This is a genomic window from Halomicroarcula saliterrae (genome assembly GCF_031624395.1).
GTDB lineage: Archaea > Halobacteriota > Halobacteria > Halobacteriales > Haloarculaceae > Haloarcula > Haloarcula saliterrae.
In genome coordinates, this window is sequence record NZ_JAMQON010000002.1 from 56,465 (window position 1) to 165,336 (window position 108,872).

General features: G+C 68.1%; 117 protein-coding genes and 1 pseudogene (2 of these 118 running past the window's edge). 59 read left to right on the top strand and 59 right to left on the bottom strand.

Annotation, left to right across the window (positions count from 1 at the left end; translation table 11 throughout):
* Together NDI56_RS08220 and NDI56_RS08225 are read left to right on the top strand one after the other, a co-directional pair.
* A protein-coding gene (locus tag NDI56_RS08220; RefSeq protein WP_310918978.1) for a histidine kinase N-terminal 7TM domain-containing protein crosses the window boundary here: on the top strand, positions 1-762 show its final stretch. Its footprint begins 933 nt before the window's first position; only the last 762 of its 1,695 coding nucleotides appear in the window; its start codon lies off the left edge, out of view; its stop codon occupies positions 760-762.
* A gap of 202 nt (positions 763-964) precedes the next feature.
* Positions 965-1,597, top strand: coding sequence for a hypothetical protein (locus tag NDI56_RS08225; RefSeq protein WP_310918979.1), 633 nt, complete (start codon positions 965-967; stop codon positions 1,595-1,597).
* Positions 1,598-1,814: 217 nt separating this feature from the next.
* On the opposite strand, the gene carA is transcribed toward NDI56_RS08225, so the two are convergent.
* Positions 1,815-2,861 (bottom strand): glutamine-hydrolyzing carbamoyl-phosphate synthase small subunit, encoded by a 1,047-nt coding sequence (gene carA / locus NDI56_RS08230; protein ID WP_310918980.1) that lies wholly within the window; start codon positions 2,859-2,861, stop codon positions 1,815-1,817.
* Positions 2,862-2,963: 102 nt separating this feature from the next.
* On the opposite strand from carA, the gene NDI56_RS08235 reads away from it, so the two are divergent.
* The 6 genes from NDI56_RS08235 (at position 2,964) to NDI56_RS08260 (ending at position 9,547) form a co-directional block, all read left to right on the top strand.
* The gene (locus tag NDI56_RS08235; RefSeq protein WP_310918981.1) at positions 2,964-3,377 is read left to right on the top strand and encodes an Lrp/AsnC family transcriptional regulator; all 414 of its coding nucleotides are present in this window, start codon (positions 2,964-2,966) and stop codon (positions 3,375-3,377) included.
* A 389-nt stretch (positions 3,378-3,766) separates the two neighbouring features.
* Complete coding sequence (locus NDI56_RS08240; RefSeq protein WP_310918982.1) at positions 3,767-4,819, top strand: thiamine ABC transporter substrate-binding protein; 1,053 nt, start codon at positions 3,767-3,769, stop codon at positions 4,817-4,819.
* A gap of 2 nt (positions 4,820-4,821) precedes the next feature.
* On the top strand, positions 4,822-6,513 hold the full coding sequence (locus NDI56_RS08245; RefSeq protein WP_310918983.1) for an ABC transporter permease: 1,692 nt from the start codon (positions 4,822-4,824) through the stop codon (positions 6,511-6,513).
* Positions 6,510-7,556 (top strand): ABC transporter ATP-binding protein, encoded by a 1,047-nt coding sequence (locus NDI56_RS08250; RefSeq protein WP_310918984.1) that lies wholly within the window; start codon positions 6,510-6,512, stop codon positions 7,554-7,556. Before NDI56_RS08245 ends, NDI56_RS08250 begins: the two co-directional genes overlap by 4 nt.
* Positions 7,557-7,608: 52 nt before the next feature.
* Positions 7,609-8,616, top strand: coding sequence for an AIR synthase family protein (locus NDI56_RS08255; RefSeq protein WP_310918985.1), 1,008 nt, complete (start codon positions 7,609-7,611; stop codon positions 8,614-8,616).
* Positions 8,617-8,677: 61 nt separating this feature from the next.
* A complete protein-coding gene (locus tag NDI56_RS08260) occupies positions 8,678-9,547 on the top strand; it encodes a mechanosensitive ion channel family protein (RefSeq protein ID WP_310918986.1) in 870 nt (289 codons plus the stop codon).
* Positions 9,548-9,551: 4 nt separating this feature from the next.
* On the opposite strand, the gene NDI56_RS08265 is transcribed toward NDI56_RS08260, so the two are convergent.
* From NDI56_RS08265 to btuC, 3 genes are read right to left on the bottom strand one after another with little or no spacing between them, the layout of a single operon-like run.
* Positions 9,552-11,909: a DEAD/DEAH box helicase gene (locus tag NDI56_RS08265; protein WP_310918987.1), complete on the bottom strand. Its 2,358-nt coding sequence runs from the start codon at positions 11,907-11,909 to the stop codon at positions 9,552-9,554.
* A 22-nt stretch (positions 11,910-11,931) separates the two neighbouring features.
* A complete protein-coding gene (locus NDI56_RS08270) occupies positions 11,932-13,149 on the bottom strand; it encodes a heme ABC transporter ATP-binding protein (protein ID WP_417935994.1) in 1,218 nt (405 codons plus the stop codon).
* A 32-nt stretch (positions 13,150-13,181) separates the two neighbouring features.
* Entirely contained in the window at positions 13,182-14,252 is a 1,071-nt protein-coding gene (btuC, locus tag NDI56_RS08275; RefSeq protein ID WP_310918989.1) for a vitamin B12 ABC transporter permease BtuC, read from the bottom strand.
* Between the two features lie 59 nt (positions 14,253-14,311).
* Between btuC and NDI56_RS08280 the strand changes: the two genes are divergently transcribed.
* Together NDI56_RS08280 and NDI56_RS08285 are read left to right on the top strand one after the other, a co-directional pair.
* Positions 14,312-15,337 carry a PGF-CTERM-anchored ABC transporter substrate-binding protein gene (locus NDI56_RS08280; protein WP_310918990.1) on the top strand — a complete coding sequence of 342 codons (1,026 nt, stop codon included), beginning with the start codon at positions 14,312-14,314 and terminating at the stop codon, positions 15,335-15,337.
* Between the two features lie 184 nt (positions 15,338-15,521).
* Positions 15,522-16,613 carry a GNAT family N-acetyltransferase gene (locus tag NDI56_RS08285; RefSeq protein ID WP_310918991.1) on the top strand — a complete coding sequence of 364 codons (1,092 nt, stop codon included), beginning with the start codon at positions 15,522-15,524 and terminating at the stop codon, positions 16,611-16,613.
* 2 nt (positions 16,614-16,615) lie between these two features.
* Here the strand turns inward: NDI56_RS08285 and NDI56_RS08290 are convergent, their stop codons facing one another.
* Both NDI56_RS08290 and mvaD read right to left on the bottom strand, forming a co-directional pair.
* Positions 16,616-17,815 carry an NAD(P)/FAD-dependent oxidoreductase gene (locus tag NDI56_RS08290; RefSeq protein WP_310918992.1) on the bottom strand — a complete coding sequence of 400 codons (1,200 nt, stop codon included), beginning with the start codon at positions 17,813-17,815 and terminating at the stop codon, positions 16,616-16,618.
* A gap of 179 nt (positions 17,816-17,994) precedes the next feature.
* On the bottom strand, positions 17,995-18,969 hold the full coding sequence (gene mvaD / locus NDI56_RS08295) for a phosphomevalonate decarboxylase MvaD (protein ID WP_310918993.1): 975 nt from the start codon (positions 18,967-18,969) through the stop codon (positions 17,995-17,997).
* A gap of 226 nt (positions 18,970-19,195) precedes the next feature.
* On the opposite strand from mvaD, the gene NDI56_RS08300 reads away from it, so the two are divergent.
* Positions 19,196-19,372 (top strand): DUF7317 family protein, encoded by a 177-nt coding sequence (locus tag NDI56_RS08300; RefSeq protein ID WP_310918994.1) that lies wholly within the window; start codon positions 19,196-19,198, stop codon positions 19,370-19,372.
* A 61-nt stretch (positions 19,373-19,433) separates the two neighbouring features.
* On the opposite strand, the gene NDI56_RS08305 is transcribed toward NDI56_RS08300, so the two are convergent.
* Together NDI56_RS08305 and NDI56_RS08310 are read right to left on the bottom strand one after the other, a co-directional pair.
* Positions 19,434-19,970 (bottom strand): cob(I)yrinic acid a,c-diamide adenosyltransferase, encoded by a 537-nt coding sequence (locus tag NDI56_RS08305; RefSeq protein WP_310918995.1) that lies wholly within the window; start codon positions 19,968-19,970, stop codon positions 19,434-19,436.
* Between the two features lie 56 nt (positions 19,971-20,026).
* Positions 20,027-20,695: a peptide-methionine (S)-S-oxide reductase gene (locus NDI56_RS08310; protein WP_310918996.1), complete on the bottom strand. Its 669-nt coding sequence runs from the start codon at positions 20,693-20,695 to the stop codon at positions 20,027-20,029.
* Positions 20,696-20,901: 206 nt separating this feature from the next.
* Between NDI56_RS08310 and NDI56_RS08315 the strand changes: the two genes are divergently transcribed.
* From NDI56_RS08315 to NDI56_RS08325, 3 genes are all read left to right on the top strand, one after another.
* Positions 20,902-21,072 carry a DUF7838 family putative zinc beta-ribbon protein gene (locus NDI56_RS08315; RefSeq protein ID WP_310918997.1) on the top strand — a complete coding sequence of 57 codons (171 nt, stop codon included), beginning with the start codon at positions 20,902-20,904 and terminating at the stop codon, positions 21,070-21,072.
* 70 nt (positions 21,073-21,142) lie between these two features.
* Positions 21,143-21,340, top strand: a complete 198-nt coding sequence (locus NDI56_RS08320) for a DUF7511 domain-containing protein (protein WP_310918998.1) — start codon at positions 21,143-21,145, stop codon at positions 21,338-21,340.
* 38 nt (positions 21,341-21,378) lie between these two features.
* Positions 21,379-21,747 carry a response regulator gene (locus NDI56_RS08325; protein WP_310918999.1) on the top strand — a complete coding sequence of 123 codons (369 nt, stop codon included), beginning with the start codon at positions 21,379-21,381 and terminating at the stop codon, positions 21,745-21,747.
* On the opposite strand, the gene NDI56_RS08330 is transcribed toward NDI56_RS08325, so the two are convergent.
* The 6 genes and pseudogenes from NDI56_RS08330 to NDI56_RS21740 form a co-directional block, all read right to left on the bottom strand.
* Positions 21,744-25,541, bottom strand: coding sequence for a PAS domain S-box protein (locus NDI56_RS08330; protein WP_310919629.1), 3,798 nt, complete (start codon positions 25,539-25,541; stop codon positions 21,744-21,746). The genes NDI56_RS08325 and NDI56_RS08330 overlap by 4 nt on opposite strands.
* A 58-nt stretch (positions 25,542-25,599) precedes the next feature.
* Complete coding sequence (gene gcvPB, locus NDI56_RS08335) at positions 25,600-27,027, bottom strand: aminomethyl-transferring glycine dehydrogenase subunit GcvPB (RefSeq protein WP_310919000.1); 1,428 nt, start codon at positions 27,025-27,027, stop codon at positions 25,600-25,602.
* The gene (gene gcvPA / locus NDI56_RS08340; RefSeq protein ID WP_310919001.1) at positions 27,024-28,352 is read right to left on the bottom strand and encodes an aminomethyl-transferring glycine dehydrogenase subunit GcvPA; all 1,329 of its coding nucleotides are present in this window, start codon (positions 28,350-28,352) and stop codon (positions 27,024-27,026) included. Before gcvPA ends, gcvPB begins: the two co-directional genes overlap by 4 nt.
* Before the next feature lie 130 nt (positions 28,353-28,482).
* Positions 28,483-28,866 carry a glycine cleavage system protein GcvH gene (gene gcvH, locus NDI56_RS08345; protein ID WP_310919002.1) on the bottom strand — a complete coding sequence of 128 codons (384 nt, stop codon included), beginning with the start codon at positions 28,864-28,866 and terminating at the stop codon, positions 28,483-28,485.
* Positions 28,863-29,948, bottom strand: a complete 1,086-nt coding sequence (gene gcvT, locus NDI56_RS08350) for a glycine cleavage system aminomethyltransferase GcvT (RefSeq protein ID WP_310919003.1) — start codon at positions 29,946-29,948, stop codon at positions 28,863-28,865. The genes gcvH and gcvT overlap by 4 nt, the downstream gene beginning before the upstream one ends.
* A 170-nt stretch (positions 29,949-30,118) precedes the next feature.
* Positions 30,119-31,011, bottom strand: a pseudogene (locus tag NDI56_RS21740) (alpha/beta fold hydrolase).
* Positions 31,012-31,375: 364 nt separating this feature from the next.
* Between NDI56_RS21740 and NDI56_RS08365 the strand changes: the two are divergent.
* The 3 genes from NDI56_RS08365 (at position 31,376) to NDI56_RS08375 (ending at position 33,616) form a co-directional block, all read left to right on the top strand.
* Positions 31,376-31,837 (top strand): NYN domain-containing protein, encoded by a 462-nt coding sequence (locus NDI56_RS08365; protein ID WP_310919006.1) that lies wholly within the window; start codon positions 31,376-31,378, stop codon positions 31,835-31,837.
* Positions 31,838-32,033: 196 nt separating this feature from the next.
* Positions 32,034-32,879, top strand: coding sequence for a TatD family hydrolase (locus NDI56_RS08370; RefSeq protein WP_310919007.1), 846 nt, complete (start codon positions 32,034-32,036; stop codon positions 32,877-32,879).
* A gap of 149 nt (positions 32,880-33,028) precedes the next feature.
* Complete coding sequence (locus NDI56_RS08375) at positions 33,029-33,616, top strand: AsnC family transcriptional regulator (protein WP_310919008.1); 588 nt, start codon at positions 33,029-33,031, stop codon at positions 33,614-33,616.
* A gap of 146 nt (positions 33,617-33,762) precedes the next feature.
* Here the strand turns inward: NDI56_RS08375 and NDI56_RS08380 are convergent, their stop codons facing one another.
* From NDI56_RS08380 to NDI56_RS08400, 5 genes are all read right to left on the bottom strand, one after another.
* Entirely contained in the window at positions 33,763-34,590 is an 828-nt protein-coding gene (locus tag NDI56_RS08380) for an MBL fold metallo-hydrolase (protein ID WP_310919009.1), read from the bottom strand.
* Between the two features lie 516 nt (positions 34,591-35,106).
* Entirely contained in the window at positions 35,107-35,982 is an 876-nt protein-coding gene (gene pstB, locus NDI56_RS08385; RefSeq protein ID WP_417935955.1) for a phosphate ABC transporter ATP-binding protein PstB, read from the bottom strand.
* A complete protein-coding gene (gene pstA / locus NDI56_RS08390) occupies positions 35,982-37,616 on the bottom strand; it encodes a phosphate ABC transporter permease PstA (RefSeq protein ID WP_310919010.1) in 1,635 nt (544 codons plus the stop codon). The genes pstB and pstA overlap by 1 nt, the downstream gene beginning before the upstream one ends.
* The gene (gene pstC, locus NDI56_RS08395; RefSeq protein WP_310919011.1) at positions 37,616-38,629 is read right to left on the bottom strand and encodes a phosphate ABC transporter permease subunit PstC; all 1,014 of its coding nucleotides are present in this window, start codon (positions 38,627-38,629) and stop codon (positions 37,616-37,618) included. Before pstC ends, pstA begins: the two co-directional genes overlap by 1 nt.
* A gap of 89 nt (positions 38,630-38,718) precedes the next feature.
* Positions 38,719-39,702, bottom strand: a complete 984-nt coding sequence (locus tag NDI56_RS08400) for a PstS family phosphate ABC transporter substrate-binding protein (protein WP_417935956.1) — start codon at positions 39,700-39,702, stop codon at positions 38,719-38,721.
* A 324-nt stretch (positions 39,703-40,026) separates the two neighbouring features.
* On the opposite strand from NDI56_RS08400, the gene NDI56_RS08405 reads away from it, so the two are divergent.
* Positions 40,027-41,025, top strand: a complete 999-nt coding sequence (locus NDI56_RS08405) for a PhoU domain-containing protein (protein WP_310919013.1) — start codon at positions 40,027-40,029, stop codon at positions 41,023-41,025.
* A 95-nt stretch (positions 41,026-41,120) separates the two neighbouring features.
* On the opposite strand, the gene NDI56_RS08410 is transcribed toward NDI56_RS08405, so the two are convergent.
* On the bottom strand, positions 41,121-41,492 hold the full coding sequence (locus tag NDI56_RS08410; protein ID WP_310919014.1) for a 30S ribosomal protein S8e: 372 nt from the start codon (positions 41,490-41,492) through the stop codon (positions 41,121-41,123).
* 213 nt (positions 41,493-41,705) lie between these two features.
* Here NDI56_RS08410 and NDI56_RS08415 point away from each other — a divergent pair, with 213 nt between their 5' ends.
* The gene (locus NDI56_RS08415; protein WP_310919015.1) at positions 41,706-42,146 is read left to right on the top strand and encodes a DUF2240 family protein; all 441 of its coding nucleotides are present in this window, start codon (positions 41,706-41,708) and stop codon (positions 42,144-42,146) included.
* Entirely contained in the window at positions 42,146-42,493 is a 348-nt protein-coding gene (locus tag NDI56_RS08420; protein ID WP_310919016.1) for a DUF7993 family protein, read from the top strand. Before NDI56_RS08415 ends, NDI56_RS08420 begins: the two co-directional genes overlap by 1 nt.
* A gap of 1 nt (position 42,494) precedes the next feature.
* On the opposite strand, the gene NDI56_RS08425 is transcribed toward NDI56_RS08420, so the two are convergent.
* Positions 42,495-42,977 carry a hypothetical protein gene (locus tag NDI56_RS08425; RefSeq protein WP_310919017.1) on the bottom strand — a complete coding sequence of 161 codons (483 nt, stop codon included), beginning with the start codon at positions 42,975-42,977 and terminating at the stop codon, positions 42,495-42,497.
* Positions 42,978-43,093: 116 nt separating this feature from the next.
* Here NDI56_RS08425 and pyrF point away from each other — a divergent pair, with 116 nt between their 5' ends.
* Positions 43,094-43,921, top strand: a complete 828-nt coding sequence (pyrF, locus tag NDI56_RS08430) for an orotidine-5'-phosphate decarboxylase (RefSeq protein ID WP_310919018.1) — start codon at positions 43,094-43,096, stop codon at positions 43,919-43,921.
* On the opposite strand, the gene NDI56_RS08435 is transcribed toward pyrF, so the two are convergent.
* Positions 43,909-44,109 carry a hypothetical protein gene (locus NDI56_RS08435; RefSeq protein WP_310919019.1) on the bottom strand — a complete coding sequence of 67 codons (201 nt, stop codon included), beginning with the start codon at positions 44,107-44,109 and terminating at the stop codon, positions 43,909-43,911. The two genes, pyrF and NDI56_RS08435, sit on opposite strands and share 13 nt — an antisense overlap.
* Positions 44,110-44,341: 232 nt before the next feature.
* Here NDI56_RS08435 and cofG point away from each other — a divergent pair, with 232 nt between their 5' ends.
* The gene (gene cofG / locus NDI56_RS08440) at positions 44,342-45,478 is read left to right on the top strand and encodes a 7,8-didemethyl-8-hydroxy-5-deazariboflavin synthase subunit CofG (protein ID WP_310919020.1); all 1,137 of its coding nucleotides are present in this window, start codon (positions 44,342-44,344) and stop codon (positions 45,476-45,478) included.
* Positions 45,479-45,487: 9 nt separating this feature from the next.
* Here the strand turns inward: cofG and NDI56_RS08445 are convergent, their stop codons facing one another.
* Positions 45,488-46,042, bottom strand: a complete 555-nt coding sequence (locus NDI56_RS08445; protein ID WP_310919021.1) for a hypothetical protein — start codon at positions 46,040-46,042, stop codon at positions 45,488-45,490.
* 48 nt (positions 46,043-46,090) lie between these two features.
* Positions 46,091-46,744 (bottom strand): helix-turn-helix domain-containing protein, encoded by a 654-nt coding sequence (locus NDI56_RS08450; protein ID WP_310919022.1) that lies wholly within the window; start codon positions 46,742-46,744, stop codon positions 46,091-46,093.
* Positions 46,745-47,025: 281 nt separating this feature from the next.
* On the opposite strand from NDI56_RS08450, the gene NDI56_RS08455 reads away from it, so the two are divergent.
* Positions 47,026-48,345: a cytochrome P450 gene (locus NDI56_RS08455; protein WP_310919023.1), complete on the top strand. Its 1,320-nt coding sequence runs from the start codon at positions 47,026-47,028 to the stop codon at positions 48,343-48,345.
* Between the two features lie 325 nt (positions 48,346-48,670).
* Here NDI56_RS08455 and cofH read toward each other — a convergent pair whose 3' ends face one another.
* Both cofH and NDI56_RS08465 read right to left on the bottom strand, forming a co-directional pair.
* Positions 48,671-50,008 carry a 7,8-didemethyl-8-hydroxy-5-deazariboflavin synthase subunit CofH gene (gene cofH / locus NDI56_RS08460; protein ID WP_310919024.1) on the bottom strand — a complete coding sequence of 446 codons (1,338 nt, stop codon included), beginning with the start codon at positions 50,006-50,008 and terminating at the stop codon, positions 48,671-48,673.
* A 114-nt stretch (positions 50,009-50,122) separates the two neighbouring features.
* Positions 50,123-51,139, bottom strand: a complete 1,017-nt coding sequence (locus NDI56_RS08465; RefSeq protein ID WP_310919026.1) for a sodium:calcium antiporter — start codon at positions 51,137-51,139, stop codon at positions 50,123-50,125.
* A gap of 150 nt (positions 51,140-51,289) precedes the next feature.
* Here NDI56_RS08465 and NDI56_RS08470 point away from each other — a divergent pair, with 150 nt between their 5' ends.
* The 4 genes from NDI56_RS08470 (at position 51,290) to tgtA (ending at position 54,465) form a co-directional block, all read left to right on the top strand.
* Positions 51,290-52,156, top strand: coding sequence for an NAD+ synthase (locus NDI56_RS08470; RefSeq protein WP_310919027.1), 867 nt, complete (start codon positions 51,290-51,292; stop codon positions 52,154-52,156).
* Positions 52,157-52,246: 90 nt separating this feature from the next.
* Positions 52,247-52,522, top strand: coding sequence for a hypothetical protein (locus tag NDI56_RS08475; protein WP_310919028.1), 276 nt, complete (start codon positions 52,247-52,249; stop codon positions 52,520-52,522).
* Positions 52,519-52,968 (top strand): type II toxin-antitoxin system VapC family toxin, encoded by a 450-nt coding sequence (locus NDI56_RS08480; RefSeq protein WP_310919029.1) that lies wholly within the window; start codon positions 52,519-52,521, stop codon positions 52,966-52,968. Before NDI56_RS08475 ends, NDI56_RS08480 begins: the two co-directional genes overlap by 4 nt.
* Before the next feature lie 24 nt (positions 52,969-52,992).
* The gene (gene tgtA, locus NDI56_RS08485) at positions 52,993-54,465 is read left to right on the top strand and encodes a tRNA guanosine(15) transglycosylase TgtA (protein WP_310919030.1); all 1,473 of its coding nucleotides are present in this window, start codon (positions 52,993-52,995) and stop codon (positions 54,463-54,465) included.
* A gap of 58 nt (positions 54,466-54,523) precedes the next feature.
* Here the strand turns inward: tgtA and NDI56_RS08490 are convergent, their stop codons facing one another.
* Together NDI56_RS08490 and NDI56_RS08495 are read right to left on the bottom strand one after the other, a co-directional pair.
* Complete coding sequence (locus NDI56_RS08490; RefSeq protein ID WP_310919031.1) at positions 54,524-55,189, bottom strand: NAD-dependent epimerase/dehydratase family protein; 666 nt, start codon at positions 55,187-55,189, stop codon at positions 54,524-54,526.
* Between the two features lie 64 nt (positions 55,190-55,253).
* The gene (locus NDI56_RS08495) at positions 55,254-55,511 is read right to left on the bottom strand and encodes a hypothetical protein (RefSeq protein ID WP_310919032.1); all 258 of its coding nucleotides are present in this window, start codon (positions 55,509-55,511) and stop codon (positions 55,254-55,256) included.
* A 128-nt stretch (positions 55,512-55,639) separates the two neighbouring features.
* On the opposite strand from NDI56_RS08495, the gene NDI56_RS08500 reads away from it, so the two are divergent.
* The 5 genes from NDI56_RS08500 (at position 55,640) to NDI56_RS08520 (ending at position 59,275) form a co-directional block, all read left to right on the top strand.
* Entirely contained in the window at positions 55,640-55,858 is a 219-nt protein-coding gene (locus NDI56_RS08500; RefSeq protein WP_310919033.1) for a zinc ribbon domain-containing protein, read from the top strand.
* The gene (locus NDI56_RS08505) at positions 55,858-56,019 is read left to right on the top strand and encodes a DUF8143 family protein (RefSeq protein WP_310919034.1); all 162 of its coding nucleotides are present in this window, start codon (positions 55,858-55,860) and stop codon (positions 56,017-56,019) included. Before NDI56_RS08500 ends, NDI56_RS08505 begins: the two co-directional genes overlap by 1 nt.
* A gap of 67 nt (positions 56,020-56,086) precedes the next feature.
* Complete coding sequence (gene arcS / locus NDI56_RS08510; protein ID WP_310919035.1) at positions 56,087-57,874, top strand: archaeosine synthase subunit alpha; 1,788 nt, start codon at positions 56,087-56,089, stop codon at positions 57,872-57,874.
* Positions 57,875-57,912: 38 nt separating this feature from the next.
* Positions 57,913-58,842: a GIDE domain-containing protein gene (locus NDI56_RS08515; RefSeq protein WP_310919036.1), complete on the top strand. Its 930-nt coding sequence runs from the start codon at positions 57,913-57,915 to the stop codon at positions 58,840-58,842.
* A 40-nt stretch (positions 58,843-58,882) separates the two neighbouring features.
* Complete coding sequence (locus tag NDI56_RS08520; protein ID WP_310919037.1) at positions 58,883-59,275, top strand: VanZ family protein; 393 nt, start codon at positions 58,883-58,885, stop codon at positions 59,273-59,275.
* Here NDI56_RS08520 and NDI56_RS08525 read toward each other — a convergent pair.
* Positions 59,264-59,557 (bottom strand): hypothetical protein, encoded by a 294-nt coding sequence (locus NDI56_RS08525; protein WP_310919038.1) that lies wholly within the window; start codon positions 59,555-59,557, stop codon positions 59,264-59,266. The genes NDI56_RS08520 and NDI56_RS08525 overlap by 12 nt on opposite strands.
* Positions 59,558-59,836: 279 nt before the next feature.
* Here NDI56_RS08525 and NDI56_RS08530 point away from each other — a divergent pair, with 279 nt between their 5' ends.
* Positions 59,837-61,222 carry an outer membrane protein assembly factor BamB family protein gene (locus tag NDI56_RS08530; protein WP_310919039.1) on the top strand — a complete coding sequence of 462 codons (1,386 nt, stop codon included), beginning with the start codon at positions 59,837-59,839 and terminating at the stop codon, positions 61,220-61,222.
* A gap of 43 nt (positions 61,223-61,265) precedes the next feature.
* A complete protein-coding gene (locus NDI56_RS08535; RefSeq protein ID WP_310919041.1) occupies positions 61,266-62,342 on the top strand; it encodes an archaeosine biosynthesis radical SAM protein RaSEA in 1,077 nt (358 codons plus the stop codon).
* 1 nt (position 62,343) lies between these two features.
* Here the strand turns inward: NDI56_RS08535 and NDI56_RS08540 are convergent, their stop codons facing one another.
* The 6 genes from NDI56_RS08540 to NDI56_RS08565 form a co-directional block, all read right to left on the bottom strand.
* Complete coding sequence (locus NDI56_RS08540) at positions 62,344-62,643, bottom strand: DUF7967 family protein (protein ID WP_310919042.1); 300 nt, start codon at positions 62,641-62,643, stop codon at positions 62,344-62,346.
* A 197-nt stretch (positions 62,644-62,840) separates the two neighbouring features.
* The gene (locus NDI56_RS08545) at positions 62,841-63,686 is read right to left on the bottom strand and encodes a hypothetical protein (protein ID WP_310919043.1); all 846 of its coding nucleotides are present in this window, start codon (positions 63,684-63,686) and stop codon (positions 62,841-62,843) included.
* Between the two features lie 80 nt (positions 63,687-63,766).
* Entirely contained in the window at positions 63,767-64,441 is a 675-nt protein-coding gene (gene purQ, locus NDI56_RS08550; RefSeq protein WP_310919044.1) for a phosphoribosylformylglycinamidine synthase I, read from the bottom strand.
* Complete coding sequence (gene purS / locus NDI56_RS08555; protein WP_310919045.1) at positions 64,438-64,692, bottom strand: phosphoribosylformylglycinamidine synthase subunit PurS; 255 nt, start codon at positions 64,690-64,692, stop codon at positions 64,438-64,440. Before purS ends, purQ begins: the two co-directional genes overlap by 4 nt.
* Before the next feature lie 38 nt (positions 64,693-64,730).
* Positions 64,731-65,384: a DUF7504 family protein gene (locus NDI56_RS08560; RefSeq protein WP_310919046.1), complete on the bottom strand. Its 654-nt coding sequence runs from the start codon at positions 65,382-65,384 to the stop codon at positions 64,731-64,733.
* A 5-nt stretch (positions 65,385-65,389) separates the two neighbouring features.
* Entirely contained in the window at positions 65,390-66,265 is an 876-nt protein-coding gene (locus tag NDI56_RS08565; RefSeq protein WP_310919047.1) for a GAF domain-containing protein, read from the bottom strand.
* A 123-nt stretch (positions 66,266-66,388) separates the two neighbouring features.
* Here NDI56_RS08565 and NDI56_RS08570 point away from each other — a divergent pair, with 123 nt between their 5' ends.
* From NDI56_RS08570 to NDI56_RS08580, 3 genes are all read left to right on the top strand, one after another.
* Complete coding sequence (locus NDI56_RS08570) at positions 66,389-67,363, top strand: formyltetrahydrofolate deformylase (RefSeq protein ID WP_310919048.1); 975 nt, start codon at positions 66,389-66,391, stop codon at positions 67,361-67,363.
* Between the two features lie 616 nt (positions 67,364-67,979).
* On the top strand, positions 67,980-68,198 hold the full coding sequence (locus NDI56_RS08575) for a DUF1328 family protein (RefSeq protein WP_310919049.1): 219 nt from the start codon (positions 67,980-67,982) through the stop codon (positions 68,196-68,198).
* Between the two features lie 143 nt (positions 68,199-68,341).
* Entirely contained in the window at positions 68,342-68,560 is a 219-nt protein-coding gene (locus tag NDI56_RS08580) for a hypothetical protein (RefSeq protein WP_310919050.1), read from the top strand.
* Positions 68,561-68,577: 17 nt separating this feature from the next.
* Here the strand turns inward: NDI56_RS08580 and NDI56_RS08585 are convergent, their stop codons facing one another.
* Positions 68,578-69,612 carry a phosphoribosylaminoimidazolesuccinocarboxamide synthase gene (locus tag NDI56_RS08585; RefSeq protein ID WP_310919051.1) on the bottom strand — a complete coding sequence of 345 codons (1,035 nt, stop codon included), beginning with the start codon at positions 69,610-69,612 and terminating at the stop codon, positions 68,578-68,580.
* A gap of 139 nt (positions 69,613-69,751) precedes the next feature.
* Positions 69,752-70,297 carry an NUDIX hydrolase gene (locus NDI56_RS08590; protein ID WP_310919052.1) on the bottom strand — a complete coding sequence of 182 codons (546 nt, stop codon included), beginning with the start codon at positions 70,295-70,297 and terminating at the stop codon, positions 69,752-69,754.
* A 79-nt stretch (positions 70,298-70,376) separates the two neighbouring features.
* Between NDI56_RS08590 and NDI56_RS08595 the strand changes: the two genes are divergently transcribed.
* Positions 70,377-70,502 (top strand): hypothetical protein, encoded by a 126-nt coding sequence (locus NDI56_RS08595; protein ID WP_310919053.1) that lies wholly within the window; start codon positions 70,377-70,379, stop codon positions 70,500-70,502.
* Between the two features lie 94 nt (positions 70,503-70,596).
* On the opposite strand, the gene NDI56_RS08600 is transcribed toward NDI56_RS08595, so the two are convergent.
* The 5 genes from NDI56_RS08600 to NDI56_RS08620 form a co-directional block, all read right to left on the bottom strand.
* The gene (locus NDI56_RS08600) at positions 70,597-72,657 is read right to left on the bottom strand and encodes a hypothetical protein (RefSeq protein ID WP_310919054.1); all 2,061 of its coding nucleotides are present in this window, start codon (positions 72,655-72,657) and stop codon (positions 70,597-70,599) included.
* Positions 72,658-72,795: 138 nt separating this feature from the next.
* Positions 72,796-73,392: a tRNA (pseudouridine(54)-N(1))-methyltransferase TrmY gene (trmY, locus tag NDI56_RS08605; protein ID WP_310919055.1), complete on the bottom strand. Its 597-nt coding sequence runs from the start codon at positions 73,390-73,392 to the stop codon at positions 72,796-72,798.
* 55 nt (positions 73,393-73,447) lie between these two features.
* Positions 73,448-74,089: a hypothetical protein gene (locus NDI56_RS08610; protein ID WP_310919056.1), complete on the bottom strand. Its 642-nt coding sequence runs from the start codon at positions 74,087-74,089 to the stop codon at positions 73,448-73,450.
* 102 nt (positions 74,090-74,191) lie between these two features.
* Positions 74,192-74,992: an agmatinase gene (gene speB, locus NDI56_RS08615; protein ID WP_310919057.1), complete on the bottom strand. Its 801-nt coding sequence runs from the start codon at positions 74,990-74,992 to the stop codon at positions 74,192-74,194.
* A 2-nt stretch (positions 74,993-74,994) separates the two neighbouring features.
* A complete protein-coding gene (locus NDI56_RS08620) occupies positions 74,995-75,375 on the bottom strand; it encodes a translation initiation factor IF-5A (protein ID WP_310919058.1) in 381 nt (126 codons plus the stop codon).
* 116 nt (positions 75,376-75,491) lie between these two features.
* Here NDI56_RS08620 and NDI56_RS08625 point away from each other — a divergent pair, with 116 nt between their 5' ends.
* Genes NDI56_RS08625 through NDI56_RS08635 form a run of 3 tightly spaced genes read left to right on the top strand, consistent with a single transcriptional unit; the run spans position 75,492 to position 78,155 of the window.
* Positions 75,492-76,262, top strand: a complete 771-nt coding sequence (locus tag NDI56_RS08625) for a phytanoyl-CoA dioxygenase family protein (protein WP_310919059.1) — start codon at positions 75,492-75,494, stop codon at positions 76,260-76,262.
* Complete coding sequence (locus tag NDI56_RS08630; protein WP_310919060.1) at positions 76,263-77,603, top strand: NRAMP family divalent metal transporter; 1,341 nt, start codon at positions 76,263-76,265, stop codon at positions 77,601-77,603.
* A complete protein-coding gene (locus tag NDI56_RS08635; RefSeq protein WP_310919061.1) occupies positions 77,604-78,155 on the top strand; it encodes a hypothetical protein in 552 nt (183 codons plus the stop codon).
* Positions 78,156-78,185: 30 nt separating this feature from the next.
* On the opposite strand, the gene NDI56_RS08640 is transcribed toward NDI56_RS08635, so the two are convergent.
* The 4 genes from NDI56_RS08640 to NDI56_RS08655 form a co-directional block, all read right to left on the bottom strand.
* Complete coding sequence (locus NDI56_RS08640) at positions 78,186-78,434, bottom strand: DUF4242 domain-containing protein (protein WP_310919062.1); 249 nt, start codon at positions 78,432-78,434, stop codon at positions 78,186-78,188.
* A 127-nt stretch (positions 78,435-78,561) separates the two neighbouring features.
* Positions 78,562-80,262: an ABC1 kinase family protein gene (locus NDI56_RS08645; RefSeq protein ID WP_310919063.1), complete on the bottom strand. Its 1,701-nt coding sequence runs from the start codon at positions 80,260-80,262 to the stop codon at positions 78,562-78,564.
* A 17-nt stretch (positions 80,263-80,279) separates the two neighbouring features.
* Positions 80,280-80,636, bottom strand: coding sequence for an Hsp20/alpha crystallin family protein (locus tag NDI56_RS08650; RefSeq protein ID WP_310919064.1), 357 nt, complete (start codon positions 80,634-80,636; stop codon positions 80,280-80,282).
* A 79-nt stretch (positions 80,637-80,715) separates the two neighbouring features.
* Positions 80,716-81,489: a GIDE domain-containing protein gene (locus tag NDI56_RS08655; RefSeq protein WP_310919065.1), complete on the bottom strand. Its 774-nt coding sequence runs from the start codon at positions 81,487-81,489 to the stop codon at positions 80,716-80,718.
* A gap of 93 nt (positions 81,490-81,582) precedes the next feature.
* On the opposite strand from NDI56_RS08655, the gene NDI56_RS08660 reads away from it, so the two are divergent.
* Complete coding sequence (locus tag NDI56_RS08660) at positions 81,583-82,512, top strand: molybdopterin-binding protein (RefSeq protein ID WP_310919066.1); 930 nt, start codon at positions 81,583-81,585, stop codon at positions 82,510-82,512.
* A gap of 53 nt (positions 82,513-82,565) precedes the next feature.
* Positions 82,566-83,342 (top strand): DUF7537 family lipoprotein, encoded by a 777-nt coding sequence (locus tag NDI56_RS08665; RefSeq protein ID WP_310919067.1) that lies wholly within the window; start codon positions 82,566-82,568, stop codon positions 83,340-83,342.
* 16 nt (positions 83,343-83,358) lie between these two features.
* Here NDI56_RS08665 and NDI56_RS08670 read toward each other — a convergent pair whose 3' ends face one another.
* From NDI56_RS08670 to ahbB, 6 genes are all read right to left on the bottom strand, one after another.
* Positions 83,359-83,988 (bottom strand): HAD family hydrolase, encoded by a 630-nt coding sequence (locus tag NDI56_RS08670; protein ID WP_310919068.1) that lies wholly within the window; start codon positions 83,986-83,988, stop codon positions 83,359-83,361.
* A 42-nt stretch (positions 83,989-84,030) separates the two neighbouring features.
* On the bottom strand, positions 84,031-84,429 hold the full coding sequence (gene lwrS, locus NDI56_RS08675) for an LWR-salt protein (protein WP_310919069.1): 399 nt from the start codon (positions 84,427-84,429) through the stop codon (positions 84,031-84,033).
* Position 84,430: 1 nt separating this feature from the next.
* The gene (locus tag NDI56_RS08680; RefSeq protein ID WP_310919071.1) at positions 84,431-84,709 is read right to left on the bottom strand and encodes a 4a-hydroxytetrahydrobiopterin dehydratase; all 279 of its coding nucleotides are present in this window, start codon (positions 84,707-84,709) and stop codon (positions 84,431-84,433) included.
* Positions 84,710-84,936: 227 nt separating this feature from the next.
* Positions 84,937-86,271: a glutamyl-tRNA reductase gene (hemA, locus tag NDI56_RS08685; protein ID WP_310919072.1), complete on the bottom strand. Its 1,335-nt coding sequence runs from the start codon at positions 86,269-86,271 to the stop codon at positions 84,937-84,939.
* Positions 86,268-86,915: a precorrin-2 dehydrogenase/sirohydrochlorin ferrochelatase family protein gene (locus NDI56_RS08690; RefSeq protein WP_310919073.1), complete on the bottom strand. Its 648-nt coding sequence runs from the start codon at positions 86,913-86,915 to the stop codon at positions 86,268-86,270. Before NDI56_RS08690 ends, hemA begins: the two co-directional genes overlap by 4 nt.
* Positions 86,912-87,967 carry a siroheme decarboxylase subunit beta gene (gene ahbB / locus NDI56_RS08695; RefSeq protein ID WP_310919074.1) on the bottom strand — a complete coding sequence of 352 codons (1,056 nt, stop codon included), beginning with the start codon at positions 87,965-87,967 and terminating at the stop codon, positions 86,912-86,914. Before ahbB ends, NDI56_RS08690 begins: the two co-directional genes overlap by 4 nt.
* A gap of 85 nt (positions 87,968-88,052) precedes the next feature.
* Between ahbB and NDI56_RS08700 the strand changes: the two genes are divergently transcribed.
* Positions 88,053-88,331, top strand: a complete 279-nt coding sequence (locus NDI56_RS08700; RefSeq protein ID WP_310919075.1) for a hypothetical protein — start codon at positions 88,053-88,055, stop codon at positions 88,329-88,331.
* A gap of 30 nt (positions 88,332-88,361) precedes the next feature.
* Here NDI56_RS08700 and NDI56_RS08705 read toward each other — a convergent pair whose 3' ends face one another.
* Positions 88,362-89,150 carry a BGTF surface domain-containing protein gene (locus tag NDI56_RS08705; protein ID WP_310919076.1) on the bottom strand — a complete coding sequence of 263 codons (789 nt, stop codon included), beginning with the start codon at positions 89,148-89,150 and terminating at the stop codon, positions 88,362-88,364.
* A 242-nt stretch (positions 89,151-89,392) separates the two neighbouring features.
* Here NDI56_RS08705 and NDI56_RS08710 point away from each other — a divergent pair, with 242 nt between their 5' ends.
* The 3 genes from NDI56_RS08710 (at position 89,393) to NDI56_RS08720 (ending at position 92,115) form a co-directional block, all read left to right on the top strand.
* On the top strand, positions 89,393-90,160 hold the full coding sequence (locus NDI56_RS08710) for a hypothetical protein (protein WP_310919077.1): 768 nt from the start codon (positions 89,393-89,395) through the stop codon (positions 90,158-90,160).
* Positions 90,153-91,433, top strand: coding sequence for a S8 family serine peptidase (locus NDI56_RS08715; protein ID WP_310919078.1), 1,281 nt, complete (start codon positions 90,153-90,155; stop codon positions 91,431-91,433). The genes NDI56_RS08710 and NDI56_RS08715 overlap by 8 nt, the downstream gene beginning before the upstream one ends.
* Positions 91,434-91,494: 61 nt before the next feature.
* On the top strand, positions 91,495-92,115 hold the full coding sequence (locus tag NDI56_RS08720; RefSeq protein WP_310919631.1) for an ArsR/SmtB family transcription factor: 621 nt from the start codon (positions 91,495-91,497) through the stop codon (positions 92,113-92,115).
* Between the two features lie 19 nt (positions 92,116-92,134).
* Here the strand turns inward: NDI56_RS08720 and NDI56_RS08725 are convergent, their stop codons facing one another.
* The 4 genes from NDI56_RS08725 to NDI56_RS08740 form a co-directional block, all read right to left on the bottom strand.
* On the bottom strand, positions 92,135-93,442 hold the full coding sequence (locus tag NDI56_RS08725; RefSeq protein ID WP_310919079.1) for a DUF7827 domain-containing protein: 1,308 nt from the start codon (positions 93,440-93,442) through the stop codon (positions 92,135-92,137).
* A 170-nt stretch (positions 93,443-93,612) separates the two neighbouring features.
* Positions 93,613-94,020 carry a DUF5778 family protein gene (locus NDI56_RS08730; protein WP_310919080.1) on the bottom strand — a complete coding sequence of 136 codons (408 nt, stop codon included), beginning with the start codon at positions 94,018-94,020 and terminating at the stop codon, positions 93,613-93,615.
* A 68-nt stretch (positions 94,021-94,088) separates the two neighbouring features.
* A complete protein-coding gene (locus NDI56_RS08735) occupies positions 94,089-94,283 on the bottom strand; it encodes a cold-shock protein (RefSeq protein ID WP_262180732.1) in 195 nt (64 codons plus the stop codon).
* Between the two features lie 2 nt (positions 94,284-94,285).
* A complete protein-coding gene (locus tag NDI56_RS08740) occupies positions 94,286-94,480 on the bottom strand; it encodes a cold-shock protein (protein ID WP_310919081.1) in 195 nt (64 codons plus the stop codon).
* Positions 94,481-94,584: 104 nt separating this feature from the next.
* Here NDI56_RS08740 and uppS point away from each other — a divergent pair, with 104 nt between their 5' ends.
* Complete coding sequence (gene uppS / locus NDI56_RS08745; protein WP_310919082.1) at positions 94,585-95,505, top strand: polyprenyl diphosphate synthase; 921 nt, start codon at positions 94,585-94,587, stop codon at positions 95,503-95,505.
* Positions 95,506-95,510: 5 nt separating this feature from the next.
* Here the strand turns inward: uppS and NDI56_RS08750 are convergent, their stop codons facing one another.
* A complete protein-coding gene (locus tag NDI56_RS08750; protein WP_310919083.1) occupies positions 95,511-96,119 on the bottom strand; it encodes an undecaprenyl diphosphate synthase family protein in 609 nt (202 codons plus the stop codon).
* 182 nt (positions 96,120-96,301) lie between these two features.
* Here NDI56_RS08750 and NDI56_RS08755 point away from each other — a divergent pair, with 182 nt between their 5' ends.
* Positions 96,302-97,645: a DUF92 domain-containing protein gene (locus tag NDI56_RS08755; protein ID WP_310919084.1), complete on the top strand. Its 1,344-nt coding sequence runs from the start codon at positions 96,302-96,304 to the stop codon at positions 97,643-97,645.
* Positions 97,642-98,064 carry a GNAT family N-acetyltransferase gene (locus NDI56_RS08760; RefSeq protein ID WP_310919085.1) on the top strand — a complete coding sequence of 141 codons (423 nt, stop codon included), beginning with the start codon at positions 97,642-97,644 and terminating at the stop codon, positions 98,062-98,064. The genes NDI56_RS08755 and NDI56_RS08760 overlap by 4 nt, the downstream gene beginning before the upstream one ends.
* On the opposite strand, the gene dnaG is transcribed toward NDI56_RS08760, so the two are convergent.
* Positions 98,061-99,344 (bottom strand): DNA primase DnaG, encoded by a 1,284-nt coding sequence (dnaG, locus tag NDI56_RS08765; RefSeq protein ID WP_310919086.1) that lies wholly within the window; start codon positions 99,342-99,344, stop codon positions 98,061-98,063. The two genes, NDI56_RS08760 and dnaG, sit on opposite strands and share 4 nt — an antisense overlap.
* Positions 99,345-99,612: 268 nt before the next feature.
* Here dnaG and NDI56_RS08770 point away from each other — a divergent pair, with 268 nt between their 5' ends.
* The 9 genes from NDI56_RS08770 to NDI56_RS08810 all read left to right on the top strand — a co-directional run.
* On the top strand, positions 99,613-100,095 hold the full coding sequence (locus tag NDI56_RS08770) for a peroxiredoxin family protein (protein ID WP_310919087.1): 483 nt from the start codon (positions 99,613-99,615) through the stop codon (positions 100,093-100,095).
* A 43-nt stretch (positions 100,096-100,138) separates the two neighbouring features.
* Positions 100,139-100,519, top strand: a complete 381-nt coding sequence (locus tag NDI56_RS08775) for a YgaP family membrane protein (protein ID WP_310919088.1) — start codon at positions 100,139-100,141, stop codon at positions 100,517-100,519.
* A gap of 126 nt (positions 100,520-100,645) precedes the next feature.
* Positions 100,646-100,915, top strand: a complete 270-nt coding sequence (locus NDI56_RS08780) for a DUF7571 family protein (RefSeq protein ID WP_310919090.1) — start codon at positions 100,646-100,648, stop codon at positions 100,913-100,915.
* 129 nt (positions 100,916-101,044) lie between these two features.
* A complete protein-coding gene (locus tag NDI56_RS08785; RefSeq protein ID WP_310919091.1) occupies positions 101,045-101,962 on the top strand; it encodes an HFX_2341 family transcriptional regulator in 918 nt (305 codons plus the stop codon).
* A 119-nt stretch (positions 101,963-102,081) separates the two neighbouring features.
* Complete coding sequence (locus tag NDI56_RS08790) at positions 102,082-102,300, top strand: DUF3311 domain-containing protein (protein WP_310919092.1); 219 nt, start codon at positions 102,082-102,084, stop codon at positions 102,298-102,300.
* Complete coding sequence (locus NDI56_RS08795) at positions 102,293-103,819, top strand: sodium:solute symporter family protein (protein WP_310919093.1); 1,527 nt, start codon at positions 102,293-102,295, stop codon at positions 103,817-103,819. The genes NDI56_RS08790 and NDI56_RS08795 overlap by 8 nt, the downstream gene beginning before the upstream one ends.
* 223 nt (positions 103,820-104,042) lie before the next feature.
* On the top strand, positions 104,043-106,709 hold the full coding sequence (locus NDI56_RS08800; RefSeq protein ID WP_310919094.1) for a valine--tRNA ligase: 2,667 nt from the start codon (positions 104,043-104,045) through the stop codon (positions 106,707-106,709).
* 73 nt (positions 106,710-106,782) lie between these two features.
* Complete coding sequence (locus NDI56_RS08805) at positions 106,783-107,577, top strand: hypothetical protein (protein ID WP_310919095.1); 795 nt, start codon at positions 106,783-106,785, stop codon at positions 107,575-107,577.
* A gap of 75 nt (positions 107,578-107,652) precedes the next feature.
* Positions 107,653-108,872: the 5' portion of a citrate/2-methylcitrate synthase gene (locus NDI56_RS08810; protein WP_310919096.1), read on the top strand. It continues 202 nt past the right edge of the window; the window shows 1,220 of its 1,422 coding nt (coding positions 1-1,220); it begins with the start codon at positions 107,653-107,655; its stop codon lies off the right edge, out of view.

Sequence of the window (108,872 nt, forward strand, 5' to 3'; positions counted from 1 at the left end):
CGGGAGCGGCAGTTCACCGTCGTCACAGCACCGTTGACCGACCCCGCCGACACCGTCGTCGGCCGGACGGTCATCCTCCAGGAGGTGACCAAGGAGCGCGAACGCGAACAGCGACTCGACGTGTTGAACCGCGTCATCCGGCACAACCTCAGAAACGAGATGACGGTGATACTGGGCCACGCCGACCTCGTCGCCGACCGGGCGACGGACGAGGCGGTCCTCGACTCCGCCGCGACGATCACCGACAGCGGCGAGCGGCTGCTCGCGACGGGCACCAAGGCCCGCGAGTTCGAGCAGATACGCGGGAGTCAGACCGATACCAGGACCGTCGACGTCGCCGACCTCGTCGGCGAGGCCGTGGCCGACCTGCGAGCCGAGTTCCCGTCGGCGACGGTCGATATCGACGTCAGCCCGGGGACGGACACGTCGCTGACCACCCAACCGCGCGTGCTCGCGCTGGTCGTCGCGAACCTGCTGGAAAACGCCCTCGCGCACAACGAGAGCGACGAACCACGGGCAGCCGTCACGCTCTCCGAGTCCGAGACGGGGCTCGACATCGGTATCAGCGACAACGGACCGGGTATCGACCCGTCGGAGCTGGCGCCGATACGCAAGGGGACGGAGACGGCACTGGAGCACTCGACCGGGATGGGGCTCTGGGTCGCCAGCTGGGGCGTGACGATGCTCGGCGGGGATATCGACTTCGCGACCACGGACGACGGGACGGACGTGAGTGTCCACCTCGACTACACCGACGGCTGACCCGCGAGTGAACTGCCTCCTCTGCGTGTCCGATACGGCGGATAATCGTGTATCCTTCGCCTTATTGTCCATTATTTACCCATTTAGTTTGGATAATAACGACCTTCGAGTGTAATAATACGACGAACCCAACCCTGATATCAGCAAGTCGAGTGGTCGTTAGTATGGACGCTATCAGACGGTTCGGAGACGTGGGACGCTGATGACGGACGAAGAGTTCACTGGCAGAGCCCGAACGCTCGCGGAGATCGCTCCGAACGACTCGGTGACCGTCCCGACGCTGGCCGGCGAGGGCGGCCGGTTCACGGACGGGCCGCCGCTGAGCGAGCCACCGGTGTCGTACCTCGAACCGGCGGAGTCCCCGGCCTTCGTCCTGGCGAACACGAAACGCGGCATCGGCCTCGGCTCGAAGCGCAACACGGTCACCCCGGGCACCGACCGCGAGACGCTCGTCCTCGTCACCGGCCGCCGGACGCTCTGTCTCGTCGGCGGGGAGACCGACGACGAGGTCATCGAGATACCCCACGAGAGCATCGCCACGGCCAGCTACAGGACCGGGTTCCGCGCACACCGGTTGGCCCTCCAGACGCCGCGGAACAGCTACCACTGCTGGGTCAACCCGAAGACCGACGAGGACCTGCTCGCGGCGGCGACGACGTTCATCGAGGAGCGAAAGCCGGAGACGCCGGAGAGTATCGACGGTGACGACGACGCGAGCAGGATTATGTACCGCGGACAGCCGGTGAAACGCGACACCGAGTCTGCGGAGACCGTGCCCAGCGGCGAGAAACAGACTGTGATGTACCGCGGGCGGCCGGTCGACGACGGCGAGTGACCGTCGGCACATCGCGTACCGCTCCCGAGCCGTGTGAACGTTTAACTCTCCCGGGCTGACCGCTCGGTGGTCCAGTTGCGCTTCGCGCAGCGCAACTACTCGCGGGTCGTTCCTCCCCGCTCGTCTGTTCGGCGAGTCTCGCTTCGCTCAGCGCAACTACTCGCGGGTCGTTCCTCCCCGCTCGTCTGTTCGGCGAGTCTCGCTTCGCTCGACTCGCCTACTCCTCGGCCATCGCCAACACGTCGTCGAAGAAACCGAGCGAGTCGTGCGGGCCGGGGTTGGCTTCGGGGTGGTACTGGCGCGTGATGATACCGAGGTCGTCGTTCTCGAGCCCTTCGGGGGTGTCGTCGTTGACGTTGACCTGTGTCACGTCGAGGTCGTCGCCGGGGTCGGCGACGGTGTAGCCGTGGTTCTGGGTCGTCATGACGACCTTGTTCGTCCGGAGGTCACGCACGGGCTGGTTCACGCCGCGGTGGCCGAACTCCATCTTCTCGGTCTCGCCGCCCAGCGCGTTGGCGACGACCTGCTGGCCCAGACAGATGCCCGCCAGCGGCACGTCGCCGACGTAGGTCTCGACGAGTTCGCCGGCCTGTCCGAAGTTCTCCGGGTCGCCGGGACCGTTGGAGATAAAGAGGAGGTCGGGGTCCACGGCGGCCACGTCGCCTTCGCTGGCGTCGTACGGGAAGACGTGGACGACGGCGTCGCGCTCGACCAGCGAGTCCATGATAGAGCCCTTCGCGCCGCAGTCGACCAGCGCGACGGTCGCCCCGTCGCCGTCCTCGTTGTACGTCTCGACGCTGTCGACGGAGACCTGCGCGCCGATGTCGACGTGGTCGGACATGTGCTTGCAGTCGTGGAGCTCGTCGAGTGCATCCTGCTTCGTCGCGTCGGGGCCGGCGGCGATACCGCACTTCATCGCCCCTTCGTCACGAATCTCGGTGACGATGTCGCGGGTGTCGAGGTGGTCGACGGCCGGCACGCCCTCGCTTTCGAGCCACTCGGCCACGTCGTCGGTGAGCTCGCGGGCGACGACGCCCCGCGGGTGGACGCGGTCGTCCTCGAAGCGCTCCTCACGGACGCCGTAGTTTCCGATGAGCGGGTACGAGAAGGTGAGAATCTGTTCCTCGTAGGACGGGTCGGTCAGACTCTCCTCGTAGCCGGTGTATGCGGTTGTGAACACGACCTCACCGCGAGTCGTCCCCGGAGCGCGGGCGCGCGCCTCGATGACACGGTCCCCCTCCAGAGCTACGTATGCGTCAGCCATTACGAGATGCGTACAGTATTCGCCATCATAAGGATTGCTTTCGAAGTCGAGTTACGATTTTCGTAATCCTCAAGTCGGGGCCCCAGTTATAGTCGCATCTCGATGGACGAACTGGACAAGGAGATACTGTCGATTCTCCGGCGGGACGCCCGCACGCCCTACACGGAGATCGCCGACAAGGTGGGGACCTCAGAGGGGACCGTGCGAAACCGCGTCGACAGCCTCGTCGACAGCGGTATCATCGAACGGTTCACCGTCGCGACGCGGACGGGCAACGTCAAGTCCATGATAGAGGTCGGCGTCGACGTCAACGTCGACACCGAGGCCGTCACCGACCACATCGCCGAGTGGCCCGCCGTCGACTTCGTCTGGCAGGTCTCGGGCGAGCAGGACATCGTCGTGGTCGTCGACGCGGCCGACACCGGCGCGGTCAACGAACTCATCACCAGAGCGCGGGAGCTGGAGGAAGTGGTGAGCACGAAGACGAGGCTAATCCTCGACGAGCGGGTTGGGTGAACGACAGTGAACCCACCCTGGGGACGAGGACTCGCCGAGTGAGGGTAATCCTCGACGAGCGGGTTGGGTGAACGACAGTGAACCCACCCTGGGGACGAGGATTCGCCGAGTGAGGGTAATTCTGGACGAGCGGGTTGGGTGAGTAGCGAGGTCGCGGAGCGACCTCGGACGGTGAGCGGTGTAACGGTGAACCGATGGCGACGAGCGGGTCGAGAGTCGAAACGACCTCCGAGACGCGGATTCCGAGGTGTCGTGACCGGCCACCGATGCTGTCATCACTGGGAATCGGCTGGCCAGCCGAACTGCAGCAGTTCCGACCGTGAGTCGAGCCAGTGGTCATGATTTGGAAAGCGAGTGGTTCAAGTATTACTTGGTGTAACCACCGAGGTATGAAGCGACGAGCGTTTCTCTCCGGCGTCGGCGTGGCGGGAGCGACGGCACTGGCGGGCTGTATCAACGACACCTCGAACCAGTCTGACAACACCCTCACGGTGGCGACCTACTCCTCGTTCACGGGGGAGGACTCCGCGGGGAACTGGCTCAAGTCGGCCTTCGAGTCCGAGAACGGCGACGCGACGGTGGAGTTCACGACGCCCGAGAACGGCGTCAACCAGTTCATCCAGCGCAAATCGGAGGGCGCGCCCATCGACGCGGACCTGTTCGTGGGGCTCAACACGGGCGAGCTCGTCCGCGCCGACGAGCAACTGGACGACCCGCTGTTCGCGGAGACCGACGGCGAGGTCGACGGCGCCGGCTCGGTCAAACCGGCCCTCGACTTCGACCCCGACGGGCGGGTCATCCCGTACGACACGGGCTACATCAGTCTCGTCTACGACGAGGGCGAGGTCGACGCGCCGGAGACGTTCGACGCTCTGCTGGAACCCGCCTACGAAGACGCCCTCATCGCCCAGAACGCCCAGCAGTCCGACCCCGGCCGCGCGTTCCTGCTGTGGACCATCCACGAGAAGGGCGCCGACGGCTATCTGGACTACTGGCAGGCACTGGACGACAACGGCGTCCGGATTCTCTCGGACTGGGAGCCCGCGTACAACGCCTACACGAACGAGGAGGCGCCGATGGTCGTCTCCTACTCCACCGACCAGGTGTTCTACCACGGCGAGGGCGTCGATATGTCCCGCCACCAGGTCGGCTTCCTCAACGAGCAGGGCTACGCGAATCCCGAGGGCATGGCGCAGTTCGCCGACGCCGACAACCCCGAGCTGGCCCGGTCGTTCATGTCGTTCGTCCTCGGCACCGAGGCCCAGTCCGAAATCGCGACGCGGAACGTTCAGTTCCCCGCCGTCGAGGGCGTCGAGCCGGGCGGTGACTTCGGCGAGTACGCGCTCGAACCGCCCGAGCCCGTCACCTTCGGCTACGACGAACTCGCCGGCAACGTCGACGGCTGGATAGAGGACTGGGCGCGTCAGGTCGTGAGCAACTGACGATGTGGCGCCGGGACGGCCGGCTGCTCCCGGCCGGCGTGGCCGCCACGCTCGCGGCGCTGGTCGTCGTCTTCTACTACCCCGTCGGGAGCGTGCTCGCCAGCGCCGTCCACGCCGGCGGTCGGCTCACGCTCGCGCCTCTCGTCTCGGTGGTGGGCGACCCGTTCTACCACGACCTGTTCGCCTTTACCGCCTACCAGGCGCTCCTCTCGACCGTCGCGAGCGTCGTCGTCGGCCTGCCCGGCGCGTACCTCATCTCGCGCTTCGAGTTCCCCGGGCGGCAGTTCCTCCGTTCCGTGACGATACTCCCCTTCGTCCTCCCCTCCATCATGGTCGCCGTCGGCTTCCTGGCGATGTTCGGCCGGACCGGACTGCTCAACGACGTGCTGGCCGTCGTCGGGCTGGGCCCCGTCGAACTGACGTTCACCCTCGAACTCATCGTGCTGGCCCACGCGTTCTACAACGCGCCGCTGGTCACCCGGCTGGTGACGGCCGCCTGGGAGTCGGTCGACCCCGCCCGCGTCGAGACCGCGCGGACGCTCGGTGCCTCCCCTGTCCGGGCGTTCCGTGACGTAACGCTGCCACAGCTGTTGCCGGCGCTGCTGACGGCGTCGGTGCTGACGTTCATCTTCACGTTCATGTCCTTTCCCATCGTGCTGGCGCTGGGGGGGCTCGACCTCGCGACCGTCGAGGTGTGGCTCTTCGCCCGCGTCCAGAACCTCGACCTGACCGAGGCGGCGACGCTCGGGGCCATCGAGACCGCGCTCTCGCTGGGGCTGATATACGTGTACCTGCGTTTCGAGGCCACCCAGCTCCGCGCGGGGGGCGAGAGCCGCGGCCGGGCGCGGACCCCGCTCTTTGCCGGCTGGCGGTCGCTGGTCGACCCGAGACGGCTGGCGCTCTTTGCCTACGCGGGCGCCGCGCTGGTGCTGTTCGTCGGCCCGCTCGTGAGCCTCGTCGTCGAGAGCGTCACGACGCCCGACGGGGCCTTCACGCTCCGGTACTACGAGTTCCTGCTCGCCCAGCAGTCCTCGACGGCCGTGGGAACGACCCGGCCGTTTCCCGCGGTGCGGAACTCGCTGCTGTTTGGCGCGGGCGCGCTGGTGCTCGCCCTGCCGATGGGGGTCGTCGTCTCCGTCGTCGCGACCCGTGACAGCCGCGGCTCCCGGCTGGCGGAGGCGCTCCTGACGGCTCCGCTCGCCGTCAGCGGTATCGTTCTGGGCCTGGGGATGCTCCGGAGCCTCGTCTTCGGGACGACGCTGTTTGGCTACCGGCTCACCGTCACCGGTCCGGTCGCTATCGTCGCCGCTCACGCCGTCGCGGCCTACCCGTTCGTCTCGCGCAACGTCACCCCGGCGCTGGGGAGCATCGACGACCGGCTCGTCGACGCCGCCCGGGCGCTGGGCGCCGACCGGTCGACCGCGCTGGTCGATATCGAACTCCCGCTGGTGGTTCCGGCGCTGGTCGCCGGCGCGGCCTTCGCGTTCGCCATCAGCATCGGCGAGTTCGACTCCACTGTCCTGCTGGCCGAGGGCGTCGACAGCGCGACGATGCCGGTCGCGCTCGAACGGTACACCGGCAACCGGTCGCTGGGGCCGAACCTCGGCCCGGCGACGGCGATGGGCACCGTCCTGCTCGCGGTGACGACCGTCAGCTTCGTACTCATAGACCGCGTCGGCGGACGGTGGCAATGACGATGTCCGGTGTCGACGTGACCGAGTTGTCGGTGGGCTTCGACGGCGTGACAGCGCTCGAATCGGTGTCGCTGTCCGTCCGGGCAGGGGAGTTTTTCACCCTCGTCGGCCCGTCTGGCTGTGGGAAGACGACAACGCTTCGCGCCATCGCCGGGCTGGCCGACTCCACGGGCGGGGCCGTCACAGTCGACGGGCAGGACGTGACCGACGCCCCACCGGAAGCGCGCGACGTGGGGATAGTGTTCCAGAACTACGCGCTTTTTCCGCACATGAGCGTCCGCGAGAACGTCGCCTACGGGCTGCGGTTCCACGAGCTCGATGGCCGTGACGACGACGAGCGCGTGGCCGAGCTGCTCGACCTCGTCGACCTCGCGGGCGTGGCCGACCGCGACCCGGAGCAGCTCTCGGGCGGCCAACAGCAGCGCATCGCGCTGGCCCGCGCGCTCGCCCCCGAGCCCGACGTGCTCTTGCTCGACGAGCCGCTGTCGGCGCTGGACGCGACGCTCCGCAAGCGGCTCCGGGTACAGATAAAGACCATCCAGCGGGAGCTCGACATCACGACGATCTACGTCACGCACGACCAGGCCGAGGCGCTGGCGCTCAGCGACCGGGTGGCCGTCATGCACGACGGCCGCGTCGAGCAGGTCGCGACCCCGGAGGTCGTCTATCGGGACCCCGCCTCGCGGTTCGTCGCCGAGTTCGTCGGGGACAACAACCTCTTCGACGGCGCGGTCACCGACGACGGCGCGGGCGTCGCCGTCGACGGGGCGACGCTCCCGCTGCCCGAGGGGGCCGACCAGCGACCCGGCGAGTCGCTGACGCTCGCGGTGCGGCCCGAGGCCATCGCAGTCGGTGACGACGCATCGGACGCCCCGGGCACGACACTCGCGGCGACAGTCGAGACCGTCGAGTTCCTCGGCGACGCCTACCGGGTCCACTGCCGGTGGCAGGGCCGGCGCATCGAGTGCAAGACGACGGCGGCGGACCCGCCCGACGGCGAGGTCGCGCTCGGGTTCGACGCGGCGGACGTACACGTGCTCTGAGCGGTCCCGCCGAGTCGGGGCGTTTTAGACGGACTCGGTCGAGAGTGAGACAATGAGCGACCTCGGGAAGATAGACCGCGAGACGTTCGAGGACGTCATCTACCCGAATCTGGGTAGATCGCGGGCCGACGTGGCCGTCGGGCCGCGCCACGGCGTCGATTTCGGCGTTCTTGACATCGGCGGCCGGGCGGTAGTCGTCGCGACCGACCCCATCTCTATCTTGCCGGAGCTGGGCTGGCGACGGGCCGGCCGGCTGGCCCTGGAAATCGTCCTCACCGACGTGGCCGTCTCCGGCGTCGCGCCCACCCACCTCGCGGTCAATCTGACGCTGCCGCCGTCGTGGACCGACGACGACCTGGAAGCCTGCTGGCGGGGTATCGCAGACCACGCCGACCGGCTCGGCGTGAGCATCGTCTCGGGCCACACCGCCCGCTATCCCGGCATCGACAGCTCGTGGGTCGGCGGCGCCACCGTCCTGGGCGTCGGTGACCGCGAGGCAATCGTCCGGCCGGACGGGGCCGCGCCCGGCGACGATATCGTCGTGACCACGGGCCCGGCCGCGGAGGTGACGGGTCTGCTGGCGACGCTGTATCCGGAACAGCTGGGACTCCCGCCGGAGACCGTGGCGACGGCACAGGAGCGCGTCGAAGACATTGCGGCCGTCGCGGACGCCCGCGAAGCGTTCGGGGCCGGCGGCGTCACCGCGATGCACGACGCGACGGAGGGGGGCCTCGCGGGCGGTCTCGTGGAGATGGCGAGCGGCGCGGGGGTCCGGTTCGACGTCGACGCCGAGCGGGTGCCCGTCGCGCCCGGCGTCGCGGCGGTGTGTGAAGCAGTCGACGTGGACCCGTGGACGGTGACGAGCGCGGGCACGCTGTTGCTCACTGCCGAATCGGGGAGCGGTGAGGCCGTCGTCGAAGCACTGGAGCGCCGCGGGACACCCGCGGCCGTCGTCGGAACGGTGACCGACGGCGACGGGGTCTTCGTCGACGGCGAGCCGCTTGCGGCCCCGGCGAGCGACCCCTCGTGGGCCGTCTTCGAGCGGTTCTCCGGGGAGTAGCGGCCGCGGACATCGGGGTCGTGCGGCCGGGATTCATATCGTAGGCCACGGAAAGAAGCGTATGCAGTTGCCCGGCGCCCCGGATGTGGATGTCGTTTCGGTGTACGCACAGCTCGCCGAAGACGGCGCGACGTTCCTCGCCGTCGCCGCGGCGTTGTATCTCGTCGGCCGGTTGGTCGTCGTCCCGGCTGTTCGCTGGGGGCTCTCCCGGTCGGGCATCGACCGGACCGTAGAGAGCGCGCTCGGGAGCGCGACACATCTCCTCGTAATCGGCGTGACCCTCGTCGCCGCCGCACAGGCCGCCGGCTTCCGCGGCGCGCTGGCGGGGTCGACGCTCGTAGCGGCGGGCATCACCGTCGCCGTCGGCCTGGCCGCACAGGACGTGCTGGGCAACTTCGTCTCGGGCGTCTTCATCGTGACCGACCCGGACCTGAACGTCGGCGACACCATCGAGTGGGACGGCAAGCGTGGCGTCATCGTCGACATCGACCTGCGGGTCACCCGCGTCCGGACGCCGAACAACGAGCGCATCGTCGTCCCCAACACGGAGCTGGCGACCGGGACGGTGACCAACCGGACCTCGACGGGCCCCATCGGCATCTCCTACGAGTTCGGGATTCCCTACGACACGGACGTTTCGGCGCTCGAAACTATCGTCGAGGAGGTCGCTCGCGACATCGACCACGTCGTCGAGAAGCCGGAGCCGGTCGTCGGCGTCAGCGAGCTGGGGGCCACGGCCGTCCTCGTCGTCGGCCGGGTGTGGATTCCGAACGCCCGACGGAACCGGCTGGCGTCGGTCAGGTCCGAGTTCGTCCGACGGGTCAACGAGGAGTGTCGGGCGGCGGGTATCGACCTCAGCGAGACGACCCAGCACGCCGTGGCGGGGGAACTCGCCGTCCACGAACCCGACGCCCCAGAGCCGTCGGGCTGAGCTGTCAGGCGTCGGTGAGCCCTTCGAGCAGGTGTATCGCGCCGTGTTTGTCCAGCGGGTCGTTGGCGTTGCCACAGTGGGGCGACTGCACGCAGGCCGGGCAGCCCTCGGCACAGTCACAGGAGCCAAGCATCGACAGCGTCGTCTCGAAGAGCGCCGTCACGTCGTCGAAGGCGGCCCGGTTCAGCCCGATACCACCGGGGTAGCCGTCGTAGATGAAGACGGTCGGCTCACCGGTGTGCGGGTGACGCGGCGTCGAGAGCCCGCCGATGTCGCCCCGGTCACAGAGGTACTCGAAGGGGTACATCGATATCATCGCGTGCTCGGCCGCGTGGATAGCGCCGGGGAAATCGTCGGTCCCGCCGTCGGTGGCAGCGTCAGCCGTCGACCCGACGCGGCCGTACTCGCCCGCGAGGATCTCCGCTTCGAGGTCCTCGGGCACCGTGTAGTACATCGCCTTCGTTTCGAGGCTGGTCTCGGGAAGGTCGAGGGGACGCCGGCCCCGCACCTCGCCGGAGGTGCCGTCCCGGCGCTCGTACCCCGTAATCTGTTTGCGCATCGTCACCGACGCGAAGCGGACCGGTACGTCCTCGCGGGTCGGCAGCGGCCGCTCCTGCAGGTCGGCCTCGACGGTGATGGTCTTGTCGTGGAGCACGCGCGTGTAGTAGTCCGCCCACGTCCGGTCGAGTTCGGCGACGCCCGCGTCGAGGTCGAGGTCGGTGACCTCGTAGCGCCGACCCTGATGGTGGTAGACGGCGCCGGGATGGGCGTCACGCAGGGCGTCCTCGAAGGGGAGCCGCGCGACGACGTCGCCCTTCGCGACCAGTTTCACCTCGCGGTCGTCGACGGTGCGGAGGCTCATGTCGTGGTGTGGGCGGCCGTTCGAGGTCCACCGGACGCTCCCGTCGGTGCTCCGGCGGTCGAGCTTGCTGGCGGATTCGAGGTCGGCGACGACGTCGGGAAAGGTCGCGCCGAAGTGGCGGTCGTCGTCGGCAGAGAGCCAGTTCTCGCCCGCCGCGGCGAGCACGTGGTCCGGTAGCAACTGCTCGTTCTCGGGGTTCGTGACGGCCTGCTCGGCGGGTTTCTCGAACAGCGCCGACGGGTTGCGCAGGACGTACTGGTCCAGCTGGTCCTCGCCGCCGACCAGCGCGACGAGCGCGGGGTCGGTGCCCCGGCCCGCTCGCCCGGCCTGCTGGAACGCCCGCATCCGGGTGCCGGGGTAGCCGTCGATGAGCACGGCATCGAGCCCGCCCACGTCGACGCCGAGCTCCAGCGCGCTCGTGGACCAGACGCCCCGGAGGTCGCCGGACTGGAGCCGGTTCTCCAGCTCGCGGCGCTTCTCGTTCGTCAGCGCCGCCTGATAGGCGCCGACCCGGTCGGCGAGGTCGCGGTGGCCCCGCGAGCGGAGCTCGTCGGACGCGTCGCTCGCGTAGCGCTCGGCGGTCTGGCGCGAGCCGGCGAAGACCACAGTTTGCAGGCCCCGTTCGACGAGATCGACGAACAGCCGCTTCGTCTCGACGTGGCTGGATTTCCGGCGGCCGCTTCCCCACCCGTCGCCGCCCTCGTACTCGGGCGGGTTCCACAGCAGCCAGTGGCGCGGCCCGCTCGCGCTTTCGTCCTCGTCGACCAGGGCGAAGGAGTCGTCGGGCTGGCCCGTCACCGTGGCGGCGTGTTCGACGGGGTTGTCGATGGTCGCCGAGCAGCAGACCCACTCGGGGTCGCTGTCGAACCGCTCGGCGATACGCCGCAGGCGGCGCATCACGAGCGAGACGTGGCTGCCGAAGATACCGCGGTAGCCGTGGACCTCGTCGACGACCACGGTTTCGAGGCGCCCGAAGAACCAGTCCCAGAGCCGGTGGGCGTGGGGCAGGATGCCGTAGTGGAGCATGTCCGGCGTCGTCAGCAGGACGGTGGGCTGGCGCTCGCGGATGGCCTCCTTCTCGGACTTGGACTGGCGACCGGTGTACTGGGCCACCGAGACGCCCGAGGCAAAGCCCAGCCCGTGTGCCAGTTCCGACAGCGTCTCCGTCTGGTCGTTGATGAGCGCGACCTGGGGCGCGACGTAGAGGGCGGTCGCCCGGCGGTCGAGCGCCCGCTCGAAGGCGGGCACGGTGTAGGCCAGGCTCTTGCCGCTCGCGGTTTCGGTCGCGAGGACGACGTTCTCGCCGTCCCGGACCGCGTCGATAGCGGCGGTCTGGTGGGCGTAGAGGTCGGTGATGCCCTCGTCTTCGAGGACGCCGGCCAGTCGGGCGTCGAGGTCACAGTCGGCCGTCGTCGCCGTCCGCCCGGGGACCGTGCGCTCGTCGACTATTTGGCCCTCGTAGTAGGGTCGCCCGCGGAGCCACGCGATAGTGTCGTCCACGGGCGGGGTACGGCGGCGGCCGCTATCGGTCTTGCTGTTCGCGGGACCTGACACGCCGGTCCTCGCCCGAACGGGTCGGCGCCGCGGCGACGGCCTCCGGCAGCGCCTCGACCGTCGCGACGGTCGTCCGGGGCGACTCGATAGCGGGGACCCCCTCGCCGTCGACGGCGACCAGCCGCCGGGCCGCGGCGACGACCGACTGGTTGGCGTCGCCCACGTCGCCGGCGACGACCGCGCTGTCGGCCGCGCCCGCGAGCTCGGTCGCCCGCTCGCGCGAGGCGTCGTCGACGCCGGCGAAGGGGGGGACCGTGACGACCTCGCAGTCGAGTTCCGCCGCGCGCTCGGCGGCCGCGTCGCCCGCGGGCACGACGCCGACAGTGACGGTCACGCCCGCGGCGACGAGTCGAGCGACCGCCGCGGCGGCCTGCCGACCGGTCCCGACGACGTGGACGGTCCGGTCGCTCGGGTCGCTGTCGGGAAGCGGCGTCACCAGCGGCGCCTCGGTGCCGGGCTGGCGGGTGACGAGCGTCTCGGCGTCGAAGGCGTCACCGAGCGTGTCGGTGTTCAACACGTCGCGTGGCGGCCCGGCCGCGCGGACCTCGCCGTCGGCGAGCAAGACGAGCTCGTCGCAGTACCGCGCCGCGAGGTTGAGGTCGTGGATGGCCGCGACCGCTGTCTTGCCCTCCCGGACGAGGTCGGCGACGAGCTCCAGCGTGTTGACGGCGTGGTTGATGTCGAGGTTCGAGGTCGGCTCGTCGAGCAGCAGGACGGGCGTCTCCTGGGCGAGCGCGCGGGCGAGCAACACGCGCTGGCGCTCCCCGCCGGACAGCGAGGTGACCGGTCGGTCGGCGAAGCGGGCCACGTCGGCCCGCTCCATCGCCGCCCGCACGGTGTCGCGGTCCCCGCTGTCGGCCCGCTCGAAGCGGCCGAGATGCGGCGTCCGTCCCATCTCGACCGTCTGTCGGACGGTGAAATCGAAGGAGAGCGTCGTCGCCTGCGGCGTGCTGGCGACGCGCTGGCTCACCTGCTTCGAGGAGAGCCCCTCGATGGGGTCGCCGGCGACGCGGACGGTGCCGCTGTCGGGCGAGAGCGTCGCCCGTAGCGCCCGCAACGTCGTCGTCTTCCCGGCGCCGTTCGGACCCACGAGCGCGACGAAGTCCCCGCACTCGGCGGTCAGTGACACGTCCGAGAGTATCCGGGTGCCGCCCAGCGAGACGGAGAGGCCCTCGGCGCTGAGCATCGGGACGGGGTCGCCGGCGTGGTCGGGGTCGCTCACAGTTCGTGGACCTCCCGTTGTCGCAACAGATAGAGGAAGAAGGGCGCGCCCAGCGCGGCGGTGACGATGCCGACGGGAATCTCGGCGCTGCCCGAGCGGGCCAGCGTATCCGTCGCGACGAGGAAGGAGGCCCCGGCCAGCGCCGAGGTCGGCAGGAGCACGCGGTGGTCCGGCCCCACGAGCAGCCGCATCACGTGGGGGACGATGAGGCCGACGAAGCCGATGATGCCGGCCACGGCGACGCCGGCGGCGGTCGCCAGCGACGAGAGCGCGAGGAGGAGCCGTTTGGTCCGTTCGACCTCGATGCCGAGGCTCTGGGCGTCCTCCTCGCCCAGCAACATGACGTTCAGGTCCCGGGCGTACACCAGCAAGAGCGCGAAGGGGACCGACACGAGGAGGAGGCTCGACCACACTTCGGGCCAGGAGGCCCCCTTGAGGTGGCCCATCAGCCAGAACAGCGCCCGGCGGATGGACTCGCCGGCGTTGAGCAGCAGAAAGGAGACGACCGCGCCCAGAAAGGTCTGGATGGCGACGCCGGCGAGCAACAGCGTCGCCACGGGCGTCCGGCCGTTCTCCGTCGCGATGAGGTAGACGCCGAAGGCCGCGAGCAGTGCGCCCGCGAAGGCGGCCCCGCGCAGGCCGAGCCCGAACGGGAGCGCCGCGCCGGTGACGATGAAGCCGACGGCACCGACGGCCGCGCCCGAGGAGACGCCGATGATGGAGGGGTCGGCCATCGGGTTGCGGAAGATGCCCTGCATGATGGTGCCGGCGGCGGCGAGCGAGAAGCCGACGACCGCGGCGAGCAGGATGCGCGGGAGTCGGACCTGCACGACGATGAGGCGCTGGAGCCGCGAGACGCGGAACTGAAAGACCGGCCGGGTCGTCACGTCGACGGCCGTGCCCGAGAGGTCGACGGCCGTCGGGACGACGATAGCGTTGAGGAGGACCTGGGCCACGTCCGCGGGCGGAATCCACACCGGGCCGATACCGGCGCTGACGGTGACGACAGCGACCAGCAGGGCCGAAAGCGAGAGCGACCACGTGGCGGTCTTCCCGGGGGTTCGCACGACTGAAAACCGACTTGCAGTAGGTAAATATTTATTGTTACCCACCAGCCGACCACACGATGCGACGATTCGCGACACTCGTCGCCGGACTGCTCGTGCTCGCGTCGCTTTCGGCGACACCGGCGGTCGCGAGTGCACAGCAGACCGGCCAGAACTGTTCGTTCCCGACGACGCTGACCGACGCGACCGGGACCGAAGTGACCATCGAAGAGCGCCCCGACCGAGTGGTGACGACGAACCCCTCGGCCGCACAGACGATGTGGGAGATCGGCGGCCGCGACCAGGTCGTCGGGCTCACCCAGTACGCCGCGTATCTGGACGGGGCCGAGAGCCGGACGAACGTCTCGGCCAGTTTCGGCGTGAGCCGCGAGACGGTCGTCGGGACGAACCCGGACCTCGTCATCGCGCCAAACGCCAGCGCCGGGGAGGTCCAGGGGCTTCGCGAGGCGGGGCTGACGGTGTACCACCTGCGCGAAGCGAAGACCGTCGACGACATCGCCGAGAAGACCGCCACCATCGGACGCGTGACCGGTAACTGCGACGGGGCGGCCGAGACGAACACGTGGATGAACGCCAACGTCGAGACGGTGCGCCAGCTCACCGCCGATATCGAGGACCAGCCGACGGTGCTGTACTCGCTGGGCGGCGGCTACGTCGCCGGCGGCGACACCTTCATCGACGCGCTGTTCGACGTCGTCGGCGCCGACAACGTCGCGGCGCGGGACCACTCGGGCTACCCGCAACTGAGCGACGAGGTCGTCTTGCGGCTCGACCCCGAAGTGCTGGTCGTCACCGAGCGGACCGCCGGCATCGCGAACGAGGAGCCGTTCGCGAGCACGCGGGCCGGGCAGACGAACACGACCGTCCGCGTCAACGTCCGCGACCTCAACCAGCCGGCCCCGCGCAGCGTCGTCTACGTGGTTCGCAACATGACCCGGCAGCTCTACTTCGGCCCCGATGCGGCCGTCAGTGCGTCGGGGACGGCCACCCCGACCACGACCGCCGGTGACGGCCCCGGCTTCACCGCCGTCGGCGCGGTCGTCGCCGCGCTCGTGGCAGCGCTCGTCGCCCGCCGCCGGCAGTGAGCCACTTCCCACAAGCTAGCGGTACCGAACGATGGCGCCCCGTTACTCGCCGCGGTCGGTCGCGTGGACGGGAGTAAGGCCGCCGTAGGTCCCGCGGAGTGTTTTTGAAACCCTGATTTCCGAGGCCGGTCACTGAAAGGATGAAATAACAAGACCGGTCGGTGTCGGAGATGAGAGCCTGTTCATGTCTTCGTACACCATCCGCTGGTACCGACCCGGCGACAGAGCACAGTACCTCGACCTCTATGCCGACGTTCTCGACACGTGGAGCCACAGCCCGGAGTGGTTCGACTGGAAGTACGTCTCGAACCCCTACGTCGACCACGTGCCCATAGTCGTCGCCACCGAGAACGGCGACCTCGTCGGGGCGCGCTCTTTCTTCGCGCTCCCGATGACCGTCGGTGGCGACGAGTACGGGGCGCTGGAACCCTGTGATACGATGGTGCGGCCCGACCACCGGCGACAGGGCCTGTTCACGCGGATGACCGAGCGCGCCATCGAGCGGTACGAGGACCGCGAGCGCGCCTTCTTCTTCAACTTCCCGAACGAGGTGACGCTGCGTGGCAACGAGAAGCTCGGCTGGCAGCGTGTCGGGTCGGCCCCGCTGGCCTACCGCGTCGAGAACGTCACGCCGTTTCTCACGGCTCGAACGACCGCCCCGGGAGCGGAGCTGGCCGGCGCTGTCGGCACGCGGCTCGCCTCGGCGTACAACCGGCTTCGCGAGCGACGGCGCCGACCTCAGCCTGCGGTCTCGGTCCGACACGAGCAGCCAGTGCCCGTCGAGCAACTGGCCGGACTGTACGAGACCACTGCCCCCGACACGATACACGCCCACCGGGACGCCCAGTTCTACCGGTGGCGGCTCTCGAACCCCAACTGGGACTACTCGGCGTTCGTCGCCGAGTCGGGGGAGGCCCGCGCCGCGGTGGTCGTCGCTCGCGTCCCCGCCGGCAAGCTGTACGGCCCGGAGGTCACCAGAATCGTCGACGTCCTGCCCCTGACCGGCCACGACCGCCGAGAGCCGCTGGTCCGTGCGCTCGTAGCGCGCGTGCAGTCGGCGTTTCCGACCTCGGACCTCTTCGTCGCGCCGTCGACGCTTCCCCGTGGCCTGCTCCGGGACTACGGCTTCCACCACGACGACACGGCGCCCCTCTCGTATCTGACCGACGAGCGGCCCCATCTCGTCCGGGCGCTGGACAGCTGGACGCCGGCGGGCAAGCGGCTCACCGAGAGCGACAACTGGACGACGACGCTCCTCGAAACCGACACCGGCTAGGGCTACTCCGCGTGTTCGGACACGTCCACGATATCGTCGACCTCGGGCTCCGGGGCGCCCTCGTCGGCGATGCCCACTTCCTCGCGGACGAGCTCAGTCGCTTCCCGTATCGCGCCGACGCTGCTCAGATAGCCCGCGCCGACGGTGGTCTTGAGCGCCAGCGCCGGACGGCCGGTCAGCACCGTCGGCCCGACCTTCGCGACCGCGTCGTCGCCGACCGAGACCAGCCAGCCGGGCACGTCGAAGCGGTAGCGGGCGAGTCGCGGCTCGAAGCCGTCGCCGTCTCGCCGGTGCTCGACCAGCGCCCGGACGTTGTCGGCGGCCACGCTCGCCTCCCGGATGGCCGCCGCGGCGCTCGCCGGGACGGCCGCGCCGTCGCTGTCGACGACGCGGGCCACGTCGCCCACTGCGAAGGTCGACTCGCCGAGTCGGAGGTCCGCACGCACGACGGGCCGGTCGTCGCGCATTGCCGGCGGCCCCTGAATGCCGCCGGTCCAGACGAACTGGTCGTAGCCGAGTTCGCCGCCGGTGTCGAGTTCGATGGTCTCGCCGTCGGCCCGCGAGACGCCCGTCCCCGTCCGGACCGTGACCCCGGCGTCGAGCAGGGCATCGTGGACGGCCCGCTGGAACGACTGGGGGAACGCGGGGGCGACCTCGGGCTCCTGTTCGAGCAGGCAGACCTCGGCGTCGACGGCCGCCTCGTCGGCCAGTTCGGCCAGTTCGCCGGCGACCTGCACGCCCGACAGCCCCGCGCCGCCGACGACGACGCGGTCGCCGTCGGCGAGGTCGAGAAAGTCCGCGCGTATCTCCCGGGCGTCTGCGAGCCGCTTCAGCGGCGTGGCGTGCTCGCGCACGCCCGCTAAACCGTAGAACGCCGTCCGGGCGCCGAGACACACCGCGCCCACGTCGTAGTCGAGCGTCTCCTCGCCTCCGCCCGGGCGTTCCAGCGTCGCTTCGCCCGCGTCGGCGTCGATATCGGTCACCGAGGCCCGGCGGACCGTACAGTCGAGCGCGTCGGTAAGCGTGACCGTGATGTCGTCGGCCAGCGACGGCCGGCGGACGACCCGGTGGAGCTCGTGCTGGACGAGGTGGTCAGCGGACTCGTCGACGACGACTAGCTCCGCGTCGTCGGGGAGGGTCCGTTCGAGCGTCCGAGCGAGGGTCAGACCGGCGTAGCCGGCACCGAGAACCGCGACTAGCATGAAGCGGGGTTAGGACTGGACGGGGATAATCTTGTTCCGGCAGTCTCGGTGTCGGAAGGTCGGCACTCCACACAGTGGGGCCGGATAGCGACACTGCAAACAGCCAGAAAGCCCCCGGTTCAGCCCGACGGGACTTTCGGGCTCTCGGTAGTAGCGGAGGACACTGCGCCGCCCGCTACTCAGAACAGCGCGTCGTCTTCGTCCAGCACGGTTGCGGGCCCGCCGACCTCCCAGATACGGGTGTCGACGCCGCAGTCCGCCACCGCCTTCTCGACGCGGTCGACGTACTCCTCGGTGGTGTTGACGTAGGTGCTCGCGCCGGTGTCGACCGAGAAGTACACCGGAACGTCCTCCTCCTCGCGGAGCTCCCGAACGGTGTTGAAAATCTCGATGGTGCGGGGCTGCCAGTACACCCAGCCCGCGGGGCCGGTCATCGTTGTCGCGGCCAGCGACAGCGAGTCGTGTTCGGCCAGTTCGAACGCGCGGCCGAAGTCGCCGTCGTACAGCGCGTCGCGCATGTCCGAAATCTGGTACTGGATGTGGGCCATCCGTGCCTGGAACATGTGGCTGTCGGCGGCTTCCCGGTGGGCGGCCTCGGTCTCCTTGTAGGAGGGGACCATCCCGGCGACGATGCGCAGGTCGTCTTCGAGGTCGGTCTCGATGCGCTCGCTGCGGCAGTCCCGGTCGTTGACGCCGGTCTTGAGGTGCGAGAACGCGCCGGTGACGGCGCGGGCGGCCGAGGCGGAGCCCCGGCGCGCGACCGTCGAGATCTCGGGGCGAGTCATGTCGAGCCCGGCCGCTTCGACCAGCGCCGTCGCCGCCGCGGCGAAACCCGACGAGGAGGACCCAAAGCCGATGTTCGTCGGGAAGTCGTTGGTCGACTCGAACCGGACCCCGTGGTCGATGTCCGCGATGTCGCGGACGTGGTCGACGACCGAGTCGATGCGTTCGGCGCCGCGACCCTCGACGGCCTCGCCGTCGATGACGTAGCTGTCCGCGTCGAGTTCGGGGTCGAACTCGACGGTGGTCTTCGTTCGGCTGGGCGCTGTACTGACGGAGATGCTGTCGTGGTACGGCATCCGCCGCTCCTCGTCGCGCATCCCGTGGTACTTCACCAACCCCTGAATCGGGTGGGCCTTCGCGGTCGCTTTCATACCTCACCCTTCCGGGCCGGTCACTTTGCTATTGCGAACCGACGCTGGACCGCGTCGGGTCGGTGTGTGGCTCCGACACGAGTGGAGTGGCGATGTATCAATCCACGACTTTTTGGGAGTGTAATTGAATATCTGTTTTCTTATGTACCGCCTAATAGCCTACGTGTGCTACTTATTGACTGAGAAACTTTAATACTCTGCCGAGATACCACTCGAACGAAGAACGATGTCATACAGGTCCCTCACGACGGCGCTGACACTGTACCGCGGCGGAACGCTCGGCCTCGAACAGGCCGCTACTTACGGCAACGTCCAGACCGGGAAGCTGGCCTCGGAACTGCGCTCGCGGGGTATCGCCGTCCGCGAAGAGGACGGCGAGTCGCTCGCCCGCGGCGCGAACTGAGTCCGGAAGGCCAGTCCCCGCCGGCGCTGTGGTACATTTCTCCGAGAAGCCGTACCGCGTCTCAGTACTCCGGACTCTCCTCGCGGACGCCCTCGCGCTTGTTGACAAGCCGCGCGAGTGTAAACAGCGTGTCCGAGAGGCGGTTGAGATAGATGATAGCGGTCCCGTTGATGCCGGCCTCCTCGGCGGCCAGCGAGACACAGCGCCGCTCCGCGCGCCGGCAGACCGCCCGTGCGTGGTGGAGTTTCGCGCCAGGCGGCGAGCCCGACGGCAGGATGAACGACTCCAGCGGGTCCAGCTCCTCGTCGGCGTCGTCTATCATCTCCTCGATAGTGTCGACGTGTTCCTCGGTGATCTGGGGGTCGTCCTCGTCGGGCTGGGGGTTCGCGAAGTCCGCCTGCACGATGTGGAGGTGGTTCTGGATGGTCCGCAGGTCGTCGTCGATGTCGTCGTGGCCAGTCGGCCGGACGACGCCGACCAGCGCGTTCACCTCGTCGACGGTCCCGTAGGCCTCGATGCGCCGGGAGTCCTTCGAGACGCGGTCCATCGTCCGCAGGTCGGTCTGACCCTGGTCACCGCGACCGGTGTAGATCGTCATGTTCGTGGCTGGGGCTGCCACGCTCTTATATTCTCGTTCGCCCGCGACGGCGCCGTTCACAGCCGCCGTTCGAGCTCCGACAGCGCCGCCGGCGAGAGCGCGACCTCGGCGAGCAGAGCGTCGCGCTGGTCGGCCCCGCCGTGGCCCGCGACGAACCCGTTCAGCCGCGCCGCGACCGTCGAGTCGACCAGCGCCGGACCGTAGATATCTTCGAGTTCGTCGCCGAGCACCGGCGTCGAGCGCAGTTCGTACTTCTGGTGGTACGCCTCGGCGGGCGTGAACGCGTCGAGTGACTCGATAGCCGTCTCGACGGACTGGCCCGTCCGCGCTTCCAGCGCCGCTGCCGACGCCTCGGCGGCCTCGCGCTGTGCCCCGTCGTGGGCCAGCACGACCCCGCGGTACTGTCGCTTGTGCGGCGCCGAGAACGGGCTGTGGTTCGCCCAGAACGCGTTCAGGAGGGCGTCGTACTCCAGCATCTCCGGGTCGTACTCGACCTGTACGACCTCGGTGTGGTCGCCCAGCGAGTAGTAGCTCGGCTCCGGCTCGGTCCCGCCCGCGTAGCCGACACGCGTCCGGACGACCCCGTCCATCGCGCCGAACCGCGCGTCCGGCCCCCAGAAACAGCCCATCCCGAACGTCGCCGTGGCTGTCTCGGACGGCGGGAGGGCCGCTGCGTCGCGTTCCAGCGCCGTGAGTGGTGCCTCTCCGTCCTCGACCGTGGTCATGTTCGCAGTACGTGGTCCGGCCGTTTGCCTGTTCGGGTCGAGAAACCGGAGACAGAGCTGTGAACACGGCTCGTTGCCGTGCCGAAACAGAGTCGCCCGTTACGGGGACACGCCGGGGCGCCAGAACTGTAATCGTCCCGACGACTACGAGCCACACCTGTCCCGGAACCGGGAGCTTCAATTGCTCGGGCGAGTAAGACGGTGCCATGAGCCTCGAACTGGAGCACTACTGCCCGAACTGCGAGGAGTACCGCGAGTTCTGGAAGGTCGCCAGCACGACGATGCATCTCGGGCAGAAGGTCAAGTGGCACTGCGGGGAGTGTGATTACGGGTTCGTCCGTATCGACGGCGAGGTCGACACAGCACAGAGCGCCTAACGCCTATATAGCGGTACTGAGCGTTCTTAGCAGCCGTTTTAGCCGTCCCCCTGTTCCGTCGACCTGCAGGATGAGTCTGGATTCAAAGCGGGTGGCCGCGTCGGCCACCGACCGACCGGCCGTGGAACTGTCGCTGACCGTCGTCCGGTACACCGACGGTCCGGACCGCGGGACGATCTACCCGCCGGAGAGCGCCGGCGACGCGCGGATGTCGACGTGGCTGAGCGCCGACCGGGCGGCGTTCGTCGACCTCGCCGCGATGCGGTGACCGTAGGTTTTTATTTTAGAAGCTGGTACCGTCACGGGATGAGCATCGAGGTGCTCCTGGTCGACGAGGACAGGGACGTGCTGGAAATCGTCCAGACGTTTCTGGAGCAGGAGGACGACCTCGACGTAACGAGCGAAGCCGACCCCGAGTCCGCACTGGAACTGGCGCTGACGGGCGACTACGACGTGGTCGTCAGCGATTACAAGATGCCGCGCCTCGACGGTCTCGAACTCTGTGCGGCGCTTCGGGACCGGGACCGACCGCTGCCCTTCCTGCTGTTCAGCGCCCGCGAGCCCGAGGACGTGCAGCCGGCGGCCGCCGACGCCGGTGTGACGGGGTTCGTCCAGAAGGGGACCGGGACCGAACAGTACAGCGTCCTCGCGGACAAGATCCGCGCCGCGACCTAGGCATCCGTCCGCGGGAGCGACAGCGTGACGCTCGCGCCGCCTGCGGTGTTCTCGAACGACACCGTCCCCCCGTAGCTCTCGACGACCCAGATGACGAGCCAGAGCCCCAGCCCGCTCCCGTGGCTCAGCTGCGTTATCGGCTCGTCGCCGGTCAACACGTCGAGTTCGTGGTCCGGGATACCCGGCCCGTCGTCGGTGACGGTGACCGACACCGTCTCCGGGGTCGGCTCGACGTCGACGGACACGGTCGGCTCCTCGCCGGCGTGTTCGAGGCTGTTCTCCAGCAGTTCGCCGACGACGCGGCCGAACCGACCGTCCGCGGCCTCGACGGCCGTCGGCGGGAGCGACGTGTCGATATGCGCGTCGTAGCGGTCCTCGTACTGCGCCGCGAGCGTCGCGACCGTCTCGGTGACGTCGACCGGGTCCGCCCCGGCGTCGTCCCGCCGGACGGAGCGCTCTATCTCGCGGGCGCGGTCGCTGAGGGAGGCTATCGCTTCAGCTTTGTCCTGAAGTCGCTCTAGCAGCGAGCGGTGGCTCTCGTCGTCGGTCCGCTCGTGGAGCTCGTCGGCCAGCCCCAGCACGACGGTCAGGTCGTTTCGGAGGTTGTGCCGGAGGACGCGGTTCAGCACCTCAAGTCGGCGCTGGCGTTCCTTCTGGTCGGTGATGTCGGTGTAGATGCCGAAGCTCCAGAGGCGGCCGTCGTCGCGGCGGTAGGGGATGCCACGGAAGAGGAAATCGCGGAAGCCGTCGGCCGTCCGGCGACGGATTTCGGCCTCGACTGTCTCGCCGGCGGCGCCCTGTGCGTTCAGCCGGCTGGCCTCCCGCTGTGCGTCCTCGTCTGGCGGGAGGATGTACTCGTCCAGTTCGTCGTCGAGAACGGTCCGCTGGTCGACGCCGAAGACGTCGGTAAAGGCCGGGTTCACCGACCGAACGCGCGTGGCGTCGTCGGTGTACTCCGTCTCGACGACGGCGTCGGGGAGGTTGTTGAACAGATACGAGAAGCGGTCCCGCTCGTCCCGGAGCTCCTCGCGGGCCTGTTCGAGCGCCGTCCGGTCGCGGACGACGCCGGCGGTGCCGCGGAAGCCGGCCTCGTCGATGAGTGACACCTCGATTTCGACCGGGCGCTCCCCGCCGTCGGCCGCAAACAGCGTCGTCTCCATCTGTATCGTCCCGTCCTCGCCGCTCCGGCGGAGGTCACGGATGCGCCTGTCGAAGGCCTCGACCGACGCCTCGTCGAGGACGAGCGTCGGGTGGCGCCCGTGGAGCTCGGCGCGCTCGTAGCCGAGCCACTCCGCAAGCGGCTCGGTGACCAGCTGGAAACGGCCCGTCTCGTCGAGGACGTACACCATGTCCCGGACGTTCTCCATGACGGTCTCGTACCGCAGCAGGTCCTGTTCGCGCTCGACGCGGTCCAGCGCGGCCGCGGCGTTGGAGGCGAGTATCTCGGCGACCGACTCGTCCGCGTCGTCGAACGCCTGCGTCCCGTACGTGGCGACGCTCAACACGCCGTGGTCGGCAAGCGGGACGTACATCGCGGCCGTCGCGTCCTGACTGTCGTAGTTCGTCACCTCGTCGAAGTCGTCGACCCGAATCGTCTCGCCGCGCTGGTAGGCCTCGCCCGGGAACGCCTCGTCGGCGCCGTACCGCGGTCGGTCGGGCATCCCGTCGGTGGCGGCCACCGGCTCCAGACACCCCGTCTCCTCGTCGTACAGCCGGACCAGATTCAGGTCGAAGCCGAGTTCCCCCTCGGCCGCGTCGACGACCGTCTCGGCGACGGCCTCGGCGGTGTGGGCCTGCATCAGCGACCGCGTCGTTTCGAGGAGCCCGGAGAGCTTCCGGTCGCGTTCCCGCTGGTCGGTGATGTCGTGGAAGTACACCGAGAGCCCGTTCGCCGAGGGGTAGGCGTTGACCCGGAACCACTTCCCGACCGGCGGGTAGTACTCCTCGAACGCGACCGGCGACTGGCTCTCCATCGCCTCGTGGTAGGCCTCGTAGAACGTCGCGTCGACGGCGTCGGGGAACATCTCCCAGAGGTCCTCGCCGAGGACCTCGTCGGCCGGCCGTCCGAGCACTTCCTCGGCGCGGGTGTTCCAGTAGGTCAGCTCCCAGTCGTCGTCGACCGCGAAGAAGGCCGCGCCGATGCGTTCGAGTATCTGCTCGATGCGGCGGTGGGCCTCCCGGAGTTCGAGTTCGCGTTCCTTTCGCTCGGTGATGTCGCGGATGATGCCGGCGGTGCCCTCGAACGTCTCGCCGTCCCACAGCAGCGTCATGTGGTCCTCGGCCGGGAACGAGGAGCCGTCGGCCCGCTGTATCTCCAGGTCGAAGGTCGCCTCGTCGTCCTCGCGCTCGCCGAATATCATCGACCGGACGAGTGACTCGGCCCGTTCGACGACCTCGTCGGACTTGATGTCGCTGGTGTGGGCGGCGAGCAGCGACGACTCGTCGAGGCCCGTGAGGTCGGTCATCGCGTCGTTGACGAGCTCGAAGTGGCCCGTCTCGTCGAGCGCGTAGATGCCGTCGTCCACGGCCTCGATGACGTTCTCGTACCGTTCGAGGTCGGCGTTGCGCTGGCGCCGTTCGAGCTCGCGGCTCGTCCACCCGGCCAGCAGCCGCATGAACGTCTGTTCGCTCTCGGAGAACGACTCGGTGCGGGGCTGTTCGTCCGCGAAACAGAGGGTCCCGTACAGCTCGCCGTCGACGACGACCTTCCCGCCGAGATAACAGGCGATGCCGGACAGCCGGTAGGCGCTGTCGTCTGCCAACCCCTCGGCGGGCGCGTCGCGGACGCTGAAAGCGTCCTCGCCGTCGACGATACGGCGACAGTAGGTGTTCGAGAGGTCGGTCGAGGCGCCGTCCTGAATGACGTCGTGGTCACCGACGACGGAGACGACCTCGTAGTCGGTCCCGTCGATGCGGGAGAGATAGCCCAGCGAGAGGTCGAGCCGGTCGGCGCCGAGTTCGAGGACGCGGTCGATGATCTCGTCGTCGGCGAGCGGTTCGGCGGCGAGCTGGGTCAGCTCCTGGAGCGATTCGTTGTTCCGTTCGAGCTCCCGTTCGCGCCGTTTCTGGTCGGATATATCCCGTATGAGTCCGGTACAGTACCACGCGCCGTCTATCTCGAAGTCGCCGAAGGAGACGGCGACGGTCAGCTCCTCGCCCGCGGCGTCGACCATGGGGAGTTCGATGTAGTCCCAGTCGACGCTGCGCTCGCCGGTCGCCAGATAGCGGGCGAGCCCCGAACTGTGTGTCTCGCGCAGTCGCTCCGGAACCAGCGTCGTGAGCTCCCGACCGACCAGTTCCTCGGTGTCGTAGCCGCTCAGTTCGGCGAGGTCGTCGTTGGCGTAGACGATACGGCCCTCCGCGTCGATGGTCACGAGCGCGTCCGAGATGCTCCCCGCGACGGCGTCGAACGACGCGCCCACCGTCGGGTCCTGCGTCGGTGTCGCGGCGCTCTCGTCGTCGAGTAGCGCCCGGAGGCGCTCTTCGAGGTCGACCGCTCGCCGAGGGACGTACTCCGTGACGCCGAGCTGTGTCGCCCGCGCGGCGACGGTCCCGTCGGGCTCGTCCGTCCACAGCACCACCGGCAGGTCCGAATAGCGCTCCCGAACTCGCTCTAGAACCGCGAGACCGTCGGTCCCGGCGTCGGGGGCGTGCGCACAGACGAGGCAGTCCGGCGCAGTCCCGGAAAGCGTTTCGAGGACGCCGTCAGCGGTGGAGACCGTCGTCTGCGAGCCCCGAATCTCGGTACGGTCCCCTTCGGGACCGACGTACACGACGACCGGCTGCTCGGACATGCTCGTCAATACGTGTGGGACTGGCTGCTACCGATACATAAATTGGACGCCGAGATTATCACTGCTCGGAATCGAACGCCTGCCACGAGAGCCGCGGACTCCGGGCCGCACTCACCTGGTCGATGCGGCCGGCCGCAGTCCGTCGCGGCGCCGTCGAGAGCGTCCCGTCGTCCTCGCCGTGGACCGCCTCGAAGGCGGCGGCGAGCTGGTCCAGCGACCGCCGGCTCTCGCCCTCCGTCGGCTCGGTCATCAGCGCCTCGTCGACGATTTCTGGCCACTTCGTCGTCGGCGGGTGGACCCCGTGGTCCAGCATCCCCTTGGCCACGTCGGCGGCGTCCTGTGGCGCCGCGCTGGCGACGAACTCGTGGTGGAACGGGCCGAAGGGCACCTCGTAGGGTATCTGCTCGGCGAGGTAGTTTGCGTTCAACACGGCCTTGGCGCTCGCGTCCGCGAGCCCGGAGTCGCCGAGTCGGGTGATGTAGGCGAAGGTCTTCACGAGCACCGGCCAGTTGCCGTAGTAGCCGTGGACCTTCCCGATGGAGCGGTCGGGGCGGTAGTAGCCGTAGCCGCCGTCGGTCTGTTCGACGTGTGGGTCCGGCAGGAACGGCGCCAGCGCCTCGGTGACACCGACCGGGCCGGCCCCGGGGCCGCCGCCGCCGTGGGGCGTGGCGAACGTCTTGTGGACGTTGTAGTGCATCACGTCGAACCCCATGTCGCCGGGTCGCGCTCGCCCGAGCAGGGCGTTGAGGTTCGCGCCGTCGTAGTACAGCAGGCCGCCGGCCTCGTGGACGATATCGGCGATTCGCTCGATGTCGCGCTCGAACAGGCCGAGCGTGTTGGGGTTGGTCAGCATCAGCGCCGCCGTCTCCTCGCTGACAGCCGCTTCCAGGGCCTCGATGTCGACGCGCCCGTCGTCGCCACTCGGCAGTTCGACCACGCTGTACCCCGCCATCGCCGCCGTGGCGAAGTTGGTGCCGTGGGCCGAATCGGGGATGACGACCTCCGACCGCTCGTCGTCGTTGTGCCGGTGATAGGCCTTGGCGATCTGGATACCGGTGAACTCGCCGGCCGCGCCGGCCGGGGGCTGGAGCGTCACCGCGTCCATCCCGCCGATAGCGCCCAGATACTCCTGGAGCCGGTAACACAGCGCCAGCGTCCCCTGGACGGTGCTGTCGGGCCGGTCCGGGTGGACTGCGGCGTCGGATCGGGCCGCGATGGCCTCCGTGAACGACGGGTTGTACTTCATGGTACACGAGCCGAGCGGGAAGGGCCCGCTCTCGACGCCGTAGTTCATCTGGGAGAGCCGGGTGTAGTGGCGGGCGAGTTCGGGTTCGGCGGGGGCGGGCAGCGTCAGCGAGTCCCGTGTGAGCTCGTCGGGCAGCGGCGAGTCCTCGATATCGACCGTCTCCGACGCCTTCTCCGAGAGCAGGGGTTCGTAGCGTGCGTCGTCGTCGTCGACCCAGCTCGCCTGGTTGTACGTCGTCATTTCGCCACCTCCGTGACCGCGCCGACGAAGCCCTCCTCGGCTTCGGCGGTCGCCTCGGTCGCGGCCACCTGAATCAGGTGCTCGCCGATTGCGTGGACGCCGTAGCCGTCCGCGGCGAGGTCGTCGACCACGGCCCGCGCGGGCTGGTCGGTGTGGGCGACGAACTCCCGGAAGTGGTGGCCGTCGTGGACCGGCGCCTGCACGCCGACCACCTCGTCGAGCCGCGCCGCGAGGTCGCGCGGTCGCGTCACGCAGTCCTCGGCGAGGTCGACGAGCCCGTCGGGACCGAGCCACGCCGCGTGCATCGCGGCCCGCAGCGCGACCCACGCCTGATTCGTACAGATGTTCGAGGTCGCCCGCTCCTTGCGGATGTGCTGTTCGCGGGTCTGGAGGGTCAGCGTGTACGCGCGTCGACCGTCGGCGTCCTCGCTGGCCCCGACCAGCCGACCGGGGACCTGCCGGAGATACTCCTCGCGGGTCGCGAACATCCCCAAGCCGAAGCCGTAGGCGGTGCCGGTCCCCAGCGAGGCGGCGTCGCCGACGACCACGTCGGCGCCCACGTCGGCGGGCCGTTCCAGCAGCGACAGCGCCACCGGGTCCGACCCCAGACAGAACAGCGCGTCGTTGTCCTCGGCGAGGTCGCCGATGTCGGCGAGCCGTTCCTCGACGACGCCCCGGACCGTCGGGGTCTCGGCGTACACCATCGCCACGTCGGTGTCGACTGTCTCGGCCAGCGCCTCGATGTCGGCCTGCCCGTCGGCCATCGGGTAGGACTCGATGTCGAGCCCCGGGCCGTCGGCGTAATTCTCCAGTACGGCCCGCTTGCCGGCACGCAGGTGCTCGGGGACGAGAATCGTCTCGCCGGACACCGAGCGGACCCGCTGAGAGAGCGTCGCCGCCTCGCCCAGCGCCGTCGCCTCGTCGTACATCGAGCAGTTGGCCACGTCCAGCCCGGTGAGTTCGACCAGCATCGACTGGTACTCGAAGAGGGCCTGCAGGAACCCCTGGGCGATTTCGGGCTGGTACTGCGTGTAGGAGGTCAGGAACTCGGAGCGACTCGACAGGTCCTCGACCACGCTCGGCACGTAGTGCGTGTAGTGGCCCCGGCCGAGGAACTCGGTCAGCTCGTCGTTGCGGCCGAGCAGCTTGGCCGCCTCCCGGCGCGCCTCGCGTTCGCCGTGTGCGGGGATGCCAAAGTCGCCGTCGAACGCGACCGAATCGGGCACGTCGAACAGTGCTTCGACGTCGTCGACGCCGACGGCGTCGAGCATCGCCTCGGTCTCGGCCGGCGTGTGGGGGGCGTAGGGACTCGACTCGTCAGTCATGCTTTTGCTCCCGGAAAGATAGGACGGTCCCGCGGGTGGACATTGATACCGAACAGTAACGGCCGGCCGCATATCATTATCTCGATTCACCCCGTCGGCCGGCGGTCCGGGACGGGTGGTACGCGGGCCCTCACTCGGTCTGGTCGCGGTAGGCCTCGGCTCCGAGCAGGTCGTCGAGCTCGCTCTCGTCGGCCAGTTCGACGTCGAGCATCCACCCCTCGCCGAACGGGTCCTCGTTGACCAGTTCCGGCTGGTCGAACAGCGCCTCGTTGACCGCCGTCACCGTGCCCGAGACTGGGGCGTAAACGTCCGAGACGGCCTTGATGGACTCCACGACGCCGAACTCGTCGCCCGCGGCCACTTCGTCGCCCTCGTTCGGGAGTTCGACGAACACCACGTCGCCCAGTTCGTCCTGTGCGAAGTCGGTGATGCCGACGCGCGCCGTCCCGTCGTCGGTCCTGACCCACTCGTGCGATTCCAGATAGCGAAGGTCGTCGGGTACGTCGAAGCTCATCTGTCGATAAATGGTGTCGCCCGGGTACGTGCTTCCTTCGGTTCGCCGCGGATGACTACCCTGACCGGCGTGTCGGGCTCGGTGTAGTCGGTCGGCAGGTACGCCAGCGCGATAGGGGCTCCGAGCGTGGGGCTCATCGTCCCGCTGGTGACGTGGCCCAGCGGCTCGCCGGCCTCGTCCGTGACCTCGTAGCCGTGGCGCGGAACGCCCCGGTCGAGCAGTTCCAGTCCGACGAGGCGCTCTCTGGCGCCCTCGCGCTGGACTGCGGCCAGCGCGTCGCGACCGACGAATTCGGTGTCGAGCGCGACCGTCCAGCCGATGTCGGCCTCGTACGGCGTCCGCGGCTCGTCGGTCGGGTGGAACTCCTGGCCAGAGAGGAGAAAGCCCATCTCCAGACGCAGGGTGTCGCGCGCGCCGAGCCCGCAGGGCTGGCAGTCCAGCGCCGTCCACAGCCGCTCCGCGTCCGCGGACGGACAGAGAATCTCGAAGCCGACCTCGCCGGTGTAGCCCGTCCGCGCGACGAGTGAGTCCACACCGGCGACGGTTCCGCGTGCGACCTCGAAGCGGGCGATATCGTCGAGAGCGAGGTCCGTCTCCGCAGCCAGTAGGGTCGGTGCGTCCGGGCCTTGGAGGGCCATCATAGCGTACGCCTCGGTGCGGTTGGTCACCGTCGCGGTCAGTCCCCACTCGTCGCGATGACTGGCCCACCGCTCGGTCATCTCACCGTCGTGGCCCGCGTTCGGAACGAAGAGGTAGTCGTCGTCCGTCCCGGCGGGCAGTCGATAGACCACGGTGTCGTCCAGCATGATACCGTCGTCGTCGGTGATTGCCGCGTACTGGGCGTCGCCCCGGTCCAGGGAGGACACGTCGTTGGTCGTCAGCCGCTGGGTGAGCGCCATCGCGTCGGGTCCGGAGACGGTGACCTGGCCCATATGTGAGACGTCGAACTTCCCGCAAACCTCGCGGACGGCGGTGTGTTCCGCCCGAATCGAGTCGAACTCGACGGGCATCTCCCAGCCACCGAAGTCGGTGAGGGTGGGGTCGTCGTACACCCCCGCGAGCGGCGATTCTCGCAGTGTCATGGGTGGTACGTCTCCCCCTGCGACCTTACGAGTTGGCCTTCGGGTGCGGTTTCGGTCGAGCGTATAAATCACATAGCGCGATATCAAATCGGCCGGTGTCGCCCATCGCTCCGGCCACAGAGACAGCGGCGCTGTTACCGGCCGGTGAGCAGGTGGGTCGTGGCCGCGGCTCACGAGAGATGACGGAGCAGCGCTTCAGTTACGTCCGCACGCTCGTGGTGTACCCAGTGCGAAGCGCCGGGAAACATCCGTACCTGACCGTTTTCACAGTAGTCGACGCTCTTTTCGGCCATCGAGGGGAGGAGTGCGACATCGTCTTCCCCCCAACAAATCAGCGTCGGCTGGGTAACGGTGTCGCGTGACGGGCTCTCCGAGCGACGGAACCCACGATACCAGTGTATCCTCGGTTCGAGACCCGTCTGGCGCCAGGACGCCTTGTAGCGGTCTATCGTTGCGTCGTCGAACGTTCCGGGGCTCGAAGTTATCTGGAGCGACTCGACCATGTTGGCCATGTCGTTCCTCCCCAGGAGCCACTCGGGAAGCTTCGGTATCTGATAGAACCAGACGTACCAACTCCGAGCGATCTGTTGGGGACTGTACCGCAACGTCTCTCGATACACCGTCGGATGCGGGACGTTGAGTATCCCGAGCCGGTCGACGATCGACGGCTGCCTGAGTGCTACGTTCCAGGCGACGAACCCGCCGAAGTCGTGCCCGACCACGTGGGCCGATTCCCGGCTCTCGCTGTGGATCACTCCGCAGACGTCAGCTGCTAGTTCCGACTGGCGATACGCATCGATGCCGTCGGGAGCGCACTCAGGTTACAGCCCCGCTGGTCCGGGACGACCACACGGAAGCCGGCTTGGACGAGGGAACGAATCTGGTCGCGCCAGCCGTACCAGAAATCGGGATACCCGTGTAGCAGGACGACCAGCGGGGCGTCGGGGTCGCCAGCAGCCACGACGTGTAACTGGACGTTGTTTACCTCGCGGTAGGTAGATTCGACATCGGTGTCGGGTAGTAACGATGCGTCAGTGTCCGGGAGTGTATTGGTGATAGACATCAGTGTTCACTCGAAACGACGACCGTGCTCAGTGTTCGTGCCACCCTCATGGAACTGTAGTCTGGGATAGGTGAGGACACGGCACGTAGCTGGATACGACGACTGCCACACTCATGGGGCCGCTTTTAAACACCAGCTCCCGACTGAACCCCGCGGCTGTGACAGCTCAGAACGTATCGAGCTAGCATCTTTGCCGCAGTTCGTGATAGACCCAGAACAACGGCCGTTTCGAGGACTCCGAACTCGACGGATTCCCCACCCCCGGGACGGCATTTCTATATAGCGCTATCTGATTTACAGCGGGTCGCCATCGGGTCCGTACCGAAACACCAGAGCTAAACCCGGTCGCCGGTGAGAAGGCTGCATGAGCCTTCTGAGTCGGTTTCGCGACGAAAGCGACGACACGGAACGCGTCGGTCTGTTCGTCGACGGACCGAACGTTCTGCGCAGCGAGTTCGACGTCGACCTCGACGACGTACGGACCATCGCCGAGTCCTACGGGCCACTGGCCGCGACGCGGCTCTACCTGGACGAGAACGCCTCTCCGGGCCTCATTCAGGCCGGCGAAGCGCGCGGCTTCGAGGTCGTCACGACCAGCGGGGACGTGGACGTGCGACTCGCCGTCGACGCGACCGAAGCCGTCGCCAGCGACCGCATCGACGTGCTGGTCGTGGCCTCCCGGGACACTGATTTCAAACCGGCCCTGGAGGTCGCCGCCCGCAACGGCGTCCGCACCGTGGCGCTGGCCCCGGGCGAACACGGGAAGTCAGACGCGCTCCAGAACGCGGCCCAGGACGCCCTCTCGCTGTCGGCCGACGTGGAATAGCGAGAACCCGAACGCAGTGCGGTTCCCCGAAAGCGAGCCGGGGAGCGAGGCCGACCGGAAAGAGAGCGTACGAGACGGCAGAGCCGTCTCGCGCGCCCGGAAATCGCCGATTTCGAGGGGTTCAGCACGAACGAACGACTGAGCGGCCCGAGCCGTGAGTAGGGGAGTTTTTGCCCCGGGAACACCGACCCCGGGTATGGACATCGACGAGACGCCGGTGCTCGACAACCACCTGCATCTGGACCCGGTGCAGGGGCGAAACACCGAGGCCGTCGCGGAGTTCGCCGACCACGGCGGGACCCACCTGCTGGTGCTCAACAAGCCCTCGTGGCACCTCGTCGAAGCCGCGACCGACGAGGGGACCTTCCGCGAGGTGTTCGACCTCACAGTGGGCGCCGTCGCGGACGCGACCGAGGTCCTTCCGGGCCGGGCCTGGCCAGTGCTCGGCGTCCACCCGGCGCTCGTCTCGAAACTCGTCGAGGACGGCTACTCGCCCGGGGAAGCCCGGGACATCATGCAACGGGGGCTGGACGTGGCGAGCGAGTACGTCCGCGACGGTCCGGCACTGGCCATCAAGTCCGGCCGGCCACACTACGACGTCGACGACGCCGTCTGGGACGCCTCGAACGAGGTGATGTGTCACGCCTTCGAGCTGGCCGCGGAGGGCGACTTCGCCGTCCAACTGCACACTGAAGGCGGCGAAGAGTTCGAGGACGTGGCCGAGTGGGCCGAGGAACGTGGTATGGACCGTCGGCAAGTCGTCAAACACTACTCGGGCGGCCGCCTGCAGGGACCGACCAAATCCGTCCTGGCAGACAAGGACGAGCTGCTGGTCGCTATCGAGGACGGCGAGCCGTTCCTGATGGAGACCGACTACATCGACGACCCCGAACGACCCGGCGCCGTGCTCGGGCCGAAGACGGTCCCGCGGCGCGTGCGGTGGTTGCTACAGGAGGGCGAGGAGTCGGCGGTCCGGACGGCACACGTCGAGACACCCCGCGAGGTGTACGGTATCGACACCGAGGCGACGCTAGACCGGTAGCTAGCGGGCCAGACAGTCGTTTTCGTCAACCTCGGTATGAGCGTGTCGGGCTCGGTAAATGTTTTTGCGCTATATGAAATCGGTCGAGGTCCGGAGCGACACCATGGCGGAGCAGGAGATTCTTTTCGTATCGCTCGCTACTCCCGCCTATGTCATCGCTCGACGAGACGGACATCGAGATTCTGCGGCTCCTCAGTCGCGATGCGCGCCGGACGTACACCGATATCGCCGAGGCAGTAGACATGTCCGGACCCGCCGTCGCCGAACGCGTCGAAGGGCTGCAGGACGCGGGGATAATCAACCGCTTCACCGTGGATATCGACCGGACACAGCTCGGCGCCGGCGCACAGGTTTTCGTTCAGGTCGACCCGAAGAACTCGTTCGACGTGCTCCGGTCGCGTCTCGACGCGTCCGACGCGGTCGAGCACGTGATGGTGACGGCCGGCGGGGAGCTCTGGTTCAACGCGCGAGCGGAGGTCCACGGCGTCCATACGTGGCTCAGCGGTCTCCTGGAGCCGGCCGACGACGCGGAGTACACGGTGACGCTCATCGACGAAATCGAGTGGCAACCGTCGCTCGACGGGACCGAATTCGCGCTGACGTGTGCGGAGTGTGGAAACACTGTCGACAGTGAAGGCGAGTCCGAGTGGCTCGACGAGGAGATGCGTCATTTCTGCTGTTCGACCTGCCGGACCCAGTTCGAGGACCGCCTGGAACAGTTCAGAGAGGGCGTCTGACATCCTCCTCCGCGTTCACGCGGAGGTTGGGGTGCGTGCCCGTGGTCGATCCGCTGGCCGCGGTGTTCGTCGATGCGGCCTCGACCCGCTAACTGACGGGCGAGCGAGCGGAACAGCCACAGCGCCGGGTTGAACGTGCGGTCACGTCACGCGGTGGTCGGGAGTTCGAGGGTGCTCCCGACGCCGACGGAGCGGAACGCCTCCGGAAGGCGTTCCGAGAATATCTTCTCGGCCTGAAACCCCGTGCAGTGGGTCCCGGCAAAGAGGTCGAGTCTCCCCTCCAACCAGTCCGCCAGGTCGTGAATCTCGTCCGCGTCTCGGGCGACGAGGTGGGTCCCGCCGATGACGTAGCGGACCGTACGGCCGGTGACGCTCTCGGCGTGTTCGATAGTGTTTCGGAGTCCCGCGTGACAGCATCCGAGAACGAGGGCCGTGCCCTCGGGGGTGCGAACGGCGACCGACTGGTCGTCCGGCACCGAATCGTCGACCAGTTCCCCGTCCGCCTCGCGCAGATGTGCGGGGTTGTCGTCGTGAGCGCGGGGAATCTCACCGAGCGCGTACACGCCGTCGCGCACTTCCACGGGGTCGCGGTGTTCCACGACGTCGGCCCCCGATTCGACCTCGGCCCGGGAGTACGGGATACCGATGTGGACCGGGTCGTCCAGCGTCCGGCCGTCGGCCGGTTCCCGGATGAACCGCTCGTGCCAGATGTCGGGGTGACAGTAGACCGTCGGGCTCTCGAACGGGTCGAGGAACGCGTCGAGCCCGCTGGTGTGGTCGTAGTGGGCGTGGCTCAACACGATGTCGTCGAACTCCGGTCCGACGTCGAGCAGCCGTGCGTTGTCGAGGGCGGCAGCGGACTGGCCGGTGTCGAACAGCACGTCGCCGATGGCCGCAGCGAACCCCCACTCACCGCGGAGGCCTTTCGGGATGCCCGTCGCGACCGTGTTGTCGGCGAGAACTGTCACGTCCATGCGTTCTGCCCCTCGGTTGCTGGCCGTCGAGTGGCACCGTGGCACTGCTGGTCATCCGGGGAACGAACGTTCGAGGTCGAAGTCATCGGATCGTACACGGCGAGTAGTACGGCCTAGTTTCTGATTGCGGTTTCTGATAGAAAGTCGAAGCCCCGCTGGGCCCTGAATTAGAATTACAAAACGTACATCGGGCATCCGGGGAACGCTCGGGGGGACAGCGTCGTGTGATTTAGAGATAGGCGGGCCGTCGCCTGAGATACTGTAGTCAGTGTCGGCAGTGGCCGAACGCAGCGGACGGTGCCTATTGCGGCTGTATCCGAGCCGGCTGGCTCGGGCACTTCAAATATCACACTCACCCCCGGCTCACGCGATACTTTCTGAGGCGGACACCGGCACGTTTGGCCGTCTGTCGGGAGCGGCCACTCAGTGACAACGAGAAAAATCGGTCGGCGAACCGACGAGAGAGACACCCAACAGTGGCCCGCTCCAGCGGCCGGCGGCACCGACGCTCCGGCCTTACCCGAACTTCCCGGTGATGTAGTCCTCGACGCGCTGGCTCGCGGGGTTCTCGAAGATTTTGTCGGTGTCGTCGAACTCCACCAGCTCCCCGCCAGTCAGGAAGACGGCGGTCTTATCGGAGATTCGGGCGGCCTGTTGCATGTTGTGGGTGACGATGACGACCGTGTACTCCTCGGCGAGTTCCTCGATGAGGTCCTCGATCTGGGAGGTGGCGATGGGGTCGAGCGCCGAGGCGGGCTCGTCCATCAGGACGACTTCCGGGTCGACGGCGATGGCCCGCGCGATACAGAGCCGCTGTTGCTGGCCGCCCGAGAGGTCCAGCGCCGACTCGTCGAGGCGGTCCTTGACCTCGTCCCAGAGCGCGGCCTTCTTCAGGGACTCCTCGATGACCTCGTCCATGTTCTCGGTCTTGTCCTGGGTGCGCAGCCCGTAGGCGACGTTGTCGTAGATGCTCTTGGGGAACGGGTTCGGATGCTGGAACACCATCCCGATACGGCGCCGCAGCGCGACCGGGTCGACGTCCGCGTCGTAGACGTTCTTGCCGTTGAAGGAGAGTTCCCCCTCGACGCGACAGATGTCGATGAGGTCGTTCATGCGGTTGATACACCGCAGGAACGTGGACTTGCCACAGCCCGACGGGCCGATCATCGCGGTGACCTGGTTTTCGGGAATCGCGAGGTCGATGTTCTGGAGCGCCTGCGTCTCGCCGTAGAAGACGTCGAGCTCGCGGGAGTCGATGATAGTGTCGGCCGCCGTGACCGCCCCGCGGTCCTCGTTCTGGTCGAGCCCGCCCTTTCCGGGGTCGGTGGTGAGCAGTGACTCCGTCTGTTCCTCGTCGGCCTGCGTCTCTGTCGCCGTGTTCTCTGTTGTCATTAGTAAGCCTCCTGCTGGTATTTGTTCCGGACGAGAATCGCGACGCTGTTCATCGACAGCAGGACGATGAGCAGCGTGACGACGCCGGCGGCCAGCACACCGTACTGGAACGCTTCACCCGGTCGGGACGACCAGGCGAAAATCTGGAGCGGCATCGCGGCCGCCGGGCTGAACAGACCGGACGGCGGCGAGAACAGCCCCGTCGCCGCGCCGATCATGATGAGCGGTGCCGTCTCGCCGATGGCTCGGCCAAGCGCTAGAATCGTCCCCGTCAGGATGCCCGGCAGCGACCGGGGGATGACGACGTTCCGAACCGTCTGCCACCGGGTCGCGCCCATGCCGTAGGACGCCTGCCGGAGCGAGTCCGGCACCGAGCGAATCGCCTCCTGGGCCGAAATCACGACGATGGGGAGGATGAGCAGTGACAGCGTTAGCGCTGCCGTCAGCACCACTCCGGCGCCGATACCGCCGTACGTAATCGGCCCCAGTTCGGCGTTGATGTTGACGAAGATACCCAGTCCGAGGAGACCGTAGACGACCGACGGGACGCCCGCCAGGTTCGAGATGTTGACGTTGACGAGTCTGGTGAGCGTCCCCAGCGGACCGCTGGCGGGGGCGTACTCCTCGAGGTACAGCGCCGTGCCGACGCCGAAGACGAACGTGAAGATGCTGACGAGGACGATGAGGAAGACGGAGCCGATAATCGCCGGATACAGCCCCGCGCTCTCGGCTAGCGAGGACGGCGGCGTCGTCAGGAACTGCCAGTCGAGCCACGGCGCCGGCCGGGAAGCACCGACGGCGCCGACCACGAACTCGCCGAGCAGGAAGCCGCCGATGACGATGGCCGGGAGCGCGAACGCCGCCCAGCGCTCGCGCCGGCGCGCGGTGGCTGCGACGGCGTAGCCGACCGGCAGCCCGAATATCACCAGCGCGGTGAACCAGACGGAGCGGTCGACCGCCGGGACGGTATCGACGACCGGGACGCCGGCGATAGCCAACACGGGGATGGCGACGCCCACGCCGATTGCCCGCCGTCGGGGCTGGTCGAAGCGGGCCGCGGCCAGATACGCCCCCACGACCGCGCCGGGCACCACGATAGAGAGGAAGTAGACGCCGGGCGCGCCGAGCAGGGCCGCGGCGGAGCCGACGACGCCGAGAGCCAGCGTCCCGGCCACCGGTCCGACGACGAGGACACCGAGCATCGCCAGTCCGACCCACGTCGCTTCCCGGTTGTACTGGCCGTAGACGAACAGGGCGGCGAGCAGCGCCAGGACGAACGAGTAGGTGAACCACACCTGCGGGCCGGCGATGACCAAGAGGATGATGATGGCGGCGAATGCGAGCATCCCGCCACCGACGGTGAAGGCGAACAGTTCGAGCGCGCCCGACGCCACCTCGGGCCGGGTTCTGGCGTACGCGACGAAGGCGACGAGCGGGGCCAGCAGCGTCACGGCGTACGTGAGATACCACAGCGGGCCGGCCGCATCGAGCCCGAAGGCGTCCCAGAACACGTACGCCAGCAACACGCCCAGTGCGAGGATGCCGACGATGGACGCCCCGAAGGATAGATATTTGAACGCGATGCCTTTGATCCGGCTGACCTCGCCGAACTCCGTCTCTGTCTGTGTTGCCATTATTCGTACTCCTCCCGGTAGCGGCTCGCCACCACGTCGCTCACGACGTTCATCGCCAGGGTCATCACGAACAGCGTGAGCCCGATAGCGAACAACGCCTGGTAGGCGGTCGACCCGCCCGATATCTCGCCCTGAGCGAGATTTATCATCGCGACCGTCATCGTCGCGGAACTCTCGCTGTACAGGGACAACAGCCCGCCCGGCGAGACGTACGGAACGACGCCGAAGGCGGACTGGACTTCCGGGAGGTCCGGCGGCTGGGACCCGGCCGCGAGCACCACGGCCATCGTCTCACCGATAGCACGGGAGATAGCCAGGATGAACGAGGACGCGATGCCCGAGATGGCCGCCGGGACGACGACGCGCGTCGAGACGTTGAACTTCGTGGCGCCGAGCCCGTACCCGGCCTGCCGGAGCGAGTCCGGCACCGAACTCATCGCGTCTTCGCTGATCGAGGAGACCATCGGGATGATCATGATGCCGACGACGATAGACGCGGACAGTCCGTTGAACAGCCCTAGGTTCGGGAACTGCGTCCCGACCGTTCCGTTGAACCAGTCGATAGCGACGTTCAGGGCGGGCGTGATGTAGACGAGCGCGAAGTAGCCGTAGACGACGGTCGGCACGCCGGCGAGGACTTCGAGCATCGGTTTCAGCACCGACCGGGTGCGCTGGCTCGCGTACTCGCTCAGGTAGATCGCGGTCAACAGACCGACCGGCAGGGCGATGAGAGCGGCCCCGATAGTGATGAGAAGCGTCCCCAGAATAAGCGGGAGAACGCCGAAGGCGACGGGTTCGAGTTTCGGACTGTACCGAGTGCCGGTCAGGAAATCGGTTATCGGAACGACGGCGAAAAACTCCGCGGCGTCTATCACGAGAACGCCGATGATACCCACGGTCGTCAGGACGGACAGCGCGGCACAGCCCGCGAGGGCGTATTTGTACGTCGACTCTCGCACCGTCCTGAACCCCCTGTCTCCGGAGAGGTCGGGCGTCTGTCCCTCGTTGCTCATCGTGGTTGTGAGTCCATTTGCTGTATCTCGGCAAAAAGTACCCGGATTCTCTCTGTAGCGCTATTGAGTCTCACTATTCGGCTATGATGTTAGGCGTTCGAGATGACGTTGTTGAGCTCGTCGAGCTCGCTCTGCATGGCCGAATCGGTCTGGGGCACGTAGCCGATCTGGTCGGCGATGAGTGAGTCGTTGGCGCTCTGTTCGACGTAGAACCGGGCGAACTCGGCGATGTGCTCCTCGCTCAGTCGGTCGGTGTTGACGTAGGTAAACAGCGGGCGCGAGAGCGGCTGGTAGGCGCCGCTTTTCGCGGTTTCGAGCGAGGGTTTGACACAGCCGTCGCCGTTGTCGATACCCAGCGCCTTCACGCTGTCACGGTTGCTCTGGTAGTACGAGAAGCCGAAGTAACCGATCCCGTACTGGTCGCTCTGGACCCCCTGAAGGATGGTGTTGTCCCGTTCGGTCGCCTCGTAGTTGCTGGTGTGGTTGGCGTCCTCGCCGATGATGGCCTCGGTGAAGTAGTCGAAGGTCCCGGACGTGTCGGCGGCGCCAAAGCGGTTGATGGGCTCGTCGGGCCAGCTGGAGTCGACGTCGGCCCAGGTGGTCGCGCCGTCGGCGCGCCAGATCTGTTGCAGTTGCTCGGGGGTCATACAGTCGACCCAGTCGTTGTCGGTGTTGACGATGACCGTCAGGGCGTCCGTCGCGATACGCATCTGGTGGTATTCGACGCCGTTGTCGGCACAGAGCGCTTCCTCTTCCGAGGCAATCGGCCGCGAAGCGTTGTTGAAATCGGAGTTGCCCGGACAGAACTGGCCGCTGAACCCGCCACCGGTCCCGGTCCGGCTCAACGGGGTCTGGACCTCCGAGTGCTGTTTACGAAACTCCGCGGCGACAGCCTCGACGACAGGATAGACCGTGCTGCTCCCGGTGATCGTCACCGTCCCGGAAAGCTGCGACCCCGTGGATTCGTCGCCGGGGCCCTCGGTACAGCCAGCGAGCGCGAGCGCGCCGGCGGCACCGGCGCTTGTCAGGAAGCTACGGCGAGAAACGGAGCGGTTCGGTGAGTCTGACATCATGGGGAGGGAGACGAGAACTGAATAAATACTCTACTATGACGAATACATACACCTACATTGTCTATATAGACTTTCCCTGACAACCGCCCACATAGACATCACTATGAATCATGTATGTTGTGCGAAACGCAGAATTAGACCACCTAAAGCCGCTATTCGGCACCCTTCCGAATCGGCACGTCCGACATCCATCCCGAGCGAGTAGCAAGCCGTTTAGGTGCCGTTTACGGGCGTTAGAATCCTCCTAAGGCGAACCTAACGCGATACATCGCAAATATATAGATAGAGGTGGATTTATACGGAGAGGGAGTTATACGGACGTACATGGAGACTCGCAAGGTGCAGGTGACGGGTGGTTCGACGTACACCGTTTCACTCCCGAAAGACTGGGCGACATCCAACGACGTGAGCGCGGGGAGCGTCGTCGAGTTCCACGCCGAGGAGGACCTGTTGTTGCTCGCGCCAAAGCACGACGAGGACCGCGTGGAGGGGACCCTCGACATCGACGGGCTGGAGAACCCACACGAGCTCACGCGGGCGGTGATGACGATGTACGTCAGCGGCTTCGACGTCATCCAGCTGGAAGCCACCCGCATCACGGCCGAACAGCGCCGCATCATCCGGGACGCCACCCAGGGGCTCGTCGGGCTCGAAGTCATCGAGGAAACCTCCGACCGCATCGTTCTCCAGGACCTGCTCGACTCCTCTGAGCTGTCCATCCACAACGCCATCACGCGCATGCGACTGGTCTCCCTGACCATGCTCTCGGACGCCGTCGAGGCGCTCATCGAGGACGACGACGACCTCGCGGCGAACGTCATGCAGCGAGACGACGACGTGGACCGGCTCTGGTACATGGTCTCGCGGGTGTTCCGGACCGTGCTTCGCAACCCCACGGCCGCGAACGAGATCGGGTTCCCGCGCGAGACAGTGTTCGACTACCAGTCGAGCGCCCGCCAGCTCGAACGCATCGGCGACCACGCGACGAAGATAGCGAGCCTCTCGCTGGAGATCGGGGAGATAAGCGGCGACACGGCGGAGCTGCTCCGGGAGCTCGAATCCGAGGCCATGACCGTCCCGGAGATGGCCATGGACGCGCTGCTGACAGAGGACTCGGACGACGCCGTCGAACAGGCCAACGACGCCCAGAGCCTGATTCCGTCCGTCGACGAGACCGCCCGCGACATCGACAGCAAGGTCCGCAAGGCCGACCCCGAGAGCGCCCAGATTCTCGGCCGCGTGGTCGACTCGCTCTCCCGGACCGCCGACTACGGCGGCAACATCGCCGAGAGCGCCCTGCAGAAGGCCGCACCGCGTCCGTAGTCTCCTCGCCCGTCCCGTCTCTCAGGCATCGCAGCGCAGACTGGCCCCGGAGCCGTCGCTACGGCGTGTGAGAACCGCGAGAGAAGACTGCGGGATTACTCGACGAGGACGGCGTTGACCTGCCCGTCCTGCCCGGGGCGGGAGGTGACGCGGGCCTGGCCCTCGCTCGTCTCGACGATGGCGCCCTTCGTGATGATGTTTCGGCGGGCGTAGTTCGGGTTCGAGGGGTTCTCTGCGACCTGCTCGATGGTCGCCTCGACGGTCTCGGCGCCGTCGGCGACGCTCGCGACGTCCGTGGTGACCGCACGGACCTTGCTGGTGTTGCCACGGGAGGTGACGACCTTCAGCTTCTGGTCGCCGACCTGGGTCTCGGTCGGCTGGCGACCCAGCTCGTGTTTCTTCTTCTTGTGGTTCGGGCGTCGTCGACCGCCTGTCCGCTTGCGTGGGGAGCGTCCCTGGTCTTTCATATCGGGTACGTGGCCGAGCGGCTACTTGAAGCGTTCGATGCTAGTTGTGGGAACCGTCCGGCCCGAGACGTCCGCTTGCGACGCAGTAACAATCGACACGGAGACCGGCGCTGACAGCCGGAAAGCCCCACAGCGCTGTTCGACCGACCGGCACACCCAGTCGCTGCCAGCAATCGCAACCGTTACACCCGAACCGACCGGCCCATTCACTAGATGAGTCTGAAGACGGCCGTGGCCGCGCCGTTTCGCCAGCGGGGGACCGACCGGATGGCCGAGAGCGAGTTCGTCGTGGCGCTGTCGCTCGACCGCAACTGGTTCTCGCCGGACCAGGCCAAGACGCTCGTCGACGTGGCCACCAGCGAGGGGCTGCTCGACCGGGACGAGGAGGCGCTGGTCGTGGGGTTCGACGCGGCGACGACCGAGATTCCCGACGGGTTCCAGCCGGGCGAGGAGATACTCCAGTCGCGCTCGACGTTCGAGCAGGTCCTGGACACGGTCATCGAGGCGGGCGTCGAGAAACAGACCGCGGTCGCGGGCATCAACGCCCTGCAGTCCGAACTCGGCCTGACCCTCGACGCGGCGGCCGTGGTCTACGCCCGCAGCGAAGGAGTCGCGGTCGGGAGTATCGCCGCCGAGGTACGGGAGGAACTCTGATGGTCGAAGACCGCATCACCGACGGCAAGCGCATCGGACAGTTGCTGGCCTCCGAACTGACGGGGCTGGAGCGGGGCCCGCTCGGCGCCGTATCGGTGGTCGACGCCGACCCCGACGTCGAACCGACGGACGACGGCGCGTTCGCCTACCGAATCGAAGCCGAGGGCGAGCCCGTCGGCACCGTCTTCGTAACGGTGACGACGGCACGTCTGGAGCTGGACGGACAGACGGCGCTCGACCCACAGCGGGACGACGTGACCGTCGAGAACGACGGCACCGTCGCTGTCGCTCACAGCGGGGCCGCCGTGAAGACACTCGTCGACGTCGTCGCGGAGAAACTGACCTAGCTCACGTCGAGTTCGGTCCGGCGAGGGCGTCGCTCGTCCACGCGACGAAGCCGGTCAGCACCAGCGACGCGCCGACGAAGGCGAGCGTCGCGGCCGTCGCGAGCACCACGACCGAGACACCGAGCGGCGAGCCGACCACCATGACGACCGGCGAGAGCGTGATACAGAGCGAGCCGGCGGCGACCGCCTGGCGCTGCTTTCGCGTCAGGTTCACGCCGAAGTGGAATCGGGAGCCTTCGGGCGGGTCCGGGGCCGCGAGGCCGATACAGAACAGCGGGACGCTCACGAACACCAGCGTAGCGGCGACCGCGTTGGACCAGAACGCCAGCTGACCGGTCGTCGGCGCGATAGACAGCAGTGCACCGACAGTGAGGATTGCGAAACCGACGACGACTCCGACGGGTCTGAGACGCTCGTCTTCGAGCGCGTCGCTCAGACCGGGGAGTGTCTCCGCGACGTTTGCAACGTCGAGGGAACGATCCATGTCGAGGGGTTCACCAGCCAGTATAAAATACTGATGGCCCGAATTATCAGCGCTGATATTCTACTGGGCCGGATGAGAGGGAAACGCTTGTATCCGTCCCCACCGGGGCGGTACCTATGCACTTTTTCGACCGGCTGGCGGACCGCATCGCGGCCGCCGACAGCGTCGTCTCGGTAGGACTCGACCCGGACCCCGCGCGGCTTCCCGACGCCGTGGCCGATGCGGACCTGCCTCGCTGGCAGTTCAACCGCCGGATTATAGACGCGACCCACGAACACGCCGCCTGCTACAAGCCAAACGCCGCGTTCTACGAGGACGCCGACGGCTGGCGAGCGCTGCGCGAGACCATCGCGTACGCACACGGGAAAGACGTCCCCGTCCTGCTGGACGCAAAGCGGGGCGACATCGGCAACACCGCCCGACAGTACGCGACTGTTCTCGACGACGACCACGGGCCCGCCGCCGACGCCATCACCGTCAACCCCTTCCTGGGACGGGACTCGCTCGAACCGTTTCTCCAGCGGACGGAGAAGGGCGTGTTCGTCCTCGGGCGCACCTCGAACCCCGGCGGCGCGGACCTGCAGGACCTCGAACTGGCCTCCGGCGAGAAACTGTACGAGCGTGTCGTCCACCTCGCGGACCTCTGGAACGACGACGGCAACGTCGGCCTCGTGGTCGGCGCGACGAACCCCGACGAACTCGAAGCCATCCGCGAACTCGTCCCCGACATCCCCTTCCTCGTCCCCGGTGTCGGCGCACAGGGCGGTGACGCCGAGGCCGCGGTCGAACACGGCCTCGCGGACGGCGTCGGGCTCGTCAACTCCTCGCGGGGAATCATCTTCGCGGGCGAAGAAGCGGCGGACCGCGGCGCGCCCGAGAAGTTCTTCGAGGCCGCCGGCCGGTCGGCGAAACAGCTGAAAGCGCAGCTCAATCAGTACCGGTAGGTGTCGACGCCGTCCGGGAGATTCTCGGTCGAATCCTGTCCCCCGCGGCCGCCGACCTGCCCGCTGCACTCGATGCAGACGCCCAGCTGGCGGTCCCAGTGGCGGTCACAGACGAGCTGCCCGCAGCGGTCACAGCCGTGTTCGACGTCGGGCCGCTGGCAGATTTCACACAGACCTGAGACGCTCATGCTAGCGTGTATCGTACTCGGACGTTTGAACGCTTCGGGGCTGGTAACAGCAGTGGGAGTCGGCGCGGCAATCGCGATTGGCGACGGCCAGACAGCCCCGCCCGTGCCGGCTGACCGACCGGATACGGGTAGACTGAAAGCGGCGCTTTCTGGCTCTGCTGACCTCGATAGCGACTGTCTCACCGACACCTATTGCTAGACGCTTTTGTCCGTCCGGCACCGACCCTGTGACGTGATTCCCGGCGCCGAGGAGTACGGTATCGACATCGCGATAGACGACGGCGAGGTCGAGCGTCTGCTGTCCGTGATGCCCGAAGACGTCGAGGCGGCGCCGGAACTGAGCTACTGCCGGAACGTCTTCGTCCCCCTCACCACCGCCTGCCGCTACACCTGTACCTACTGTACGTACTACGACCCGCCGGGCGAGGCGACGCTGCTGTCGCCCGACGAGATCCGCGAGACCTGTCGCGAGGGCGCCGCGGCGGGCTGTACGGAGGCGCTCTTTACCTTCGGCGACGACCCCGACGACCGCTACACCGAGCTGTACGACCAGCTGGCGCAACTGGGCCACGAGAGCATCCACGAGTACCTCCGCGAGGCCTGTGACATCGCGCTCTCGGAGGGGCTGCTCCCTCACGCCAACCCGGGCGACCAGACCCGCGAGCAGATGGCGACCGTCGCGGACCTGAACGCCTCGATGGGCGTGATGCTCGAGACGACAGCCGAGGTACGGGCCCACGGTGGCCCGCGGGCGAAGAACCCCGGCCAGCGCCTCGCGACCATCCGCACGGCCGGCGAACTCGGCGTGCCGTTCACGACGGGTATCCTCGTGGGAATCGGCGAGGGCTGGCGCGACCGGGCCGAGAGCATCCGGGCTATCGCCGCGATGCACGAACGGTACGGACACGTTCAGGAGGTCATCGTCCAGCCGGTCGTCGAGAACGAGCGCTGGCGGGGCGGCTCGCCGGACCTGGCGACGATGCGGCGGGCGACAGCGATGGCGCGGGCCGGCCTCCCCGAAGACGTGTCGGTGCAGGTGCCGCCCAACCTCGCGCCGGCGCGGGAGCTGGTCGACTGCGGCATCGACGACCTCGGCGGTGTGTCGCCGGTGACCGACGACCACATCAACCCCGACTACGCCTGGCCGGCGCTCAGAGAACTGGAGGCCGTCGCCGACGCCGCCGGCGTCCCCCTCAGCGAGCGCCTGCCCGTCTACGAGCGGTATCTCCCGGACGGGCTGCGGGCGGCCGGCGTCGACCCGGCGCCGCCACCGGCGTCGGACGGGTGGCTCTCGCACCGCATCGCGGCAGCCATCGAGGCCGGCGACGCCGCAGGGGAGCGGTTCCGCACGGTGCTGGCCGCGGACTGACGACTCCTGTCACACCGACTCGACTAGCCGGTACTCGCTTCCGGCCTTGGTGACGATTCCGCCGTCCTGTAGCGTTTCCAGCGCCTCGTCGACGGCGTCGGCGTCCACGTCGACCGCGTCCCACAGTTCGCGGCGCGTCCGCGGGCGTTCAGCGAGCGCCGTCCGGACGGCCTCGGCGGCCGGGGTCGACGAGGTGTCTGTCTCTGGGTGTGCGCGGAAGCCGTGGTTCCCGACGCCGGAGTCCAGCCAAGACTGGCCCGACGCGGCGACGCGACAGAGCGAGAACACCCCCAGCGAGAGGACCGTCAGCAGGAACTCGTCGCCGGGCGTCACGCTGAGTGCACCCGCGGCGAAGAGGGCGAGCACGCCGATACCGGTACGCACGGTGCGTTCGTCCTCGACGACGACGGAGAGGGCGAGTATCGCCTCGAACAGCACGACGAGAACGGCGATGTCGGCGGCTGCGAAACCGAGGAAGCGAACCACCGGCGGCGCCAGCAGGAGCGGGACCAGCGCCACGAGCGACCAGTGGCAGCACCAGTCGGGGAGGGCGGTGTCCGACATCGCCGGACAGTTCAACTGGCAGTCACTAAACGCCGGCGGTCGACCCCGTCACCGAGTGAACTGGGAGAAGACGCGGGCCTCGATTTTTCGGAGGTGTTCACCGACCGTACTGGGCGAACAGCCGAGCGCGGCGGCGATGTCCTCGTGGGTCGCCTCGCGCGGGTTCGCGTAGTAGCCGTGTTCGATAGCGGTCTCCAGGACGGTCTGTTGGCGTGCGGTGAGCGGGGCAAAGAGGTCCTCGGCCCGCGGCTCCCGGTCCCCGGTCTCCAGCAGTTCGACCGTGTAGCCGTCCGCCTCCGGCGGCATCGACTCGGCGAGGCTCGCCTCGTCGCCGACGAGCGTGTACTCGATCGACCCGTCGGCGTTGGGGACGATGGGCATCTCGACGACCCCCGTCGACTGCTGCTGGGCGGCGAGCATCCGCTCGCTCGGCTCGGTCGGTTCGAGGTTGGAGTAGGAGTACCACTGCCCGTCGGCGCCCGTGGTGGTGTACTCGTAGACGTACTCGCTGTCGGCCATAATCCGCTCGAAGCGCCGCTGGTTCCCCCGCGACTCCCCGACCATCACGATGGTCCCGTCGGCGAGCAAATCGACGCGGTGGATGGCCTCGCGCGTGATGTCCGGGGCCGCCGCGAGCTCCGCCATGAGCGGGTGGAGAGACGAGTCGGCGGGCGGAGAGATTCGGACGGTCACGTACCGCATACCCGCCAGCAAACCCCCGTAGGGGATAAAAGTACCGCGTACACACGGCAGTAAGGTATCGAGAAAGCGGAGCCACGGTACGAGTGGGCGCGTCGGGTGTCGGACGGCCCCCATCCACACGACACCGCCGACCGCGGCCTCGGATGTCTGTCAGCCCCGCTCGATTCCGGCGTCGGCCCCCACCCGGCGCCCGTCGGCGGGGCGCTCCCGACCCCCACTTCAATACCCCGCGAATACGAGGCAGCAACGCCACTCCTCCGTGCCCCCAACGCTCCCACACGATGCCAGAAACGACAGACGCCGTCCCGGGGCCGACGGGCGTGCCCCTCCTCGGTAACACGCTCCAGTGGGCCCGTGACCCGCTGGGCTTTCACGAACGGCTCGCCGACTACGGCCGGGTCGCCAGCTACGAGGCGCTCGGCCAGGAGCGGTACCTGCTCACGGAGCCGGCGGACATCGAGCGCGTGCTCACGGACACCGACACCTTCCCGAAACACGAGGCGAGCACGGAGCAGCTCAGCGAGATCGTCGGCTCCGGGCTGCTCACCAGCGACGGCGCGCTGTGGGACCGACAACGCGCGGCCATCCAGCCGGCCTTCTACATGGACCACATCAAGCGGTACGCCGACGTGATGGTCGAACGGACCGCGGCGACCGCCGACAGGCTGGACGCCGGGGAGACCGTCGACGTCCACGCCGAGCTGACCCGGACCACGCTCGAAATCCTGCTCGACTGCATGTTCGGTGCGGACATCGACTTCGAGGAACGGGGGCTGTACGACACCGTCGACGCGATTCAGACGCCGCTGCAACCGAACAACCAGCCCGTTACGCTGTTTGCCCCCGACTGGCTCCCGGTGCCGATGTTGCGCCGCGCCGAGCGGGCCCGGGGCGAGCTGCGCGAGACCGTTACTGCCATCCTCGAAGACCGTCGACGGACCGACGAGGACCGCACCGACCTGCTCTCGATGCTCCTCGACAGCGACACCGCGATGGCCGACGAGCAGGTCCGCGACGAGATGCTGACCTTCCTTATCGCCGGCCACGAGACGACGGCGCTGACACTGACCTACACGCTCGACCTGCTCTCCCGTACCCCCGAGGCGGAGCGACGCCTCCACGAGGAGCTGCGGACTGTGGTGGACGGCCGGCCGACTATCGAGGACGTGTTCGCCTTCGAGTACACTGAGGCCGTCGTGAAGGAGGCGATGCGGCTGTATCCGCCCGCGTACGAGATCCGTCGCGAGCCCAGCGAGCCCGTCGTGTTCGGCGATTTCAGCGTCCCCGAGGGGTCGTTACTGCTCCTCCCGGTCTGGGTGCTCCACCGCGACGACCGGTTCTGGGACGCTCCCGAACAGTTCCGACCGTCGCGGTGGCTCGACGGCGAATCGGACCGGCCGGAGTTCGCGTACTTCCCGTTCGGCGGCGGCCCGCGGCGCTGTATCGGCCGGCAGTTCGCGATGACCGAGGCACAGCTGGTGCTTGCGACGCTGCTGGACCAGTGGCGCTTCGAGCGGGAGTACGACGAACTGGAACTGGCGGCGGCAGTGACGCTGAAACCGAAGACGGACGTGGAGATGACGGTCCGACGGCGCGGCTGAGTCCAGCCGGAGTCCCGCGGTCGCGGCCGGCACAGAGCGACTGGGCGCGCCGACCTCTCTCTCGGTACAGCTCGCGGTCGGTAGAGCCCTCGTGACGGACTGTCTGTGCGGCGTCGATGACGCGAGAGAGCGACGATGGGTCGGCCACCGTCGGCCTAGATATGTCGGGCGCTTGCCCACTGTCGGAGCGAGAACGGGACGGCGACCAAGGGGTGCCTAGGTATCTAGGTGATATCTATAATACGTCTCACTCCGTATCAATCGACGTGCCCGGGCGTGCCTCTGACAGCCCTCCCGGGCGATTTTGTGCCGTGTAACAGTCGCCTCAGAGCAGCGGCGTTCCGTCGGCCCGCGGCCCGAGCGTCGGCCCGAGAACGTCGGCGTCCGGGTCGACGACGCGACGCCGCTCGTAGTCCGTCGAGCGCTCGACCGGCGTCCGGCCGATAGCGGTTATCATGTCCGCGTACTCCGCCACCGACCGGAACTCGCCGTACCCCCCGCCGGCGCGTTTGGTTATCTCCTCCGAGAGGATGGTCCCCATGAAGTCGTCGGCCCCGCAGGTGAGCATCTTCAGTCCGCCCGAATCCCCGTATTTCACCCACGAGGACTGGATGTGCTCGACGTTGTCGAGGAACAGTCGGGAGACCGCGATCATCAGTTCGTCCTCCGCGGGGCTTGCGCCGCCCGCGACCATGCCGCGGTCGTACAGCGGCGTCTCCTCGTGGACGAACGAGAGGGGGACGAACTCGGTGATAGCGTCGGTGCGGTCCTGGAGGTCGCGGACCTTGCGGAGGTGTTCGACGCGGTGTCTCGCGTTCTCGACGTGCCCGTACATGATGGTCGCCGTCGTCCCGAGGCCCACGGCGGCGGCGGCCTCCATCGCTTCGAGCCACTCGGCGCTCCCTATCTTGCCGGGACAGATGACCTCGCGCACCTCGTCGACGAGGATCTCGGCGGCCGTACCGGGAACGCTGTCGAGCCCGGCTTCTTTGAGCCGCCCGAACACCTCCTCGTAGGACCAGTCGGTGCCCCGCCGGGCGTGGTAGGCCTCCTCCGGCGTCATCGAGTGGACGTGGACGCCGCCGACGTTCATCGCGCGGATCTGCTCGCAGTAGGTGCCGGGGTCGGTGTCGTACTCGCCGGCCGCCCGGTAGTTCAGGTCGCCCCGCCCGCTGGCTTCGAGTATCTCGATATGCTCCTCGTCCAGCGCCAGTGCGGGGTGGAGTCCCGACACCGAACACACCTCGTAGATACCGCGGTCCAGCGCGTCCGAGACGATGTCGCGCGACTCGCTCGGCGTCTTGGTAAAGCCGCCGTGCTCGGCCTGGTAGTCGCTGCGGAACTGCTCGGAGCGGTCCTTGAAGTTACAGAACAGACAGCCCGTGTTACAGGCCGTCGTCACGTTGTTGTTGAGGTTCGCGACGAAGGTGACCTCCTCGCCGACCACCTCGGCACGGCGACGGTCAGCGGCCTCCAGTACCAGTTCCTTGCGGCGGCTGTCGATGCCAGCCGTGTCGGTGCCGGTAGTGATGAGTTCGACGCCGTCGGCGACCGACAGACGCTCGCCAGCCCGGGCCTTCGCGAGGGCGTTCTCGAAGGACTGGTCGGTCACCGGCCGCTGGGCGAACTCGAACCCGCCGGCCGGTGGCGTCGCGTCCGACATTGCCGGAAGGAGGGACAGGACAGCAAAAAACGTGTGGGTCCGCCCCCAGTCGCGGCCGGCCAGATTGACGCGAACGTGAACTCCGTCCCACGCGGAAAAACCGTCTCGACGGGGTCAGGCCGGCAGAATCCCGGTGATAACGCGGGCCGTCTCGGCGACGACCCAGCCGACGAAGAGCAGATACGCGCCCAGCAGCGCGTAGGACTCGGGCGTCGTGAGCGCGAGGTCCGTCCGGAGCGCGGTAAAGAGCATCACGGTCGCGCCGGTGAGGACGCCGAACATCGGGACCGCCATGGCGAAGTCGACGGTCCAGACGCCGACGATGAGGACGCCGGCCGGAATCGCCACCAGCAGGTCGAACGTGTTCGAGCCGAGCACGTTGGCCAGCGACGTGACCCCGCGGCCGTCGCGGGCGGCGCGCACGCTGACCAGCGTATCGGGGAGGCTCGTCGCCGCCGCGAGGATGGTCACACCGAGCAGGAACTCGTCGACACCGAACGCCAGACCGATGTCCTTGACCGAGTGGACGAGTTGCTCGACGGCCACGAGGATGACGGCGAGTCCCGCGAGCAGGAACAGCCACTGTCGCCGGACCGCGACACCGTCGGCCGCGTCGGGGTCCGTCTCGTGGTCGGCCGTGTCCTGGTACTGGATGAAGACGTACAGCCCGTAGAGCGCCAGCGGAATCGCCGCGAGCGGTCGGGTGACGGTGCCCGACAGCGAGGCCTCCCCGGGGTAGTAGATGACCGCCAGCGCGAACGTGATGAGCAACACCGACACCGCCAGCATGTAGAACTGGGCCTCCTTGTAGACGAGCGTGCGGTTGGCGTCGATATCTTCGTCGGTCGTGATGCCCGCGACGGCCGGAATCACGAGGATGTTGAAGATAGCCGAACCGACGATGGCGCCGACACCCAGGGGCATCGAGCCGCCGACGGCCGCGACGACGACGGTCGCAAGCTCCGGGAAGGAGGAGCCGACGGCGACGATGATGGCCCCCTGGACCACCTCCGGCAGCCCGTAGTAGGCCGCCAGCCGTTCGCTCGCCGTCTCCAGCCAGTCGCTCCCTTTCCAGATGGCGACGGTGCCAGCGAGGATGATACCCACGTCCAGCAGCAGGCTCCCAGCCATTGTGTTTCCAGTTTGTCGCCTGTCCCAAATCGGTTCCTATCAGCGCCGACCGGACTAGCAGTGTCCCCGAGAATATCAAGTGTTTAAGGACCAGTCGTATATGTGGCCAATCGATTCACCTAAGCGTAGTAACAAAACGAACGTACAACTATGAACGACGAATCCCAGCGACACGCAAGCCTTCCAGTTCGTTCCGCGGCGGTCGAGTCGACCGTCGTCGCGTTCCTGCGAGAACGCGTCGAGACGGCCGGTTCGGACGGCGTCGTCGTCGCGATGAGCGGCGGCCTCGACTCGACGGTGACGGCGACGCTCGCCGTTCAGGCGCTGGGTCCCGACCGCGTCCTCGGCCTGGGGCTCCCCTGTCACAAGACCGACGCCTCGGCGACCATGGAGGCCGGCGTCGTCGCCGACCACCTCGGCATCGAGTTCCAGCGGGTCCACCTCCAGCCGCTGCTCCGGGGGTTCGAACAACAGCTCGCCCCGGACCTGGCGGGCGAGGAGCCACGCGGCCCGACGCCGACGCCGGACCGCGCCCAGCACAACACCATCTCCCGGCTCCGGATGTGCTGTGCGTACTACGCCGCCAACCGTCGGAACCGACTCGTCGTCGGGACGGCGAACCGCTCGGAACTGCTGCTTGGCTACGTGACGAAGTACGGCGACGGCGCCGCCGACCTGTTCCCGCTGGGCGGGCTCTACAAGACGGAGGTCAGGGCGCTGGCCGAACACCTCGGCCTGCCCGACCCCATCGTCGAGAAAGTCCCCACCACCGGCCGTTACCCGGGCCAGACCGACGCCGACGACCTCGGGGCGACCTACGACGTCATCGACTCGCTGCTGTACCGGGTCGTCGAACGAGGAGAGCCGGTCGGGGCCGTCGCCGAGGCGCTGGACGTCGGCACGTCGACCGCCCAGCGGCTCGTCTCGATGTGCCGGGAGACCGCACACAAGCGTTCCATGCCACCGGTAGCGGCTATCGGAGACCGCAGTCGGCGGCCGACGGTCGACGGCGAGTGAACCGCCGGCTGTGCCCGGTTTCCCCGCCCGGGCTCCGCTGGACACGGACCGGCCGAACGTTTATCCAGTAAAGGACGTTACTGAGTAACTATGACGACCGCCGTGAAAGTCGACGACGAGGCGAAAGCCCGCCTCGAAGAGCTCCAGGCCCAGATACGGCTGGACGCCGGCAAGAAGGTGACACAGCAGGAGCTGCTCTCGCGACTCATCGACGACGCGTACGACTCGCGGAAGGACGTCGTCGAGTCGTTCAGGGACACTACCGCCCCCGCATCCGACGACGACGTCGCTGCCTTCCTGACAGGGAGCTTTGACTCCGGAACTGACACGGACGAGGACGATATCGACGACATCCTGTACGGATGAGTGTCGTCGTCGATACAGGCGTCTTCTACGCCCAAGCCGACCGGGGCTCCAGCCGCCACGATACCGCGACGGCAGCGCTCGATGCGGTGCTCCGCGGCATCTATGGGCAGCCATATACGACTGAGTACATCTACGACGAGACGGTTACGCTCACACTGACACGAACCGACGACCACGCCGAGGCCGCGCGAGTCGGCCGACGGCTCCGTGGCGCAGGGGAGTTCCCCGAGCTCGTTCGGCTTCGTCACGTCTCGGAGCCCGTTTTCGAGTCATCCGTCGACCTCTTCGAACAGTACGACGACCAGCGGCTGAGTTTCACCGACGCGACCACGGTGGCGTTCGCCCGAGCCCACGACATCGACACCGTGCTCAGCTTCGACGACGACTTCGACGGTATCGTCGACCGGACCGACCCGACCGAGGTCACGCGGGAACACAACTCTTAGGCGCCGCCCCCGCCCACGACGCTCATGACGAACTTCGAGGTCCGCCAGTACGACGCCGCGGGCCGCCTTGGCGAGCTGGAAGTGCCACGCGCCGGCGTCACCGTCCAGACGCCGACGATTCTCCCCGTGGTGAACCCCCACGTCCAGACGGTCGACCCGGCGGCGCTCGAATCCGAGTTCGGCGCCGAGATCCTCATCACGAACAGCTACATCCTGCACGGCTCGGAAGACCTCCGCGAGCCGGCGCTGGACCGGGGGCTCCACGACCTGCTCGACTTCTCCGGGGCCATCATGACCGACTCGGGCTCGTTTCAGCTCGCCGAGTACGGCGACATCGACGTGACCACCGAGGAGATACTCCAGTTCCAGTACGACATCGGGAGCGACATCGGGACGCCGGTGGACATCCCGACGCCGCCGGACGTAGAGCGCGAGCGGGCCGAGACCGAACTCGCAACCACGCAGGACCGGCTGGAGCGGGCCGCGGCCGCCGACACCGGCGAGATGCTCGTCTCCGCGCCCGTGCAGGGGTCGACCTATCCTGACCTGCGCGAACGGGCCGCCCGCGACGCGAAATCGACGGGGCTGGACGTGTTCCCCCTCGGGGCCGTCGTGCCGCTGATGAACGAGTATCGCTATGCCGACCTCGCCGACGTCGTCGCGGCCTGCAAGCGCGGCCTGGGCGAGGTCGGCCCGGTCCACCTGTTCGGCGCCGGCCACCCGATGATGTTCGCGATGGCCGCCGCGCTGGGCTGTGACCTCTTCGACTCGGCGGCCTACGCCCTGTACGCCCGCGACGACCGCTACCTCACCGTCCGGGGCACCGAACTGCTCGACGACCTCGACTACTTCCCCTGTCACTGCCCCGTCTGTACGGACCACACGCCCGAGGCGCTCCGCGAGCTGGACGACGACCGCCGACAGGACCTGCTGGCCCGGCACAACCTCCACGTCACGTACGGCGAAATCCGCACGGTCCGCCAGGCCATCCGCTCGGGGAACCTGCTGGAACTGGTCGACTCGCGGGCGCGGGGCCACCCGACGATGCTGGACGGCTACCGCACGCTGCTGGACCACGCCACACAGCTGGAACGCACGGACCCGGTCTCCAAGGACGCCTTCTTCTACACATCGACCGAGAGCGCCCGGCGGCCGGAGGTGCTGCGCCACCAGGAGCGACTGGACCGCTTCGACCTCGACGCCGACGAAGTGCTGCTCACCGAGGGCGGCTCGAACGACCGCTACGACGAGACGTGGGGCGTCCTCCCGCCGTTTGGCCCGTACCCCCGCGAACTCGCCGAGACGTATCCACTGACCGCCGAGGTGCCGGCGCGGACCGACCGCGCCGCCTGCGAGGCCGCCGCAGACGGCGTCGCTCGACTGGTCGCGCTCCATCCCGACACGTCGTTCACGCTGGTCCACGACGACTGGCCCGGGACGGCGCTCTCCCGGGTGCCCGAGGGAGTCCGGCTGCGGGACCTGCACGCCCGGGAGTGAGAACGCGCCGCGTTCTCGAACGTCGAGAGGTGCCGACGGCGTCTCTCGGGAGTGCGACTCAGTCGGCCCGCGCCGCGATTCGCTGGGCATCTAGCGGCGGCTCCCCCGCCTCCACGCTCACTGCCGTCTCGTAGACGGCGCTCCCCACGGTCTCGACGTCGAGGGGCCGGCCCGCGCCCAGGCGCTCGGCGACCGGTTCGAGCGACCCCAGTACCGTCAGCAGTCGATTCAGGACCGACGGGAAGTGGGGCTGGTCCGGCCCGTACACCGCGCCGGGGCGCAACACTGTGGTCGCCATATCGAGGTCGCCGATGGCTGTCTCGGCCCGCCGCTTGGCGGTGAGATAGGCCTCCCGAACCGTCGGCGGGGTCGTCGCCGAGGAGACGAAGACGAACCGGTCGACGCCGGCGCGTTCGCTCTCCAGCGCGGTGATGATCGCCGAGTCGCCGTTGACCCGCTCGAAGGTAACGCCCTGCTTCGGTGCCTCCTCGATGATGCCGATACTGTGGACGACCGCGTCCGCGCCGCCGAGGACGTGGCGCCACTCCTGTGGGGCGAACACGTCGGCGGCGTGCCAGGTGACCTCGTCGGCCCACGGGCCGCGCTGGTCCGGGTCTGGCGGCCCGCTGCGGGCGACGCTCCGGACCTCGTGACCCGCTTCGACCGCGCGCCGGCAGACTCGTCGGCCGATGAAGCCGTTGCCGCCGAACACTACCAGTTCCATGGGCCGACTACGGGCGAGCGACGGAAACCTTCTCTGCTGCGAACACTCCGCGAACCCGCGGTCGCTACCTGTCCGTCGATTCCAGCCGACTCCCGTCGCGTGGACAGTAGTCGTAGGCGTCGGAGGTCGCCTGGAAGCCACAGTGGGGACACTCCTGAACGATGGTCGGCCCGTCGTCGCCGCCCAAGCCGCGAAAGAGGAAGGGGACGAAAGGCAGGAACAGGAAGACCAGCAGCGTGTCGAAGTACCACCACAGCGCGGCCGTGAGGAGCAGGCTCACGAGGAGACCGACGACCGCCGTCAGGGTTCGTGATCCGACCATACCTGCCGTTCGTGGTTTGACCGCGAAAAGCGCCCTGATGTGCTGTCACTGCCGTCCGGCCGGCGCTGCCTGTGACTCCCTCTCACGCCACGGCCAGATTTAACAGTGAGCGAACGGACTGACAACGCATGGTCCCCGATTCCAGCGGTTCCCGCGGTTGCCCGAAGTGCGGACACACCGAGACGGACGTCGGCGAAATCTCGACGACAGGCGGCGGCCTCTCGAAGATGTTCGATATCCAGACGAACAGTTTCAAAGTCGTGAGCTGTGTCGCCTGTGGCTACTCGGAGCTCTACCGAGACCGGACCGCCGGGAGCAGTGACATCGTCGACGTCTTCCTCGGCTGATGGCGGCGGTCACTGCGCTGTGGCTAGTTATGCTCTCGCTGGTCGCGCTCGGCGCGCCGCTGCTCCTGTACGCGCTCGTGCGAGCCGAACGCGACCAGCGCGAGCGGATGGACCGCCGGGACGCCGAGCGAGTGGCGCGACGGGATACTCCCGAAGAGTAACGGCGGGGCTGACCGGCCGGGCCCGCCAAAGGCAAGATAGTTGGTCGCCCGTGGCCGACGTGGGGCCATGACCGACTACTTCGAGGTCCACGAGCGCGACGGGGCCGCACGCATCGGCGAGCTTCGCCTCGCCGACTCCGTGCCGACGCCGGCGCTGGTCGACGACGTGGACGCCGACACGCCCGGGACGGTCCATACCGTCATCGACGATTCGGGGGGCCGCTGGGCCACCGAGCCCGACGCGCCCGAGGGCGACGACTCGGCGGTGACCATCCTCCCCCACCGAGGTCTGCCCGCCGGCACGCCCGACGAGGTGGCCGAGGCCTTCGCCGACGACTACCCCGACGTCGAGTTCCCGAGTGGCGCTGTGGTCTCCCCGAAGACAGCCGGGCACCACGCCGCCGACGTGTCCGTGCTGGCCGGCGGACCGGGCTACACCGGTCACGGGTCGGTGTTCGTCGACGCGCTGACGACCGTGAAAGACGCCGTTCCCGCCGATACCGCGCTGTATCTGCCCGGCGTCGCGACCCCGAGAAACGTCGCCACGCTGGTGTACGCCGGCGTCGACCTCGTCGACCCGCACAGAGCGGTGATTCGAGGCACCGAGGGGCGGTATCTGACGACCGACGAGGCTTACTTCCTCGAAGACCTCGAGGAACTCCCCTGTGCGTGCCCGGCCTGCCAGCAGCCCCGCGACTCCTTCGACCGGACCGACTGTGTCGAACACAACGTCCACGCGCTCGCGGCCGAACTCGCCCGGGTCCGACGCCGCGTCCGGGACGGCCGACTGCGGGACTACGTCGAGGGGCAGGCCCGACAGGACAACTGGCTCACCGCGACCGTCCGGACGCTCGACCAGCGATACGGCTACGTCGAGCAGCGCACCCCGCTCATCCGCCGGGCCGAACTCGCCGCCACGACGGAGGACGCGCTCCGACGGGTCGAGATTCAGCGCTTCGCCCAGCGGGTGACCGAACGGTACATCCCCCGCTTCGACGACCGGCCGCTCGTGTTGGTCCCCTGCTCGGCCCGGAAACCGTACAGCGACTCCCAGAGCCACAAGCAGTACCACGACGCCATCCAGTGGCGGGCCCACATCGTCTCGATGACCTCGCCCATCGGCGTCGTCCCGCAGGAACTCGAACTCACCTACCCCGCCCAGCACTACGACTCCGTGGTGACGGGGGAGTGGTCGGCCACCGAAATCGAGTTCGTCTCCCGCGTGCTGGAGCGCTATCTCGAAGACGCCGACTACCCCGAAATCATCGCCCACGTCCCCGGAGAGGGGTACCGCGAGATCTGTGAGCGCGTCGCCGACTCGCTGGGCCGGGAGTTTACGTACACCGTCACCGACCACCCGACGACGGCCGACTCGCTCGGGAACCTCGCCGCCGCGCTCGAAGGCTGGGACACCTACCAGAAGTCCACCCGCGAACACCGCACTATCGCCGCCGTCGCCGACTACCAGTTCGGCGCGGGCGCGGGCGACGAGCTGTTCCCCGACATCGGGACGCAGGGTCGCTACCCACAGCTCCGGGTGGACGACGAGGACGGCGAGCAACTGGCCGCGCTGGCCCAGCAGTACGGCGTCCTCTCGATGACTATCGCCGGCGCTCGCCGCTGGGCCGAGAGCAGCGTGCCGACCAAGACCGTCGAAATCGAGCCGTTCGTCCCCCACGGCTCCGTGCTCGCGCCGGGCATCGTCGACGCCAGCGACGACATCCGCGTCGGCGACGAGGTCGTGGTGCAGGGCGACGCCGCCTTCGGCGTCGGCCGCGCGGAGATGCACGGCGCCGAGATGAACTCCTCGACGCGGGGCATCGCCGTCCAGATGCGCCACACCGAGGAGCTGTAGCGGCCACCTTTTTATTTCAGGTTCGCGAACGGTGGGCGATGGCCGCGATACCGACCTGGTTCCTGCTCGCCCTCGGCCTCGTTCCGATCGGGTTCATGGCCGTCTACGTCTACTACGAACTGGAGACAGCAGCGGGTCGGTCCCTCCGCCGGCGGGGGGTCACCCAGCGCGGTATCACCGCCGCGACGGTCGTCTCGCTGGGAACGGTGCTGGCCTTTGGCTTTCTCGGCCCGGTTAATCTCTTCGCCTCCGGTGACGCGGTCGAAGCCGTCGGCTACCCGACGCTCGGACTGCTGATACCCTACGTACTGGGACTCCTGGGGCTGAACGTCGCCCTGACGAACGCGCGAACCTGGCGACGCCTCCACCCCGACAACGACGTTCCCACCGGGAGCGTCGCCCCCGGAGCGGTGGCCTGTACTGGCGAGATAGCCGGCGGCGAGGTCGGGGCGGCCCCGGTCACCGGTCGCGACGCCGTCTGCTGGTCGTGGTCCGTCGACGTGCTCGACCCGCACGGGGTCGGCGACGTGGGGCAGCGCGAGCAGTGGGCGACCGTCGACGGGAGTGACGGCGGCGGCGTCTTCGTCGTCGACGACGGGAGCGGCCCCGTGCGGGTCGACCCCGACGGCGCGACGCTCGACCTGTGGGCCGAGCGGGCTGTCCCGCTGGACGCCGACGAGCCCCCGTCGTTCGACTCGCCGGCCCCCGACGTGGAACGGACCCACGGCGACCGACAGCGTCGGTACGAGGAGTCGGTGCTCACGCCCGACGACCACGTCGCCGTCGCGGGCACCGCCCGGGAGACGAGCGACGGCCTCACCGTCGCGGGGGACAGCTACGTCGCCGTCGGGACACTCTCGACAGCCGCGACCCGCTATCGAAACAGCGCGGCGGTGTACGGGGTCGTCGGGCTCGTCGACATCGCCGTCAGCGTTCGCCTGCTCGCGGGGCTCTACGGCGTGTTCTAGCGACCGCGCGATTTATCTGGAGCGGTCACCCAGCGCCAGTATGGACCGGTCGGCACTCCGAGAGCTCCCCGCGGTAGGGTTCGCCGCACTGTTGCTCGTCGTCTCGCTGTTGCCCGCACCGGAGACGGGCGGGCCGACCCCGGCACCGCTCGGAATCGCGCTGGACAAGTGGGTCCACGCGGGGAGCTACGGGGTTCTCGCCTTCCTCCTGTCGTGGGGCCGCGGGAGCCGGACGGTGGCCGCGACCGCGGTGCTGGCCGCCCTCGCCGTCGGCTACGGCGTCGGCATCGAACTCCTGCAGACGCTGGTCCCGTCCCGGTCGCTGAGCGTGGCCGACGTGCTGGCCAACGCCGTCGGCGCGGTGCTGGGCGCCCTCGCGTGGGCCGCGGTCACGGCCCCCTCGGCGCGAGCGGTGTGGCGTTCAGAACAGTGAGCGCAGCCACGAACGCAGTCCACCGCTGTCGGCATCCGTCCGCCCGCGCCGCTCCGGCCGGCCGTCGGTCGCTGTGCCCTCGCTCGTCCCGGTGTGGTCGTCGGCCGGCGCTTCGCCGCCGTCCGTGGATTCGCCCCCGTTCGCGTCCGTCGCGTCGTCCGCGCTAGAGAGCTCCGACTCGGGCACTCGGGTCGGTCGCATGGCGTTTTCGCCACAGGAGGGACAGTTCCGCGGTCGCTCCACCACTTCCCCACAGCTCTGGCACTTGTACGCGTCCAGCATCCTTCTGTATCCATTCAGGACACTCCCTGAAAATTGTTCTCGGGGATGTCTTCACGGTGACACGTGTCCGCAGTCGAAGCGCAGCCGACCCGGCGGTGCTCGGGGTCGCACTGGACACGTGGGTCCACGCCGGGAGCCACGGGGCGCCCACCGTGTTCCTCGCGTGGGGTCACGGGAGTCGTGACGCGGTCGCAGTTGCCGCCACCGCTTGGCGGGCGCTGGGGCGGTTCACAAAAAGACAGTCAAAAAGCATTTACCCGTTTCATATCGACGGGAAATATGCCCTCACGACGACAGGTCCTCGCCGCTGGCAGTCTGACCCTGTCCATCCTCGCCGGCTGTACCGACGACGGGACACAAACTCCGTCGGAACGACAGCACGATTCGACCGAAACACGACCACGGACCACCACTCGCCCTACCGTGACGGAGACCGGCCCCACTGAGACCGACGCCGGGGAGGCCGACGACGAGCCGGCCTCCTGGGGACCGAGCTGGTCGCTAGCGCCGGATATCGGTGCGCTCGAAGCACTGGTGCGACACGACGGTGTTCTCTACGGGCTCTTCAACGACACGGAGTCGGGGTCGACGGTTGCTCGTATCGACCCCGCAAACGAGCGGTTGGCCTGGCAGCGGGAGCTGGACGGGGTCGCGGCCGAACCGTTTCTCACCCGGGAGAACACCTCCGAACAGTCGGACGTCACGGTCGTCGACGGGACGGTCTACGCTGTCACGAGGGCCCGGGCGGACTACGAGTGGACCGCGCTGCACGCGCTCGACGCCGAGACCGGGTCCCACAGCTGGTCGGTCCAGCGGGAGCGAAAGATGGCCCTGGTCGGGGTCACAGACGGGACCGTCGTCGCGGCGGGCGAGGAGTTCTTCGAGAACGACTCGCTCCATTCCGCCCCGGAAGAGCCGTTGCGGACGGTGTGTTACGGCCTCGACAGTGAGACCGGGTCCGTTCGGTGGACACGGGATTTCACCGGCGTCGACGCCGCGACTGCCCACGCGGGCGGCGTCGCCGTGGGAAACACAGACGGCGTCACCAGGCTCGATGCGGCGGGGGGCCGACAGTGGACCGTCTCGATGCCGGCCCCACTGGAGATAGTGACGTTCGGCGACGCCGTCGTCCTCAGGACGGAGACCATCGACTCCTACCGCCTCCGTGCGTTCGACGCCGACAGAACCGAGCGGTGGAGCCGGGACCACGACGTCGACAACCTCCTCGTCGGCGACGGACAGCTCTACGGCTTAGGACACGAGACGGTGGCGCTCGACACGGACGGCACCGTCGCGTGGCAGGTCGACGTCCGGAGTTTACAGACGCTCGTCGGGCCGAACGGCGAGACACTGTACGCCCGGTCAGGCAGGCCATCGCTCGGCCAGGTCGACGCCTACGCGCTCCCGAGCGGTGACCGCCGCTTTCGATACGACTCGCCCGCCGGCTACGTCCGGCCGATCGCGGCGACAGACGGAACGGTCGTTCTGGAGGCGTACGCCCCCGACCCTAGAGGGTTCATGACTCTGTATGCCGTCGACGCGACCAGCGGCGAGCAACTCGGCGTCTACTGGACGGACGACTCCATCCACACCGCGGTCAGCCTCGGCGACAGCGGCTACGTCGGCATCGGTGATCGCCTGCTCGCGTTCGACAGCCCGGCGTAGGTGAACGCAGGAGCTATACACGCTCGTCGGCAACGTCGGCGTAATGAGTAAGCCCAGTCCCGACGTCTACGAGCAGGGCAAGGGCATGGACGCCCACAACGCCGTAATGCGCGAGGTCCGCTCGCGCAACGACTCGACCTACGACCCCCGCGAACCGACCCGCGTCTGGCTCGACGAGGACAACACGCCGGACGGGGTGTACCAGAGCCTGACCATCATCCTGAACACCGGCGGCTGCCGGTGGGCCCGCGCGGGCGGGTGTACGATGTGTGGGTACGTCGCCGAGTCCGTCGAGGGCGGGAGCGTCGCCCACGAGGACCTGATGGCCCAGATACAGCACTGTCTCGACCACGAAGCCGACAACGCGGACGAGCCCTCGGGGCTCATCAAGATATACACCTCGGGGAGCTTCCTCGACGAGCGCGAGGTGCCCGCCGAGACCCGACGGGCGATCGCGGAGACCTTCGGCGACCGCGAGCGCATCGTCGTCGAATCGCTCCCCGACTTCGTCGAGGACGAGCGCGTCAGCGACTTCGTCGACGTCGGCCTGGAGACCGACGTGGCGGTCGGGCTGGAGACCGCGACTGACAGAGTGCGCCACGACTGCGTGAACAAGTACTTCGACTTCGCTGACTTCGAGGAGGCCTGCGCAGCCGCTCGGGAGGCCGGCGCCGGCATCAAGGCGTATCTCCTGATGAAGCCGCCCTTCCTCACTGAGTCGGAAGCCGTCGAGGACATGAAATCCTCCGTACGCCGCTGTGCGGCCGCCGAGGGCTGTCACACCGTCTCCATGAACCCCTGTAACGTCCAGCGCTACACGATGGTCGAGGAGCTGTACCACGACGGCGGCTACCGCCCGCCGTGGCTCTGGTCGGTCGCCGAGGTGCTGGAAGACACCGCCGACGAGGACGTCATCGTCGTCTCGGACCCCGTCGGCCACGGTAGCGACCGCGGGCCCCACAACTGCGGGGAGTGTGACGACCGCGTCCAGCGCGCTATCAAGGACTTCGACCTGCGACAGGACCCGAGCGTCTTCGAGCAGGTGAGCTGTGAGTGCGAGGCGACCTACGACGCCGTCCGCCGGCGCGAACACAGCTACTCGCTGCCGCTGGCCAGATAGCCTACAGCGAGTCGGTCGGCGCGTGTTTCTCCCGCATCCGGTCGACCTCCGTCGCGTACCGGTCGCGCGTCTCCGCGTCGTCGACACCGCTCAGGTTATCCGGGTCGACCGGTATCGAGACCGGGGTCTCGCGGTGGTCGCCCGTGTACGAGGTCAGCGCCCGCTCCTTGCGGAACTCCCGGCGGCCGTCCGGCGTGGCGTAGGTGAGGATAATCAAGTTCTGTTCGTCGTCACCGTAGGTCCGTTCGACCAGCCACACTCGGACGATCTCGTCGGTGGCACTCGTCTCGTCGGCGCTCATACGCGTGTCTACGGGGGGCTGACCAAAGAGTGTGTGGGCCACTCTCACGCGGTGAGACGACCAGTTTCACTTTCACTCCGATAGGGTGGCGTTTTTATTCACACGTCTCGTACCACCTCGTAGGGGCCGCGGAACATGTCACACGCTCCACTGGCCCCATCCTATCCCTTTGGACCGACTCCGTAGCCGCCGCCGTCTCATCGCCCGTCGTCGCCGTGTCCCTGTGTGTCGCTCCCGCCAGTGGCCTCACGGTCGCCACGTTCCTGCATGTCGTCGAGCGCCGCCAGTCGGTGACGCAGCCACCGCCCCGCCTCGTGACCCCGATCACGCAGTCCCGTCACGGCCGTCGCTATCCGCTCGCGGACGCTGAAGCCCAGTATCTCCATCGTTGTAACGACCGTGACGAACTTCGTCAGGAGGCCGAAGACAGCACTCAGTAGCTGCAGGAGCCGACGGAGCGCTGTTCGCAGGGCGTCGGAGCCACGCGAGAGCAGGAGCACCGGGAGCGACACCACGGTCCCCACGCCCAGCACGCCCAGCAGGGCGGCGCCGGCACCGACTCCGAGCAGGCCCAGTAGCCCTTCCATGGCGCCCAGTCCCAGCCGGTGACCGCCGACGTCTACCACCCGTTCGACGCGAATATCGCCGGCCGCTAACGCCTCACCGAGCGCCTCGCCCGGGTTCTCGGACCGCAGCGCGCGTTCGAGCGCCGGTTTCGAGGCGAACATCCGGACCGTCTCGCCGTCGGTCGGACCGCGGGCGACGTCCGTGATTCGCATCTCTTCGTCGGTCCTGAGCGAGTACATCGCCTCGGCGCCCGCGTCGTCGCGGACGGTGAGCTCGGCGCGCTCGTTCTCGGCCAGCCGGTCGCCGGTGAACTCGGGGTCTTCGCGCTCGACCCACTCGTTGTGTGCCGCGGCGCCGCGTTCGAGGTCGTCGTGGACCGCCTCGGCCCACGCTGGGTCGCCGCCCTGTGCCACCGCGCCCCCGCCCGCCACCAGCACCAGAGCGAGCGCTGCGAAGAGTGCGAGCAGAACCCTCATGTTAGAATGTTAACTATTCGCCGCAAAAGCTGTTTCGTCGGCGTCGGGTGCGGTCGGGAAAAGCGGCGGCCGACGGCGCGCTACTTGGCGAACCCGTCGAGCACGGGCTGGCCGTCGGTGCGCCCGAGGTCGACCAGCGACGCCCGCTCGGGGTGGGGCATCATCACGGCGACGTGGTCGCGTTCGCCGGTGACGCCGGCGACGGCGTGTTTCGAGCCGTTCGGGTTGGCCTCGGGCGTGACCTCGCCCTCGGCGTCGCAGTACTTGAAGAGGACTCGTCCCGCGGCCTCCAGTTCGTCCAGTCGGTCGTCGGGAATCTCGTACCGGCCCTCACCGTGGGCGATGGGCAGTTCGACGACGTCGCCTTCCTCGTACTGGCTGGTCCAGGGCGTCTCGGCGTTCTCGACGCGCAGGTGGACGTGTTCACACTGGAACCGGGCGCTCTCGTTTGTGGTAAAGGCGCCGGGCGTGAGCGAGGACTCACAGCCGATCTGGGCGCCGTTGCAGACGCCGAGCACGGGCGTCCCGTCGGCCGCCGCGTCCCGGACGTCCTGCATGATAGGCGACCGAGCGGCCATCGCGCCCGCACGCAGGTAGTCGCCGTAGGAGAACCCGCCGGGGAGCATGATACCGTCTACGTCCTCCGGCAGGCCGTCCTCGTGCCAGACGCGTTCGGCCTCGAATCCCATCGACTCCAGGGCCTGTACGGAGTCGCGGTCGCAGTTCGAGCCGCCGAATTGGATGACTGCTATCATTCCCGCCGGTCTACCTCTACGTCGTAGTCGTGGATGGTCGGGTTCGCCAGCAGGCGTTCTGCCATCTCGTCGGCGCGGTCGGCGGCGGCCTCGGCGCTTTCGGCGTCGAGGTCCAGCTCGAACACGTCGGCCGAACGGAGGTCTTCGAGCTCGAAGCCGAGGCGTTCGAGCGAGCGCTGCGTGGTCTCGGCCTCGGGGTCGAGCACCCCGTGTTTGAGCCGAACCGTGACGGTCGCGGTAAACGCGGTCATTACTGAGCACCGGGCGGGCGGTGGAGAAAACGCTTGTGTTATTCTATCGTCGGCACGGCCGTCCACTCGTCGGGCTGGTCCGCCAGCCCAGTCACGCGGAGTTCGAGGCCGTCGGCTTCCCGAACGTCGATTCGGGCGTCGAACGGCTGTGCGATGCTGTTGACGACCCGGTCGTCGTGGGCCGACGGGTCGAGGGCACAGATACCCAGTCCGTCCGCGGTCCGGATGCGGCTCGTGACCGTGTTGACGAAGCGGAAGACGGGTCTGACGTTGTCGCTGTACACCAGCAGCGGTGTCAGGGTGAAGATACCCGTCCGAACCGTGTCGTAGCCGCGGGCGTACACCTGCTCGTACTGGCCGGAGTACTCGATGCCGATACCGGTCAGGTCGCCCGGCGAGCCGACCGAGGCGACGAACTGGCCCAGTTCCTCGTCGCGCTCCTGCGTGCAACTGACGACCCGGACGCGCTCGCTTTCGACGGCCCCGCCGACCGCCTCGAAGGCTGTCAGGACCTGGCGCGCGCTCGTGTCCGCGGTGATGATGAGGACGCCGTCGTCGCCCAGCAAGAGCCGGAGGAGCAGTTCCCGCGTCCCCCCGTGTGTCGGTCCGGTCAACAGCAGGTTCGTCCCCGAGTCGACACTGTTCAGCGGGAGGTCGCCGAACTCGTATCGGTCGTGGTGTCGCGTCGCCACGCGACTCACCTCTCCCCCAGTCGGCGACGCAGTCGGAGCTGTTCCTGTACCTCGTCAGCGAACCGCTGGAGGTCGTCGCGTTCCGCCCGCGTGTAGGACCGCGGTTCGCCGTGGATACAACAGACCGCACCCAGCGCGTTCCCGTCGACGTCGGTGATGCGCGCGCCGGCGTACGAGCGAATGTCGAGCTCGTCGAGGCGGTCGATGCCGGTAAAGCGCGGGTCTTCGTGGGTGTCCTCGACGACCATCACGTCGTCCGTGAGGATAGTGTGCGTACAGATGCTGTCCTCCCGGGTCAGCGTCCGCCAGTTCGCCCCCTCGCAGGCGACGAAGCGCTCCTCGTCGGCGGCGACGAGCCCGACGAAGGCCACGTCGATGTCGAAGTGGGTCGTTATCAGCGCCGTCAGTCGGTCGAAGGCATCGAGCGCCGACAGCTCGCCGACGTCGTACGCCTCCAGCGCGGCCAGCCGCTCGGCCTCGTCTTCCGGCACGGGGTAGGCGACCTGCGTCACCTCGGTGACGGCGGCTCTGACCACGTCCACCAGTCGGTCCGTCGCGTCCGGCACCGACCGCGGGACGTACTCGACGACCTGGTCACGCCCGCCCCGGGGGAGGTCGGCCGGCGATTCGGTCGTAAAGAAGAGACAGGGACAGTCCGGCGAGCGCTCCCGGACCAGCTCGACGACGTCGAACCCGCCGCCGTCCGACAGCGCCGCGGCCGTCACGACACAGCCGACGCTGTCGTCGAACTCGGCCTCGACAGCCGCCACTGAGTCCGCCGTCCGCACCTCGAACCCGGCGGCTTCCAGCGCTTCGACCGTCGTCGACCGCGCTTCCGACTCGGAATCGACACAGAGGACCGTCGGCAACTCGCGTCTCACGTGCCCGCCTTACGACTGGAGGGACTAAGCTATACCGCACGGCTGGCCGAAAACGAAGCCTTTTGCATCGCGCCGGTCGAACTGGCGGGCAATGACGACCGAGACCCCCTGGAGGTACCGGAGATGAGACACGCACTCACGGAAATCACCGTCGTCGGCGAGGACGATACGGGGCTCATCGCAGAAGTCACGTCGCTGCTGTTCGAGCGCAGCATCAACATCGAAGACCTGGACCAGGCGGTCAGAGAGGGCGTCTTCCGGATGACGATGCACGTCGACACCGCCGAGATGGTCACCACGGAGGAGAAGCTCCGCGAGGACCTGACCGAGCTTGGCGACGAACTCGGCGTCGACGTGCAGGTCCGGTTCCCCGCCGACCGCGAGACCCAGTCCATCGCCGTGCTCGTCACCAAGGAGTCTCACTGTCTGGAGGCCCTCTTCGAGTCGTGGGCCAACGGCGACCTCGGCGCGGACATCGAGGTTGTCATCGGCAACCACGACGACCTCGAACCGCTCGCACAGAAATACGACGTACCGTTCCACGATATCGGCGACGAGAAGGGCACGCCCGACGAGGAGCAGTTGCTCGACCTGCTCGCGGAGTACGACGCCGACCTCATCGCCCTGGCCCGGTACATGCGCATCCTCTCGCCGGACGTGGTCTTTCGCTACGAGAGCCGCATCATCAACGTCCATCCGAGCCTGCTGCCGGCCTTCCCCGGCGCGTCGGCGTACATGCAGGCAATCGAGGAGGGCGTCCGCATCGCCGGCGTCACCGCCCACTACGTGACGACCGACCTCGACCAGGGACCGATCATCACCCAGCGGGCGTTCAACGTCCCCGACGACGCCACCGAGGAGGAGCTCCAGCAGCTCGGCCAGCCCCTCGAAGCCGAGGCGCTCATCGAGGGCATCAAGCTCCACCTCAACGACGAGGTGACGGTTCACCGCGGCCGGACGAAGCTCCGCGACCCGGAGAACACCGACGCCCAGCTCGGCGCCCCCGAGGAACTGGACGACGAGAACCCCGACCGACCGATAGACGGGCTCGGCGAGTTCGTGGCCGACGACGAGCCGGAGGCTGAGGCAGACGACTAAGCCAGTGCGAACCGCTGTGCGTGTTCGCGCACTTCGTCGGCTGTCTCACAGAAGCAGACGACTAAGCCAGTGCGAACCGCTGTGCGTGTTCGCACACGTCAGCATCTGCTTCTACGAAGCATATGAGTAGGCCACACGAGGAGCCAGCGGCTCCTCGGGACGGGCGAGCCAGTGCGGGTCGCCCGTCAGAGACTGGATATCTGGCGTCGCTGCCGACAGGCGGCACACATGTACTTGCCCTCCCGTAGCGCCGCTCGTTCGGACGCCGTAGCCCGGGCTATTTCGCCGCCACTGACCGGTTCACCACAGTCCGAACAGGTGTACGCTTTCCCCCTCATACGCAATAGTACACAATCTATAATTATAAATTCTGGCGACACACCGGTCAGAGGAGAGCGGCAACAACCCGTCCGCGACGCGGGTTGACTCTCCGGGCGAACGTCGAGACCGAGGCAGACGGGAAACCCGGGCCAGTTCTTCGCGTTCAGTCGAGGACAAGATCGGGGACGGAACTGACCGCACTGGTGCCGGTCCGGCGTGAACAGTTTCGGTAAGTAGTAAATACCGGTATGAACGACCGACCGGAGTGAAATGCGAACTGCTCGAATCGGGAACTATGACACTGACTCACTCTGTCACGGCGAGCGCCTCGTTCGGTCCCATCGTCCCGCTCCAGCTCGGGGGCGGACTCCTCTGGCTCGCACTGCTCTTTCTCGTACTCGCACTGGTCGCAGGGGTGCTGGGGGCCCGTGGAGTGGCTGGTCTGAGCATGGACATCGCGAAATGGCTGGTTATCATCTTCGTCGTGCTCGCGGTCGTCACCTTCCTGCTGTAGGTGAGCGACGACTCCTGGCCAGCGTCGCCGCTCGGCTACCGCGACGATACCGGTCCCGCATCGGGAAGCGCCGTCGCGCGTAGGCGTGTGATACCGCTTGAACGACCTCGATGAGTCAAATACGCGATCGGTCAATCCCCCATATGAGCCTCACGCAGCTAGCCGTCGCTGGGCGCTGGGCAGTCAGGGTCCTCCAGACGCAGGGCGGACGCGCGCTGGCGGAGGTCCTGCTCGCGCTCACCCTGTTCGCAGCTATCACGACCGCCCTCGCACACTACCACATCGGCGGCCTGCTCCTCCGTCTCACCAAGTGGCTCTCGCTCCTGCTTCTCGGTCTGGTGGTCGCGTTCCTGTTCCTGTAGCTCCCCGAGACGACCGTTCAGAGCGCTCGAACGGCGTCGACGGCGGCGTCGAGCGACGGGGCGTCGAAGACCTCGCCCCCGACGTAGGCGTTCGTGCCGGCACAGTAGAGGTCGCGAGCGGCCGCGACGACGGACTCGTCGAGCGGCTCGGGCGACTCGTCACAGAGCGATTTCCAGTCCGCGATACCCTCCGCAGTCGCCTCCTCTTTCGCGGCGCGTACGGCCTCGACCCAGTCGGGCTGGGTGCGTTTGTGATACTGGCGGATGACCTCCTTCGAGACCTGCTGGCCGTCGTAGGAGAAGCGGTTCTCGTCGAAGGTGCCGACCACGTCGGCCACGCGAATCCCCCCGTCGTGGTAGAGACACTCGATTTTGCCGTCCTCGTGGACCAGACCCGCCTCGGCGGCGTGGTCGGTGACGACGTGGTCGACGGCCAGTGCCAGCTCTTCGAGCCGGTCGAGGCTGGCCGCTCCGACGATGTGCTCGGCTTCCGCGCGGTCGAGATAGCGGTCCTGCTCCTCGTACTTCGTCGAGAACTCCACTATCGGTTCGTCCAGTTCGACGACGCGGTCGGGCCACGTCTCGAAGTCGAGGTCGTGGTCGGCCGGGTCCGTCCGGCCCCGCAGCGAGGAGCCCGTCCCGACGCGGTTCCGGAAGACGATCTCCAGCGGGATGAGGTAGTTCTCGCCCGCCGCGTCGTGGTAGGCGTCGTAGTCGTACTCGCCGTCGCGCTCGGGGAGGTCCGGGACCTGGGTGAGCGAGATGACCATCTCCTCGGGCGGCGTGCCCGCCGAGAGGGCCTCGCCCAGGTCGAGGACGTCGCCGTCCGGTTCGACTCGCACGCCCTCGTAGTGGGTCGGGACGTGGTTCTCCTCCAGCAGCTGGAAGTTGTACGCGCCCATCGTACACAGCGAGGCACCCTTGTCGGGAATCCCGTCGGGCATCTTCCCCCAGTCGAACACCGAGTAGTCGTCCGTGAACACGAACGAGCCGCGACCGAGGGCAGCGGCGGTCGCCGGCTCGTCGACGCGGAACTCCTTGACGCTCGTCATTGCCGGCGCTTTGCGGTCGGGCTAAAAGACGTTTCTCATACTCTCGGCGGCAGTGGTTAGTTTGGCAGGGACCACGTTGGAGAGCCAGCCGCCCCTTTCTGGCCGTTCGAACTCCGTTCCGCGTAACTAAACACGGCCGTCACCGCTCGAACAGCGCGTAGTACATCACGCCCACGGCGGAGCGGCCGTCACGCAGGTCGCCCGACCGGACCGATTCCAGCAGGTCCGAAAACGCCGTCCGCTCCACCCGGATCGACTCGTTGAAATCGAGCTCCTGCTGGGCGGTCGGTTCACACCCCTCCGCGAGGAAGTAGTGAAAGACCGAGTCGGCGTAGCCGTTGGCGGGCTCGGCGGTGTAGAGGTGCTGGACCGACTCGGCCTCGTAGCCCGTCTCCTCGCGGAGTTCGCGGTCGACGGCAGCGGCGGGTTCCGCGTCGTCTGCCTCCATGCTTCCGGCGGGCAGGGCGCGGTTCACTCGCTTGACCGCCTGTCGCCACTCCTCGATGACGACGACGTCCCCGTCGGGGGTAAAGGGCAGGACGACGACGCTGTCGCCCTCACGCAGGAAGTCGAAGTCGGTCTCGGTCCCGTCGGGAAGCGTTACGTCCTCGTGGACGATATCGAACCCCGGACAGCTGTAGGCGATGTCGGCGACGATGGTCTCCCAGGCGAGGTCCTCGGACATACGGTTGCCTGCGGCCGGGGACGGCATACCCGTGACGGTCCCCAACCCCTAAGAGTCCAAACCGCCAACATGAAGTATAGTGAATATATCTACGATGGTGTTGCTCGTCGGTGCAGTACTGTTCGTCCTCCCGGTTCCCGGCAGCTTCGTCGCCGGCGCAGTGACGCTGCTGGCCGGCGGGCTCCTCCGCTGGCTCGGAATCTGATACGGATTGTTGTAGCGATTTACCGGTAGTCGCCGACCCTGGGGTCGGCGATATCCGGAAATAATCTACAATAAACCGTATGAACGGCCCGCCGTCAGAGCGAGCCGGCGTTTCGGGCCTGTTCGGTCCGTCGGGTGGCCTGGTCGAGGCGCTTCGCCGCGGCGGCCGACAGCGGCGCCGAGAAGTCGTCGCTGGCCGCTGTGAGGCGTGTTCTGACGTTTTCGAGGCGGTTCGCGACGGTTTCGAGTCGCCGGTCCGCGTTTCCGCGGTTCCCCGCGTCGGCCGCCTCGGCTGCCCGGGTGGCCGCGCTGGCCACCGCGTCCAGGGCCTGTGCGAGCCCCTGAATCGAGTTCTCACGCCCCCGGGCGCTCCCGTCCTCGGCCGACGCGGCCACCTGGTCGCGCGTCTCCGCGGCGATGTCGGCGAGGAACGTCGCGAGCGAGGCTTTCCCCGTGTTCGGCTCCGCGATGGCGACCGGGCCACTCCCGTCGGGGTCGGGGTTGACTCGGACGGCCCCCACCTCGTCGGCGGTGTCCCGGACCTCCGTCGTGTAGGCGCCGCCCGAGTGGACGTACACCGCGTCCGGCCCGTCGAGCGGCGCGTCGTACAGCCGACCACCGAAGTCGTCCTCGACGGCGAGGGCGGTCAGGTCGCTGTCGGCGTCGGCCGGGTCGAGTTCGACCCTCGTGGCGTCCTCGCGGGCGACCAGCGGTATCTCGCCGGCGACGCCGGCGACCGTGGCCCCGCCCCCCTCGGCCACTGACACCCCTTCGCTGTGTGGCGCCGCGCCGGCCCGGTTGACCGTCAGCCGGTGGTCGCCGGCCGGCACGTCCGCGACGACGGCGATACCCTCGAACGTCGGCACGGCCTCGGGGTCGCTCTCGAGCAGGGCGACGGCCTCGACGGCCGAGCCCTGCGTCGTCACCCCGTCCCCGTCGGGGGCGTCCGGGCTCGGGACCGCCTCCGAGACGGTGGCGACGACGGTGTTGACCGGCGCGGCCGCACCGATGGCGCCGTATCGTTCCGCGAGGGCGTCCCGGTGGCTCGGCTCGGAGATGTCCGCCGCCGGGTTCGAGTAGCGCGGCTGGCCCCACGGCGCGCCGGTCGTCGAGATGTGCCCCGAGACGGCGTCCTCGGCGAACGCCGGAACGGCGAACTCGAAGCTCAGCTGTGGTCCGGTGAAATCGGTGATAGCCTCGATGGCCGACGTCGGCACCAGCTCGTAGCCCACGTCGACGTCGCCGGTGTCGGCTCCCGAACGCCCGAACACCAGCCCGGTCCCCCGCGCGGGCAGGTCCGTCGGCGGCGACGACAGCGCGTCGTAGGACCGCACGACGAGCTCCGCGGGGACGAAATCGTCCCGCTCGACCGAGGGGAGGTCCGCGTGTTCGTACAGCGGGGCGCCCTCGTACTCCGGCAGCAGGTAGGGGAGCCGCGAGCCCTCGTCGCGGGGCAGGCCGTAGGCGAGCGGGACGGCGGCCACGTCTTCGAGTGATTCGACGGCGCTGTTGGTGATGTCGGCGAGGTCGCCGCCCGTCGGGAGCCGCTGAAATCGGTCGATGGTGTCGTTGAGCGACAGCGCGCTCGAATGCGAGCCCAGTTCCGAGAGGATGCGCGGTCGCGTCTCCGGGTCGGGGTCGAGGAACTCGTTGTTCGGGACCCTCCGGGAGTGCGAACTGGCGACGTACAGCTGTGGCGTGTCGTCGGTCGTCTCGACGAAGACGTGCAGGACCTCCCAGTCGTGCCAGTGGAAGTTGGTCGTGAACTGGTCGAACACCGAGTAAAACCAGAACTGGACGACCGCGAGCGGCGACTCGTCGTACTCGACGGCGTTGTAGAACACCGTCGGTGCGGGCGGGGTCGAGCCGGTGAACCGCTCGTGGTAGCCGTCGAGGGCGTCGAACCCCGTGACGACGGTCGCCCCGTCCCGTTGGCTCGTGTACGGGCGCGGGTCGGTCGGGAACCACTGCTCGTGCTCGTCGAAATACACCGTCGGCGCGAACCGCTCGGCGAGCGCCCGGGCCCGCTCCTGACCCACCGACGTAGCCGCCGTGTCCTCTTCGGGTGAGAACAGCGGGCAGCCGGCCAGAGACGCGGCACCGGCGCCCGCGAGAGTCCCGAGCACCGTCCGCCGGTCCGGAGTCGAGGGAGCCATCAGCTCACCGACACCACCCGGTGTCGCCGTTCGCCCGAGTCACTCCTCGTAGCAGTCGCATAGTCGGCCCACGGAAGCACGGGCGAAAGGTCTTCTGGCGCTGTCGCGCGCCCGCGGTCGACCCGGGACCGCTGGCGGTCAGTACCGCTCGAAGCCCTCGGTGTCGAGATAGTTGTGCGCGACGGTGATGGCGTGGTCGGCGTGGAGCGGTTCCGGGCCCAGCGAGAGCCGCTCGTCGGCGTGTGCCGCTATCCGGTCTGTCTCCCCGGCCTCGAAATCGCGGTGGTCCGAGAGGACGAACACCGGGTCGGTCGGCGGCTCGACGTCGACGACCGGCTCGCCGTCCTCGTGGAGCTGGACGACGGAGCCGTCGCCGGCGACGTCGTCGAGCGTCGCCTCGAACCCCCGGCGGGTCAGCGAGACGCCGGGCGACGTTTCGACCGGGACGTGGCCGATTGCCTCCTCGCGCTCTTCGAGGGCGTTCCGGACTAACGCGGCCGTCGAGCGCTCGTCGGGGTTGAGCCGGCGGAGCTCGCTGCCGTCGAAAGTGACGGTGTACTCGTCGGCGAGGACGAGCTGTACCCGCACGGCCTCGCGGATGGCGTGACTCAGGAAGAACGCGCTCGTGACACACCGACACAGCACGTCGAGGCGTCCGGCGGCCCCGGCGAGGTCGTCGAGCGAGAAGTCGGGTGTCGTCGGCGCGTCGTGACCGATGACGACGAACTGGCGCATACGCGTCCCTGTCGGCGCGAGCGGTTAGCCCTGTCGAAGAGCGTACTGCCGACTGTCAGTCCGGGTCGACGAACTGGCCGTTCTCCACGGCGATGAGCTCGCGGGAGACGGCGGCGTCGATGACGGCGTCGAACTCGCCCGGGTCGATGTCGTAGGCGCTGGTCGCCACCTCGCGGATCTCCGCGCGGTCGACCGGGAACGGGCGGTTCTGGAGCAGCCGCATCACCTTGTTGTACTCCAGTTTCGTCAGCTGCGGGTCGCCGTCGTCCGAGCCCCGCTCGCTGCCGTCGCCGGAACTGCCTGCCGTGGTCGTCGGCTCCGCGTCGTCGGCGGGCTCGGGCGCCGCTGTCCCGTCGCTCGTCGGTGACTCCGACCCGTCCGCGGGCGCGGCCGTATCGGCGTCTGCCCCCGCCGCGGCGTCCAGCAAGGACCCGTCGGTCCTCTCCGCAGACTGGGTATCGGAAGCGCCCGCGATGTCGTCCTGCTCGGGGTCACCGCGCTCGGCCGCCGAATCGTCCTCCGTCGCCGCCACGACCGTTTCGATGACGGCGCCGAGTTTCCGCCGGCAGGTCGAACAGAGCACGACCGTCGGGCCGTCGTCCCCGGCCGACCGGAGCGCTTTCGGCACGACCGGGTACTCGGAGAGCGACGCGTCGAGGGCGCCACCGCAGAAGTAACACGAGGAGAGTCGGTCCATAGGTGCGCAACTCGGTCACTGAATATAAAGCCCTTCTGGGTACCGGTTCCGTCGGCGGTTCCGTCCGAAAACCGCTCGCCGGCACCGGAATCGCGGAGAGAGCTATCCGTCGGCGTGTGCGAAGACGAACGCGCGCAGCAGTTTCGCCGCGAGCGTCGCCGCCTGCCCGTCGTCGCGGTCGTTCACCTCGACCACGTCGAACCCGACGGCGTGGGGCGCGACCGACCGCACGACGTCGTGGAGTTCCCCCGGGGCCACACCGAACGGCTCGGGCGTGCCGGTCCCCGGGGCGAAGCCGGGGTCGACGGCGTCGATATCGACCGAGAGGTAGGCGGAGTCGCCGTCGAGGTCTGGCGACCAGTCGGCCACCGCTTCCGGGGGGACGACGGTCACGTCGCCCCGACTGGCGCGCTCCCACTCGGCCTCGCTGCCGGTTCGGGCGCCCAGCACGACGGCGCGGTCGGCCACCGAGAGGGCGTGGCGGGTCACCGTCGCGTGGGAGAGCTCGTCCCCGGCGTACTCCTCCCGGAGGTCCAGATGGGCGTCGGCACAGACGAACACGTCCGGGTCGAGCGCCCGGACTGCGGCGACGGTGACGGTGTGTTCCCCGCCCAGGGTGAGCGGGACGACACCGTCGCGCTGGAACTCGGCGATGGCACTCGCGAGGAAGGTAAGGTATTCGGCGGTGTCGGCCGAGGGGCCGATGTCGCCGTGGTCGTACACGCCCAGGTCGGTAAAGTGCCGGGCGGTGTGGTGGTCGTAGTCGTCGAACTGTTCGCCGAACTCGCGGATGCGGCGCGGGCCAAAGCGGGCGCCGGGACGGAACGACGTCGAGGCGTCGAGTGGCGCCCCGACGACGGCGTACGCCGCCGCCTCGCGGTCGGCGACCGCGCCAGGGAACATCGTTACGAGCGGGTGATCTTGCGCTGTTCCTCGTACTCGAGATACTCGATTTCGTCGTCGGGCTCCAGGTCGACGTCGTCGGGCATCAGCATGGTGAACGTCTCGTAGGTCTCGAGGTCCATGACCTGCGCGTCGCCGCCGTCGGTCGAGACGACCTGGCCCTGCTTCCGGTCGACGATGGGCACCCAGATCTTCGCGTCGACGGGCTGGGAGAGCGAGCGCTTCTTGCTGTCGAAGACGCCGCGGGCGTCGATACGCGCCTTCGCGCTGCCGTGCTTGCCCGGCTTGGCCGTGCTGTAGGAGTCAATCTTACACGGTGTGTCTTCGATCATGACGTAGCTTCCCTCGTCGAGTTCTCGGACCTCTGTCTGCTGTCTTGCCATACCGCCGCGTTACCCCTGTTGTAGTATAAACGGTTTGGAATGGCGCAGAATCGGACGGCCTGTCGGGCGCGACACCGAGCCGAACGGCTTATTACCAGCAGATAGTAGTGGGTGGTATGAGCCTGTCCGACGAGCAGTTCGAGCAGTACCAGCGCGACGGCTACGTCGTCGTCGAGGACTGCCTCGACGGCGCGACCGTCGAAGCGGTGACCGAACGCATCGAATCATACGTCCGGGGCGACCGCGAGGAGAGCGGGTTCCAGCGGATGCTCGAACCCGACGCCGAGGACGCGGCGCTCTCCGACGCCGACCCCGTCCGGAAGTTCGAGGGCGTCGGGATGGTCCGCGAGGACGACGTCTTCGCCGACCTGGTCCACGACGAGACCGTCGTAGACGTGGTCCAGCAGCTACAGGGGCCGAACCTCTCCCTGCTTCGCAGCGCCGCGATGCTGAAGCCGCCCCGCGTGGGCAGCGAGAAGAAGTACCACCAGGACGCGGCCTACTACCCCATCCACCCGATGGACCACGTCACGGTGTGGATGGCGCTGGACCAGTCCACCACCGAGAACGGCTGCATGCAGGTCGTCCCGGGCGCACACACGGACGGCCTGCTGGGCCACGAGGCCGTCGAATACGACACCGACATCACCATCGCCGAGGCCGACTACGGCCCCGAGGACGCCGTCGCGCTGCCGATGGAGCCCGGCGACGTGCTCTTCCAGCACTGCCTGCTCCCACACTACACCGCCCCGAACGGGACCGACGACTGGCGGCGGGCCTACATCGCCGCCTACATGCGCAACCGCTCGCGTTTCACCGACCCGGACCCGCCCGAATGGGTCGACAGCGAGCACATCAGCGGCGAGTCGTTCCCGGGGTGCGTGTAGATGGCCGCGAGTACCGACGCCGGGCTCGTCGGCAAGCTCTCCAACATGGGTCCGACGTGGCTCGCGGGGGCCATCGCTACCGGGCCGGCCACCATCGGCGCGCTCGTCACCGCCGGCGCGGGCTACGGCTACACGCTGCTGTGGGTCGTCGTCCTCTCCGCGCTGATGGGTGCGACGGCGCAGTATCTCGCGATGCGGCTGGGACTGCTGACCGAGACCGGCATCGTCTCGGCCGTCGAGGACAACCTCGGCTCGGCGTGGGCGTGGCTGCTCGTGGCCGACACCGTCGTCGCGGCCGGACTGGCCCAGCTGGTCATCATGAAGACGCTCGCGGGGGTCTCCGCCGAGGTCACGGGTATCGGCCCCGTCGCCTGGGCAGTCGCCTGGGGAGTCGTCCTCGCCGTCGGGCTGGCCGGCGGCGGCTACCGGTTCGCCGAGCTGGGCGCGAAAGTGCTCGTCTCTCTGGTCGTCCTGCTGTTCGTCGCCTCGCTGTTCGTCGTCCCCATCGACGCCGGCGCGGCCGCAGCCGGGCTCGTCCCGTCCGTCCCGGCCGGCGTCGAGGGCGCACTGCTCGCCGCCGGCATCCTCGGCGGGGCGGTCCACATCGCGCTGGTGACGATGCAGTCCTACACGATGCGGGCCCGCGGCTGGACCGAGGACGACGCCGCGCTCGCGCGCTTCGACGTGGGCGCGTCGATGCTCGTGGCCTTCGGTATCGCCAGCCTCGCCATCTTCCTCGTCGCCGCCTCGGTGCTCTCCGACCCGAGCCTCGGCGTCGTGGCCGCCGCGAACGCGCTCGGCCCGCTCGTCGGGAGCAACGCCAAGTGGCTGTTCCTGCTCGGTCTCTGGGGCGCCGCGGTGACGACGCTGGGCGGCAACACCGTCGTCCCGCCGTATCTCGTCGCCGACAAGATGGGGTGGGAACAGGACACCTCGGACCCGCGCTACCGGGCGGCCGTCGCCGCGTTCGCGCTCGTCAGCGTGCTGGGCGTGTTCATCCCCGGGGCCGTCTTCGGCCTGCTCGTGCAGGCGCTGGCTATCGGCTTCGTCGGCACGCCGTTCGTGCTGGCGCTCGTGCTCTACCTCCTGAACGACCCGACCGCCGTTCCGGCGACGAACTCGGTCGTCGAGAACGTCGGCGGCGTCCTGCTCATCGGTATCAGCACTGTGGTCGCCGGGCAGTGGCTCCAGCGCGTCGCGTCGGGCGGCGTCACCGACCCCGTCTCGCTCGCCATCCTCGCGTTCGCGGCCGTGCTGGGCGCGGCGATGCTGGGGCTCGGCGGGCTCTCGGTCCGGAACTGGCTGGCCGACGACGCCGAACCGGCGGTGGCCGCGGACTGAATGGCGCTCCCGGTTCCACTCTACGGCACGACGCTCGTCGTCGGTCCCTCGAACGCCGGGAAGACACGGCTGACGGCCCGGACGCTCGATTGCTGGGTCGACGAACACGGCCCCGGTGGCGTCGTCGTCCTCGATTTCGCGCCGACGGTCGAACGCGACGGCGAGATACTGGGCGGACCGCTCACGCAGTTCACGACGGTGCCCGACGGCGCGTATCGAGGCGTCGTCGACGCCCACGCACCGCGTTCGGAGGGGGCGGACGACGCCGAGGCGCTCGCGCTGGCCGAGTCAAACGCCGCGGCGGCCCGCGAGCACATCGACGCCGCCCCCGCCGACCCCGCCGCCGTCTTCGTCAACGACGCGACCATCGCGCTGCAGGCCGACCCCGCCGCGACCGAGCGGCTGACAGAGTACTGCGACCGGGCGGAGTGTGCCGTCCTCAACGCCTTCGAGAGCGACGAACTGGGCGTCGAAAGCCCGGTGTCGGCGAACGAGCGCGCGGCGCTCGATTCGCTGCGAGCGTGGGCCGACCGCGTGGTCGAGCTGTCGTAGCTACCGCGAAAACAGCGGGCTCCAGTCGGATTACTCTCCCTGTTCGACCTCGTAGATTTCGTCGGCCGTGAGGCCGTGTGCGTGTTCGTGGACTTTCTCACCGGCCTCCTTGCTCGGTCCCTCGAAGAGGCAAAAGACCGCGCCCTCCTCGTCGTCGACCCAGTAGTTCACGTACTCCACGTCGTACTCTTTCTGGGTCTCGATGTCTTTCTTGTGTGCCTCGACGACCTCGTCTACGGTCGCGTCGACATCCCTGTGAACGTCCATATACAGTGGCATGGTACGAGGGTTGTTGACACTCGACGGATATAATCGTATATTGTCACTTCGTGGTCGAAAGCGGCGACATAGCTACGGTTGGATGTCTGCTGTGAGGACCGCGCGGCCGCGGGTGGCGGGACCGGAGTCAGCCGTCCTCGCCCTCGTCGGGGAGTCCCATCGCACCGACGTTGCCGGCCTCGCGTTCGCGCATGCTCTGGCGGGTGAACTGCGGCTTCGCTCGGACGCCTTTCTTCTGCCGGAACGACCACCACAGCGACACGCCGAGCCCGAACACTACCAGCCCGGCGAGCCCCGCGACGAGCGCCGTCGCCTCCGCGTAGAGGAAGGCAGTGGAAAACAGCGTGCTGGCGAGCATCATCCCCAGAATCAGCCGTTTGGTCATCCTCGCCAGCAGGCGGTCGGAGTCCCGGATGTCGGCCTGCACCGTGAGCTCCTCGCGCTCGACGCGGTCGAGGACGGATTCGAGCTTCGGGGGAATCCGGACCGCCGACTGGGCGGCGTCTTGCACCTCGTTCGCGCGGTCCTCGACGTAGTTTTTCACGCCGGCGGTGATGTACCCCTCCTCGCGCAGGAAGCCGGTCGCGACCGTGATGAAGTCGAAGTCCGGGTCGAGCGTGACACAGACGCCTTCGACGACCGTGGCCACCCGGAGGACGAGCGCCAGATTCGCCGGCAGCCGGAGCGGGAACTCGTAGATGGTGTCCTCGACCTGCTGGACGATCTGCTGGACGCGGTACTGCTCGATGTCCTCGCCGCGGGCGTCGGCGATGGCCAGCTCCATCACGTCGCCCATCACCTGCCGGTCGGCCTCGGGACTCAGGGTGCCCATCTCGATGAGCGCATCCAGAATGGCCTGGATGTTCTGGTCCGCGACGGCGGCGTAGAAGTCGACGATTTTCTCCTGGACGAACGGGTCGACCCGCCCCGACATCCCGAAGTCGTAGAAGACGAGTTTGCCGTCCGCCTGGACCGCCAGATTCCCGGGATGGGGGTCGGCGTGGAAGACGCCGTCGTCGATAATCATCTGGAGGTACGCCTCCTGCAGCGTCTCCGCGAGTTCGGTCCGGTCGAACCCGCGCTCGTCCAGGTCGTCGATGTCGTTTATCTTCGTGCCGGGGACGTACTCCATCGTGAGCACTCGCCGCGTGGAGTGGCTGTCCACGACCGCCGGGATGCGGACGCGGTCGTTGTCCGCGAAGTTCGCCCGGATCTCCCGGAGCATATCGGCTTCGCGCTCGTAGTCCATCTCCTCGCGGATGGTCTTGGCGAACTCGTCGGCCAGCGTCTCCAGGGAGAAGGAGCGGGCGTCGCCGAGGAAGTACATCAGGATGGGCAGCGACCAGCGGATGACCCGCAGGTCGGCCTCCACGAGCTCCTCGATGTCGGGCCGCCGGATTTTCACGGCGACGGCCTCGCCGTCGACCTCGGCGCGGTACACCTGGCCGAGCGACGCGCCGCTGATGGCGTCGGTCTCGAACTCGGCGAACCGCTCGTCGACGGGGCCGAGTTCTTCCTCCAGAACGACCTTCGCCCGCGCCCAGTCGGCCGGCGGGACCCGGTCTTGCAGCGCCGCGAACTCGTCGATGTACTCCGGCGGGAGCACGTCGGGCCGCGTCGAGAGCAGCTGGCCCAGCTTGATGAACGTCGGCCCGAGGGTCAACAGCGAGTCGAGCAGCGACTGCGCCCGCTCGCGGCGCTGTTCGCTCGTCACCTGCCGGGGCGACCCGAACAGGAAGAACCGCTTCCGGTCGCGGGCGTACGCGAGCAACAGGGGGAGGAACTGCCGGGCGACGACGAGGAACCGCCAGTACGCGCGGAGATTCACCAACAGGGCACCCCGTCTCAGGCCTCTTCGATGGGAATCGTCGTGCTCGGCGCGGCTGTCGCCTTCGGAATCGCGAGTTCCAGCACCCCGCGGGAGACGGTCCCCTCGGCCCCCTGTCCGGTGGCGTCCGGCGGTAGCGGCAGCTCGACGTCGAGGAAGACCGAGCGGTCCTCGCGGACGAAGCGGAACTCCCGGGGAACGTCCTTGCTGCGCTGGCCTTCGACGACGAGCCGGCCGGCCTCGACCGTGACTTCGAGGTTATCGGCGGTCACGCCCGGCAGGTCCAACACGAGCAGGTACCCCTCATCGGATTCGAGTACGTCCGCGAACACGGCGTCTGGAAGCGACCCTAACGCTTCACGCAGCGCTGACATGAGGCGACCTAGGGACGGCGCAGTGGTAAACCCGGCGGTTTCGGCAGTCTCGGGTCGACAGTGGAGCGCCTCGTCGGAGCTACAGCAGGAGCGAGGCGCCGACGACTGTGCCGACGGCGGCTACGAACAGCCCCAGCCCGGCCCGCCACAGCCCGCCCCGGGCGATACGCCACGCCGTCCCGCGCTCGTCCGTATCGGAGATGACGAACACGGGCGTCCCGTCGCCGTCGCCCACGAGCGCGTCGACGAGGTCGCTCCCCCACTCGACGGACGGCCCGCGTCGGGCCTGCCCGTAGACGTACACCGTCTCGCCCACGTCGAGGCGGCGCTCGGTGAACCGCTGTTTGTTGCCGACCTTGAACTGGGTCACCTTGAGGTCGACGACGCCGTCCTGCGGATCGACCCCGTCGGTGGCGGCGACGTATCTGGCGATTCGCTCGGGCAGTTCGGTGTGGGGCGGGACCGTCACGGAGTGGGATTCGAGGTGGATATCTGCACCGGCCGGGTCGACTTTCACACGCCCGGTGCCGTCGTCGACGACGAAGTCGACCCCGCCCATCCCGGTGTCGAGCGTCTCCCAGGACTCTGTCTTGCCCGAGGAGCGCAGTTCCTCGGCCTCGTAGGTGTAGGCCAGACAGCGCGAGCCTGTGAAGGGAGCCGCGACGGTGCCGTCGTCGCCCTCGACGGCCCGGCCCTCTATCTCGACGGGGCCGCGGTGGCCGTGGAGCTCCCGAACGGGGAGCGGGTCCGACCGGAGGATGTGATACACTGTCGTCAGGCGGCGACCGCCGGTGTAGCAGAAGTAGCCGCCGACGGCGAGGGCGGCGAGGGTGAGGAGCTGGGCGACGACCATACGTTCGGTGCCGACTGGGCGGGACAAAAGGATTACCGAGGTGTGTCACTCCCGACGCCGGGTGCTTTTGGCCCAGTAGCCCCAACGGCGACCATGGCCGGGGCTTCGCCGACGGACGTGGAGGAATGCACGCTGGAGACCGCCAGACGCCAGCTCGGGAGTTACGCGGTACCGGTCGACCGGACCGACCGCATCCCGCTCTCGGTCGCCGTCGGGCGCGTGCTGGCAACCGACGCGACGGCCAACGACCCCATACCGGACGCCGGTATCGCGGTCGAGGATACCGTCTTCGAGCGGGGCCACCAGCTCAGACCCGCCGACGTGGGCCTGCTGAAAGCCGCCGGCGTGAACGAGCTCCTCGTCCGCCAGCGGCCCCAGGTCGGCATCGTCCCGACGGGGGACGGGGTCGTCGAGTACGACGCCGGGCCGGACGAGCGCGTCGAGACCGCCGGGTTCACGCTCGCCCAGTACGCCGACCGCTGGGGCGGCAAAGTCACGTACCGGAACGCCGTCGCCGACGACGCCCCCGCCTTGCGGATGGCCGTCCAGCGGGACCTGACCCGCGACATCGTGGTGCTCACTGGGACCGAACCCGGCGATACGCTCCGGTCGGTCGTCCGCGAACTCGGCGAGGTCGTCGCGGACCGGGTCGCTATCACGCCCGGCCGCGAGACTGGGCTGGCCGTCGTGCGGGACCGGCCGGTGCTTCTCCTGCCCGAATCGCCCGTCGCCGCCCGCGTCGGCGCGGTACAGCTGCTTCGCCCGCTGCTGAAAGGCTTCGGCGACGGGCCGCTGCCGGACCACCCGACCCAGTCGGCGACCCTCACCGCGGGGCTCGACACGGACGACTCTGTCCGGTCGTTCGTGCCGGTCGCGCTGGACGACGGGGCGGCGACACCGCTGTCCGGGACGGACCTCGCGACGGCGACGCGAGCGGACGGCTGGGTGACGGTGCCCGAATCGGCGACCGACCCCGCGGCCGGTGGGACCGTCGCCGTCGCCGACTGGGACTACCTTCCGTAGCCCCCGAATTCGGCAACAACAGTTATATACGATTGTAATCAGCTTGAATATGCATGAGAAAAATCATGACGGTCGTCGTCGTGTTGACCGTCCTGCTGGCCGGCTGTAGCTTCGGTGGCTCCAGTGGGACGCCGACTGCTGGGACGAACACGACAGCGGCGACCAGTAACACCCTCGACGCCTCCGCCGTTCCGGGTGTCACCGGCACCAACGTAACGAACGTTTCGGCGCTGGCTTCGGCGTACGGCGAGTCGATAATCAACGGACCGGTTGACTTCCGGACCACGATGGACCTGAGCCCGAACGCGACCATCCTTCGGATCGAAACCGTCGACTATCGGTTCCGGAACGACACGGAACAGCAACTGTTCGAGCTGAACAACACCAACTCGGAGGTCACGTACTTCATCGACGGCGAGAAGGCCGCGGCGCGAAACGAGAGTTCGGGCGAGGTTCGGTACAGCAACGCGACGAACAGAGTCGGTGGCGAGGCGTACTTCAGCACTCTCTATGCCGGTATCAGCCTCAATTACATCCCGATACTGGAGTGGGAGGTGACCGGGACCACGACGGTCGACGGTGAGACGCACTACGTCCTCGAATCGAACGCGGTCAACGAGACGGTCCTGCAGCGCCCGTCCAGTTCGCTGTCGGCGGAGAACGTCGATTCGGCCGACGGTCGACTGGTCGCCGGAGCCGACGGTGTCATCCACAGCGGGAGCGTTACTATCGACGGGAACAAGGATATCGCGGTCACCTTCTCTATGAGCAAGGACGAAGGCATGGACGTGACCGCACCCGGTTGGTACGACGAGTCGCAGGCGAGCTAAGCCGTCCGACCCGTTCTTACAGTTCTTGCAGCGACGTGACCCGATGGTCGCCCCAGACACAGCGGTCCTCGCTTATCGGCGACCCCCGCTCGACGTGAATCCCGTCTAGCCCCGCGTTCCGGGCCGCACCGATGTCGCCGGGGTTGTCGCCGGCGAGTGCGCCCACGTGGCCGTTGTGGCCGACGCCCAGGTCGCCCATCGCCCGATGGACCGGTTCGGGGTCGGGCTTCCAGCCGATGTCGTCGTCACAGCAGACGACGGTGTCGAACCAGTCGCTGATATCGAGCCGGTCGAGAATCGGCCCGGTCAGATACTCCTGGCAGTGGGTGACCAGCCCGACCGGCTCGGTGCGTTCGGAGAGGAACGTCTCGACGTCGTCGTAGAGATAGGTCGCGTCGGCGCGGGCGAGCGGGTCTTCCTCCTCGTGGAAGACGTCCCAGAACCGCGCCGGGTCGACCTCGCGTTCGGCGAGAAAGTCCCGCCGCGCCCGGCCCTGCCCGTACCACAGCAGCGCGGCCTCCCGCTCGGTGAACCCCTGGCCGAGCCGGTCGCCGACCCGCTCCATCACCGCGACCGGGTACGACGGGTCGACGTCGACGAGCGTCCCGTCGAGGTCGAACAGCCAGAAGTCGTAGTCACGAGCCATTGGAGAGTAGTATAGTACAGTTGCGCGTAAAGCCTTTCTGCCCTACTCGACCCGGATAGAACTACCGAGGTACTTTTTCAGCACCTCGCTGACGGTGTCGGCGTTGAACGCGTCGAGGTCGTCAGCGATGGCCGCTTTCAGGTCGTCGAGGTACGCCTCGGTGGTCTGGAGCTCGCTGAACGACACCGATTCGACGGGGACGCCGAGCGCGTCCGCGGCCAGTCGCCGCCCGTGGGCCGCGTCGCCGAGTTCCCCGCGCCAGAGCGTGTCCCGGAAGAAGAGCCACCCCTCCTCGCCGGGCGGGTCGGCGGCCCGGGACAGCACGGTCTCGAACGCGGCGGGCTCTGTGGCGTACCCGGCCGCCGGCTCTAGCCGGACGGTCACGCGGAACACGTAGCGGGCTGGCGCGTCCCCCGAGTCGCCGTCAGTGGGCCCGGACACGCTACTCGTAGATGCCGTTCAGCCGCTCGGCCATGTCGATGTCGTTGTCGGTGATACCGCCGGCGTCGTGGGTGGTGAGCCGGACTTCCACCTCCCCCCAGCTGATGGTCATCTCTGGGTGGTGCCAGGCGTCCTCGGCGACGCCGGCCGCGGCGGCCAGAAAGCCCGACGCGTCGAGGTAGGCGTCGAAGTCGTAGCTGCGGACGATTTCGTCGTCCTCGCGGTCCCAGCCCGCGGGGAGACGGTCGCTGATTTCCTCGTCGGATAGCAGGTCTGCCATACCGAAGAGTTGCCTGCCAGCCTCAAAGTGGTTTGGCCGGAGGAGTGGTCGTGTTTAGTTACGCGGAACGGAGTTCGAACAGCCGGAAAGCCCTACCCAGAGCTGCGTGACCAACCGGCTACGGGTGGGATTTCCGGCTGTGAGCGGTGTCGCTGACGGTGGGCGCCACGGGGGCTCTCTGGCCGTTCAGAGAGAAGCTATTCGCGTCAGCGGAAAATCGGGTACAGCTAGTCGTCGGCCAGCTGTTCGAGCACTGCGGGGGGAATCTGGTCGCGCATCCCCTCGGGGATATCATCGATGGCCATGTCCTCGACGAACGCCGGCGGCTCGGGGCCAAAGTCCGGGTCGAACAGCTCCAGTGCCGTGTGGATGGTTTCCCAGTCGTCCTCCTCGGCGGCGTCCCGGAGGCTCTTCGTCGGCGCGGCGAGCAGCTGGGAGACGATGGTGTCGGCCATCGCCTCCATCACTTCGCGCTGGTCCTCGTCGAAGTCGGCCTGGGCCATCGCGGTGTTGAGTTCGGCGGCTTTCACCCGCTCGGCGCTCTCGTACATCGCGGAGATGACGCGGTCGGCCCGCTTGCGCTTGTACTGGGTCAACAGGTGGTCGAACTCCTCGTCGACCAGCTGTTCGACCTCTTCGGCGGCGCGCCGGCGCTGTGTTCGGGTCTCGTCGGTGACCGACTCCAGCGCGTCGAGGTCGTAGACGCTCACCGCCGGGAGCCGGTCTGCGGCGGCGGGCACGTCGCGGGGCTGGGCGATATCGACGACGGCGGTCTCACCGGCCTCGGCGAACGCGCCGACGTCGAACACCTGTCCGCTGCTCCCGGTCGCCGAGACGACGACCCGGGACTCGGCGACGGCGGCCTCGATGGCCTCCAGCGCGACGGCGCTGGCCTCGACGTCGACGGTCTCGGCGACGTGTTCCGCGTGGGGAACGGTCCGGTTCGCGACGATGAGATGGTCGACCCGCTCGGAGAGCGCCTTGGCGGCGAGCTGTCCCATCTCGCCGGCGCCCACCACGAGCGCTGTCTCGCCGGCCAGCGAGCACTCCCGGTCGACGAGCCGGACGGCCGCAGAGGCCAGCGAGACCACGCCCTCGTTGATGCCGGTTTCGTTGCGGGCCCGCTCGCCGACGTGGATGGCCTTCGTGATGCCGTCCTCCAGCAGCTGGCCGATGCCGCCGACGCCGCGCGAATCCTCGTAGGCGTCCCGCAGCTGGCCGAGAATCTGGTCCTCGCCCAGCACGATGGATTCGAGCCCGGCCGCCACCCGCATGAGGTGGCGCAGGCTGGCCTCGTGGCCCATCTCGACGACGACGTCGTCGGTGACTGCGCGGGTGAAGAGTTCGAGGGCGTCGAGGCCCGCCTGGTGGTCGCTGGCGACGACGTACCCTTCCGTTCGGTTGCACGTCTGGAGGGCGAAGGCCTCGGAGACGCCCGGCGCCGTCAACAACGACTCGACGGCGTGGCGCTGACTGTCGGCGGCGGCGGTCTCCAACTGGTCGACGCTGGCGCGTTCGTGGGACACGCACACACCGACGATGACGCCTGTCTGCTCTCTCACGACGTATCACCCATTTGGTATCCAATCACGTCTGCTGCTACTTGTCGTGCCTTGGACCTGCCACTATCTAAAGCCTTCCAAACCTCGTCGGATCTGACGACCGTTCTGACGGCGTCCCGCCGTTCTGTGGCCGTCATGTCAGTGGCTTTCAGTTCTTCGCGGAGATTTCCGGTCAGTCGAGCCATGTCCCCCGCGCCGGCGAACTGCGCTTCGAGCGACTCGCGGAGGTGCTTCGAGAGCGCCGGCGAGTGTCCCCCGGTCGCGACGGCCAGCGTGACGGGGTCGTCCCGAACCGTGGCGGGGACGACGACGTTGCCGACGGACTGCTCGCCGTGGTCGTCGGCGCGGTTGACCAGGGCGCCCCGGTCACTCGCGGCCGTCTCGGCGGCCGCGTTCAGGTCCGCGTCGTCCGTCGCCGCGACCACCAGCGCCGGCTCGGTGCGCTCGACCCACGCGCGGACGCCGTCGGCGTCGGGGGCCTCCCGCACCAGCTCGGCGCTCCCGAACTCGCGGTCGGCGAACTCGGGACTGACCACGACCACCTCGGCCTCGGCGGCGAAGCGGCGGGCCTTCCGGGCGCCGACCGGGCCACCGCCGAATACCAGCACCGTCTCGTCGGTGAAATCGTGCAGGAGCGGAATCATTCGGATGCGACGTTGGCTTTTGCGCGGTCGTCGAGCCTGATCCCCGTCTTCTTCAAGATTCTGGTCGAGAACAGCGTGTCCCAGTCGTCCCCGCCCACGTCCCAGTACTCGCTCATCCGGTCGTGGACCTGCTGGATGCGGGCCTCGCTCTCGTCCTCGCTGCGGCCGTGAGTCATCGCGAAGAAGTTGTACGGCCAGACCCCCTCGTGGCGCGGGCGCTCGTAGCAGTGCGTGACGAAGTCGAACTCGGCGACGGCCGGCCCCACCTCGTCGACGACGTCGTCGGGCACGTCCCAGACGGTCATCCCGTTCTCGGAGTAGCCCAGCGCGTAGTGGTTCGGGATGGCGCCGACGCGGCGGACCTTCCCCTCCTGCTCGAACCGCTTGATCGTCTCGACGACCCAGTCCGTGTCGGCGTCGACGGCCTCGGCCACGTCGGCGTAGGGCGTCTCCGTGATGGGAAGGCCCCCCTGAATCTCCAGTACGAGGTCTAGCTCCTCGGGCGTCAGCGACTGGGCGTCGGTCGGCTCGACGGGCGGCCCGGCGTCGCTGCAGTCGACGGCCTGGGTCTGTGGCCCGGAGACGGGGAACTTCGCGCCGACGTGGAACTCCTGCTGTTTGGGCAGGTTGTAGGTCGGTTCGCCCGTCTCGGCTTCTATCTCGGCCAGCACCTCCGCGACGCGCCCCTCGTCGACCACGCTCAGCACGAACCACATGTTGAGATAGGGGTGTTCGCGCTCGTAGTTGTGGGCCACCTCCGGATGGGCGTTGACCATCTCGACGTGGTCCTCGTAGCTGTCCTCGGGGGCGTGCGTGGCCACCAGCGTCGCCGTCCCACCGATCTCCTCGGCGTTGATGAGCGCGCCAAAGCGGCTCAGCACCCCCCGCTCGTCGAGGTCCTGGACCCGTTCGAGCAGTTCGGCTCCGGTGATGTCGATACCGTGCTCGGCCAGCGCCGCCGCCGCCGGGTCGAACGGGCGCTCGACGACCGGGAACCCACCCTGAAACGCGTTGCAAATCGCGCTGTCTACCCGCCCGAGCTCTTCGGTCATAGCCGTCAGTCAGGACTCGGTGAATAAAAACGGCGCGGGAGCGGACCGTCAGAGCGCTTTAGCCGTTCGCACGCGTAGCCCCACTGTGGCGATCACTACCGCAGAGCTCGCACTCCGACTGCTGGTGTATCTGTGCGTACTGGTGGGTGCGCCGCTCTGTTTCGTCCTCGCGTTCCGGCTCATGGACTACGGGGCCAAGGAGACGCTCGTCGAGCAGTTCAGCGGCCAGCGGACCGGCCGGGACACCGGCCAGTTGAACGCGTACTTCCGACAGGCGGGCGTCGAGGCGACCACCTGCAACGTCTGCGGTGCGGCCAACGGCCCCGACTACAGCTACTGTCACACCTGTCAGGAACGGCTGTGAGAAGGGGCGGCGGACGCCGGCGTCGAGCAGTTACATCTCGACGACGCCGGACTGTCTGGTCAGTACCGACCCGTTGTAGCGGATGGTGGCGTCGAACGCCGTACTGGGGCCCAGATCAGACGTGTTGAACGCGGCGCTGAGCGTCCCGTCTTCGTTTACCGTGGTCTCCCGGGAGCGGAGGAACGGCGTGCTCGTATCGGCGCTGCGGAGGCGCAACTCGACTCGTGTGCCCGCTTCGAGCTCTGTCTCGGCTTTGAGCGTGGCGGTTTCGCTCGGCGCGAGCGTCAGGACGTCGCCCTCGACGACGAAGCTAGCGTCGGCCGTCGTGGACTCGTTGCTATCGCCGACACGTTCGTACTCGTCGTTCGCACCGGGGTCGATATCGGTAATCGGGTCGGTCGCATTGCCGACGACCTGACCCGAGCGGCTGGCGACCACGTCGCCGTCGTGACGCACCGTCAGTTCGAAATCCGGCTGGTCGGTGATCCGGGAGAGGTCGACAGTGGTCCGGAACGTCCCGTTCTCGCTGACCGTGGCCTCCCGGGAGCGGAGGAACGGCGTCGCGGCGTCGCTTGCGCTGACGATACGAACCGAGAGTGTTTCACCGGCGGCGATATCCGTCCGGCCGCTGATGACCTGTCCCGTCGTCGCGTCGAGTCGCACCGTCTCGGTGTCGGGCAGGACAACGGTGCCGTTGACCTGCTGGGTAGTGTTTGCCTGTGGCTGGGTCTCGCCCGTATCGAAGACGACAGCCCCGGTGACGGCGGCGATACCGATAGCGGCACCGATAGCGACCAAGACGCCGACCTGGCGGTTCATCGGCCCACCTCCGGCGTCGGTCGGTTGGAGAGGCAATGCGGACTGCAGGGACCAGTCCCCGCTGGGGAGCGGGGCAACTCTGTAGCGTACATGGCACTCCCGACTACAGATGTGGTAGAAAAAGCGACGGCGGATAGTAAAATACAGATTTGAGCGGTCCTGCACACCGAGGGCGGCGACTGGCTACAATCCGGTTTTAACCAAGCGTGGACTATTAAACGGGACTGGTCGAGACACCGATTATGGGACTCGTACGGGTCGGTGTGGTCGCACTCGTGTTGGTGAGTGCCGTGTGTCTCGGACTCGACTTCGGCGGGACACAGTCGAACGGCGGGGCGTCTCCCCTCCCGCCAGGAGTGGACGACGGGAGTCTGAACGCGACGGCGCTGGCGGCGGCCCACGAACGGTCCCTCGTGGACACCCCCGTTGCTATCGAGACGTCTCGGGCGACGTGGAACACCGACCCGGGCGGCAATCAGACCGTGACAACCAAGACGCTGACCGACGGCAACGGGACGCTCTGGCGGCGGACAGTGACCGGCGACAGCGAGCAGTCACACGTTGAGCGGTGGACCGACGGGCGACGGAGTCTCCGGTACGTCGCGGCTACCGGGGAAACGGTGTCGGCAGATGTGGTGACGAGGCCCGGACAGCGGTACCTGACACCGAGGCTGGCGACGTGGCTCGATACGGGACGGTACTCACTCACCGCCGTCGAGTCGGCTACGCCCGGGCGATACGTCCTCACGACGACCACTTACACGCCGCCGGACGGGGAACCACTGGAGGCCGACACCGTCCGGTACGAGGCGACAGCCGTCGTGACGGCGAGAGGCCGCGTGCAGGCGATGTCGGCGACGCTCGTGACAATCGAGACCAACAGATGGGGTCGACACGTCCGGTCGCGATCGTACAGCTACCGCGTCGTCCGGACCGGCGGTGTCACCCCGCCGACCCCCGACTGGCTCCCCGACCGGTCCGCAGCGGCCGTGGAGGGCGACGATGGCTGACACCCGGCGAGTGGCGCTGCTCGTTGCGGCCGTAGTCGCCGTGTTCACTGTGGTCATCGCCGTCGTCGCGACGAGCACGCCGCCTGCAGGACCCCCGTCGGACGGGACGGCTGTCGCGGCTACCGGCGGCTTCGAGCGCATCCATGACCGCGGGCTGACGGGGTCGAACGTCTCAGTCGGAGTCGTCGACGTGACTGGGTTCAACACGGGCTCGACAGCACTCTCGGACCAGCTCCGGGCCGCCCGCGCGTTCGGGACCGGGTCGCTGGACGCCGGCAGTACCCACGGTACCGCCGCGGCGACGGTCGTGGCCCGTATCGCCCCCGATTCCGAGCTGTACCTCGCGAGCGTCGGCGGTATCGGCGATTACGAGCGGGCGGTCGAGTGGCTCCGACAGCAGGACGTCGACGTCGTCGTCACCACGGTCTCGTTCTACGGCCGGCCGGGCGACGGCGGCGGAACCGTCGGGCGAGTCACCGCTGAAGCGGTCGAGGACGACATGGTGGTCGTCGCTCCGAGCGGGAACCTCGCTACCTCCCACTGGCGGGGCACGTACGACGCATCGAGCGTCGAGAACGGGACCCTCCAGTTCGCCGACGGGGCCACCCGAACGGCCATCGACGGCCCGACGGACGTGACGGTGTGGCTCTCGTGGGACAGCGCCCACGCCGACGAAGACTACACCGTCGAACTGTACCGCACCGACGGCGCCCGGCCGCGACTGGTCGCCCGCTCCCAGCCGTATCCGGCCGACGACACGCCAAACGAGCGAATCGTCGCTGACGTGTCGCCGGGTCGGTACGCGCTCGTCGTCGCCGGCCCCGACGAACCCACGAACGCCACCGTCCGCCTGCTGTCGCCCACCCACGAGTTCGAACACGTCAGCGAGAGCGGTAGCGTCGTCGCTCCCGGCACCGGCAGTGACGTGCTGACCGTCGGCGCGTACAACAACCGCACGGGCGAGGTGGAGCCGTTCAGTTCGCGGGGACCGACGCTGGACGGCCGGACCGGCGTCGACGTGGTGGCACCGAACCGCCGATACGCGACGCTGACCGAGAACGGGTTCGTCGGGTCCTCGGCCGCGACGTCGTACGTCGGTGGACTGGTCGCGCTGTTACTCGACGCCGACCCGTCGCTGTCACCGTCACACGCCGAGTTGCTCGTCGAGCTCACCGCGACAGACATCGGCCGACCCGGCGTGGACTACGCCTCGGGCCACGGCGTCGTCGCCCCGGTCAACGCCGTCGGTGCGGCCGCAAACGGGACCGGTTAAATCGGATTTTAAGCCTGCCAAACGGCTATAGGAACGGCGACGTGAGCCACGTCCAGTGACAATGTCGGGACTCATCGACCGGATTCAGGAGCGAACGGGGTCGCCGAAGGAACGACCCCGAGTGCTCGATGTCGACGACTCGGACACCGACGCAGTGCTCGATGCGCTCTCCTCGGACACCGGCCGAGAACTGTACCGGACGCTGTTCGACGAACCCGGGACTGCCTCGGAAATCGCACGGCGCTGTGACACTTCCGTCCAGAACGTCCACTACCACATCTCGAACCTCGAGGCCGCCGAACTCGTCGAACCGATCGAGACGGTGTACTCCGAGAAGGGCAACGAGATGACCGTGTACGGGCCGGCGAGCGACCCGCTCGTACTGGTCGGGAACCGGGGTCTGTACGCGCAGGTCCAGCAGTCAATCACCGACATCGTGGCCGGTATCGGCCTGCTGGCGATGGCGAGCCTCCTCGTCCAGTGGGGCGCCGAACGCATCGCCGGCCGGCCCGGCGGGAGCGGGGCGCTGGGTCCGGCCAGTCCCACGTCCCCACAGACGGACCCCACTGGTTCCGTCCCGTGGCTGGTGTTCGGCGTCCTCGAACCCGGTCTGCTCTTTTTCTGTGGCAGCCTTGCGCTCCTCGGCGTCGCGGCGCTCGCGGCCCGACGGCTGTCGCACTGAGGTGGCGAGATGCGGGGGGTCACGACAACAGCGTTCTGACGACCAGAGTGACCCCGCCGATAGCGAGCAGGCCGCCCACCGCAATCGCAGCCGTTCCCGCGTTCAGTAACCCCGTCGACCTCCCGCTGGTCACGCGTTCGGTCGTCACCGCCAGCGCCGCGTCGGCCGCGGTCGAGACGTTCCCGGACTGCAGCGAGAGGGTCGCAGCCGCGTCCGCCTCGCTCGTGACGTTCGGACCCCGGTAGAGAGTGATATCGTAGACACCGTCTTCGATATGCGTGTCCCGACTGACCTCTGACCCGGGAACCGTCGTGACCGAGTCGCGACTGGCGACCGTCCGGAGTGTCTCGCCCGACTGGCCGGCCGCTCGGGTGTCGAACAGCAGGGTAACCGTGCCGTCACCGTCACCGTCGCGGACGGTCGCGTTAATCTGGTAGCCGTTTGCCGGCCCGCCGAGCGAGAGCGTCGCGGTGTCCCAACTGCCGAGGGTGACGGGTATCTCCGCGACCTCGCCCTGTGCGCTCGTGTAGGTGGCGCGTTCGAAGCCGAACCCGTCGTCACCGACGGCGAAATCCGCGCTCCGGTTCGACTCGACGACGAGCAGCCCGTTCTCGACCGCCGAAGCGCCGCCGGCGACCCGGAAGTGGTAGCCACCGGTCCCGACTGTCGGGGCGAGGGTCGCCCGCTCTCGGGTGACGGTAATCGAGTCCTCGGCAGCGGCGACGGAGAGCCGGTCGCCGTCGTTAGCGGCCGTTTCGAACCGGAGACGGACCTCGCCGTCGTCGCTACCGTCCGTCAGCGTCGCGTTGACGAGAGGAGCGCCGGACGGCGCTCCGAGCGAGAACTGGACGGAGTCGCCGTCCACCGTCGAGACCGGTATCGTCGCGACGCGTCCCCGCTCGACGGTGACGACGGTGTCCGGCACACCGGCGATGTCCGGCTCGGGGTCGGTACAGCCGCTCTCACAGGGAGCGACTCGTCCGTCGTACTCCGCGAGGGACGTCCCGTTGTGCTGGACGGTGACGGCGAAGCCGGTGTTCGCGTCGACAGTGCGCAGGTCGAACACCGCTGCGAAGGCGCCGTTCCGGCCGACGTAGACCGTCTCCTGACTGAGATACGGGGCCGTCGTGTTCGTCAGTTGGAATCGAACGGTAAGTTCGGTCCCCTGTTCGAGGGTGGTCTGGCCGCGCAAGACCTGCTGTTGTCCCGCTTCGAGGGGGAGGCTGTTCTCGTCGATACTGGCCGTCTCGTCGGCCAGTGTGGGGTCGGCACCCGTCACGGCGGCCCCGAGGAGTAGCGTGGCGAACGCAATGAGACGAACGCTCATCGCCACACTACCCCCGAGCGTCGGTCACAGCCCGGAAACACCACACTGGTCGGTGGCGACGCGAGCGCTGGCGAGGCGGTCACTATCATCACGCGTCGCGTTCTGTCGACCGATACAAAGCTTCGCCGGTAGGTTAAAATCCGGTTGTAGCGGTTCGGCAGCCGTCGAATCTACTCGCCCCGGACGCCGGTGACCGCGAAGCCGTGGTCCTCGATGGCGTCGAGAACGCCCTCGTGGTCGGCACTGGCCTCGTAGTAGAAGACGAGGTCGAACGAGCCGTTGCGGAGGAGCTGCTGGCACTCCCAGACGAACTCCTCGCCGTCGAGCGTGAGCCCCTGGTGCTGGTTCGAGGAGAACTGCGGGTCGTCGCTGCCCGAGTAGACGAAGGTGTCGGTCGGATCCATACCGTACCCCTCGGCGATGAGTTCGCCCACGTCGATGGTGGCCTGCATCATCTCTATCTCGTCGCTGCCGTCGTAGTCGGTGTGGACGACAGCGCCGTTGAGCTGTATCTCACCGGGTTCCAGCAGCTGCTTGGTTCGCCGATAGAGGTCGTCGTCGAGTGTGCCGTCGCTCATACCCGTGGCTCTGCAGGGAACGTCCTAATGGGCTTCGAATGGGGCGGGCGCGGTGCCCGCTGGTCAGTTCAGAGCCGCGTCACGTTCTCCGCGCGCGGCCCCTTGTCGGCCTGGACGATGTCGAACTCGACTTCCTGCCCCTCCTCCAGGTCGGGGCCGCCGACGTCTTCCATGTGGAAGAACACGTCCTCGTCCGCGTCTTCGGTATCGATGAACCCGTACCCGCCGGTGTCGTTGAAGAAGTCAACGGTGCCTGTTGCCATGATCACACCCTCGTGAGGTTCTTCGCTCGCGGACCCTTGTCCGCCTGTTCGATGTCGAACTCGACTTCCTGACCCTCCTCTAGGTCGGGACCTTCGATGTCCTCCATGTGGAAGAAAACGTCCTCGTCGGAGTCCTCTGTGTCGATGAAGCCGTAACCGCCCGTGTCGTTGAAGAAGTCTACCGTACCGGTCGCCATTGCGACCGGCAGTTCTCACCCGGGGCTAATAAATGTATGTGGCAGGTTCCCACGGCCGACGCCAGCCACAAACGCCTTATCGGCTCGTTGATATGCTACTGGTGATGCGAGAGCGGATCGAGCGAGTGGGCTACGCGGCGTACGAGCGCCTGCTCCGGCGGGAGCTGTCGGGAACGCCCAGTCACGTCGCGGTCATCATGGACGGGAACCGACGCTACGCCAGGAAACACGGCGTCGAGGCGACCCAGGGCCACAGCGAGGGCGTCGAGACGGCCGAGGCGCTGTTACACTGGTGTGACGACCTCGGCATCGACGAGGTCACGCTGTACACCTTCTCGACGGAGAACTTCGACAGACCGGAGGAGCAACGGGAGTATCTCTTCGACCTGGTCGAGGAGAAACTCCGGGGCTTCGCGGACGCCGACCGCGTCCACGAGGCCGAGGTCTGTATCCGCGCCATCGGTGAAACCGAGATGCTCCCCGAGCGGGTCCGGGACGCCATCGACTACGCTGAGCGTCGGACGGGGCAGTACGACCGCCTCAACCTCAACATCGCGCTGGCCTACGGCGGCCGCGCGGAGCTTCTGGGCGCGGCCCGGGATATCGCCGCGGCCGTCGACGCCGGGGAGCTGTCCCCCGGGGCCGTCGACGCCGACACCATCGAGTCCCGCCTCTACGAGGGGCCGACCCGCGACGTCGACCTCATCGTCCGCACCGGCGGCGACGAGCGCACCTCGAACTTCCTCCCGTGGCACGCCAACGGCAACGAGGCCGCGACGTTCTTCTGTACCCCCTACTGGCCCGAGTTCCGGAAAATAGACTTTCTCAGGGCGATCCGTACCTACCAGAACCGCGAGGAGTCCTGGCGCGCCACGCGGGCCCGCCGCGCGGTGACGCTCGTCCAGGCCGTCGAGGATGCGGAACTGTCGCAGGCGAGGGCCGTGCTGGGCCGGTTCCGTGATGCGCTCCCGACCGCCGAGCGAGAGGGGTTAGACGACGAAACGGCCGAGGCGTCGGCGGACTGAGCGCTCTATCGACCGTATCTGCGCTGCCGTTCCTGATAGTCCCGCAACGCCCGCAGGTAGTCGCGCTGGCGGAAGTTCTGCCAGTTCACGTCGGTGAAGTACAGCTCGGAGTACACCGACTGCCAGATCATGAAATCCGAGAGCCGTTCGGCGCCGGTCTTGATGACCAGATCGGGAGCCGTCGGGAAGACGAGGTGCTCCTCGACGGCCGCCTCGTCGATGTCGTCGGGCGCGAGCTCCCCGCCGTCGACGCGCTCGGCGAGTTTCTGGACCGCCGTCGCGAACTCCGACTGGCCGCCCAGCCCGATAGATATCTGGATCGGAGCGTCGGCAGCGTGCCGGTCTCCGGGGCCCCGAACGGCGACGCTGGTCGGCGCCCGGAGGTTCGCGAGCTCGCGCCGGAGCGTCGGCACCACCTCTTCGTCGAGGACGCTGACGTAGACGACGATGGTGTCGACCCCGTACCGAACGGCCCACTCGAAAAACCGTTCCAGCGTGGCGTAGGCCCCGTCGGTCAACAGGTCCCGTTCGGTGATGACCAGCGCGACCGTCTCCGGGAGGTCGGCGTCGCTGCGGCGGAGCCGGAGCGCGAGGTATCGGTCGTACAGACCCACGATATCGGGTATGCCGACCGCTCGCGTAAAACTCACGGTCCGGGCTAGCGACGGTCGTTGGCGGGGACACCGGCACCGAACAGATCGTCAGACTGTCACCATCTCAGACGGAGACCGCATCTATGGTTCCTAGCCCGGGAAGTTCGGAAAGGGTAAGTGGCTCTCGGGGATACGGCCGGGACGTGAGTTCGACAGTCCAGCGGGCGGGAGCGTTCGCCGCGGTCGGCACGCTGGCGTTCGCCGTGCCGGTCGCTGCGGGGCTCGCTTCGCCCGCGCTCGCGACTGTCGCCGCGACCGCGCCCTTCGTCGCGGTCGCCCTGTTCGCCATGTTCGCAATCGGTCCGGAGACGGCCGTGTTCGATATCTTCGCGCGCCCCGGCGACTACGAGGACGGGCGCCTCTACGGCCTCGCCGCCTTCGCGCTGGCCGCGGCGAGTCTGGCCTTCCTCTCGGTGCAGTTCGACCTGCCCGTCTGGGTGTTCGTGGCCACCGTGGTCCTCGTCGCGTACGGTAACTTCGGCCAGCGCGTCGCCCACCGGCTCGACAGCGACGAGGTGGTCGCGACGGCCGGCTTCGTCGTCACCGGCTTCGCCTGTGGGACCGCCGCCAGCCTCGTCGCGGCGCGGACGGGGGCCGGCAGCGTCGCCCCGTCGACAGCGCTGTTCCTGGCCGGGACGGGCGCGCTGGTCGCCGCGCTCTTTCGCTCCGTCCTCTTCGAGCGCGACGACCCGCTCGTCTTGCTGTCGGTCGGTCTGCTGCTCTGGCTGTTCTTCGAGCTCGACCCCGCGGTGGGGACGACCCGCGTGTTCGTCGCGCTCGGCGTCTCCGCGGTGCTTGGCTACGCCGCCTACGCGCTGGATACGGCCTCGCTGCCCGGCATGTTGACCGGGGTCCTCCTCTCCTTGCTGACCATCGTGCTGGGCGGCTACGGCTGGTTCGCCATGCTCATCTCGTTTTTCGGGCTGGGCGGGCTCTCGACGAAGTACCAGTACGAGGAAAAACAGGACCGGGGCATCGCCGAGGAAAACGAGGGCGCACGCGGGAGCGGGAACGTGCTCGCGAACTCCATCGTCGCCCTGCTCGCGGTGCTGCTGTGGGCCGCGAGCCCGACCCACGTCAGTGTCGACCCCGACATCTTTCTCTATGCCTTCGCCGGGGCCGTCGCCGCAGCGATGACCGACACGTTCTCCAGTGAGTTCGGCGGCCTCTACGACAACCCGCGGCTCATCACGACGTTCGAGCGAGTCGAGCCGGGCACCGACGGCGGTGTCACCTGGCAGGGCGTCGTCGCCGGGCTCGTCGGCGCCGGCATCATCGCCGGTATCGCCGCCGTCACCATCGACGGCGTCGGCACGGCCGGCGCCCTGCTCATTCTCTGCTGTGGCTTCGTGGGCATGACCGTCGACAGCCTCCTCGGCGCGACCGTCGAGGGCACCGTCGTCGGCAACCAGGGGGTCAACACGCTGGCGACGCTCGCGGCGGCGCTGACCGGTGTCGGCGCGGCGCTCGCGGTCAGTCTGGTATGATTCGCGAGGCCGTCCCGGCGGACGAGACACGGCTCGGCGCCATCCAGTCGGCCGCGCTCGACGACACGTGGCCCGAACTGCTGGCGGTCGCTATCGACGGCGCACCGCACGTCCTCGTCGCGGACGAGGGACAGGGGCCCGTCGCGTACACGCTGACCGTCCCGGACCACCCGGTCGCGTACGTCGCCGAGGTCGCCGTCGCGCCGGCGATGCAGGGACAGGGGCACGGGACGGCGCTGCTGTCGGCACTCCTCGACCGGCTTCGAGAACAGGGGTTCGAGACGGTGCGGCTCACGGCCCGCGCCGACGACGAGCGCGTCCGGTCGTTCTACGACGGGTTCGGGTTCACCGTCGCGGACGACCTCCCGGAGCACTACGACGACGGCGGCGACGGCGTGTTGCTGGTCAGGCCGCTCTAGACGGTCCGGACCTGCACGCCCGTCGGCTGTTTCACGTACTCGCCCTCGCCGGTCGCGACGACCACCTCGACGCCCCGCTGGGCGGCGACGTCGAGCACCTTCTGTGAGCAGGTGTCGTCGAGGACGACCGTCTGGGGGGCGGGCTCACAGGCCTCGATGAGCGAGACCGCGTCGGCGGCCTCGCCCTCCGAGCGGACCGAAAGGTCCGTATCGAGCAGCCGGACGGTCCCGCTCCCGACGACGGCGTCGATGTGGTCCGAGAGCGCCGTCGGGGCCTCGGCGCTCGCGTCACCGTCGACGGCCTCCTCGGCCGCGGTCCCAGTCTCGGTGTCCGACCGGGTGCCGGCCGTCGCCGGCTCGGCCGTGCTGGTCGGTGGTTCGGCTTCGACGCCGGCGACGGCCGCCGCGGCGTCGCTCTCTTGTGAGCCTGACCGGCCGATTGCCACCGTCCCGTCGAGGGCAGCCGCCGCCGAGTCCGCCTCGGCGACGGTCTCGTACGGAATCTTCTCCCGCAGCGCGGACATGACGGTCTCGCGAGAGAGCCCCTCGACCGAGCGGCCCCGGGGTGCGACGGCGACGTAGTCGATGTCCCCCATCTGCGCGAGCTCTTCGAGGATGAGATCGCCGCCACGGTCCCCGTCGACGAAGGCCGTGACGGTCCGCTCACGGCTCAGCGCCGCGACGGCCTCGGGGACGTCGGTCCCCTCGACGGCGATGGCGTTCTTGACGCCGTACTGCAGGAGCTGTAACACGTCGGCTCGCCCTTCGACGACGACGATAGCGTCGGAGTCCGCGACCCGCGGACCGGCCGGCAGCCCCTCGTACGTGGTGATGTCCTCGACGCGGGCCCGCTGGCGGACCGTCTCGACGATGTCCTCCGTTCGGACGGCCTGTGCGTCGAACGACGCGAGCAGCTCCGTCGCCCGCTCGACGACCGCGCGCCGTTTGGCGCTCCGGATGTCCTCGATGTCCGTGACGGTTATCTCGGCGCTGCAGGGGCCGACCTGCTCGATGGTTTCCAGAGCCGCCGCGAGGATAGCCGTCTGGACCTTGTCGAGGCCGCTGCCGACCGTTATCTCGCCGTAGGAACTCCCCTCTTCGGAACGGATCTCGACGTCGATGCGCCCGACTTTCTTCGAGTCCTGCAGGTCCCGCAGGTCGAGCTCGTCGCCGAGCAGCCCCTCCGTCTGGCCGAACACCGCGCCGACCACGTCGCTGCGCTCGACGACGCCGGCGGCGGTTATCTCCGCGTGTATCAGGTACTTTGCTGTCTCGTCCATTGCTAGCTGAGTCCCGGCCCGTCGCAGAACGGAAGCGACGGGCCACTGCCACTATGGTTACGTACGTAGCGACGGCCCAAATAACCTGCCCACCGCTCGCCTCGACGGACGGGTCCGCGGTCCGCTCGTGGGCACGAGCGGGCCGCGGTCCGGAGCGAACACCGGACGTCCGTCACCGACGTGTCGGTCGACGGCCCCGACGGCACGAGAGACGCTGGGCACGCACAGCCCCCAAGTGGTTAAACCGCCCAACCGCGGACCAGTGCGTATGACGATTCAAGGCGAATCTGCCCCCGAGTTCACGCTCGAAAGCACCGGCGGCGGCAAGGTGTCGCTGACCGAGCGGCTCGAAGACGGCCCGGCGGTCGTGCTCGTCAACCGCGGCCACTGGTGCAGTTTCTGTGCCGAACAGCTCAGGACGTTCAGCTCGGTCGCCGAAGACCTCCGGTTCCACGACGGCGTCGACGTTCTGGCGGTGGTCCCCGACGAACTGCAACGCGTCACCGAGATGCGCGACCGGAACGACCTCGACATCCAGCTGCTCGCGGACCCCGACGGCGCGGTGGCCGAGCGGTACAGCGGCACCGAGGAGACAAGCCACGGTCGCACCGGTATCGCGGCCACGTACGTCGTCGACACGGACGGTGTCGTCCGCTACGAGCAGGTGGCGGACCACCCCGCCGACCGGACGTACGGGAACTGGGTCCGGTACTTCGTCCGCAACGACTTCGAGAACCCGTTTGGCGAGTAACCGCGGGGTGAACCTACAAGGGCGTTCGGACCGTCCGTCCGGTATGGACGACACCAAGAACGTCGGCGGCCGAGACCGCCTCGTTCGGCTCCTGCTCACAATCGTGCTGAGTATCGTCGCGGTCCGGTCGCTCCGCCGCGGGAAACGCCTCCGCGGGCTGCTCGCCGGCGTGGGGGCGCTGGGCCTCGGCTTCAACGCGACGACCGGTTACTGCGGCGTCAACGACGCGCTTTCGGTGGACACCACCAGTGGCGGGGACGTCGAGATCGACTTCGAGGGGACCGACAGCGAGGAGCGCGAGACCGGACCGGAGCAGTCCCGGTCCAGCTATCTCACGTGCGCGTCCTGTGGGGACCCAATCGTCCCGGGACAGCGCCGTGGCCCCAACGGTCAGGACGACATCGTCCACGACGACTGTCTCTGAGCCGCCGCGGACAGGCCGTCAACGACCCGCTGTTTCTCGCGAGTCAGTCACCTCACCAGTGACGACAGAGATTGACACGGACGATAGATACTTGTTACGTGCTCACATGGGTCATCATGGATCGACATGCAACCGTGCCAGAACTGTCAGGCGGTCATCGACGAGTATCTCCTCGATAAACAACTCGAACCCCTGCGCGAGCTCACAGTCGACGACTTCAATCTCTGTGTCGACTGCACGACCATCGCCGCGGATGCGTGCGTGGAGTGTGACGGCGCGGTCTATGTGCCACGCGGCGAGACCGAAACCCCCGACTACTGCCCGGCGTGTCGGGCGGACCTGCTGAAACAGACGGGCCGGGACCCGGGCTGGACGGCCGACGCGGTGTCCACCTGAGCAGACGGCCGGCCGACGACTGCGGTTCCGTTTTCCGCGGCCACGGCGTGGCAGCCGCGGCCCTCGGCGCTGCGGGCCGTTCGCCGGAGAACGCGGGAGCTTTTATAAACAGCCCCGCTACGCTCGGGTATGCAGACCCACATCGTCCCGGTCGGGTTCGACTACGACCGGCTCATCGCGCCGCTGGTGCGCGAGCAACTCGACGTGGACCGCGTCATCTTGCTGGAGGGGGCAGTCGGCTCCGAGGCCAACGTCGAGTACTCGCGCAACCTCGCGGAGAAGCTGGAGAAAGACTACGAGAACCTGCTGGGCGCCGAGACCGAACGGGTAGTCGTCGCGGACGTGTACGACTACGACGAGGCCTTCGAGCAGGCCTTCGCGCTCATCAACGCCGAACTGGACTCGGGCAGCGAGGTGTGGGTCAACGTCTCGGCGATGCCCCGGACCGTCTCCTTCGCCTTCGCCACGGCCGCCCACTCCATCATGGTCGAGCGCGAGGGCGACCGCGAGCGCATCCACACCTACTACACCGTCCCGGAGAAGTACCTGGAGACGGAACTCGCCGAGGAGCTGCGCAAGCAGGTCGACCTGTTGCAGGACCTGCAGGCCGACGAGCCCGTCGACGACCGCGTCGCCGACCGGCTGTCGACGGCGCTCGACCTGCTGGACGAGTTCGACGAGCGCGGGACGACCATCGGGGCCAAGGAGATAAACGGCTCGCACATCGTCGAGCTGCCGGTCGCCTCGTTCTCGAACGTCAAGCCCTTCGAGGAGGTCATCCTCTTTACGCTGGGCGACCACGGCGAGTTCGAGTCCGTCTCCGAGCTGGCCCAGCAGCTGGCCCGCGAGCTGGGCGAGGAGTACACCGACTCCTTTCGCTCGAAGGTCATCTACAACGTCGACCGGCTGGGCCCCGGCGGGAAGGGGTACATCGAGCAGGAGGAACACGGGAAATCCTACCGGACGCGGCTCTCACGCATCGGCGAGCTGTGGGTCCGGGCACACTCCGCCGAGGACCGCGAACGCCGCGGTACCGACCTCCCGTGACTACTGGCGTCGTCTCGGACTGCGCTGACGGCCCGACGCGCTGAAGACAATCTTTCTTCAAAAATATCCTGTGAAGATTCGCTACCCATTAGTGGCGGCAGTGGCTAGCCTGAGACAGTATGAGCACCGTTCGATTCCTCGCGTGGACGGTCGTCGCAGTGGTGCTAATGGCGCTCGCAGTGCCGTGGTTCCTCTGGGGGAGCACGCAAACGGCTCTGGGGCTCCCGGTGTGGCTGTGGTGGCACATCGGGTGGATGGCGCTCGCCAGTGTCGTCTTCGCCGTGTTCGCGCACACTGACTGGGGTCTCGGCATCGAGGCGGTGAGCCCGCGTGGCTGACACGGCGCTACAGCTGGGAATCGTCGGCGCGTACATGGTCGTCGCGCTGGCGGTCGGCGTCGTCGCCTACCGGCTGACCGACCGGACCGCCGAGGACTACTACCTCGCGAGCCGGACCCTCGGGACCGTCGTGTTGCTGTTCACGACGTTCGCGACGCTGCTGTCGGCGTTTACGTTCTTCGGCGGCCCCAACCTCGCGTACAGCGCCGGCCCCGAGTGGATACTCGTCATGGGGCTGATGGACGGCATCATCTTCGCCGTCCTCTGGTACGTGCTGGGGTACAAGCAGTGGCTGGTCGGCAAGCGCCACGGCTACGTGACACTGGGCGAGATGCTCGGCGACCGCTTCGGCTCGACGCCGCTCCGGGTCGTCGTCGCCGCCGTCAGCCTCTTCTGGCTGTTCCCGTACGTGATGCTCCAGCAGAAGGGGGCGGGCCAGGCCATCGTCGGGCTCACCGGCGGCGCGGTCCCGTTCTGGGTCGGGGCGGGGGGAATCACGCTGTTCATGGTCCTGTACGTCACGCTCTCGGGGATGCGCGGGGTCGCCTGGACCGACACGCTCCAGGGGCTCTTTATGCTCTCGCTCGTCTGGGTCGCGGTCGCGTGGGTCCTCTCGGCCGTCGGCGGCGCCGGCGAGGCGACCGCCGCGCTGGCGGTGGACGAGCCCGCTTTCGTCGGCCTCGGCGGCGGGCTCTACACGCCCCAGTACATCGTCTCGACGGCCGTGAGCATCGCCTTCGGCGTGGCGATGTTCCCACAGATAAACCAGCGGTTCTTCGCCGCCGGGTCGAAGCGAGTGCTCAAGCGCACGTTCGCGCTGTGGCCGGTCCTCGTCGTGCTCCTGTTCGTCCCGGCGTTCATGCTCGGCGCGTGGGCGGCCGGGCTCGGCGTGACCGTCCCGGAGGGCGGCAACGTCATCCCCGCGGTGCTGTCCGAGTACACGCCGGCGTGGTTCGTCGCGCTGGTCGTCGCCGGCGCGATGGCGGCGATGATGTCCTCCAGTGACTCCATGCTGCTGTCGGGGTCGTCGTATCTGACTCGCGACCTCTACCGGCCGCTGACCGGACGCGACGACACGAGCGACGAACGGACCGACCGCCGCGAGACGCTCGTCGCCCGCGTGGGCGTCGTCGCCTTCGCGACCCTCTCGTTCGTCGCGAGCCTCTACACGCCGGGGACGCTGGTCCAGATCGGCGACACCGCCTTCAGCGGCTTCGCACAGCTCACGGTGCCGGTCGCCCTGGCGCTGTACTGGCGGGGGACGACCCGGAGCGGGATGTTCGCCGGCGTCGTCGGGAGCCAGCTGTTCTACGGCCTGCACGTCTTCCCCGTCGTGTCGGCTCTCGGGGAACTGGTCAGCACAGACGTCGCGCTCCCCGCGACGTATCTCGGCTGGACGCCGGGCGTCGTCGGCATCCTCGTCGGCCTCCTGCTGACGGTCACCGTCTCGCTGGTGACGGCGCCCGCCGCGACCGAGGACCCGGCCGCCTACGCCGTCTCCGGCGTCGAGAGCGACTGAGCCCTCGTCGTGTCTACCCCCGTCAGCGGTTCGCCGGCACCCGCCCGCTGTCGCGCCAAACCGAAGTCGTTTAGCCCCCGGTTGGCCCATAGGCAGATAATGGCGCGTCGAGCACCCGGTTCGCCCGTTCCCGTACCCCGCGTAGTAGGGGTCTCCACGCCCCACTAATCACACCTCTCGACGCCCGTACCGTTTCTAACTACCCGAAGACCACAGATTCGACATGAGTGACACACAGGACCCACCGACCGAGGAACCGCCAGCCGACGAACAGCTCACTGGGGAGTACGACCCCAACGACATCGAGCCCAAGTGGCAAGACCACTGGGTGACCGAAGACACCTACGCCTACGACGGGGACGCCGACACCCGCTTTTCCATCGACACGCCGCCGCCCACGGTGTCGGGGAACCTCCACATGGGTCACCTCTACCAGTTCACCCTGCAGGACTTCGTCGCCCGCTACCACCGGATGGCCGACGACACCGTCTACTTCCCCTTCGGCTACGACGACAACGGCATCGCCTCCGAGCGCCTGACCGAGCGGGAACTGGGCATCCGCCACCAGGACTTCGAGCGCCGGGAGTTCCAGGAGAAGTGCCGCGACGTCTGTGCCGACTACGAGGACGAGTTCACCGAGGACGTCCAGTCGCTGGCCATCTCCGTCGACTGGGACAACACCTACAAGACCATCGAGCCGCGCGTCCAGCGCGCCTCGCAGCTGTCCTTCCTCGACCTCTACGAGCGGGGCCGGGAGTACCGCCAGCGCGCCCCGACTATCTGGTGTCCCGACTGCGAGACGGCTATCTCGCAGGTCGAACAGGAGGACGAGGACAAGGCCACGAAGTTCAACGACATCGAGTTCGACCTGGTCGCGGACAGCGAGGGCCCCATCACGTGGGACGAGACGTTCACCATCTCCACGACGCGTCCGGAGCTCCTGCCCGCGTGTGTCTCCGTCTTCGTCCACCCCGACGACGACGAGAACCAGCACCTCGTCGGCGGCCGTGCCCGCGTCCCCCTGTTCGAGCAGGAAGTGCCCATCATCGCCGACGAGCGCGTCGACATGGAGACCGGCAGCGGCCTCGTGATGTGCTGTACCTTCGGCGACCAGAACGACATCGAGTGGTACCAGGCCCACGACCTCGACCTGCGGCTGGCCATCGACGAGTCGGCGACGATGACCGAGGTCGCCGGCGACTACGAGGGGCTCTCGACGACCGAGGCCCGCGAGGCAATCATCGAGGACCTCGACGACGAGGGGTACCTACTGGAGTCCCGGGACCACGACCACACCGTGCAGGTCCACGAGCGCTGTGGCGTCGAGGTCGAGTATCTCGTCACCGAGCAGTGGTACATCAAGATGCTCGACAAGAAAGACGAGTATCTCGACGCGGGCCGACAGATGGACTGGTTCCCGGAGAAGATGTACAGCCGCTACGAGCACTGGATCGAAGGCCTGGAGTGGGACTGGTGTATCTCCCGCCAGCGCGACTCCGGGATTCCGATCCCCGTCTGGTACTGCGACGACTGCGGCGAGCCCGTCTTCGCCGAGAGGGCTGACCTGCCGGTCGACCCGCTGTCGGACGACCCGCCGGTCGACTCCTGTCCCGAGTGTGGCCACGACGACCTGACGCCGGAGGAGGACGTCTTCGACACGTGGGCGACCTCCTCGCTGACGCCGCTGGTGAACGCCGGCTGGGACTGGGACAGTGAGGTCGAGGACTTCACGTGGGACAACCCCGAACTCTACCCGTTCGACCTGCGCCCGCAGGGCCACGACATCATCTCGTTCTGGCTGTTCCACACCGTCGTCAAGTGTTACGAGCACACCGGCGAGGTCCCATTCGAGAACGTCATGGTCAACGGAATGGTGCTGGACGAGAACCGCGAGGCGATGTCCAAGTCCAAGGGCAACGTCATCCCGCCGAGCGAAGTGCTGGAGAACTTCCCCGTCGACGCGGCCCGCTACTGGGCCGCCGGGACCTCCATCGGCGACGACTTCCCGTACAAGGAGGGCGACCTCGAAGCCGGCGAGCGCCTGCTCCAGAAGCTCTGGAACGCCTCCCGGCTGGTCGACCAGCTCACCCCGGCCCAGCGGCCCGACGAGCCCGCGGCGCTCGCCTCGGTCGACCGCTGGCTGCTGGCCGAACTCGACGCGACCGTCGACTCCGTCACCGCGAAGTTCGAGGACTACGCCTTCTCGAAGGCCCGGAACGAGCTGCGCTCGTTCTTCTGGAACACCTTCTGTGACGACTACCTCGAAATCGCCAAACAGCGCCTGAGCAACGGCGGAGACGCCTCCACCGAGTACACGCTGTTGACGGCCCACCGGACCTTCCTGCAGCTGTTCGCGCCGTTCCTCCCGCACATCACGGAGGAACTGTGGTCGCGGCTGTACGGTGCCGGCGAGTCGGTCCACACCACCGACTGGCCCGTCGCGGGCGGCTACGAGGCCGACCTCGCGGCCGGCGAGACGGCCATGGAGGTCGTCTCCGCGCTGCGCCGCTACAAGACCGAGAACGGCCTGCCGCTGAACGCCGACCTCGACCACGTCGAGGTGTACGGTCACATCGACGGCTTCGAGGACGCGGTCGCCGAGGCGATGCACGTCGAGCGACTGGACACCTACGAGGACGCGCCGGACATCACCACCGAGATAAGCGGTATCGACCTCGACTACTCCGTCGTCGGCCCCGAGTTCGGCAGCGACGTGGGCGCCATCGACTCGGGCATCGAGTCGGGCGACTACGAGATCGACGGCGACACACTGGTCGTCGCCGGCGAGTTCGAACTCGGCGCCGACCTGTTCGAGGTCGAGGAGACACAGACGTACTCCGGCGAGGGCGAGATGACCGAGACGGAGAACGCGGTCGTCGTCGTGCGGTAAGGGGTATCGGTCCCACCGGCGACGTCGCGTCCGACCGCACAGCTTTATTTTCCGCCGCAGTGAGCCATCGGCTATGCAGGGGAAACCACCGGCCGCGCTGGGGAGTGGCGCCTACGTCGCCGGCGTTGCCGGGGCCGCGGCGCTAGTGGCCGGGTTCGCCTACGACGCGGCCGCGCCCCTCGCCGTCGGGGGGCTGTGTCTGGGTATCGTCGCGGGCGGGCTGGCGGTGACCCGGTCCCAGCTGCTCGGCCGCGGGCTCACGTCACGGCTGACAGGGGCCGTGTTGCTCGCACTCGGGGCCTGGGTGACCTGGACCGGCGTGCAGAGCGGGGCCGGCGCTCGCTACCAGCTAACCATCGGGAGCGTCTTCGTCGCCGTCGTCGGCTGGGCCGTGATGGTGCGGGGGGATGGGGCGCTCGCGTCAGTGGACGGCACCCGGGAACCGCGGGCGACCCTCCCGCGGACGACCGACGGCGCGACAGCAGGTGACGGTCGTCGCCAGCAGTTCCAACGCCTCGTCGACGTCGGTGTCATCGTCGCCGTCGCCTACTTCTTCTACCGCGCACTCGCCCAGTCCGACCCATCAAGCTGGCTCTTCGGTGGGCTCTTTCTGGTCGTCTTCCTCCCCGGAACCCGCTCGCAGGTCCGGCTGACCGACAGTGGACTCGTCACCACGCACTACGTCTTCTGGCGGGTCCCGTTCGACCAGTCCCAGACCCCCTGGACGGGTCTGTACGGCTACGAGGCGACCGATACCAGGCTCAGAATCGCTGCCGACTTCGGCCCCGACCGGGTCTACGACCTCGCCCGGATCGACGACGTCGACCGCGTCGTCGCGGTCCTCGACGACCACATCCCGCGGCTGTGAGCGTGCCGCGGGAGCCTTCGCGCCGGGCTCCGACGCGGGGAAACGCTCTAACCGTCGGGCCGCCCAACAGCGGACGTGACACCCTCCGTCTTCGACCCCGGGCTGGAGTCTATCACCGTCGCGGAGACCGAACTCAGCGACGTGGACGGCGAGGCGGGCGAACTCGTCGTCCGCGGGTACCCGATCGCGGAGCTGGCGGCCAACGCCACCTACGAGGAGGCCGCGTCGCTGTTGCTCTCCGGTCGGCTCCCGCCGGCCGACGAGCTGCGGGCGTTCAGGTCGTCGCTCGCCGACGCCCGCCGCCTCCCGGACCCGGTGACGGCGCTGCTTCGGGCGGCGGCCGACGACGCCGACCCGATGGACGCGCTGCGGATGGGGCTCGGGGCGACCTCGCTCGGCGTCGACGAGGAGACCCCGAGCGCGGTGGCTCGCCGCGTCGTCGCCGTCACGCCGACCGTCGTCGCGACGTACTGGCGCGCCCGCGAGGGGCTGGACCCGGTGACACCGGACCCCGACCTCGGGCACGCCGCTAACTACCGCTACATGCTGACCGGCGACGAGCCGACAACGGCCGAACGGCGGGCGCTGGAGACCCTCCTGACGACGATGGTCGACCACGGGCTGAACCCCTCGACGTTCACCGCCCGCACGGTCGTCTCGACGGAGTCGGACCTCGTCTCGGCGGCCACCGCGGCCGTCGGTACGCTCAAAGGGCCACGACACGGTGGCAACCTCCGACGCGTCTTCGACCTGCTCCGGACGGCCCACGAGGCCGACGACGTGGCGACCGTCGTCGAAGAGCACGTGGACAGGAGCGGGTGGCTCCCCGGCTTCGGCCACCGCGTCTACGACGTCCGTGACCCGCGGGCGGCCGTCCTCTCGGCGGCGCTGGAGACGCTGCCGGGCTCGACGAGCGACGCCTTCCGGGCGACGGTCAGGGAACTGGAGGCCGCCGGGACGGCAGCGCTCTCCGACCGCCAGTCCCGCCACACCGCCCCGACCGTCGAGTTCTACGCCGTGGCGCTGCTGTACAGCGCGGGCGTCCCGCCGGCGCTGTTCACGCCGACCTTCGCCGTCGCTCGCGTGGGCGGCTGGATGGCTCACTGCCTCGAACAGCGTTCCGACAACGAACTGGTCCGGCCGGTCTCCCGGTACGTCGGTGCGACGGGTCGGTCGTGGACGCCCGTCGAGGAGCGGAGCGTCGACTCGGCCCAGTCGCGCCGCGACGCGGTCGACCCCATCGCCGACCGGCTGTCGACGCTCGCCGAGCCGGCGCGCCTGGAGATTCTCCTCGC

Bases quoted from the DNA above. Each gene is read 5' to 3' on its own strand.
- NDI56_RS08225 (WP_310918979.1), top strand. From the start codon at position 965: ATGACGGACGAAGAGTTCACTGGCAGAGCCCGAACGCTCGCGGAGATC.
- carA (WP_310918980.1), bottom strand. From the start codon at position 2,861: ATGGCTGACGCATACGTAGCTCTGGAGGGGGACCGTGTCATCGAGGCG.
- NDI56_RS08235 (WP_310918981.1), top strand. From the start codon at position 2,964: ATGGACGAACTGGACAAGGAGATACTGTCGATTCTCCGGCGGGACGCC.
- NDI56_RS08240 (WP_310918982.1), top strand. From the start codon at position 3,767: ATGAAGCGACGAGCGTTTCTCTCCGGCGTCGGCGTGGCGGGAGCGACG.
- NDI56_RS08245 (WP_310918983.1), top strand. From the start codon at position 4,822: ATGTGGCGCCGGGACGGCCGGCTGCTCCCGGCCGGCGTGGCCGCCACG.
- NDI56_RS08250 (WP_310918984.1), top strand. From the start codon at position 6,510: ATGACGATGTCCGGTGTCGACGTGACCGAGTTGTCGGTGGGCTTCGAC.
- NDI56_RS08255 (WP_310918985.1), top strand. From the start codon at position 7,609: ATGAGCGACCTCGGGAAGATAGACCGCGAGACGTTCGAGGACGTCATC.
- NDI56_RS08260 (WP_310918986.1), top strand. From the start codon at position 8,678: ATGCAGTTGCCCGGCGCCCCGGATGTGGATGTCGTTTCGGTGTACGCA.
- NDI56_RS08270 (WP_417935994.1), bottom strand. From the start codon at position 13,149: ATGCTCAGCGCCGAGGGCCTCTCCGTCTCGCTGGGCGGCACCCGGATA.
- NDI56_RS08280 (WP_310918990.1), top strand. From the start codon at position 14,312: ATGCGACGATTCGCGACACTCGTCGCCGGACTGCTCGTGCTCGCGTCG.
- NDI56_RS08285 (WP_310918991.1), top strand. From the start codon at position 15,522: ATGTCTTCGTACACCATCCGCTGGTACCGACCCGGCGACAGAGCACAG.
- NDI56_RS08290 (WP_310918992.1), bottom strand. From the start codon at position 17,815: ATGCTAGTCGCGGTTCTCGGTGCCGGCTACGCCGGTCTGACCCTCGCT.
- mvaD (WP_310918993.1), bottom strand. From the start codon at position 18,969: ATGAAAGCGACCGCGAAGGCCCACCCGATTCAGGGGTTGGTGAAGTAC.
- NDI56_RS08300 (WP_310918994.1), top strand. From the start codon at position 19,196: ATGTCATACAGGTCCCTCACGACGGCGCTGACACTGTACCGCGGCGGA.
- NDI56_RS08305 (WP_310918995.1), bottom strand. From the start codon at position 19,970: ATGACGATCTACACCGGTCGCGGTGACCAGGGTCAGACCGACCTGCGG.
- NDI56_RS08310 (WP_310918996.1), bottom strand. From the start codon at position 20,695: ATGACCACGGTCGAGGACGGAGAGGCACCACTCACGGCGCTGGAACGC.
- NDI56_RS08315 (WP_310918997.1), top strand. From the start codon at position 20,902: ATGAGCCTCGAACTGGAGCACTACTGCCCGAACTGCGAGGAGTACCGC.
- NDI56_RS08320 (WP_310918998.1), top strand. From the start codon at position 21,143: ATGAGTCTGGATTCAAAGCGGGTGGCCGCGTCGGCCACCGACCGACCG.
- NDI56_RS08325 (WP_310918999.1), top strand. From the start codon at position 21,379: ATGAGCATCGAGGTGCTCCTGGTCGACGAGGACAGGGACGTGCTGGAA.
- NDI56_RS08330 (WP_310919629.1), bottom strand. From the start codon at position 25,541: ATGTCCGAGCAGCCGGTCGTCGTGTACGTCGGTCCCGAAGGGGACCGT.
- gcvPB (WP_310919000.1), bottom strand. From the start codon at position 27,027: ATGACGACGTACAACCAGGCGAGCTGGGTCGACGACGACGACGCACGC.
- gcvPA (WP_310919001.1), bottom strand. From the start codon at position 28,352: ATGACTGACGAGTCGAGTCCCTACGCCCCCCACACGCCGGCCGAGACC.
- gcvH (WP_310919002.1), bottom strand. From the start codon at position 28,866: ATGAGCTTCGACGTACCCGACGACCTTCGCTATCTGGAATCGCACGAG.
- gcvT (WP_310919003.1), bottom strand. From the start codon at position 29,948: ATGACACTGCGAGAATCGCCGCTCGCGGGGGTGTACGACGACCCCACC.
- NDI56_RS08365 (WP_310919006.1), top strand. From the start codon at position 31,376: ATGAGCCTTCTGAGTCGGTTTCGCGACGAAAGCGACGACACGGAACGC.
- NDI56_RS08370 (WP_310919007.1), top strand. From the start codon at position 32,034: ATGGACATCGACGAGACGCCGGTGCTCGACAACCACCTGCATCTGGAC.
- NDI56_RS08375 (WP_310919008.1), top strand. From the start codon at position 33,029: ATGTCATCGCTCGACGAGACGGACATCGAGATTCTGCGGCTCCTCAGT.
- NDI56_RS08380 (WP_310919009.1), bottom strand. From the start codon at position 34,590: ATGGACGTGACAGTTCTCGCCGACAACACGGTCGCGACGGGCATCCCG.
- pstB (WP_417935955.1), bottom strand. From the start codon at position 35,982: ATGACAACAGAGAACACGGCGACAGAGACGCAGGCCGACGAGGAACAG.
- pstA (WP_310919010.1), bottom strand. From the start codon at position 37,616: ATGGCAACACAGACAGAGACGGAGTTCGGCGAGGTCAGCCGGATCAAA.
- pstC (WP_310919011.1), bottom strand. From the start codon at position 38,629: ATGAGCAACGAGGGACAGACGCCCGACCTCTCCGGAGACAGGGGGTTC.
- NDI56_RS08400 (WP_417935956.1), bottom strand. From the start codon at position 39,702: ATGATGTCAGACTCACCGAACCGCTCCGTTTCTCGCCGTAGCTTCCTG.
- NDI56_RS08405 (WP_310919013.1), top strand. From the start codon at position 40,027: ATGGAGACTCGCAAGGTGCAGGTGACGGGTGGTTCGACGTACACCGTT.
- NDI56_RS08410 (WP_310919014.1), bottom strand. From the start codon at position 41,492: ATGAAAGACCAGGGACGCTCCCCACGCAAGCGGACAGGCGGTCGACGA.
- NDI56_RS08415 (WP_310919015.1), top strand. From the start codon at position 41,706: ATGAGTCTGAAGACGGCCGTGGCCGCGCCGTTTCGCCAGCGGGGGACC.
- NDI56_RS08420 (WP_310919016.1), top strand. From the start codon at position 42,146: ATGGTCGAAGACCGCATCACCGACGGCAAGCGCATCGGACAGTTGCTG.
- NDI56_RS08425 (WP_310919017.1), bottom strand. From the start codon at position 42,977: ATGGATCGTTCCCTCGACGTTGCAAACGTCGCGGAGACACTCCCCGGT.
- pyrF (WP_310919018.1), top strand. From the start codon at position 43,094: ATGCACTTTTTCGACCGGCTGGCGGACCGCATCGCGGCCGCCGACAGC.
- NDI56_RS08435 (WP_310919019.1), bottom strand. From the start codon at position 44,109: ATGAGCGTCTCAGGTCTGTGTGAAATCTGCCAGCGGCCCGACGTCGAA.
- NDI56_RS08445 (WP_310919021.1), bottom strand. From the start codon at position 46,042: ATGTCGGACACCGCCCTCCCCGACTGGTGCTGCCACTGGTCGCTCGTG.
- NDI56_RS08450 (WP_310919022.1), bottom strand. From the start codon at position 46,744: ATGCGGTACGTGACCGTCCGAATCTCTCCGCCCGCCGACTCGTCTCTC.
- NDI56_RS08455 (WP_310919023.1), top strand. From the start codon at position 47,026: ATGCCAGAAACGACAGACGCCGTCCCGGGGCCGACGGGCGTGCCCCTC.
- cofH (WP_310919024.1), bottom strand. From the start codon at position 50,008: ATGTCGGACGCGACGCCACCGGCCGGCGGGTTCGAGTTCGCCCAGCGG.
- NDI56_RS08465 (WP_310919026.1), bottom strand. From the start codon at position 51,139: ATGGCTGGGAGCCTGCTGCTGGACGTGGGTATCATCCTCGCTGGCACC.
- NDI56_RS08470 (WP_310919027.1), top strand. From the start codon at position 51,290: ATGAACGACGAATCCCAGCGACACGCAAGCCTTCCAGTTCGTTCCGCG.
- NDI56_RS08475 (WP_310919028.1), top strand. From the start codon at position 52,247: ATGACGACCGCCGTGAAAGTCGACGACGAGGCGAAAGCCCGCCTCGAA.
- NDI56_RS08480 (WP_310919029.1), top strand. From the start codon at position 52,519: ATGAGTGTCGTCGTCGATACAGGCGTCTTCTACGCCCAAGCCGACCGG.
- tgtA (WP_310919030.1), top strand. From the start codon at position 52,993: ATGACGAACTTCGAGGTCCGCCAGTACGACGCCGCGGGCCGCCTTGGC.
- NDI56_RS08490 (WP_310919031.1), bottom strand. From the start codon at position 55,189: ATGGAACTGGTAGTGTTCGGCGGCAACGGCTTCATCGGCCGACGAGTC.
- NDI56_RS08495 (WP_310919032.1), bottom strand. From the start codon at position 55,511: ATGGTCGGATCACGAACCCTGACGGCGGTCGTCGGTCTCCTCGTGAGC.
- NDI56_RS08500 (WP_310919033.1), top strand. From the start codon at position 55,640: ATGGTCCCCGATTCCAGCGGTTCCCGCGGTTGCCCGAAGTGCGGACAC.
- NDI56_RS08505 (WP_310919034.1), top strand. From the start codon at position 55,858: ATGGCGGCGGTCACTGCGCTGTGGCTAGTTATGCTCTCGCTGGTCGCG.
- arcS (WP_310919035.1), top strand. From the start codon at position 56,087: ATGACCGACTACTTCGAGGTCCACGAGCGCGACGGGGCCGCACGCATC.
- NDI56_RS08515 (WP_310919036.1), top strand. From the start codon at position 57,913: ATGGCCGCGATACCGACCTGGTTCCTGCTCGCCCTCGGCCTCGTTCCG.
- NDI56_RS08520 (WP_310919037.1), top strand. From the start codon at position 58,883: ATGGACCGGTCGGCACTCCGAGAGCTCCCCGCGGTAGGGTTCGCCGCA.
- NDI56_RS08525 (WP_310919038.1), bottom strand. From the start codon at position 59,557: ATGCTGGACGCGTACAAGTGCCAGAGCTGTGGGGAAGTGGTGGAGCGA.
- NDI56_RS08530 (WP_310919039.1), top strand. From the start codon at position 59,837: ATGCCCTCACGACGACAGGTCCTCGCCGCTGGCAGTCTGACCCTGTCC.
- NDI56_RS08535 (WP_310919041.1), top strand. From the start codon at position 61,266: ATGAGTAAGCCCAGTCCCGACGTCTACGAGCAGGGCAAGGGCATGGAC.
- NDI56_RS08540 (WP_310919042.1), bottom strand. From the start codon at position 62,643: ATGAGCGCCGACGAGACGAGTGCCACCGACGAGATCGTCCGAGTGTGG.
- NDI56_RS08545 (WP_310919043.1), bottom strand. From the start codon at position 63,686: ATGAGGGTTCTGCTCGCACTCTTCGCAGCGCTCGCTCTGGTGCTGGTG.
- purQ (WP_310919044.1), bottom strand. From the start codon at position 64,441: ATGATAGCAGTCATCCAATTCGGCGGCTCGAACTGCGACCGCGACTCC.
- purS (WP_310919045.1), bottom strand. From the start codon at position 64,692: ATGACCGCGTTTACCGCGACCGTCACGGTTCGGCTCAAACACGGGGTG.
- NDI56_RS08570 (WP_310919048.1), top strand. From the start codon at position 66,389: ATGAGACACGCACTCACGGAAATCACCGTCGTCGGCGAGGACGATACG.
- NDI56_RS08575 (WP_310919049.1), top strand. From the start codon at position 67,980: ATGACACTGACTCACTCTGTCACGGCGAGCGCCTCGTTCGGTCCCATC.
- NDI56_RS08580 (WP_310919050.1), top strand. From the start codon at position 68,342: ATGAGCCTCACGCAGCTAGCCGTCGCTGGGCGCTGGGCAGTCAGGGTC.
- NDI56_RS08585 (WP_310919051.1), bottom strand. From the start codon at position 69,612: ATGACGAGCGTCAAGGAGTTCCGCGTCGACGAGCCGGCGACCGCCGCT.
- NDI56_RS08590 (WP_310919052.1), bottom strand. From the start codon at position 70,297: ATGTCCGAGGACCTCGCCTGGGAGACCATCGTCGCCGACATCGCCTAC.
- NDI56_RS08600 (WP_310919054.1), bottom strand. From the start codon at position 72,657: ATGGCTCCCTCGACTCCGGACCGGCGGACGGTGCTCGGGACTCTCGCG.
- trmY (WP_310919055.1), bottom strand. From the start codon at position 73,392: ATGCGCCAGTTCGTCGTCATCGGTCACGACGCGCCGACGACACCCGAC.
- NDI56_RS08610 (WP_310919056.1), bottom strand. From the start codon at position 74,089: ATGGACCGACTCTCCTCGTGTTACTTCTGCGGTGGCGCCCTCGACGCG.
- speB (WP_310919057.1), bottom strand. From the start codon at position 74,992: ATGTTCCCTGGCGCGGTCGCCGACCGCGAGGCGGCGGCGTACGCCGTC.
- NDI56_RS08620 (WP_310919058.1), bottom strand. From the start codon at position 75,375: ATGGCAAGACAGCAGACAGAGGTCCGAGAACTCGACGAGGGAAGCTAC.
- NDI56_RS08625 (WP_310919059.1), top strand. From the start codon at position 75,492: ATGAGCCTGTCCGACGAGCAGTTCGAGCAGTACCAGCGCGACGGCTAC.
- NDI56_RS08630 (WP_310919060.1), top strand. From the start codon at position 76,263: ATGGCCGCGAGTACCGACGCCGGGCTCGTCGGCAAGCTCTCCAACATG.
- NDI56_RS08635 (WP_310919061.1), top strand. From the start codon at position 77,604: ATGGCGCTCCCGGTTCCACTCTACGGCACGACGCTCGTCGTCGGTCCC.
- NDI56_RS08640 (WP_310919062.1), bottom strand. From the start codon at position 78,434: ATGCCACTGTATATGGACGTTCACAGGGATGTCGACGCGACCGTAGAC.
- NDI56_RS08650 (WP_310919064.1), bottom strand. From the start codon at position 80,636: ATGTCAGCGCTGCGTGAAGCGTTAGGGTCGCTTCCAGACGCCGTGTTC.
- NDI56_RS08655 (WP_310919065.1), bottom strand. From the start codon at position 81,489: ATGGTCGTCGCCCAGCTCCTCACCCTCGCCGCCCTCGCCGTCGGCGGC.
- NDI56_RS08660 (WP_310919066.1), top strand. From the start codon at position 81,583: ATGGCCGGGGCTTCGCCGACGGACGTGGAGGAATGCACGCTGGAGACC.
- NDI56_RS08665 (WP_310919067.1), top strand. From the start codon at position 82,566: ATGAGAAAAATCATGACGGTCGTCGTCGTGTTGACCGTCCTGCTGGCC.
- NDI56_RS08670 (WP_310919068.1), bottom strand. From the start codon at position 83,988: ATGGCTCGTGACTACGACTTCTGGCTGTTCGACCTCGACGGGACGCTC.
- NDI56_RS08680 (WP_310919071.1), bottom strand. From the start codon at position 84,709: ATGGCAGACCTGCTATCCGACGAGGAAATCAGCGACCGTCTCCCCGCG.
- NDI56_RS08690 (WP_310919073.1), bottom strand. From the start codon at position 86,915: ATGATTCCGCTCCTGCACGATTTCACCGACGAGACGGTGCTGGTATTC.
- ahbB (WP_310919074.1), bottom strand. From the start codon at position 87,967: ATGACCGAAGAGCTCGGGCGGGTAGACAGCGCGATTTGCAACGCGTTT.
- NDI56_RS08705 (WP_310919076.1), bottom strand. From the start codon at position 89,150: ATGAACCGCCAGGTCGGCGTCTTGGTCGCTATCGGTGCCGCTATCGGT.
- NDI56_RS08710 (WP_310919077.1), top strand. From the start codon at position 89,393: ATGGGACTCGTACGGGTCGGTGTGGTCGCACTCGTGTTGGTGAGTGCC.
- NDI56_RS08715 (WP_310919078.1), top strand. From the start codon at position 90,153: ATGGCTGACACCCGGCGAGTGGCGCTGCTCGTTGCGGCCGTAGTCGCC.
- NDI56_RS08720 (WP_310919631.1), top strand. From the start codon at position 91,495: ATGTCGGGACTCATCGACCGGATTCAGGAGCGAACGGGGTCGCCGAAG.
- NDI56_RS08725 (WP_310919079.1), bottom strand. From the start codon at position 93,442: ATGAGCGTTCGTCTCATTGCGTTCGCCACGCTACTCCTCGGGGCCGCC.
- NDI56_RS08730 (WP_310919080.1), bottom strand. From the start codon at position 94,020: ATGAGCGACGGCACACTCGACGACGACCTCTATCGGCGAACCAAGCAG.
- NDI56_RS08735 (WP_262180732.1), bottom strand. From the start codon at position 94,283: ATGGCAACAGGCACCGTTGACTTCTTCAACGACACCGGCGGGTACGGG.
- NDI56_RS08740 (WP_310919081.1), bottom strand. From the start codon at position 94,480: ATGGCGACCGGTACGGTAGACTTCTTCAACGACACGGGCGGTTACGGC.
- uppS (WP_310919082.1), top strand. From the start codon at position 94,585: ATGCGAGAGCGGATCGAGCGAGTGGGCTACGCGGCGTACGAGCGCCTG.
- NDI56_RS08760 (WP_310919085.1), top strand. From the start codon at position 97,642: ATGATTCGCGAGGCCGTCCCGGCGGACGAGACACGGCTCGGCGCCATC.
- dnaG (WP_310919086.1), bottom strand. From the start codon at position 99,344: ATGGACGAGACAGCAAAGTACCTGATACACGCGGAGATAACCGCCGCC.
- NDI56_RS08770 (WP_310919087.1), top strand. From the start codon at position 99,613: ATGACGATTCAAGGCGAATCTGCCCCCGAGTTCACGCTCGAAAGCACC.
- NDI56_RS08775 (WP_310919088.1), top strand. From the start codon at position 100,139: ATGGACGACACCAAGAACGTCGGCGGCCGAGACCGCCTCGTTCGGCTC.
- NDI56_RS08780 (WP_310919090.1), top strand. From the start codon at position 100,646: ATGCAACCGTGCCAGAACTGTCAGGCGGTCATCGACGAGTATCTCCTC.
- NDI56_RS08785 (WP_310919091.1), top strand. From the start codon at position 101,045: ATGCAGACCCACATCGTCCCGGTCGGGTTCGACTACGACCGGCTCATC.
- NDI56_RS08790 (WP_310919092.1), top strand. From the start codon at position 102,082: ATGAGCACCGTTCGATTCCTCGCGTGGACGGTCGTCGCAGTGGTGCTA.
- NDI56_RS08800 (WP_310919094.1), top strand. From the start codon at position 104,043: ATGAGTGACACACAGGACCCACCGACCGAGGAACCGCCAGCCGACGAA.
- NDI56_RS08805 (WP_310919095.1), top strand. From the start codon at position 106,783: ATGCAGGGGAAACCACCGGCCGCGCTGGGGAGTGGCGCCTACGTCGCC.